We start from the raw sequence: 115,343 nt of genomic DNA, 5'->3' as shown, positions 1-115,343 counted from the left end.
CGTGCCATTTGACTTCGCCATCCTGAATAAGGAAAGCCTGAGGAGACTCATGCTTTACATTCAGCCTGTTGGCAATCTCATTGGACAGGGAACGGGCCTCCTGTACATCAAGATAAAACACAGGAACACTCTTCTCCTCTTCACTGAAATTCTCTGTTTCACTGAATGCCTGTGTACTGATCGGACAAGTAGTACTGTTTTTGAGAAAATAAAAATGCTCATTATCTTTGAGGAGCTTTTCCCACTCCTGGACGGTCGAGATCTTTGTCATACTCATAAAATAAACTCCTTTATTTGTTGTCGGATTCTGAATTAATTTTCTGCTTTTCTTTCTCTTCAACTTCACGGACCAGTTCTTCTACGGAGCGCTGAAGCTCTTCTACTTCTTTTTTCACGCTTGCAGCAATCTCTTCACCGGCTCCTTGAAGATCGTTAGTCAGGCTTTCAGCTGACTCGGTTAACTCTTCCACGTCTTTTCTTACTGCACGTGTAAGCTCCTTCACCCGGTCAACAAGTGTATTGGATTGTTCAGATACAGTCTGGGCAAAGTTAGATGTACTCTCTTTTGCCGTACTTGCAAATTCAGTGGTCTTTTCCTTAGCCAGCTTCGCACCTTCATTAATTTCTCCGCGAAGTTCCTTACCGGATTTCGGAGCAAGGAGCAGGGCAGTAGAAGCACCTACAATCCCACCAAGCAGGGTACCGATTAGAAAATCCTTCGTATTCATCTCGCTGCTTTCTTCATTTCGATTTACCATAATCTATTCCTCCCCATGTTTTCTGATAGGTTTTTCAACCGTGTTGGGTTTTACTTCCGTTTCTGCACGCTTTGCTTTCCATTTAGCCCAGACGTCCATGGCTGCATTCGCCCATTTGACCGTCTGTGCAACTTGTTCGGTGTTCTCATTTGCACGCTGACTTACTGCATCAGACATCTTTCTGACGGACTGATTGACTGTTTTAAGTGAATCCCCAAGCTCTTTGGCTGAGTCAAATACACCATTTAAGGAATCAGACTTTCTTTGAATATCATCTGCGAGCAGATTCGTTTTATGTAAAAGTTCCGTTGATTCTTTCGAAATACCATCAATCTGCTTCTCCATTCCTTCAACCGTTACTGACACGCTCTCAAGTGTTTTTGTTACAGCTTTAAGTGTACCAATCACATAGACAACCAGAACAGCAAAGGCGACTGCTGCAATGAGTGCACTTACATATACTAACCATTCCATGTCTATCCACCTCCTGTACGTCTTCAAAGGCACCTGCCCTTGTACAATATTCTACATATTTTGTACTTATTCCTTTAAAAAAAGAAAGATTTCCTCCTGTTACGTTCCCTCCTCTTTTCAGTTAAACTAAAGAAGGACATTCGTCCTTACATAAATGAAGGAGGAGATACTTTTGAGAGATCCCCGTATTCAAACATTAGCCAAAAACCTGATTAATTACTCCGTCAATTTGCAAAAAGGAGAAAATATTTTAATCGAGAACTTCGGAATTCAAAAAGAGTTGGTCAAGGCTCTCGTTGAAGAGGCCTATGCCGCCGGTGGAAATCCGCAGGTTTTACTGAAGGACCATGAAATTAACCGTACCCTTTTTACCGGTGCTTCAAACGAGCAGCAGCAGCTCCAGGCTGAGATCGAAGCGTTTGCAATGGAAAAGATGGACGCGTACATCGGCCTTCGCGCAGGCGACAACATCACAGAATTATCAGATGTTCCTGCAGAAAAAATGAGTCTGCACTCACAGACAGTCGGCACGACGGTTCACCGGCATATCCGGGTACCGAAAACAAAATGGGTTGTCCTTCGTTACCCGACAGCATCAATGGCCCAGCTTGCGAAAATGAGTACAGAGGCATTTGAAAACTTCTACTTTGATGTATGCAACCTTGACTACAGCAAGATGAACGAGGCTATGGACTCCCTGGTGACCCGCATGAACAACACGGATCAGGTACGGATTACAGGTGAAGGGACAGACCTTACTTTCTCCATTAAGGACATCCCAGCCATTAAATGTGCCGGAACAATGAACATTCCTGATGGTGAAGTCTACACATCACCTGTCCGTGATTCCGTTAACGGAACGATCCGTTATAACACGGCTTCCCCATACCAGGGATTCACTTATGAAAACATTGAGCTCATATTTGAAAACGGCAAGGTTGTAAATGCCACAGCAAATGACACAGAAAAGATCAATCAGATTTTTGATACAGATGAAGGGGCCCGCTTTATCGGTGAATTCGCCATCGGTGTTAACCCATTCATTAAGCATCCGATGCAGGACATTCTATTTGATGAAAAAATTGACGGGAGCTTCCATTTCACACCCGGTCAGGCATATGATGATGCCTACAATGGCAACGACTCTGCCATTCATTGGGATATCGTCTACATCCAGCGCCCGGAATACGGCGGCGGTAACATCTACTTTGACGGCGAGCTGATCCGTGAAAATGGCCGCTTTGTTACAGATGATCTTAAATCCCTCAATCCTGAAAATCTGAAGTAATCAATGACAAACTGACTTTAAGGCACCGCGGTGCTTTTCGGTCAGTTTTTTCATGTGAAAAGAAGCGAACCCAATGATTTGAATTCGCTTCTGGATGCTGCTTATTCTGCAAGACTTTCATAGGCATTTTGAAACTTTTGAACGTCCCCTGCTCCCATAAACAGCAGAATGCCGCTTTCGTGCTGAACGAGCTGGTTGACAGATTCCTCATCCACCAGGATGGAGCCGGGAATACGGCTCTGCAGATCCTGAATTGATAAGGCCTGCGCTTTTTCACGGGCAGAAGCAAAGATATCGCATAGATATACTTTGTCTGCTTCTTTCAGGCTTTCTGCAAAATCATCAAGAAACGTCTGTGTCCGCGTAAATGTATGAGGCTGGAAGATCGCAACCACTTCACGGTTCGGATACTTTTGCTTCGTTGCTTCAATCGTAACAGCAATTTCAGTCGGGTGGTGCGCATAGTCATCAATCAGAACCTGATTACCGAATGTTTTTTCACTGAAACGGCGTTTAACACCTGAGAATGTTTTCAGATGCTCCTGAACAATGGACACGTCAATGTTTTCATACTCACATAACGCTATCACACTAAGGGCATTCAGGATATTGTGGTTACCAAATCCCGGGATGGTAAATGAACCGTACGCTGTGTTTCTTACAAACACATCAAAGTGTGTTCCTGTAGAGTCCACAGTAACATTCTTGGCCTGGAAATCATTCTGCTCACCAAATCCGTAATAGACAACCGGGACTTGGGCATTAATCTGCTGAAGATGCTCGTCATCTCCACATGCGATAATGGCCTTCTTTACTTGTTTGGCCATATCCTGAAATGCCGAGAACACATCGGCCACATCTTTGAAATAATCCGGGTGGTCAAAATCCACGTTTGTCATAATAGCATAGTCCGGGTGATAGTGAAGGAAATGCCGTCGGTACTCACAAGCTTCAAACACAAAGTACTCGCTGTCTTCCTCACCTTTCCCTGTTCCGTCCCCGATAAGGTAGGACGTAGGCTTAGCCTGCTGCAACACGTGGGACATTAAGCCTGTAGTCGATGTCTTCCCGTGAGAACCTGTAATGGCAATGCTCGTAAAGCGTTGAATAAACTCGCCTAAAAACGTAGGGTAAGGCTGAACGTCAATCCCTTTGTCTTTCGCCGCCTGAACCTCTTCATGATCTTCACCATAGGCTGCAGAAGCAATAATCGTCTGGCCATCCTGAATGTTTTCCTTATTAAATGAATAAAGAGGAATGCCCTTCTCTTCAAGGGGCTTTTGTGTAAAAAAGACCTTATCTACATCTGAACCTTGTACATCATATTTCATATCACTTAGAATTTGCGCAAGGGCGCTCATCCCTGATCCCTTTATCCCGATAAAATGAAACATTGTCATAATTGGACCTCCAAAATTGAGTAATCACATAAATGGTGCCCGAATGCGTCTAAGCCGTTACCATAAGTATATGCCTACAGCCTGATTTCGGGAATACCTTCTAAAATACTAACCCATTATAGCAGATTAAGAAAGCTTCAACCATCACTCCACTTTCATGCATCTAAAGTTACAAGCCGGTTAGTACTCTTGTCCCATCGATTTGCAAAAGCTGCAAAGAGCTTTTGGTCTGTTTGTATACTAGTGTAACCTTTTCCATTTTTATTCAATCTGAAACCTCTATCTGAAGGCACTGGAAAAAGTTCGTTCTTTAACTTTTTCCAGTGCCTTCTATCTGTGTGTGGCATACCTCATAAAATCGATCCCGTACTCTTTCAAAAACCGTTTCACCCTGACATTCTCCACTTCTTTGCCCGTCGAGTCAATGGCATCATTCACCTGTGCTTCCACACGTTTCACATCACTGTCATCTATAACAAATACAGGACCGATTATTTTATGGCTGAAACCCGCCGGTACGATACGCATAAAGGCAAAATCGCCTTTTGAAACCTCAGCTGTTATTAAAAACGATTCTACTTCTTCGATGTCCCCAGTTAATTTCCGTTCGACCGTTAACCGCTCTCTCGTTTCTTTGAGTACTTTAACAGGCTCGAGCGTCATTAGCATTAAATGTCCGCACAAATCCAGCATCGGCTTTGAGAGTTCGTTTTTATAATCGCGGACAAACAGATCAAAAATCCGTGAACCGATTACCGTCACATAATCAAACACAAACCAGTGCTCAAAATGAAGCTGCAGGGACTGATCAAATGCCTGATTCCGTGGAAAATCAATCTTATGGGAAAACAGATGCTTCGCCCTGACTTTTTCTCTTAAGTTCGCCTGTTTTTCCACATATGTAAACAAAAGCCCGTAGACATCCATCAAGGCCTGATCACTCTTTCGCTGTTTTTCCTTTTTAAGCTCATTAAAATCTACTATGAAAGAGGTGCGTTTTTGATCCATACAGGCACTTCCTCTCCATGCGAAATGAAAAGGCTGCGACAGAATAACTGGCGCAACCCGGGGCGTTTACTCATTTAAATTAATCGGTTCCAGCCGTGGGTTCGGGCGGTACTTCCTTCCGAGCTTTGCCTGGTGCTCTCCGTCAAGCAAAACATTATCCCCGGTAAATGGAACATTCAGTTTTAGCAGGCTGCTGCCCACTCCGTAAATATCCACAGGCGCATGGATCTCTTCGTATCTGGATATCCGTTCTGCATCAAACCCGCCGGATGCTACAATTTTAACATGGGTATACCCTTCTTCATCCAGTGCCTCCCTGAGAGCAAACAACAGTTTAGGGTTTACCCCGCGGGGATCGAATGTCCCAAGGAGTTCAGGATTCCTTGAGAAATACTTATCAACAAGTGTATTGGACGTATCTACCCTTACCCCTTTGAGCTTGTCTCCAAACTCTCTCGCTACTTTAAGTGAGTCCGTAATCACATCGTTGTTGTAATCCACAAGAGCCATGAGATCATCTTCAGGGTAGGTCTCATGGTAAGCACGGCAGGCTTCTACAAGATCTCCTTTAAATAACTGAATGAGGGCATGAGGCATTGTCCCCATTCCTTTTTTTCCCCACCATTCATTCATGGCGTGTGTGGCCTGGGCTCTTGACCCGCCTATGTATGCTGCATAACCGTCTCCGGCCTGTTGGGTATAGTGATCATCACGGTCGCCCATAAAAATCACTGGCTTGTCTACTCCTCCGGATCGTGCTGCTTTCACCACTTCATAAACATTGGTTGCAACAGACGTTCTCCGTGCAAGAATTCCGTCAATGACACCTTCAAGGTAACCGAAGTTCTGGTAAGGCCCTTTAATGGTCATGACCGTTTCAAACGGCTCTATTTTGTCTCCGTCTTCGAGGGAGTGGATCTCCAGCTCTTCAGGATTTTCAGCAAATGTTTTAAGCAGGGCAATGACTTCATCCGTCCCGCAGAGAACGGCATTTTTTTTCTGGAAAAACTGCATAAGAACTTCGTTACCCGGATGATACTTCTCGGCAATTTCTTTTGTTTTCAAGAAATAAACAGCAGAGAACCAGCCTTCTCCAATCCGCTCATCAAATTTAAATGTAGTGTTTGTCAATCGTTTAATTTCGCCGTTAAGCTTCAAAGAAATTTCCTTCATCTGACTGCTCCTCATTTTAAAAAAAGAGGGAATCTGCGCCGGTTTGCCCCGGCGCAAGTTCAATCCTCTTAGTGGTATATTGCATGCTGCCTTTTTTCATTAATGACAGCTTCTACAATTTCGATCAAATCCTCTTCACTTACGCAACTGATGCCGTCACGGATGACGACCAGCTGTAGTTGCTCTTCTTCCTTTAACATGCGAAGCCAATGCGGTGAAACAAATTGAACTAGGTTAACCAATGGAAGGTGCTCCATGTCGATCCCTCCTGTGACTAGTTTTTTGTTACCTTTGCTTGTTCTTCATGCTACGGAACGTGCAGATTCACTTGTGCGTAAAGAGGATTTAATGGAACGGTAAGCTCCATTTACTAGCTATTGTATATAAAAAGAGTAAAAGAGTGTAGTCTTAGTTTACCCTTTTTCTACAAAATTTTCATCCAGCTCTTCATGAGTCAGGTATACATCGCGGGGCTTACTGCCTTTTGATGGTGAAATAATTCCCCGCTCTTCAAGCATATCAATCAGCCGTGCTGCCCGGTTGAATCCCATTCTGAAGCGGCGCTGAAGGAGTGAAGAAGATGCTGCCTGCTGATCGATAATAAACCGGCACACCTCTTCAAACATCGGATCATCAGCATCATGGGCCTCCTGTGCCTGAAGTTCTTCTCTTTCAAATAAGAAACGTGGCGGACCACTTTTCTTCACATGCTCTGTTACACGCTCAATCTCATCGTCCGATACAAAGGCTCCCTGGAGACGAACGGATTTGGATTCACCGTTCCCTAAGAATAGCATATCTCCTCTTCCAAGTAACTTTTCGGCTCCTGAGGCATCCAGTATTGTTCTTGAATCAGTCTGTGCGGATACAGAGAACGCAATTCTTGTCGGGATGTTGGCTTTAATAAGACCCGTGATTACATCTACAGAAGGACGCTGGGTAGCCACAAGAAGGTGAATACCGCAGGCTCTTGCTTTTTGGGCAATCCGGCAGATTGCTTCTTCCACATCCTGCGGGGAAACCATCATCAGGTCAGCCAGCTCATCTACTACAACGACGAGGTAAGGAAAAACCTGACCTTCTTTCCCCTGTTCCCTCATTTTTTTATTATAGCGCGTTAAATCCCGTGAGCCTGTTTCTGCAAAGCGCTCATAGCGGCGCTCCATTTCTTCTACCGCCCATTTCAGGGCCTGTGTCGCTTCCTTCGAATCCGTTATTACCGGAGCAGCAAGATGAGGAATACCGTTATAAGGAGCGAGCTCCACCATTTTCGGATCGATCAGCAAAAAGCGTACTTCTTTAGGGGACGCTTTGTACAACAGGCTGAGAAGTATGGCATTTACACACACACTTTTACCGGAACCAGTAGCACCCGCGATAAGCCCGTGCGGCATTTTCTGCAGATCTGTTACGATCGGCTGCCCGGCGATGTCGACACCGAGAGCCGCAGTTAAAGGGGACTCACTTTGAATATACGAACGACTTTTCAAAATATCACGTAAAAATACCGGATCGGACTTTCGGTTCGGCACTTCTATGCCGATTGTGTTCTTCCCGGGTATCGGTGCTTCCATACGTATATCCTTTGCTGCCAGGCTTAATTTAATGTCATCCTGGAGGTTTGTAATTTTACTTACTTTCACGCCAGGCTCAGGATGGACTTCAAAACGGGTGACGGAAGGTCCCCGTGTAACATTTACAACTTTGGCACGGACATTGAAATATTCAAGCGTCTGGTTAAGAAGGGTGGACTGTGCCGTGAGTTCCTGGTCGTCCTCTTCACTCCGTTTAGGAGGTACTTCAAGAAGATGAAGCTCAGGAAGTCCGCCCTTGCCTCGATTCTGCTTCTCTTTTCGCTCGTGCTTCACTCTGTCACGTTGAAACATAAGAACATTAAATGGAACTTGAGAAGGCTGGTTAGTCCGTTGTTCTTTTCTGGCCGGCTTTTCTGCAACTGCGCGCTGTGTTTGTGGAGCCTGCTCTATAGGCTTCTGTTCTATCACTTCAACTGAAGCAGCTGCCTCTGACGTGTAATCATCCGTTGTTTCCCGGCTGAAATCGTCTGAAGAAGGAAGGTCGGTATTCTCCATGGGCTCTTCATGTATGTCTTCATCCTCATCCAGCACGGGTTGATTATCCGCTTCAGCCTGAACGGCTCTTGCTGAAGAAGAAGGGGCCGAAAAGTCCTTATCTTCATTAACTGTGACGGGCGTCTCTACCCTCATGTCCCGCTCTTCTGATTGATCATGACCGATGTCCTCTGAAGGGGTGGTGAAGGTACCTTCGTGGATGTCTTCTTCCGGTTTTTCAGCGACTTCTTCTGTTATCAGGCGGGAAGTGTCCTGTTCTGCTGATTCCGGCTCTTCACCTGAATGACTTGCGGTCATTTTATCTTCATATACTTCATCATTTTCCTCAGTTGCTCCAGGTTGTTTTAACGAGGGCTCTTCAATGATCTCTTCTTCTGACTCAAGTGAATTTGTTCCCCTTGGGCCCGGCTCTTCTGAGTCAATAATTTCTGCTTGTTCTGCTTCTGTAAGAACATTAGAAATCGTTTCATGATCAAGGCCGGTTTCCTTTTCCATTTCTTCAATGCTCTCTTTTCTCGTGTCCTTTGGCTCAAGGCCTTCCAGACGCAAAAACTCATTTAACACATCTTCACGATACTTTTGAAGTGTTTCTTCCTCCCGCTCTCCAAAACCGAATATTGGAGAGGGAATCTGTCTTACCGAGAAGTCCCGGCCGCCAAACTTTGTTTTTCCTTCCGGCGTTTTTGAATGGTTTGAAATTGTTCCCTGAAACAACTTTTTGCTTTTTGCGTCCGGTTCGGGCTGTTGTATTTTTTGTTCCCGCTTAACCGGTTTTTTCCCGGTACTTTTCGTTTGTTGATTTTCCTCATGACTTACGCGCCGGCTTTTTGTTGAGGGCCTTTTCTTTTCTGACTGATCGTTATGTACATCTTTCCCGAGAGGTTCATCATCTTTTACTACAGGGAACCGGAATGCTCCGGTCTTAGGATACTGGTGTATTATTTTAGCTTCTTCCCCTTTATTCAAGGGGAGTGAATTTGTATTTTTCCTGAACGACGGCTTTGAACTTTTCCCTTTCGGCTCAGAAGTTGTCTTCTTCGGCTCAATTCCTTCATCATCTACTGAAAAGAGTCCTTTCACTTCGCCGATCCACTTTTGGAAATTAAATCCCATTCTAATCACACCTTTTCAATCTATGTCTGAGTCGTGTATGTCTAAGAAGCAGATAAAGGCTTCACCCCAATTTCATAAGGTAATCTCATTCTAACAGAAAAGCACTCATACCGGAGTCCTAATCCATGAAAGAGTATGTAATATCCACTTACCTGATCATGGATTGGCTTTGGCGTCGTAATCGTTCCGCGCGGCGTTTGTTTATTGCGGATTTGTGTGAATTTCTGCGTAAAAGATATGCCGGTTTTATATTAAGATATCACGGCTGAATGTTAAGATAACCAGATCCGCATCCGTAAAATTGGAAAATGAGCTTTCAGACTGTCATAAACGAATCATTACCAGCCAGCAAAACCAAAACCGGCATCGCTGGATGCCGGTTTTTACGCTGCTCTATATTCTTTCGTCAACCTTGTTTTGTTTAAGTGCAAGGTTCACCGCCTCTTTTATCTCGTCTGTAAAGGTAACTTCTCCTTTACCTGAAATTTCACCGTAACTTGAGAAGTCAAACACATTGTAGCCTGTTACTTCTTTTGAGTCTTTATCGTAAAAGCAAGTCACTCCGTTTATCCGTTTCCATGTCTCATTCTGTTTCTCTGTTTCTTTAAGCTTCAGAATCAGAATGTCACCGATTCCATCGAGATTATAATAGGCTTTCATATGTGCTTCCCTCCACTACTCTTTTGGCTTACGCTGGGCCAGAATGAAAATAGGCTCCAGCTCGCCGTTTTCATACATAAATGGAAGTGCTGTAATCGGTGATGTGCCTTTGGCGTAAAAAGAAAAAGCCATTTGGGCAAGGACATCATACCCTCGTTCATTCTGGATATCCCCGAATACGAGAACGTCCTGATGAGGAATCGATACAGTCAGCTGTCCTTTTGCTTTCTTGTCCATTTCTTTTAATAACGCCTCGTTTAAGATTCTGCTGGCATCATACCCGTCGTTCGTATTTACAAAATAAAATGTGTTGCCTGCCACAGTATCGGATTTCATCGGTGCTTTAAGGGAACGCAGATTGAAAAGGGCTGCCTCTTCTACTTCTTTTTGCGTGAGCTGTTCCTGAGCAAGGTGATCTTCATTTAGAAGTACATATGTTTTTCCCAGGTCAAAGGCATAGTAAACACGGGATTCAGCTGTGTGCTCCGACGACAAAAGCTTTACACCTTCAGAGCTTTCCTCTGGAAAGGATGTAGAACGAATCACCGGAAAGATCTGATTCTCTTTGCCTTTAACACCAATGGAGGTACTCATGGCGTTTACACCTTCACGGATATAATGAAGCACTTCATCGAGTGCTTTTTTCTCGTCTTTTTTAAATTTATCAGCTAAAGGATTCAAGGAGACCGTAATCCCTTTTTTCGTTTCTTTATCTGCCACTCTGTATGCTTCGTTATCTCGATCATAGGACGTAATAAATGGATCGTCCTTTAAATTTTCGTCGAGCAGTCGTTTAATTGCTAAAGGTTTCATAATATCCTCCTGTATTCACGGGACTATAACGTATTTTAACACGCGGGACCGGAGATAAAAAGCAATCGGAACTGCTTTAAACAGGGCAGGTACTTCTTTCTCACCAACCTGTTTTTGAATATAAGAGGCTGGGACAGAAGTGTTTTAGTCAACGGGAATCCGAACGCATCATATGCGGTGTAATTAAATCGCTCCTTAAATATACTTCGCTATGTTAGCGCATTGTTCGGATTCTCAGCTAAACCCTTTTTTTATGTCCCAGCCTGGCTTCGCTTTACTTTTCCATTGCTTCTTCAATAAACCGCTCGATTTCCTCACGTGTTTTACGGTCTTTACTTACAAACCGGTCTGCTTCCCGGCCGTTTTTAAATAAGAGAAAGCTCGGGATACCGAAAATTTCAAGTTCCTGGCACTGCTCGATAAACGTATCCCTGTCCATTTTATAAAAAGACAGATCGGAGAACTTTTCCTCAATCGCCGGCAGTTCAGGCTCGATTACAACACAGTCCGGGCACCAGCCTGCCGTAAACATAATCACTGCCCCGTCTTCTTCCTTTACTTGTTCAAATTGGTCAACCGTCTGAATGGAAATCATATAAATTCCTCCTAGGATTGGTTAATTTTCATATCTCCGAATTGGATAACGCCTCGGTTCCTCAGATACTCCGATAATAAAATACTTATAACAGCAGGTCCAGCAATGTGCAGGAGAACAACCATAAGAGCAACCTCAGCTGTAAATCCCATCGTATTAAATGCCATGATCTGTCCTACAAAACCGCTTGTGCCCATGCCGGCACCTTCTTTGGAATTTTCCATCTGGAACACAACGGTCGACAACGGACCGAGAATGGCCGCGGTCATGGTAGGAGGCAGCAGAATCCACGGATTTTTCACCACATTGGCAATCTGGAGCATCGATGTCCCTATGCCGAGAGCTACAAGGCCCGACCATTTATTTTCTCTGTAGCTGCTCACGGCAAAGCCAACCATCTGGGCCGCACAACCGACAGCTGCTGCACCGGCGGCAATTCCTTCAAGACCGAGCATGATAGCGATAGCGGCACTGGATATGGGGGCTGTTAAAGCAAGGCCCATTAAAACAGCCACAAGAATCCCCATTAAAAACGGCTGCTGTTCAGTCGCCCACATGACGAGCTGTCCGAACTGCCCCATGCCTGTCTGGATGCCTGGACCGATAAAGGTGGCAGCCCCCACACCGGTCAAAATGGTCACAAAGGGAGTCACAATAATATCGATCTTCGTTTCTTCAGATACAAGCTTGCCGAATTCGGTAGAGATCAATGCGGCAGCAAAAGCACCCGCCGGGCCCCCAAGCTCTGCTCCGGCAGCACCGGATATTACCGCCGCAAACAATACGAGTCTCGGCGCTTTTAATCCATAGGCCACTGCTACCCCGATGGCCGGTCCCATCAGACCCATAGCGGTTGTACCCACAGACTCAAGCCAGGAAATATGCAGCTGAATCCCTGCCGTCTGGATGATCAATCCAATAATCAAAGATGAAAACAACCCAAGAGCCATATAGCTGAGGGCATCAATAATGTATCGCTGGAAAGAAGGCTCAACGCCTTTTTTCCTCAAAAAGTCCCGCATAGTCTGTCACCTTTCTTACTTTTATGTAGATGTATCTGCTGAACAACCGGGCTGGTTCTTGATGGATAAAAAAAAGAATAAGAGGCACCCCCTTATTCTATCGAATTCCTATTTAGTTTGCACAGATTGTACCATTTCAAATAATAATTCTGCATCCTCATTTACATCTCCGAGGGTGCTGATCGCAGTCCCTTTTACACCATTATATCCGGCGATAACCTGATATTCCACTTCATCCATTTCCTGAATGATTAGATAGCCGCGGTTGCCGTTTTCATGATGCAATTGCACATAGTCAGGCTCCCCTTGAATGCGCTGGGCTTCGAGGAGTTCTTCTTCATTTTCAAACTCGCCAGCATCACCGGAAAAAATTAAATAGGTTGTATCATCGTCACTCAGAACAAGATTGTACAGGTCTTCATCTTCAACTGAAAGATGGCCTGGTTTATATATAGATAAATAGTCGTTTTCGTAATTGGTTTCCCCAGGGTCTGCTTTCATTTTAGCTTCAAATGTATCATCTGCGCTGGTCATTACTGCTTCTTCAGAAACAGAACAAGCAGCAAAGGCAAACAGTAAAGACGCTGCCACAAGCAACCCTGGTCCCTTTTTTAAAAGCACAACATTGTACCTCCCACTTTAGATTCATTTTATATGATATACCTAACAAAAAACAGCTGACAACCCTTTTTCGACAATTTGTGCAGTAGAAAGGTTTTCCTTATCCTTTGGCATAATGCTTGTAAGCGGTTAAAATGAGGGTGTTGATTAACTTATCAGAGGAGTGACTGTGATGGAATTAACCGTTTATCTGGCAGGACAAATTCATGACAACTGGCGTGAGGAAGTAAAGAGCAAAGCAAAAGACCTTCAGCTTCCATTAAACTTTGTCGGACCGATGGAAAACCACTCAAGGTCTGATGATATCGGTGAAGAAATTCTCGGGGAGCAGCCTGATGCGATTTACAAGGACGATCGGGCTTCAGACTTCAACAACCTGCGTACCCAGGTCCTCATGGGAAAATCAGATATTGTTATTGCCCTTTTCGGTGAAAAGTACAAGCAGTGGAACAGCGCAATGGATGCATCTGCAGCCATCGCTCAAAACAAACCGCTTATAATCGTTCGTCCAAAGGACCTGCACCACCCGTTAAAAGAACTCTCAAACAAAGCGAACGTGACTGTCGAAAACGTCGATCAGGCACTTCAGGCGATTCAGTACATTTTTGACACGGAATAAATGAAAAAGTCATGAGGTTCGTTGTGAGCCTCATGACTTTTTATGGTGGGTGGAAATGAAATGTAAGCAGATCTGGCATTCTTAAAATAAATAGAGTACTGTCAATAAATTCGGGGAAAAAATACGGATTTATGAACTAAGGAGCAGGTATACTATCAAAAACCAGCTTAATTGTGTCGATAATGTAATTTATCCTGTCAAAAAAGCAAGTAATTCTATCGAAAATCCAATTTTTTCTTCCAAAAGAAAAAAGTGAATGCCGGTGAGAAGAAACACTATTAATAATGAGTTTATTTCTGAGGAAAGATTTGTGAAATCATAATATCACACCAGATATATTAATAAAAACACCTCATACCTTTACACAGGTCCTCAAACAGACGCTTCGTCATAAAGATACTGTCCGTAAAGAAGCTTCACCACATGACTGAACATCTCCGACCGGGAAACCATCCCCCTGGTCAGAATTCCTATCGTTCCGTCCCCTTTTCTCACGTCCGTCTGATTGGAGTACTCGTCGATGACCTTCCCGAGTTCTTCACCGCTGCGGACTTTAGCCGCGATTTCTTCAGGAAGCGGGATACGTGCACCACCGGCTACATATATCGCTCCTGACCTTGCAGCCAGGGATCCCCAGTTACACAGCAGCATTTCTTCTTCCGTATCAATAACGCCGCCTTCAAGGCCGATTCCAATCTCAGCTCCCTTTTCAACTAAATACCTCGCTCTGTTTATGGCACCGGTCCTTGTCTCTTCATCTGAAACAGGCTGGTCTGAAACGGCAGACGGTGCTTCTTTGCCCGTAACTGCAAAGTCGTCCTTAAAAACTTCTCTAACTGCATTGATTTTGGCCGGATTTTTTGATCCGACAACCACTGTGTGCATAACGATGCCTCCATAAAGAGAAGCTGTCTCTTTTTTAAGAGACAGCTCTCACAATTTGTTTTATGAATTGGAACGAATGGATTCCACTGTTGTGCGATCCATTTTTCTTGCAAGGGTTGTAATCAGCTCTTTTGCCGCTGCGTAATCGTCCACGTGTACGATGGAAGAAGACGTGTGGATGTAGCGGGAGCAGATGCCGATAACCGCAGATGGCACACCGCTTCCTGATGTGTGAACGCGCCCGGCATCGGTTCCTCCTTGGGAAATAAAGAACTGATAAGGAATGTTGTTGGATTCTGCAGTGTCCAGGATAAACTCTCTCATCCCGCGGTGAGTGATCATCGTACGGTCAAAAATACGAAGAAGGGCTCCTTTTCCAAGGTGGCCGAATGCGTCTTTTTCTCCGGAAGCATCGTTTGCAGGACTAGCATCCATTGCGAAGAAAATGTCCGGTTCGATCATGTTCGCAGCTACCTGGGCACCGCGAAGTCCCACTTCTTCCTGCACCGTTGCCCCTGAATAAAGGATATTCGGGGTCTTTTCATCTTTAAGCTCTTTTAAGAGCTCAATGGCAAGACCGCAACCGTAACGGTTATCCCATGCTTTCGTAAGGATTTTTTTCTCGTTTGCCATTCGTTCCATCGGACATACCGGCACGATCTGCTGCCCGGGCTTGATCCCGATTCGCTCAGCATCCGCACGGTCATCGGCTCCGATATCAATGTACATATGCTTAATATCCATCGGCTTTTTACGCTTCGCTTCATCAAGAAGGTGTGGAGGAATTGATCCTACAACCCCTGTTACAGGACCGTTTTCTGTAATAATGTGCAGGCGCTGGGCCAGAAGTACCTGGCTCCACCAGCCTCCAAGGGTCTGGAAGCGGATAAGACCTTTGTCTGTGATCTGGGTAACCATAAAACCGACTTCATCCATGTGGCCTGCGACCATCACTTTAGGCCCGTTTTCGTCCCCTTTTTTTACTCCGAAAACTCCGCCGAGCCCGTCCTGAATAACTTCATCACTGTACTTTTCAAGCTCGCTCTTCATATACTTACGAACCTGATGTTCAAATCCAGGTGCCCCTGGAAGTTGCGTAAGTGTTTCAAACATTTGATACGTTTCCTGATTCATAATTATCCCCTTTCAGGTTTCACTCTTATGTACTATCTTCTAGTTTACCGAAATCGTTAAAATGTTTCCACTTTTTCGCCGGACGAAAGAATTATAAAGAAATTTGCTCCTCTTTCCCTTTCATCATTTGGCATTTTTTTCTCCATTCGCTATACTAAGTTCAGGCACACAATTTGGTTATGAATACACACGTTAAAAATACTATTCCCATTTAGGATGGTGAGTGAAATGAGTTGGAAGCGTTTCATTGCAGGTGTAGGAGTCGGCGTCGCAGTAGCGTGGTTTGCCAAAGACCAGCTGGAACAGACAAGCTGCAACCTGTCACCTGAACGAGCACTGAAATTAGTTAAACGGAAAATGAAAGATTTCGGAACTATTGACGGATCATGGATTCACATGATGGCAGAAGAGTTCCACAATGATAACCTTACGTATTCTGTCTACCGGGGCGGCGTTTCATGTACAATCGACGGCCACCTTCATGCTTTTGAATTTCTTGTTGATGCATCAACCGGTACGATTTTAAAACTGAAAAGACAGGATGACTGAGCCTCCTGATGAAGAAGAAGATCCCGTGCAAAAACGGGGTCTTTTTTGTATTTTACAAAAAATAGGACAAAATACCTTATTAAATTATCTGATTATTCATAATATTAGTTCTTCAGACACAAGGAGCAATTCACTTTTAAGAAGAAAGTATTATAGGTAAATGATTATTTCCTATATTTTGCGGAAGGAGGATATTTTTACAGAAAAACTGCGGTTTTGACCAAGTATATCTATCTATTTAGGGGGAATGAAAGTGAAGAGTAATTTGACACGGGTGATGATGTCGTTCCTGGCTGTTTTGCTGATTGTTTCAACCTTTGCGCCGTTTGGTTCTGCAAACAGTGATCGTGAACTTGAGATCGGTGAGCTGTTTGGAAGTTACGACCTTTCTTCAAGTGATGAAGTGACAGTTATTGTCGAGTTGGATGAGCCATCAATCGTTGAAGCAAAAAGTAAAGGTAAATCACAGACTAAAGGAAACTTGCAACGTGTGCGGGAAGACGTAATTGATGACGTACATAGTGCTGCTCCGAACAGTGAAATAAACCGCGAATATGATTATGTATTCTCCGGTTTCTCTGTACAGCTTCCGCAAAATGAGATTGGAAGTTTACTAAGTGTTGACGGCGTAAAAGCCGTTTACCCTGATGTTTTGTATCAGGTGGATGCGTTTGACCCGGAACTGATTGATTCTGAGTCATTTTCTCCAGCCATGATGGAAAGTGCACCTTTTATTGGTGCCGAAGAAGCATGGAAAGACCTTGGAATAACCGGTAAAGGAGTAACGGTCGCCATTATTGATACTGGAGTTGACTACACGCACCCTGACCTTGCCCACGCATTTGGTGACTATAAAGGCTACGACTTTGTTGACAATGACGAAGACCCTCAGGAAGGACCGGGTCAGTACCACGGAACTCACGTAGCTGGTACAGTGGCTGCAAATGGGGCTATTAAGGGAGTTGCACCTGATGCCAGCCTGATAGGGTACCGTGTACTTGGTCCTAACGGTGGTACCACTGCAGATGTCGTTGCCGCTATTGAACTCGCTGTTCAAGACGGCGCAGACATTATGAACCTTTCACTGGGAAATACATTGAACAACCCGGACTGGGCTACTTCCATCGCACTTGACTGGGCTATGGCTGAAGGGGTTGTTGCAGTTACTTCCAACGGAAACGCAGGTCCAAACAACTGGACTGTAGGATCACCAGGTACTTCTCGTGATGCGATTTCTGTAGGGGCTACTCAGCTGCCTTACAAAGTTTTCACAGCTGAAACCACTTCATCTGACGGCGTATCCTATGCTTCTTCAGCTGTACAAGGATTCCCTTCGGAAGAAGAACTGCTGGCTCTTAATGGACAGGACTTTGAACTGGTTGATGTAGGGTTTGGTTCTCCCGCAGAATTTGCCGGGAAAGATTTAGAAGGTAAAATCGCTTTAATCAGCCGAGGGGCAGGAATTCCTTTCGTCGATAAAGCAACAGAAGCCAAAAAAGCCGGTGCTGTCGGTGCTATTCTCTATAATAACGTAGCAGGATCGATGCCGCTTATTCCCGGTATGGATGTTCCTACAATTATGCTGAATCAGGCTGACGGGCAAGCATTGTTGGCAAAAGTAAATGATGTCACTGTTAGTTTTGATATCGAGTTTGCAGGTGCTGTCGGCGAAACAATGGCTGACTTCTCATCACGCGGTCCCGTAACGTTCACGTGGATGATCAAGCCTGACGTTTCTGCACCTGGTGTGAACATTGTAAGTACATTCCCTGGAGAGACATATGCTGCTCTTCAAGGAACGAGCATGTCAGCCCCTCACGTAGCCGGTGCTGCAGCGTTAATTCTTGAAGCACATCCTGACTGGAGTGTAGACAATGTTAAAGCAGCATTAATGAACACTGCAGAAGACATGATCGATCCTGCTACAGGTAAAAGCTATCCTCACAATACCCAGGGTGCTGGAAGTATCCGCGTTCTTGATGCGATCGAGACTGAAACACTCGTTTCCCCTGGATCTTACTCATTCGGTAAATTCGTAAAAGAAAGCGGCCGCCAAGTTGAGAAACAACACTTTGAAATTACGAATCTATCTGATGAGCGTAAACGTTACTCTATTGATGTAGAGTTCCACGATGAAGCTGCGGCTGATGGGATTAAAGTAAACACAAGTAACAACCTTCAAGTCCAGCCTGGTAAAACACAAAAGGTGAACATGAACGTTCAAGTGAATGCAAGCGGGCTTGAGGCAGGCTATTACGAAGCCACAATCACATTAACTGACGGTTCAGATGTTATTGAAGTACCTTCCATCCTCTTTGTAGGAGAGCCTGATTATCCGCGAGTTACCGGCGCATTTATGGGTAAAGAAGCTGACGGAAGCTACTATGTCGGTTCCTACCTTCCAGGTGGAGCAGATGTGATTGAGTATGATATTTACGTTCTCGGACCCGGAAATACAATTGGTGGTTTTGTAGATACGATTGGTTCTTTTGAAAATGTAGAAGCTCCTATCCATGAATTTAACTGGGATGGAACGGTCCAAAACGGAATTAATCTTCCAAATGGCCAGTGGGTTCTCGGTGTATACGTTGAAAAAGCCGGCGTAACAGAATATAAAGCCTATCTCGTAACAAAAAATTAACCACTTAACCTGAGAGACCGCCACGGCGGTCTCTTTTAATGTATATAAAACTATTGTACTAAATAAATTTTAGTATTTACCCAGTTTTATATAGTCATAAAGAACCACATCCCTTATATACCAAACTTTACCTCACATGTAATCATTTTCAGATTTTTCCCACATTTATTACTATTGTCGGACGACTCGACAATATTTTCCCTGTAAACTTTTAGTTAGACGAAAGATTTTGTCAATTAGGGGTGAGAAAAGTCGGTGTTTAATCTCCGCTTTTCAATAACCTACTATTCATCTTAGTATAGGGGGAATTGAACGTGAAATCATTTTTCACAAAATCCATGCTTTCGGTTTTAGCTGTTTTGCTCGTAGCCGGAAGTTTTGCACCACAAGGATCGGCCAACGCGTCCGGCAGTGAACCAGCTGAGCTGTTCGGCAGCTACGATCTGAGCTCTTCTGACAGTGTTACTGTCATTGTTGAACTGGACGAGCCATCTTTACTTGAAGCAAAGCACACAGGTAAAGGACAGACAAAAGGCAACCTACAACAATCCCGCGAGCAGGTGAAAGAAGCCCTTGCTTCCATTTCACCTGACAGCGAAGTAAGTCGCGAATATGACACAGTGTTCTCCGGCTTCTCTGTTGAGATTGCCCAGGAAGACATTGCTTCACTATTAGCAGTTGACGGTGTACAAGCCGTTTATGAAGACGTCCACTATTATGCAAATGAGTTTGACCCTGAGCTCATCGACGAGGAATCTTTCTCCCCGGCCATGATGGACAGTGCACCATTTATCGGTGCTCCTGAAGTTTGGGAAGATCTTGGAGTGACAGGTGAAGGCATCACTGTAGCCATCATCGATACAGGTGTAGACTACACTCACCCGGACCTTGAAAGCTCTTTTGGTGACTATTTAGGATATGACTTTGTTGATAATGATGATGACCCAAATGAAGGACCGGGACAATATCACGGTACACACGTTGCAGGAACTGTTGCTGCAGACGGCGGACCGAACGGTGAAGGTATTGTAGGTGTAGCACCAGACGCGGATCTAGTTTCTTACCGTGTACTCGGACCAAACGGTGGAACAACACAAGATGTTGTCGCATCAATTGAGCTAGCTGTTCAAGACGGTGTTGATGTAATGAATCTTTCTCTTGGAAACAGTTTAAATGATGCTGACTTTGCTACTTCTATCGCACTTGACTGGGCAATGAGAGAAGGCGTGGTAGCTGTTGTTGCCAACGGAAACTCCGGCCCGAACAACTGGACAGTCGGATCTCCTGGTACATCCCGTGATGCCATCAGTGTCGGGGCAACTCAACTGCCATACGATGCATATAATGCAGACATCTTCACTTCTGAAGGAGTAAGCTATCCTTCTGCTGAAATCATGGGCTACCCATCTGTTGAAGAACTTCTTTCCCTTGACGGTGAAGAATTTGAATTTGTGCACGTCGGTCTTGCAGGACCTGGTGACTTTGATGATGTTGATGTAGATGGAAAAATTGCTCTTATCCAGCGCGGGGAATATCCTTTTGTTGATAAAGCAGCCAACGCCAAAGAAAACGGCGCTGTAGGTGCAATCATCTACAACAACGTTGCAGGTGTTCAGCCGGAAGTTCCCGGACTTGCTGTACCGACAATCATGACAACTCTGGAAGACGGTCAAAAACTTCTTGCCGAGCTTGAAGCTGGAAACAACACAGTTACATTTGACATTGAATTTGATCAGGAAGTTCCAGAATCAATGGCAGGCTTCTCTTCAAGAGGACCGGCTGCTCCAACCTTTATGATCAAGCCTGACGTATCTGCTCCTGGAGTAGGGATCATAAGTACAATGCCTGAAGCATTCGGCTATTACGCTTCCTTGCAAGGAACCAGTATGGCAGCTCCGCACGTTGCCGGTGTTGCAGCGCTTATTCTTGAAGCAACTCCTGAGCGTACACCTCAGCAAGTGAAAGCGGCAATCATGAACACAGCTGAGCCTGTTTTGGATCGTGACGGCAACCCGTACCCATTCAACTCACAAGGTGCAGGAAGTGTCCGTCCTTACGATGCCATTACAACTGAAACACTTGTATCACCAGGTTCTCACACGTTCGGTGTATTTGATAAAGATAACGGACGTCAGACAGAGCGCAACCATTTTGAAGTAACAAACCTTTCTGACGAGCGTAAAAGTTATGAAATTGATGTTACTTTCCACGATGGTGAGGATCACATCAATGTAAACACAAGCAACAACCTGAACGTCCAGCCTGGGCGCACTCAAAAAGTAAATACGGTCGTTCAAATTAACGCTTCCGCTCTTGAAGCAGGATACTACGAAGCTACAATCACCCTCACTCATGGTGACGAAGTGATTGAAGTTCCAAGTATCGCGTTTGTAATGGAACCGGATTACCCACGTGTAACACATTTGTTCCTCGGTGTTAACCCAGACGGTACAATCGCCGGTGAAGCTTATCTTCCAGGTGGAGCTGAGTATTTTCAGCTTCAAGTATATGAAGAAGATACAGTGAACCTTGTAGACATTCCATTCACTACGGAAAACCTAAGTGCTGGTTACTTTCAATTTACATGGGATGGTCTAAAAGCTGATGGCAGCGAATTAGCACCAGGTGCCTATGACCTTTATGCTTTTGCCTTAAAGAGTGGTCAAGGTAACCATGCTTACGGCGGTACACTAACCATTGAAGAAAACGGAGAAATCGAACTTGACTTAGCTCAATAATGTTAAAGAGGAAGCCACACATGGCTTCCTCTTCTTTTTCACTCACGCTAATCTTGAGATATCGCAGTAATTCCTGTATTCATTCCCTTTTTTCCTTCAAATAGCCCGCAAGCCAGTCCGGCCCAACTAATTACCACAACAAAAAGAACCCCCTAAAGGGCTCCCGGATTCCGAGAAACCTATGTATTTTGGAGCTTGGATTTCTCGCTTCTTAAAAGAAGTTATAAATATTACTATCTCATAAAATGCATCGTTGTTTTACAAACACGCTTGGTGTGATTAAAAAGAGTGATGAGCCGGGATGTCCGAAGACTCCTGCGGTAGCAGGGGCCAGGCAAGACCCCACAGAGCGTAGCTCGAGGAGGCTTGCCGGCGTCACCGCGGAAAGCGAAGGACATTCCGGCCGCATCAACAATCTCCATTACTAACAGGACAGCCTGAGAGCCCCCTGAAGGGCTCCATCATTAATCCTCTATTCATTTTCCCGGTTTCTGAGAACCGCTTCTTCCACCACATTCTCCTCATTCCACTTTAACGCACGGTATTTATAGTCGTGGTAAAACAGGAACCAGGCATCCCCCTCAATTGCTTCGCCGATATGGGCTTGTTTGGCCCCGATAGAGTCCATTGGGTAATCATCGTATGCCAGAACCCATAACGGGTTTCTGTGAGCGTGTGTAGGCATGATATCGGCCATATGAACGGCTCGTTCTCCTTCACTCTCCAGCTTAAGGATGCTGTGACCGTCACTGTGGCCTCCCGTGTGAACAAGGCGTACTCCCGGAACAGGCTCAACCTCTTCTTTATATGTCTGGACCTGGGAAACAATCGGCTCCCAGTTTTCCTTATAGTACGTCGCTTTTGAACGGATATTCGGAGCCTTCAGCTCTCCCCATTCCGTTTCGTTCACATAGTAAACAGCGTTAGGGAACACAGAGACCAGGTCTTCCCCGGCCCATTCCGACACCCCGCAGGCATGATCAAAATGCATGTGTGTCATCAAAACAATGTGGATGTCCTCAGTGGATAATCCAAGTTCCTTCAGATTTTCCTTCACTTTTGATTCTTGCTCAATTCCGAAGTTACGCTTTTGCTTGTCATTGAACTTCCCGTTGCCGATGCCCGCTTCAACGAGAATATTCTTTCCGTCCAACTGTATAAGCATCGGGTCGGTTCTCAGTTCGATCTGATTTCGTTCGTTTACAGGGTATTTCTTTTCCCAGAGCGGTCTCGGTACGACCCCGAACATGGCACCTCCGTCCATGTGCGTGACGCCTCCGTTTAACCACGTAATCTTAATGTTGCCTACTTCGAGATGTTCCAATGCCATCATTTCATCCCCTTGCGTAAATGTCATTCAGCGAATCGGAGTTCCGGCTGGCACCTGGCAGCGATTACTTTTTCCAGACAGCTTCAAGGCGGTAAATAGGATGGCCTTTTCTTGAGAACTTTTCTTCGTACTCCGTCATTACATTGCCTTCCAAGCCGTCTTCATGAAGGTCCAGGCTGATATTCTTTAACGCAAAGCCAAATTCCGAAAAGCTTTGAAGTGAATATTGAAACAAGATGCGGTTGTCTGTCTTGAAATGGACTTCTCCGCCATCCTTCAATATTTCTACATATTTCTTCAGAAATCCTTCATGTGTGAGCCTTCTTTTCGCATGGCGGTTCTTTGGCCACGGATCGGTGAAGTTAATGAAAAGACGGTCTACTTCATTTTCCCCGAAGAAGTCCGTAATTTCATTAACGTCCTCTTTGAGCATTTTAACGTTAGGGAGCTTCACTTCCTGCATGAGTTCCAATGCACTGATAATGACGCTGTCGTATTTCTCTATGCCAATCACATTAATATCAGGGTGCTGTTCTGCCATCCCTGTCACAAATTGTCCTTTTCCGCTTCCCACCTCTACGTACAGTGGTTCATCATTACTGAAATACTCATTCCACTTTCCTTTATAATCACCGGGATTGGGAATAATAAGGTGGGGATTGTCCGCTATTTCCTGCGGGGCCCAAGGTTTATTTCGAAGACGCATCGTTCATCGTCACTCCATTTCATTCTTTTTACCATACATAACAATACCACAATTTTTTCATTTATTCCTCACTGGCAGGTAAATGATTACATTGTTCAGAAAAAAGGAATAGTACTTCATAATTACAATTGAGGAGGAAGCACAGTGACACAAACCGAAACGATTACCAAACTTAGAAAAATGCTCATTCACATGAAAAATAGAGAGCACACATCAGATAACGACTTTGAAAAAATGCAGACCTATGTAAAAGAGCTCCGTGATGATGAAGTAAATGAAAACTTCGAGGGCAGCATCGTGGAAATGGATGCCTTCATTGATGAAAGAACAAACAGTTCCACCTTAAAAGAACATATCAAACTTCATGAAATGAATATCACCCGCTGGATTGAGGAACTCGAAATGCTGAAAGACGGGGACGGCGGTGTGACCATTGACTACGAACAGCGCGAAGGCAGGGAGATTTAGATACGAATAGAAATATGATTTTCACACAACCTAACGCGTAGAAGACAACATAAAGGATGTGTGAATCATGCCAATGAATTATCATCATCAGCTTCAGCTGCTTATAGACATTTTAAAAAACCAGGACACCGAGCATTACGGGTCCCGTGATGAATATGCCCAAATTGAACGGCTTGCTAAATCCCTTTTGAAGAACAAAGAAATTCAGGAAGAAATCCGTGACCTTCTTATGAACATTGAGCAGTACAGCAGCCGGCATCAGACAACAGGGCAGCTTGAAGCCCTTAACAGCGAAGAGATCCAGCAGTGGATTCAGGGAATTGAAACATCGGAACACAGCTTTCTTTATCCGGACCGCCTAATGTAGAGCCCGTAAAAAAACCTTGTCTCCCGGCTTCGGGATGACAAGGTTTTCCTTTGTTTATACATTCACTTCATTTAACACGTCATAAAGCATGGTATTCCATTTATTTAACTCAACGACCTGCATTTTATCTTTATGCCACATCACGCTTTCGACGCTCTGAGCAATCATATACCAGCTCATGCGCTTCTCCAGATCTCTGGTTAATTCAGCACCGTAGGATGACAGCCACTGCTCCCACTCGTTCCTCGGTACATATAAGTACAATAATGCCGATAAATCAAGAGCAGGATCGGCTACGTTGGCACCATCCCAGTCAATCAGGTACAGAGAGTCATCTTCACTGACAATCCAATTGTTATGGTTCACGTCAGAATGACAAACCACATAGTCCTCAACATTTACTTCCTGTATATTGGAACGGAGCCAGGCGATGGCGTCTTTGACCACCGGGTCAGCCGACCCGGACTGCTTCGCCTTATCTTCAAGGTCTTCAAGGAAGCGACTCGCTGTTAAAGGTTCGTTGCCTAAACGCTTAAACATATCGAGAAGTTCTTTGGAACGGTGAATTTTCCCTAGAAGCCTGCCTATACGACGGGAATTCATATCGTAGGACTTTAATTCCCTTCCGTTCACCCAGCGCTGAGCGGTAATCACATCCCCGCTCTCGAGACGCTTCGTCCAAAGAAGCTTTGGAACAATCCCTTCTGCTGAAAGGACCGCCAAAAACGGTGAAGAATTTCGCTTTATAAAGATTTTTTGTTCGCCCTGTTCCGCAACATAAGCTTCCCCTGTTGCACCACCGGCAGGACGCAAATGCCATCCTTCACCCATCAAGTGTTTCAATCGTTTCACCCTCAATTTCATCGAATCCTGAATCACAGAAGTATTTTTCATCATATCACGAATTGTTTTAAATAAGAAGACACAAAAAGTCTTATATCATTGTAAAGAAGTTTTTCCTTTTCATCAAGAGTCTGTTCTACAAATTTCCTCTTGATTGCCAGATCTTCATTAATCACATGATACTACCCGCGTGCTTTTTTCAGCACAACCAACTCGTAGGGTTCAATTTCCGAATGATCCCCGATGATAAAAGAGGTTGATGAAACGGTTGCTACATGATTACTGATCAGTTTATCCCACCGCCCCGGTGAAGGCAGATAAAGAGGAAAACGCTTTTTCGTCGGATTAATGAAAACAGCAATGTCTTCCGAGTCGCCGAGTAAAAGGTATCCAAACACAGGTGCCGGACTTTGCAGGATATGGAGGCGTCTTTGAATATCATTTTTATTATCAAGACGAAAAACAGGATACTCCCGGCGGATATTGATCAGAGACTTGATGAATTGAATATTTGCTTTCTCTGCTTCCCGTTGCGTCCAGTCAAGCTTATTAATGTCATCCCCGGATATATAGCTGTTTTCGTCTCCTTTTTTTGTTCTGAACCACTCCTGCCCTGCATGGAGGAAAGGAATGCCCTGACTCAGCAGCGTCAGTCCGGTAGCCAGCTGGTGTATCCGTTTTTTCTCTTCCTCGGTCTCCGTCTCATTTGTGTTTTGCAGGCGATCCCATAAAGTGTGATTATCGTGGCACTCTACATAGTTCACCGACTGCCCCGGGCTTTCCACCTTACGATCACCAAAATCATCACGGCAGGAGCCGGAAACCAGCTGTGGCAGCCGTTCGATAAAACGCCCGTGGCCATTGGCAAAACCTGCATCATGCATAAAGAACAATTGCCCTTTTATACTGTCCCGGTAAAAATCATTGAAGAAACTCACTCCGGGAAGATGGTAGGACTTATCCATCGTAGCTTTTTGCTCCGAATGAAGCGGTGTATCCAAGTCCCACCCTTCTCCAAGAAGCAGGATCGTCTGGTTGTATTCATTACAGAGAGTGCGGATCTCCCTCATCGTTGCGATGTCCATTGCACCCATAAGATCGAACCTGAAACCGTCCACCCGGTACTCATCAAGCCAGTATGCGACAGAATCCAGGATAAACTTCCGCACCATTTTCCTTTCCGTTGCCAGATCATTTCCCACACCAGTGCCGTTCCCCGGTGATCCGTCCCCGTGATACCTGAAATAGTAACCGGGAACAAGCTTATGAAAAGGAGAATCTTCTTTCACAAATACATGATTATACACGACATCCAAAATGACATTCAGCCCGTTGTTGTGGAAGGACTGAATCATTTCCTTACATTCGCGGATTCTTGTAAGAGGGTTATTTACATCTGTTGCGTAACTGCCTTCCGGAGCCTGAAAGTACAGAGGATCATACCCCCAGTTATACTGCATATGTGGCTCCCTCTCATCTACACGGGCAAAATCATTGACCGGAAGCAGCTGTACATGGGAACACCCCAGTTCTTTAATATAGGACAGGCCTGTCAGACTGTTGTCCTTTGTAACCGTATGTTCCTCTGTAAGACCTTTAAACTTCCCTCTTGCCTTGATTCCTCCGGCAGGGTCAATGGTTGCGTCCCTGATGTGAAGTTCATAAATAATGGCATCCTCAGCCCTGGTGAAATCAGGAGAGTCATGCTCTGTAAAATGATCTGGATTTGTTTTGTTTAGATTAACAACGACGCTTTCTTTACTATTTGCTGTAAGTGATTTCGCGTAAGGATCATTTACTTTGATTACTTTTCCGTTGATGGCCACTTCGTATTGATAGGGAACTTTATTCAAATCTCCCTTTACCGCAGTAAACCAAACCCCTTTTTTACTTTTTTTCATTTCAAAATATTTATTATTTAAATATAATTTCACATTCGATGCTGTAGGTGCCCAGACTGAAAACTTCGTCTGATCTTTTGAATAATGCGCACCTAATGCCGTATGGGTGTCTGTAAAGTGGTCCTCAAACCAATCTGTCCGTACTACAGACCCTGCAAATACAGGGAAGTGCTCATCTCCCCACACCAGTGTTGCTTCTTTCCCTACCGGCAGTGGTTCTGCGAACAGAATCGACGCAGTATGGGATAAGTGCGTCTCTTCCAGGCGTCCCCGAAGTTTGTTTCCTTCCCAGATCAACGATGGCGTTTTATCAAGCAGTGCATCAATATTGTCAGCGTTTACTGTTAGTCGTGTCACATCATCAATCCAAGCTACAGACTTTTCCAATGGGATTCCTCTTTTCACCTTGATTTTCTATTAATGTATACGATAAACCTCTTAATAAATAACTGTTTAATAAGGGCTGGAGACATATTTTCATATGATCTTATAATCCTTCTCTGATAATACCATAGCCATAATTCGGAACCTTCAAACAACTGTAAGCGGTTACAAATAAAAATGTATATATACTCATTGTTATGGGCCGATAATTTATTCGACATCATTCCTTATATAGCAACAAAAATTATAAAAATCGCTTGAAAAATTTTAATATTATTTACGCAGGAAGTCTGTTAAATTAGGAGAATAGTATAAAAACTGTTGGTCTGACCCGGCTCATTTCCGAGGTCTTGAATCCGGGACACGCCAAATCAAGCAAAATAGTAAAAATGAATGATTATTCACTAAGGTGTTTATTTAAGAAAGGAGCTTGTCGCAGTTGTACAACATCTCAGAACAAGACGTGTACCTTTTTCATCAGGGGACACATTATCAATGCTATCGATTCATGGGCTGTCATAAGATCGAATTTGAAGGAAAAACCGGGTACCGATTTGTCGTTTGGGCACCAAATGCAAAGGACGTTTGTGTTGCCGGTGATTTTAATGACTGGAATGGCCGTGAGCATTCTCTTGCCCGCTTGAATGAGCAGGGATTGTGGACCGGTTTCTTTACGGATATCCCTTCTGGTGCGCCTTATAAGTACAGCATTACACCATATTCCGAAGGCTCTTTTCTGAAGAGTGATCCCTATGCTTTCTTTTCAGAGGTTAGGCCGAACACCGCTTCCGTAACCCCGGAATCAGATGAGTACAATTGGCAGGACAGCGAATGGACTGAGGAAAGAAAATCCTATAATCCTTATGAATCCCCCGTGAACATCTATGAAGTTCACGCAGGTTCATGGAAAACCCATGAAGACGGTACGCTGTACACGTACCGGGAGCTTGCAAAAGAGCTCATCCCTTACGTGAAATCTCTCGGGTATACACATATTGAACTTTTACCTCTTGCTGAGCACCCCTTTGACCTCTCATGGGGTTATCAGATCACCGGCTACTATTCGGTGACCAGCCGCTACGGTGCTCCGGAAGACTTTAAATACTTTGTTGACCAATGTCATCAGAACGGCCTCGGTGTCATTATGGACTGGGTTCCCGGTCATTTTTGTAAGGATGATCACGGCCTGAGGCTGTTTGACGGGTCCCCTCTATATGAATATAGCGATTCAAGTAAATCAGAAAAACGCAGCTGGGGGACATTGACTTTTGACTTTGGCAGACCGGAAATCCAAAGCTTCCTTATCTCCAACGCGATTTTCTGGATGAACGAATATCATATGGACGGTATGCGTGTTGATGCCGTTGCAAGCATGCTTTACCTGAATTTTGACAAAGGCGACGATGAAGAAAAGATCTTCAACTCTTATGACGGAGAAGAAAATCTTGAAGCGATGGCTTTTATCCGGAAATTAAACGAAGTTGTATTCCAATATTTCCCGAACAGTCTGATGATGGCAGAGGACAGCTCTGATCTTCCCATGGTCACAGCTCCTACCTATCAGGGCGGACTGGGCTTTAATTTTAAATGGAACATGGGCTGGATGAACGACACGCTTGAATATATGGAGCATGACCCTCTTTATAGAAAGTGGCATCACCAGCTTCTCACTTTCTCGTTTATGTATACCCATTCCGAAAACTTTATCCTTCCTTTATCACATGATGAAGTCGTTCACGGAAAAAAAGCGTTATTGGATAAAATGCCCGGTGACCAGTGGCAGCAATTTGCAAGCCTTAGATTACTGTACGGGTACATGATGGCCCATCCGGGAAAAAACCTTCTCTTTATGGGTGGTGAGTTTGGCCAGTATGCCGAGTGGAAAGATCAGGAACAGCTTGACTGGCACCTGTTTGATTACCCGCTTCATAAATCAATGTACAACTATGTCTCAAAACTGAACCATTTCTATCTTGAAAATGGTGCCCTGTATGAGCAGGACCATAACCATAAAGGATTCGAATGGATCGATCCTCATAATATCGATCAAAGCATCGTCTCTTTTATCCGACGAGGAAAGAAAGCAGATGACGAGCTGATAATTTTATGTAATTTTACCCCGAACGTCTCGTACGATTATAAAATCGGCGTACCGCGGCCGGGTAAATATAGAGAAGTATTTAACTCAGACGATCAGGAATTCAGTGGCTCGAACCAAGTAAACACCGAAGTACATTTTACTAATCCGGAAAAATGGCATGGTCACTCACAGCATATCAAGGTGAAAGTTCCCCCGCTGGCCATCTCCATTTTTAGAAAAATCGATGAAGGGGAATCCAAAGGAGGAGGAATAACATATGGGTAAAAAAGAATGCGTAGGTATGTTGTTGGCAGGAGGAGAAGGAAAACGTCTCGGTTTACTTACAAAAGATCTGGCAAAACCAGCTGTTCACTTTGGAGGTAAATACAGAATTATTGATTTTACCTTAAGCAACTGTGCAAACTCGGGGATCCACACTGTAGGGGTTCTCACACAGTACTCTCCTCTTGAATTAAACAAACACATCGGAATCGGAAAGCCGTGGGATCTTGACCGCCAGGAAGATGGCGTTTCAATCCTTTCACCTTATACCGCCAAGAAAGGCGGCAGCTGGTATTCAGGAACAGCTGATGCCATTTATCAGAACATTCACTTTATTGACCGGTATGATCCGGAGTATATTCTTGTTATTTCCGGTGATCACATTTATCAGATGAATTATCAGAAACTTCTAAAACATCACAAAGAACAGGAAGCTGATGCAACAATCAGTGTAATTGAAGTGCCATGGGATGAAGCTTCACGCTTTGGCATCCTGAATACTACGGATGATCTCAGAATCTATGAATTTGATGAGAAGCCTGCCAAACCGAAAAACAATCTGGCATCCATGGGAATTTATATTTTCAACTGGAAAGCACTTAAGAGCTATCTGCTTGAAGATGCGAAGAATCCGACTTCTTCACACGACTTTGGCAAGGATATCATTCCGGCCATGGTGGCAGATGACCGCCGTCTCTTTGCCTACCAGTTTGAAGGCTACTGGAAAGATGTCGGAACGGTTCAGAGCTACTGGGAAGCGAACATGGACCTCCTGGAACTGGATGAAATGGTGTCATTGAGCAACCGGGAGTGGCGTACGTACTCCCACGATTCAAACTACCCGCCTCAGTACATTAACGGAAATACGAATATTACCAACTCATACATCAACTCCGGCTGCTGGATTCGAGGAACGGTAGAACGCTCGATTTTATTCGAAAACGTGGAAGTTGATTCAAAGAGTACAATCAGACAGTCCATCCTCCATCCCAGGGTGAAAATCGGAGAAAACAGTGTGATTGAACGAGCGATTATTAAAGAAGACACAGTGGTTCCTCCAAACTCCTATATCTGCACACCAGAAGGAGAAGAACCGTTTGTCATTGATAACGAAAATGTAGGTGTAGTAACCGTTAAATAAGGAACAAAAGTGCAATTGGTCACGAGCGTCAAGGCTTTCATTCAATCAAATCCAAGCCGCTTTTTGGCTTAAGCTGATGGAATGAAATGACCTCGAGCTCGCAGGCGCTGGAGCTGGACGTGGAAAAGTTTCGTCATAAAGTCATTTTAAAGGTTTATAAACAACAACACAAAAAATCCGTAACCTGACTGCTTCAGCTAAAAAAAAGGAGGAACTCCATATGGAATCCATGATGGGCTTAATCAACCTGGAACATGAACACGACTTTCTAAATGAACTTACTTACTTTCGATGCGGTGCTGCCGTTCCTTTCGCAGGGCGTTACCGTTTAATTGATTTCACACTTTCCAATATGGTCCGCTCCGATGTGCAGGATATTGCCATTTTCACACGGAACAAATACCGGTCATTGATGGACCACCTTGGAACAGGCGCAGACTGGGAGCTTGACCGCAGACATGGAGGGCTCTTCATATTGCCCCCTGACTGGAATGACCCGACTGATATTTCCAAAGGGGATTTGAGCCATTTTCATAATAACCGTGATTACTTTAACCGGGGAAAATCCAACTATGTGATTATCAGCGGCAGCCAGTATCTCTCGAATGCCGACTATAAGGATGCCTTTGACTATCACCTTGAACGCGGGGCTGATGTGACTCTGATTACAACCCGTGTAAAAGAACTCGGGCCTGAACACGAACCCTGCCAGCGGATTGTACAGGACGACCAGGGCTGGGTATCTGATATAACAAACGAACTGAACAACACGAACGTTTATACAGGTGTCTACATTATCAGCAAGAGTCTCCTGATGGAGCTTGTCGATGAGTGTATCGCACATCATAAAGACCATTTTTTCCTGCATGGTATTAAAGATAACCTTGAGCGCCTTAATATCCAGACGTTTGAACACACAGGGTATTCCGCTTTCATCAATTCTGTGGAAAGCTTTTACCGTAACAATATGAATCTCCTTAACCCTGAAAATTACAAAGAGCTCTTTTACCAGAACTCCTTTATTAAAACAAAGATCAGTAATGAACCGCCGACAAAATACAATGACATCTCGGAAGTAAAGGACTCCCTTCTTGCCAACGGATGTGAGATTAATGGCGAAGTGGAAAACAGTATTCTCTTTCGCGGTGTAAAAGTAAAGCCCGGTGCAAAAGTGATTAATTCCGTCATCATGCAGCGTTGCACGATTGAAGAAGGCGTTCACCTTGAGAACGTTATACTGGATAAAGATGTGACAGTGACGGAAGGGCAGACCTTCATCGGCTCACATGAAAAGCCGTTTGTCGTAGCCAAACGAAAAGTGATGAGCTAATTAAAATGGTGTGTTAAAGGCGATTATTAATGATCAGGCGGCCCTGAAAAAACATTGGGAAGAATGTTATACCCTTCATTGAGATTCAGCTTCGTAAAACGGAATACGCTCCCTTTCCAGAGTCTCGCCTGACTCCACTTCCGAGCCTGCAGCGAAATTCAACAGCAATCAGTTCCAAAAGTGCAATTAAATTACGAAACGGGTGCCCAAGACAAACTGAGGGGCACCCCGGAGAGGAGAAACGATGATGACAAACGTTTTATTTACAGCATCGGAATGTACCCCATTCATTAAAACAGGAGGATTAGCCGATGTCATCGGTTCCCTCCCACAATCCATTAATAAAACGACCAATTCCCATGTTAAAGTGATGCTTCCTTTATATGACGAAATCCCGGATCACTGGCAGACCCGGATGGAACTCGTAGCAACCATCAATGTTCCGGTCGGCTGGCGTAATCAGGAGGCTTCCATATTCACGCTGGAACACAACGGCGTGGATTACTTTTTTATTTCCAACGACTATTATTTCACCCGAAAAGGGGTATATGGATATTATGATGATGGCGAACGTTTTGTGTTCTTCAGCCGCGCCGTTATTGAAGCTCTGCCTTATCTGAATTTTACACCGGACGTAATTCATGCCCATGACTGGCAGACGGGACTTGTCTGTGCTTTTGCTAAGATTCTTCAACCTTTGGAAAACCTGAAAACGGTATTTACGATTCACAACATCCGGTATCAGGGAGTTATGCCCCACACGATGTTTGGGGAAATGTTTAACTTGTCCATGGATCACTTTGGCGGCATGGAATGGAACGGCATGCTCAACTGCATGAAGAGCGGTATATTTCACGCGGATAAAGTCACTACCGTAAGCCCTAGCTATGCAGAAGAAATTAAGGATCCTTATTACGGGGAAGGCCTTCACTCCCTTCTTCAGGAACGCTCTGAGGACCTGACAGGTATTATCAACGGGATTGATACAAACGATTACCACCCGCTGAAAGATCCGTATATCGTCTCCAACTACCGTCATTCAAGAGGAAAAAAGAAAGAAAACAAAGAATACCTGCAGGATATATTCGGTCTTCCGGTAGATGGAGAAAAACCTCTATATGTCATTATTTCAAGGCTTGTGGAGCAAAAAGGATTCCACCTTGTCCAGCATATTCTTGATGAGTTTCTCCAGGAGGATGTACAGGTAGCTGTACTTGGCACAGGCGAAGGTGAATTCGAAGGGTTCTTTTATCATGCCCAGGAACGACACCCGGAACGTCTGGCAGTCAGGCTGACATTTGATGAAAAGCTGGCACGTCAGATGTATGCGGCAGCAGATTTCTTTATTATGCCTTCCCAATTTGAACCATGCGGTCTTACACAGCTTATTGCCCTTCAGTACAAAGCCGTGCCTATTGTCCGTGAAACAGGCGGCCTGAAGGATACCGTCCAGTCCTTTAATGAAATAACCGGAGAAGGTAATGGTTTTAGTTTTACAAACTATAACGCACACGAGCTTCTGGAAGCACTCAAATATTCCCTAAGCGTTTATCACAACCCGATTCAGTGGATTCAACTGTTAAAAAACGTGAACAAAAGCCAGTTCAGCTGGAAAGAATCGGCTAACCAGTATATTCGTCTTTATGCCGAGTTCGAAACAGCCAACATATATTCTCAGGGAGTGATAGACGTTGCCACACTTGACAACCGATAAATGGATCGAAGCCATCAAGCATAAAACAGAGAAAGTCGGAGGTATTTCCATCGGCGAAGCCTCCGAGAGAGACTTGTTTTACGCCATATGCGCCATTGCTAGTGAAGAAATGAACAAGAACTGGATAGATACACAGGAAAAATACAGAGAAACCGAATGCAAGCAGGTTTATTACCTGTCAATGGAGTTTCTTGTGGGACGTCTTCTGGAAAGCAATCTCCTTAACAGCGGTATGCTGAATGAATGTAACTCCGCACTTGAGGCAATGGGCTTCGACCCGGAGAAAGTGTACAGTGTTGAGCCGGACGCAGGCCTGGGAAACGGGGGGCTCGGTCGTCTTGCTGCCTGTTTTCTTGAATCCATTGCTTCCTTAAAGTTCCCCGGACACGGATGCGGAATCCGCTACCGTTACGGCCTGTTTGAGCAGCGTATTATCCACGGCCACCAAGTCGAGCTCCCTGACTACTGGCTGAAGGAAGATTATCCATGGGAAACGAGAAAAGCAGAAGAAGCCGTCGACATCCATTTCGGCGGTGACATCCATATGTTTAAGAAAAATGACGGGACACTTGAGTTTAAGTACGAAAACACCGATAAAGTTACAGCCGTCCCTTATGACGTGCCGGTTGTCGGTTATCAGAACCAGGTGGTTAATTCACTCAGGCTGTGGAGTGCGGAATCAAATTCCGGTTCGTCCGACCTTCTTACGAGCAAAAGCTCCCAGTACTTTCACCACCTGGATCACAAGCACTCTATAGAGCAGATATCCGGCTTTTTATACCCTGATGATTCCGGATATGATGGAAAGATACTCAGGTTAAAACAACAATATTTCCTTGTGTCATCAAGCTTAAAGAGCATCATCCGCCAGTTCAAAAAGAATGGCCGCCATTCACTGATGCACCTTCCGGATAGAGTCGTTATTCAAATTAACGACACACATCCGAGCCTTGCTGTACCTGAGCTGATGCGTATTCTAATGGATGAAGAGCGATTCGGGTGGGACGATGCCTGGGAGATTACAACGAAAACGATTGCCTACACCAATCATACAACCCTGAGTGAAGCTCTTGAAAAATGGCCTCAGGATATGGTGAAGTCCCTCCTCCCACGCCTTCATATGATTATTTATGAAATCAATGAGCGTTTTTGCAGGAAAGTTTGGGAAGATCACCCTGAGCTTCGTGACAAAATTCATGAGCTTGCGATCATTGCAGATAATCAGGTACACATGGCACGCCTCGCTATTGTAGGAAGTTTCAGCGTAAACGGCGTAGCGAGACTGCACACTGAGATTCTGAAGAAAAAAGAAATGAGCAATTTTTACACGTTGTTTCCTGAACGCTTTAACAATAAAACAAACGGCATCACCCACAGGCGCTGGCTGCTTCAGGTTAACCCGGAGCTGTCCACGTTAATCAGTGACGTCATCGGTCCTCAGTGGATACAGAGGCCGAATCACCTGATCAGCCTCCTCCGGTATTCCAATGATGTTCCTTTCCTGGAACGGGTGTCGGAAGTGAAGCTGCAGAATAAAGCACGTCTCGCTCAGTTTATTCATGAGAAGACGGGAATTGTTGTTGACGAACATTCCATCTTTGACGTTCAGATCAAACGATTGCACGAGTATAAAAGGCAGCTGTTAAACATCTTCCACGTTATTCATTTATACAATGAACTTAAGGACAATCCGAGCCTGGATATTACTCCCCGGACCTTTATTTTCGGGGCGAAGGCAGCACCAAGCTACTACTTTGCAAAGGAAGTCATCAAGCTCATCAACCGGATGGCGTCGATCATTAACAACGATACGAGTATCCAGGGAAAATTAAAGGTCGTTTTCCTTGAAAACTACAACGTGAGCCTGGCAGAAAAAATCATTCCGGCTACAGATATCAGTGAACAGATTTCCACTGCCAGTAAGGAAGCTTCAGGTACCGGTAATATGAAAATGATGATGAACGGGGCGCTTACAGTAGGAACCCTCGACGGTGCCAACATTGAAATCCGCGACCTCGTCGGTGACCGGAACATCTTTATTTTCGGACTCACTGCTGATGAGGTTCACGACTACTACCAAAACGGCGGTTATGTAGCCCGGGATATTTACCATACGGATGAACGGGTCCGACGTATTCTGGATCAGCTTAATGAAGGGGCGTTCGGCTCACAGGAAATCGAATTTAAAGATATTTTTTATCACATCCTGTACCATAACGATCCTTACTTTGTTCTCAAAGACTTTGATGCCTACATTGAAACCCACGAGCTTGTGGAGCAGGCATACCGCAACCAGCCGAAATGGATGAACATGAGTATGACGAATATTGCCTATTCGGGCAAATTCTCAAGTGACCGGACTATTCAGGAATATGCATCGGAGATTTGGAAGCTTAAGAGAATGGACTAATCAAAAAAAGGCACAGAAGAGGGAAGATCCTCTCTTCTGTGCCTTTTAGATTACCCGTTTCCTGCAGAAGGGCATCAGGAGAGTCTGTCTGTTTCCTCCTGAAAGTCTGCTCTAGGCTCCGCAGTGGTGTCACAATGTCTTAATAAAAGTTCTGTAACTTTTAACTGCTGATGTTTTATCGGTGATTTATTACGCTGTAATTTTTCATACCAGGCTGGAAAAGTACGTTTGTCGATCACGGTTAAGGATGAATCGTTACGGGGCAGATCGATAAAGCTGTCCTTCGCTATGACAACTGTTTTTACCGGGTAGGAAATGTCGTTCCCAGCCAGGATCTCCTGAATAACAGACCTCATCCGCTTGATTGATACCTGTGGGTGCACAAGCTTTTCTTCATAAGGCTTTTGCTCTTTAATCCAGAACCGGTCGTTCAATGGTTTAAAGATGGCATTCCCATCCCCTTCCAAAGCATGGACAAGCCAGACCTCGGTGGGGGTTACAATCATCACTTCCATCTCTACTTGGGCTTTACGGACATTCATTACAGGTCGGTAAAAAATCATATACGTATCGGGAAGGGTCTTTGTGAGCATAGCGAGAAATGAATCGTATTTAAGCGATTGTTTCACATGAGATTTCTCACTGATTGTGGAGCTTGCCCATGTGAGCTGAAACGCATACAGCTCTTCCATAAACGCTTTCTTAAGAGCCTCCAGAGAGGATATGGGCTTATTCAACAGAGGAGTAAATGCATCCTCCTCTGCCTGCGGCTCGCCATTGATCTCTTTTTTATTAAGAAAAGGGATCCATTTTTTCCAGGTGCTCCTCCCCTCCCCTTCCACGTTATAGCTGGAGTTCACGATTTCTTCGTAGTTATAGGTGCTGAGGTGATGTCTTCTTCTCTGCCAGTCTGCCTTCAATCTTGCCCACCTGTCGGATTTCAATCGGTGAAAGCGGCTTGAATATCTATATACATCCATTTCATATCTGGAAACACAATCAGTTAGCTTAACGAGCTGAGCCATCCTGTTCTCCTCTCACATTCCATTCTGAAGTGATATGCTTTATTTTACCATAAGGAGTACACTGAGGTTATTGCAGAATAATCCGATCAACCGCTTTATATCTTGGAGACGAGTGGGGGTGTATTTCATACAGGACCACTTCTTCTGCATCCCATCCCATTTCTGGAAGCTCCATTGAAAGGTTTTGAAGCCTTAATGGCTTTTCCCCTTTGTATCCTTTTGCCAGTGTAATATGAGGCGTAAAAGGTCTTTCTTCCACAGGGAATTCATGTCTTACAGCCAGGTCCCTGATCTTCTTCTGCAGGGTCATGAGAGGCTTGGAGTATGACATTCCTGCCCAGAGGACCCTCGGTTCTGCCGGTCGTCCAAATGAATTGATTTCCCTTAACGTCAGAGCCGGACTTTCTTCTTTACTGAGCTTCGTCTTAAGCTCTTCCCATAGTTTCGTTCTTTTTGCAGAATCCCAGCCTCCGAAAAAAAGAAGTGTAATATGGAAATCATCTGGATGAATGACCGTTTTAAAACGAACGTCTGCTTCAAAATGTTCCTGGGCTTCCAGGAGTGGCTGGACAATTTTTTCCGGTACAGGAATTGCAATAAAATAATGGGACATGCAAATACCTCCTTTTGTCAGTAAATATACGGTATGATAAAATAAGAACTGTTTAATTCCGATTTGCTCGATACGATTTAATGGGAAATGGTTTTACAGTTAGTTTTCATCATAAATGAAACTTCATGCAAGAAGAAAGGATGACAGTGATGAAAGTTGTAGAAAACATGGCAGAACTTATCGGTGATACACCTCTTGTAAAGCTTCAAAAGCTCGCTCCCGAGGGAGGCGCTGATGTTTACCTGAAGCTTGAATTTATGAACCCCAGCGGCAGTGTAAAAGACCGGGCTGCCTTCAACATGATCCGTCAGGCTGAAAAAGACGGTCATCTTAATGAAAACAGTGTTATTATCGAGCCTACATCAGGCAATACAGGTATCGGCATTGCCATGAACACGGCAGCCCGCGGGTACCGCACAATCTTAACGATGCCCGACACGATGAGCCAGGAGCGCATCAATTTATTAAAAGCCTATGGCGCTGAGGTTGTACTCACACCAGGTGATAAAAAAATGCCCGGTGCTATCGAAAAAGCTCACGAGCTTGTAAAAGAAATTCCGAACAGCTTCATGCCTATGCAGTTTGAAAATGCAGCAAATCCCGATGCCCACCGTAAAACAACAGCACACGAAATTAAAGAAGGCATGGATCAAATCGGTAAAAATCTGAGCGCCTTTGTTGCAGCTTCCGGTACAGGCGGGACCATTACCGGAACAGGTGAGGAACTTAAAAAGTTCTATCCTGAAGTAAGCGTTCACGTTGTTGAGCCTAAGGGCTCCCCTGTCCTTTCAGGCGGCAAACCAGGGCCTCATAAGCTGGTCGGGACAAGTCCGGGATTTGTTCCACCGATACTAAATGAAGACGTCTATGGTGAGATCTTTACCGTAACAGATGAGGATGCTTATGATATCACACGCCGTTTATCCCGTGAGGAAGGTATTCTAGTAGGCCCGTCTTCCGGTGCTGCCTGCTATGCTGCACTTGAAGTAGCTAAACGTCTGTCTTCTGAAGATGTGGTCGTAGCGATCGCCTGCGACACCGGTGAGCGTTATCTCTCCACTGATTTATTCGTATTCGACGGACAATAATGTATCGAAAATACAATAAGAATCTGCCCGAAAGGTTTTACTCCTTTCGGGCAGATTTTTATATTCAGTGTGTTTATGGAAAATAGAAACGATCACAGTTTTTATATTATCTTCTTTTCCATCCTCATGATCACAAGGAGCAGGAGTGCTCCTATGAGCGTTAATACTCCGTAAAACAGGTATACATACAAAATGTCCTGCCAGTCAATGATTAATCCCGCAAAGAAGGTAAAGAAGAAGGCACCAAGCCCGTTACCTACAGCAGCATATAAACTCACTGCCGTTGCCTTCACTTCTTCAGGTGCCAGGTTACGCACGTACTGAAGAGCAGCCGGGATAAACAAACCGATACTCAATCCCTGTATTACTGTTGTCATGTAGATGATTTCCGGAGACGGTCCAAGGAAATAAAAGAGCCAGCGGAGGCCGGAAACAAGAGCAGCCACAAACAAGATAACCATGATTCCCTGTCTCTGAATGAGCTCCCCTGCCCAGCGCATAAACGGGATTTCACTCCCAGCTGCTAAAAGAAACGCCAGTCCGACACCGGCAAGAGATCCTCCGGCAAACTGAATAAGAAGTCCAAAGTAAAAATTGTTGGCCATAATCGGTCCGAATACGAGAAACGTTACGACTAAAAATAAAACAAACCGGGGTACCTTAATGAGACTCTTCAATCCTGAGAAAAGTTCTACCCTCGGAAGAGCAGATTCCTTTGGCATTTTAAGAGCAAAGTAGGCACTGATCCACAAAATCAGGGCAAAAGCATAAAAAATGATCGATGGGCCAAACCAGTCGGAAAGGTTACCCATAACCCATACCGACAATGCGAAACCTGCTGCTCCCCACATGCGGATCCGTCCGTAGTCTCCTCCGTTTTTATGAACGTGATTCATAACCATACTGTCTGACAGAGGGATAATCGCACTTTGGAAAAGGGCAAGAAAAGCTGCGATGAAAACGAGGACCGGATAAACCTCCGTTGTCGTATACATCAGACCAATGGCCCCGGTCCCAATAGCGGCAATCGTCAGTAATATCCTCGGGCTTCTCGTATAATCACTGATCATCCCCCATAGGGGCTGAGCGACGAGCATGGTAATCGGCCCGATGGACATGATCGTTCCTATCTGACCTCCGGAAAGCCCTACCTCGTTTTGCAGGTAAACACTTAAAAGGGGGAAGAGGCCTCCGATTGCGAAGAAAGATAAAAAGTAAAACATCCGCATATGAAACAGCACGGGCTTGTGTTTTTGAATAACTTGTTCCTTCAACATTAACAGCAACCTTTTTTATTATTTTGCAAGTTCGTAGATGGCCTGGGCATAGATGGATGTTGCTTTTAACAGATCTTCGATATAAATGGCTTCATCAGCCTGATGAGCTAAATCATCACGGTGGGGAAACAACGGACCAAATGCAACACCTTCATCCAAAGATCTGGCATACGTGCCTCCGCCGATTGCGATGAGCTCTGTTTTCTTGCCAGTCTGTTCTTCGTAAACCTTGGATAACACCTTTACAAGCTCGGAAGATTCCTCAATCATATGAGGTGTTTCATGGGTTTTAATTACACCTTCAAAAGGAGCCATTTCCCTGTCCAGAACAGCCTTGACCTCATCAAAGGAAGCTCCTTTTGGATACCGGAGGTTAATGCCGATCATTGCTTCTTTACCATCTTTGTATTCCAGAATGCCAATGTTCATAGTCAAATCGCCGACCTGTTCATCATGGTGAGCGATCCCCAGCTTCTTCCCTCTGGAATCACGGGCAAACTTTTCTCCTAAACGTGCAGCAAAGTCTGTTGCAGATGCCTGAAACGAACAGGTTTGTAAAAAACGGGCCATCTCCAGACCTCCGTTAATTCCTTTGTCAGGCTCCATACCGTGGACGGATCTCCCTTTTACGGTCAGTTCGATTTGATTTTCAGAAAGCACCTTCGTCTCTCCAGCGAGTTTCTCTTCGTGAAGAAAGCTCTCAAATTGTTTTACCAGATCATCTTCATACTGTGTTTCAATCACTGCAACTGCGTTTTCAGGAACCATGTTCAGGCGGTGACCGCTTTTAAAGTGGACAAGCGTGTGCTCTCCTTCTTTTTCATCACCTTTGAGATTGCGGGTATAGAACAAATCACAGATTCCCTTTTCCGAATAAATAACCGGAAAGTCAGCGTCCGGGGCAAAACCCATCAGCGGCATTTTTTCCTCTTTAAAGTAACGGTCCACGCAGCGCCATTCGCTCTCTTCATCTGTACCGATAATAATCCGCACTCGTTTGGACAAAGGCAGTTCAAGATCTTTTACCAGTTTGAGTGCGTGATAGGCAGCCATTGTCGGCCCTTTGTCATCAATTGCTCCTCGCGCAATGATTTTTCCGTCTTTAATTTCAGCTCCGTAAGGGTCTGAAGACCATCCATCCCCCTCCGGGACCACATCGATGTGGCAAAGAATACCGATGATGTCGTCTCCTTCACCATACTCAATATGTCCGGCATACCCTTCAATATCTTTTGTCCTGAACCCTTCGTTACGGGCTTTATTTAGAAGCCAGTTATATGTATCGGCAATATCTTTTCCAAAGGGTTCACCTTGTCTGGCAGATGAGGGGTCTAGTACACTCTTCTGTCTGAGCAGCGCCTGGGTATCTGTAATCACCGTTTCTTTTCTTTCCTGTACACGTTCATTCCAATTTATGCTCATCAAATGACCTCCTGTATTCGATTGGTGCTTTCGTTTCTAGTATACTTTTTTGCCAGCGGTGTGAAAAGCTGGGATACTTAACAGAAAATCCATAGTAGTTTTACATAACTTTAACGTAAAATTGTCCATTTTAGCTTTACGAACAATTAGGAGTCCGCTAAAATATAGGACAAAGGAGGGGGACTGTGGTGAAAATCAGCAGTATGATGGCAACTCAGACTCTTAAGCTCCAGCAGACTCTAAACTCTTATGAAAAGCGCTCTTAATTCAGATGCGGCAATGGCTGTTTCTATGTTAGACCGGTTAAGAGACGGAACGCAGCAGAACGATACAGCAACTACGAACCCTGCACCACACCCTGCTTTAGGTAAAAAAGTAGATATTCGTTTGTAGCACCTGTTCATTCACCTGCATGTTTGCCACTGGTATGCATACATATTTACAACCAGCGTGCAAATGGCAGGAAAGTACCTTCATAAGGAGTGGTTTTTTGAAAGCTTCGACTGACCGAATGTTGACTAGGATTAAGTCCATGTACCTTTATATTAAAAAGAGGGGGAACGTCACCACACTGGAATTGGTTGAAGAATTCGGAACGACTCACCGCACCATTCAGCGTGATCTGAATGTTTTAGAGTACAATAACCTTGTAGAAAGCCCAAGCCGCGGTACGTGGGTTGTTACAGAAAGAAAAACGAAGGTATCCTGATTGAATGTCAAGGAGATCCAAAAGGCCTTTACGCCTTTTGGATCTCCTTTTTTGCCGTCTTCTCTAAGCTTTTTCTTCTGAAGGGGTCTCCCCTTTTATCAAAGCCAGTTCCTCATCAGTTAATTCCCGGTACGTTCCCGGCTCAAGGGTTTCATCAAGAGTCAGTGAACCGATTGTTTCCCGTTTTAGAAAAACAACCTTTCTCCCTACTGCTTCAAACATCCGTTTAACCTGGTGGAACTTCCCTTCCATAATGCCAAGCCGGATCTTCAGTCCGTCTCCTTGGGCAAGCACTTCCACTGTAGCAGGTTTTGTTTCATAACCATCATCCAGGGTCACACCGGACTCCAGAGCACTGATCTCCTTTTCTCCGAGAGCCTGGTCAATCGTCGCCACATAAAGCTTCGTGACTTTCTTTTTCGGACTCGTAAGCTGATGAGCAAGTTTCCCATCATTTGTTAAAAACATCAGACCTACTGTATCTTTATCAAGCCTGCCTACAGGGAAAGGTTCAAATACAAGGTCTTCAGGCTCCAGCAGGTCAATTACGGTTTGTTCTGACTTGTCTTCCGTTGCTGAAATCACACCCTGGGGCTTGTTCATCATCAGATAGATAAATTCTTTGTACTCGAGCTCTTCCCCATTGACGATGATCACATCATTTTCAGGGTCTACATGCGTCTTTCCGTCCTTTGCCGGAGTTTCATTTACCGTTACACTGCCTTGTTTAAAGAGCTTCTTTACATCTTTTCGTGAACCAAATCCCATATTTGCCAGCAGTTTATCAAGTCTCATTCTCTTCAATCTCCTTTATAACCTGTTTCCCAAACCCGCCTAGCTCCCCATCAAGGTAAGCTCTGATTACCCCGGGAATAATCTGACTGGCGGCGTGGCGTATCATTTTTTCATCTATACCTTGTTTACGAAGGTCTTTCTCCAGAGTGGTTACTGCTTCAATTGCTGCCTTTGTTGCCGCTTTATTAACGGAAAGAACCCCTTCCTCCGCTCCTTCCAGAACTGAAAATCTGTCTCCGAGAAACTGTTTAACCGCTTCCGCGTCGTCGGTATCAGCAGAATCTACAATGACCAGCCCTTCTTTGTCCTTCCTAAGCTGGTCCGCCTGAGTTACAAACTTACACGGGACAGCATTTCCCCTTTCAGGGAGCAAGGATTCTATATCTTTTCTCATGACCGCTGTGGCTGTAACATAAATGGACGTTTGAGGATGAAAAAATGACTTGTTTTCTTTAATAAAAGAAGCAACCTCGTCTTTAGGAAGAAACAGCCAGATGTCTTTATGTTCAACAAAGTCCTCTCGTTCAATCCACGTAATTCTGCTGTCACCCTGACACGCTTCAACGACTTTTTCTTTCGTTCTTGAAAACACACGGACTTGTCTGTCTTCCGGTATAAGGTGAAGGACAGCTTGAGCAAGCTTCCCGAAACCAATAAATACGGTCATCTTCATCCCTCCTGTCAAAATCATCAGCCGCCTGTAAAAAAAGGGCGGCACATAAGGAGGCATTATACCTAATGTGTCACCCTCTGAAACAATCTGCGTTGCTGTTGCGTAACGGTTGCATCTTTTAAAAGCCTGTTATGAGTGGCCTTTTATTTGAGTTGCAATGGCTCCACCCGGTTGCGCCTTCATCTTCATTTTCTGTACTTAAAATGAAATGTCGAATAGCGACAATTTATCCAAAAGAGCTTAAAAGTAAATTTAATTATCTTCACCAAACATGTAATGTTTTGTTCTGATATTGACATTCAGCACAATGCCGACAGCAATCATATTGGTAAGCAGTGCACTTCCTCCGTAACTGATAAACGGAAGAGCAAGGCCTGTGATCGGCATCAGTCCGATCGTCATTCCGATGTTTTGGAAGATCTGGAACACAAGGAGTCCGACCACACCGGCGACCAGATACGAACCGAACGTATTGTTACAGCTGAATGCAATAATGACCATCCGGTATAAAAGAAGGAAATAAACGACGATGAGTACCGTTGCTCCTACAAATCCGAATTCCTCTCCGATCACAGTAAAGATAAAGTCCGTGTGAAGCTCTGGGATTTCGCCACCTTGGGATTTCGCTCCCTGAGTGAAGCCCATTCCATAAAGCTGTCCTGCACCGATCCCCTGAAGGGCGTGGAACAGCTGATAACCAAGCCCGCTTGTATCCCCCATCGGATCCAGCCATGCATAGACTCTGTCAAGCTGATGGCCTTTTATAAAGATATTAAAGATATCAAAAAAGTAATTGTGAAGGATGACTAAAAACGAAATTGCCGCAGCCACGATCGACACGAGCAGACCAATCATCCGCCATGTGACACCGGACATGAGGATCATGGTCATCATAATTGCTGCGATGACAAGGGCTGTACCAAGGTCAGGCTGAATGAGAATGAGAAAGAATGGCGGCAGGCCTACTGCAGCCACTTTACCGACTACTTTTGCATCACCGGCAAATGTTTTTTCCTTCGGTGACTGGCTGATATGGTAAAGAAGATGGGCCAATGCAATAATGACGAAAATCTTTACGAACTCAGAGGGTTGAAACAAAAAGTAATCAGGGTGCCCAATCCAGCGCTGTGCCCCGTTTCGGTAGATTCCAAAGAAATGAACGAGTAACAGTAAAAACATACCTATGCCATACAAGGGAATCGAGAAATTTTTAAACATTTCGTAGTCAATACTCATTGCTGCAAGCATGAGTATCGTTCCGATGGCAAACCATACGACCTGCCTTCTTACAAAGAAAGTGCCATCAAGCTGGGCATACTGCTCCGTTGTCCCGCTGTATATTGCCATAAGGCTGATACACATAAGTACGAACAGAAGAAATAATAATGTAAAATCAAGCTGCTGTAACGAAGATTTTCGTTCTTCCATTTATTATCCACCTACATTTTATCTCGTAAACTGCCGAACGGGACGAAGAGGTGTGACATTCGATGAGGTCGCCGCGACTTCCTGCTCCGCATCATCGTACACTGATTCTCTATCAAGACGCTCGGATCGTTCTTTTTCAGTTTTCCTGGAGATATTTGCTAAGATTCCAAGCGACATAAAGGTTACCATCAATGATGATCCTCCGTAACTTAAAAGCGGGAAAGGAATCCCCGTGATCGGGAGAAGTCCGCTCACCGCACCTGCGTTAAAGAGAATCTGAATTGCCATCTGAAAAACGATTCCAAATGCGAGCAGGCTTCCGAATGCATCTCTGCAGCGTGCCCCGATCACAACGCCTCGCAGGATGATAACGACCATACACGCAAATACAAATAATATACCGAGAAGCCCCAGTTCTTCACTTACTATCGCAAGAATAAAGTCGGTATGGGCTTCGGGAAGGTAAAAGAGTTTTTGGACACTCTGACCAAGTCCTGCACCTGTTACTCCCCCGTGGGCAATAGCGATATAAGACTGAATGAGCTGATAGCCATCGGAGAACCCAAGTTCAAACGGATCCCTGAAACCGATGATCCGGTTCATACGGTATTCGGCTGACCGTGCATAGTAAACAAGTGCTATGGCACCAAGACCGCCGATCCACGTTAAATGAAGAAGCCTTGCTCCTGAAACAAAGACGATCAATCCGGCAACAGCTACGATTGAAGTCGCTGTTCCAAGGTCAGGCTGAAGCATGATTAATCCGAACAGAAAACCAACCACCACAAGGGGAGGAAGAAGTCCTTTAAATAAGTCATTTATGTAAGCCTGTTTTTTTGAGTAGACATAAGCAAGGTACACAATAACCCCAAGTTTTACAAACTCTGATGGCTGAATCCGGAACCCTCCTGCACCAATCCAGCGCTGCGCTCCGTTCACTTCAATACCAAGGGGAGTTTTCACCAGAATCAGCATCACAACCGAACCCAGTATAATCAGGGGTGTGAGCTTCCGGAAATGACGGTACGGAAAAAACATCAAAAATAAAAACAGCCCGCAGGATACAACAAGCCACATAAGCTGCCGTTCAAAGAAGTACGTATAATTTCCTTCCAGCTGATCATACCCTCGTACGAAGCTGGCACTGTATACCATGATTAAACCGAACGCCGCTACAAGCGCAATCGTCACTACGAGAACCCAATCAATATGAAACCGTTTTTTAGACGTTTCTTCCACGCCCGGTCACCACCTTTTATCATGTCATTGTTTCATAAAAAAATCTATTACGAACCTTTGCCGGTCACAAATCTCAGTTCCTCAATTATAGCAGAGTCCACCCCTGCTAGAAAGGGACTAGACGCCTGTAATCATGAGAAAATAAGGAAAAATTGCTGCCCTGCCAAGGCGTTTGTTTTTTCCGGGAAAAATGCAGTCAGATGATGGAGGATCATGTAAGGTGATGGTCGTGGGCTTTCTATCTCGCAGCGAGAAGGAGGTACGAAGTGACCGGAGATTTTATTCGGGATAATCAAAAGCCGGCATATCTGCCGGCTTTTTGATTCTATTATCCACGTAATGATTTTGATACGCTGGCTACGCGTTTTCCAAGGCGTTTGGCCATTGTAAGGTCTCTTTCATCAGGCTGATTGCTTCCATCGGGCCCTGCAACTGTTGAAGCTGCGTAAGGAGAACCGCCGATCCCATCGGTCGTGAGCTGCTCCGGGTTTTCGCCGTAAGGAAGGCCTACATAGATCAAACCAAAGTGTAACAGAGGAACGATCGTTGTGATTGCAGTTGTTTCCTGTCCGCCGTGGATTGATCCGCTGCTGATAAAAGTAGAAGTCACTTTTCCTTCGAGATCTCCGTTCATCCAAAGCCCTCCGGCTGAATCAATGAATTGTTTCATTTGAGCCGGCATGGAACCGTAGCGGGTCGGGATTCCCCAGATAATGCCGTCTGCCCATTTAAGATCGTCGTGAGTAGCAACCGGAAGATCTTCCTGATTGTCCTGTGCCTGAACATAAGCATCCTGGCCGGACATGGCATTCTTTACTTCATCAAACTCTGCCACACGGACAATTTTCACTTCTACGCCTTCAACATCCTGGGCGCCTTCTGCTACCGCTTTTGCCATTTTGTGAATGTGACCGTATGCACTGTAAAAAGGAATTAAAATTTTAGTCAATGTAATCCTCTCCTCTTTTGCTTTAAGTGTAATATGTGTCTCCCGCAATGGGAGGTGTTCCCGATACATAAGGTGGTATTCCACCTTCTAACAAAAAATAAACGTCTTTTTAAAAACAAGTTAATTTATTTTTTATTGTTACTTACTTATAGTTAGTATATTATACAGGTCGCTTACTAAAGTCAAGTGAAATATGTTATAATTGTAAACAAGCGAGAGTAGTCACTGTATGAAGAGGGTATAAAAACGAAGAACTTATCTTTTCCGGTGATTACTTGAAGGAGATGAAAGCGATGGAACAACATCATCTTTGTCCTAAATTCGAATCTGCGTTTCAGCTGCTTGGCAAACGCTGGAACGGTTTGATCATACGTGTTCTAATGACAGGACCGAAACGGTTCCGTGAGATTTCAGCAGTCATTCCGAACATGAGTGACAAAATGCTTGTTGAAAGACTCAAGCAGCTTGAATGTGAAGGAGTTGTAAAAAGAGAGGTTTATCCTGAAACACCAGTGAGGATCGAATACGTCCTGACAAAAAAGGGACAATCTCTTGAACCTGCAATGGACGCCTTCCAGACATGGGCTGAAAAATGGATGAACTGACAGACCGTTCCGCACATTTGCGGGACGGCTTTTTTACGGATAAAGAGTGAAAGCGAAGTAAAGAATAAAAATAACCCGGGAGCGTATTAACGCACCCGGGTTATTTTTATATTTAGCCTTCTTCACTTACTTTGGTTTTCTTTTTCAAAAACTTAAATCGATGGCCCAAAATCATAGCGGCAAGGCCTGAACGGATACCAAGGAATCCATAGATGGCAATTCCGGCTCCGATTGTGATCGGGAGGATAACAAATGTTGATCCTCTGTTTTCCATTGGTAAAGCCAGCTGGACGAGCATGTTAACGGCCCAGACGCCAATACCCATGGCAACAGCGAAGCCGCCAATGAGAAGCATGCGCTTGAACAGAAGGTTATAGCTGTATTCGGCATATTTTCCGATTGCCCATGCGTTAACACTTATAGCGGAAGCGTACCCGAGGGCTGTAGCGTAAACTGCGCCTACAGGTCCGAACCAGCTGATGAACAAGGCATTGGTTGCGAATTTAAGAGTAATACCGGACAACAGAGCAATAACCGCATACTTTTGCCGGTTAATTCCCTGTAACAGGGATGAAGTCACAGCAAATATCGAGAACAACACGGCAACTGGTGCGTAATGGCGGAGGATTTCACCGCCGATGCTCAGGTCATCGAGACCGAACAGGGCACCGTAAGCCGGGTAGGCAAGTACTGAGAGGCCTATTGCTGCCGGGATGCTCAAAAATAGGATGATCTGGTACGTCTGCGTGATATGGCGCTGCAGACGGTCTTTTTCATTGTTTACAAATGCACTTGTGACTGTTGGCAGAATGGCCAGTGACATGGCAGTTGCCAGGGCGACAGGTATCAAAATCAGTTTGTGTGCTGCCTGTACGAAAGCACCGAAATATTTGTCGATCTCACCCTGCTCGAATCCAAGTGAGCTTAGGGCATTATTAAATGTAAACAGGTCAATCATCTGATACATCGGGATTGACAGCCCTACAAAAGAAATAGGCAGTGCATAGCGCAGGAGCTCTTTATACATATTTGTAAGGGGGATCTGGTGATCCGTGGTGCTTTCTTCCACATGTTTCTGGAAGTTCCCTTTACGCTTATACCAGTAAACCAGCAGGACAGCCAGTCCTCCGATGGCTCCCACAAACGCTCCGAATGTGGCAAAACCTACGGCTGTTCCCAGTTCTCCATTCCACACGTTAATAATAAGGAATGTGAGAAGTAGGATAAATATGATCCGGACGATCTGTTCAATGACCTGCGAAACTGCCGTTGGTCCCATGGACTGAAAGCCTTGGAAATAACCGCGGATCAGTGACATAACAGGAACGACAAGGAGTGCCACACTGACCATCCGGATAGTGAAGACTGCATCTTCTATGCTGTTTCCCTGCAGGTCACTCGTATCGAGGACGTTTGCAGCAATGACAGGCGCTAAAAAAAACAGTGCCAGAAAAGCGACGAAACCGGTAATTCCCATTACGATGAGGCCGGACTGAAACAGCCTCTGCCCCGTCCGGTAATCACCGAGTGCATTATATTTTGATACAAATTTGGATACGGCAAGGGGAATCCCGAGGGTGGCCAGACTGAGTAATACAGTATAGGGCACGTAGCCGTATGAGTAGAGTGCCAGTCCTTCAAGACCGACAATCGCCTGGAATGGAAAGATATAAATAAGACCTAAGAGTTTCGAAATAAAAATAGAGGCTGTTAATATCATCGTGCCTCTGATTAGATTACGTTCAGACATCGTCACTACCTACCTCAGCAATTTGGATTTAAACACTGCTAGCATTTTATCATACTTCTATCAGAAAATCGTGCGGGGTCTGTCCCCCGAACTTTCTTAGCGGGCTGTTGACATTTATAGAGTCCAGTTTTTATATAACACACTGGAGCACGCCGGTGTAACGTGTCCACAATTTTACATCATTGTTCGGGGGACAGACCCCAAAACGGATCCCAAAACGTTCCAAAGCGCTGAAACGAGAAAAAGAACCGGCCATGGGGCTGGTTCTTTTTCTCGTTTCGTTAGGCAGCTGTCTTATCAGCCTTCGATGGTCTTTAGGATGCATTTACGGGTACGGGGACCGTCAAATTCACAAAAGTAAATGCCCTGCCATGTTCCCAGAATGAGCCGGCCGTCTTCGATGATGACAGGCTGGGAACTTCCCATTGTACTGGCTTTTAAGTGCGATGCTGTATTCCCTTCTGCATGACGGTACTCCGGATGTTCCCACGGATATACTTCATTAAGACGCATGAGCATATCTCGTTTCACATCTGGATCGGCATTTTCATTGATCGTGATCCCTGCAGTGGTATGAGGACAGTAAATATAGACAATGCCCACTTTGATCCCCTGCTCTTTTACATACGCTTCAACATGATGGGTAATATCTATCATTTCATCTCTTTTGTTTGTTTCCAGTGATAATTGTTTAATCAAAGCAGACACGCCCCTTAATTAAGACTGTTTACTTTATATATTCCTCAATCAGGCAGCAGGGTAAACACTGCAGGAGGTTATTCCCCTCTGGCATGAGTATTGGTTGCTTTTACCGCTGCCTTTATCGCTTCTTTGTAATGTCGTTTTTCAAGCACTTCCAGCCCAGCGGCAGTAGACCCGCCCGGTGATGCCACCTGATCACGGAGGTCCTGCGGGGAATGTCCTGCAGCAAGCATAGCCGCTGAGCCACTTAACATTTTTGTCACAAGGGAACGTGCCTGTTCCGCTGTTACCCCATTTTCCACAGCCGCTTCTTCCATCGCTTCCACAAATGCGTAAACAAACGCAGGCGCACTTCCTGTAACAGCGGTTAAATCATGGACCTGCTGTTCACTCAGTTCAGCAGACTCGCCGATGGCTTCTAATATAAACGCAATCATCTCACGGTGTTGCGGGTTTACATAGTGGCCGCATGTGTAAGTAGAGATCGATTCACCTATCTGCGCTGCTGTATTCGGCATGATCCAGCACACCGGGGTTCCCTTTGGCAGACGCTCTTCCATATACGTTGTGTCAATTCCGGCAGCTACAGTGAGAACAAGCTGACCGTCAATCAATTCCCCAAGACGTTTTAAAATCACATCATGAGTTGCAGGAGGCGAAGCTAGTAAAATGACATCGTGGTCTTTCGCTTCCTCTTCCCAGTTTGAAGAGACATGGACACCATAGCGTTCTTTGAGCAACTCCAGTCGCTCTTTGTCCTGACGGTTCGTCAGTGTAATCTTTTCAATTGCCGGATTGGCCTGCTTTAAAATACCTGAAAGAACAGCTTCAGCCATTCGTCCGGCCCCTATCATTAAAATACGGGTTGGTCTCATGTCCTCTTCACTCCTTTTAGCTTTTTATAAAAATATCATGAGTTTATGATTTAGAAAAGTATGCTAGACTAAAAAATGATAAAAAAATGGAACTTTTTTATATTTTTTTATAAAAGATTGGTGCTCCCTGGATATCCTTCACTTACCGCTCGGGCGACGGTGAGGACTCAGACAGCACCTCTGGCTTCATATAGAGCAAGATAACAGTAATTCTGGAAAGAAAGCGGGTTTTACTCATGACGAATGAAAATTATGATGTGATTGTAATAGGCGGCGGTCCGTCCGGCCTGATGGCCTCAGTATCGGCTGCAGAACACGGAGCCCGCGTCCTTCTGTTGGATAAAGGAACAAAGCTCGGCCGGAAACTTGCCATCTCCGGGGGTGGAAGGTGTAATGTTACAAACCGTGCCGATGTAGAAGAAATCATTAAACATATTCCCGGGAATGGGCGGTTTATGTACAGTCCCTTCTCTGTTTTCAATAATGAAGACATCATTTCTTTTTTTGAAAACCTCGGAATCAGCCTGAAGGAAGAAGACCGGGGGCGTATGTTTCCGGTAAATGATAAGGCGATTACGGTTGTTAGAACGCTCCTTGACCGTATTGACAGTCTCAAAGTGAACGTGAAAACGAATACGGAAGTACGGGATGTTCTCTACACTGACGAAGGCGTAAGGGGGGTAGAGTTAAAAGACGGCACCGTGATCAGCGCAGCCAACGTCATCATCGCCGTGGGAGGTAAATCCGTTCCTCATACGGGAAGTACGGGAGACGGTTATCCGTGGGCAAAAAAAGCAGGTCACACAGTGACCGAACTTTACCCGACTGAAGTGCCGATCACCTGCAATGACAAACTCATCAAAGAGAAAACACTTCAGGGTTTGTCGTTACGGGACATCGAGCTGAGTGTTATTGACCCTAAAAAGAAAAAGGCGATCGTTACGCACGATGGGGATATGATCTTTACCCATTTCGGGATATCCGGGCCGGCTGCTCTACGCTGCAGCCAGTATGTAGTAAAAGCCCAAAAGAAACATAAAGGAAGCGACATCGCCCTTGAAGTCAACCTGTTCCCGGACAAACGGGCGGATGAAGTCATTGATGATGTTGAAGGTTTTGTAAACGCAGAGCCTAAAAAGGCTGTTAAAAACTCACTTACCGGCTGGGTTCCGGAACGAATGCTTACGGCTCTTTTTGAACTTGCTGAAGTCGATCCCCAGACTGTCCAGGCAAACCTGTCGAAAGAAAACACTCGAAAGCTGGCAACTCTCGCCCAGCATTTTCCCCTCTCGGCAAACGGAACCCTTTCCATCGAAAAAGCGTTTGTTACCGGTGGTGGAGTGAGCGTTAAAGAGGTACAGCCGAAAAGGATGGAATCAAAGTTTAAGCACGGACTTTTCTTTTGTGGCGAAGTACTTGACCTTCACGGATACACCGGTGGTTACAACATTACTGTTGCCTTTTCCACAGGCTACACTGCGGGCCGGGCAGCTGCCATGAATCAGTGGGAACGGTAAAGAGGTTGAAGTAAAAGGTCAGTTTTAAACCTTTTGCTTCAACCTCGAAGCAATGAGCGGAGCCGCTGCCCTCTTACGAGTGGGTTTCTCGTGTTGGACGGGCAGCGTACGGAGCCATTGCCAAATCTTAAGTGTCTTTTTGAGTCGCCCTCTATGCCTTTTGAGACACTTTCCTTTTTTATTGCAGCGTGCCTCCCGGGGAGAAAAATTCAAAATGAATCTGATTCTCTGACACACCCATTTCTTTTAGCATACCGTAAACAGCTTTCATGAAAGGCCCCGGTCCGCACAAGTAAATGTCGGCATCGGAATGTGTGATGTTTTCTTCCAAGAACGTACGATCAATAAATCCGGTGCCTTTTACAAACCGATCTTTATTTTTGTTGTTTCCTTCCTCGTAGCAGACAGCATACTGAACGTTACCCATTCGTTCTGCCTCTTCCCCCAAATGGGTATGAAAAGCGTGTTCTGCAGGAGTTTTGGCTCCATGAAGGTAAGTGATCTCCCGCTCACTTCCTGTACCGGTAAGTTGGTTGAACATGCTCATAAGCGGGGTCATGCCTACTCCTCCGCTGATAAAAACAACCGGACGATCAGAACGCTCATTAAGCATAAAGTCTCCAGCAGGCGCGGTCAGGAGAACCGGGTCCCCTTCTTGTAATTCTTCATGCAGATAATTCGAAACCGTTCCATCGGGATGGACTCCGCTACTCTCTTCTTTTTTCACACTGATACGTAAGTAATCCTTGCCTGGCGCATCAGAAAGACTGTACTGCCTCATTTGCTTATATTGACTGTTTTCAGGCTGCACCTGAACGGAAATGTACTGACCAGGATGAAAAGGAGGTATGTCTTTTCCATCAGCCGGTTTCAGATAGAAAGACGTAATTACACTGCTTTCGGGCTTCTTTTTGTATAAAGTAAATTCCCTGAAGCCTCTCCATCCCCCTGATGGTGCTTCCGCTTCTTTGTACATATCCTCTTCTACGCTGATAAAGATATCTGCGATGATCCCATATGCTTCTCCCCAGGCTGCAATAACTTCTTCCACTTCAGGAGAATCGCCAAGAACTTCTCTCATAGCTTCAAGCAAATACTTCCCTACAATCGGATAGTGCTCCGGCTTCACGTTGAGACTGCGATGCTTGTGGGCAATTTGTTTAACAGCGGGAAGAAGTTCCTCCAATCTGTCGATATGAACGGCTGCGGCAAAAAGCGTATTTGCCAGTGCCTGCGGCTGATCGCCTTTTCTTTGATGGGTTTCGTTGAAAATGTTAAGCAGTTCCGGATGTGCCTCAAACATGTTTTTATAAAAGATACGGGTTACTTTTTCTCCGTGCTCTTTCAGCACCGGTGCAGATGCTTTTACGATCTCTTTGGATTGGGTACTCAATGTTTTTGTGCTCATTTGATTTCACCCTCGTTTTTAAATAAGTATTTTAAATACATATTAATCATATCATCAAAACCTATATTTAGAATACATATTTAAAGAATGCCTTAAAGTTGTCACAAGTTGCTTTAGTCCGGGAAATTGTAAAAAGGATGTGTTATGCTAGCGTATAATGAATGAGCGGGAGTGAGCCGAATGCAATTAACAACCTACACCGACTACTCCTTACGTTTACTTCTATACCTCGCTGTACAGCCTGAGGAAGAATTATCGAGTGTGAAGGAAGTAGCCGGAATCTATAACATTTCTTATAACCACCTTACGAAAGTGACCTATAACCTGGGGAAACTGGGCATTTTAGAAACCGTAAAGGGCCGTTACGGAGGAATCCGCCTCGCTAAAAAACCAGAAGATATTAATATCGGTGAAGTGGTGAGGAGAACGGAGGACAATCGCGGATTTGTTGAATGTTTTGACGAAGGGTCAAACAAATGCATTTTAACACCTGCCTGTAAACTAAAAGGAGTGTTAAAGGAAGCTCTCGAAGCTTACTTGAGTGTACTCGATCAGTACACCCTGAAAGACCTCACCCAAAATAAAAGTGTATTGCAGCAGTTGTTTGGCCTGCACACAAAATAAGAGAGTGTCCGGAAGACAATTGCTTCCCAAGGACACTCTCTTATTTCATTTTAACGATCCGATGATGCTTTCTTTTCCGTACCTTTTGCAGGCTTCTCTACAAACAGCGTAATCTTCGGGTCGCCGCCCTTCCCTTTATAAATCCGCTCAATATAATCCTCTGTAATGGCCCTGATTTCTTTGTGTAAAAACAGAACAGGAATAATATTAAAGAAAACAACGAAAGCGAGTATTAAATCCAGGAATTGCCAGACAAACTGAAGTCCGCCAATCGCTCCGAGATAAATCGCTCCGATGTAAACAAATCTCATCATTTTTGCAGCCTTGAGGCCGTATAGGTACTCGGCTTGTTTTTCACCGTAAAAGACAAGTACACCGATAGTTGTAAGAACAAAGAACAGAAGGAAAACAGCGATGAAGCTTCCCCCAAAGGCGTCTCCAAATACAGACCCCACTGCCACATTGATCATATTCGAAGCATCGTTCACATCTACATCCAGCCATGCTCCTGTTGAGAGCACAGCCAGTCCGGAAAACGTACAGAGTATAATCGTATCTACAAATACACTGAAGATTCCCCAGAGTGACTGCCTTGACGGGTGGTCGGTCTGTGCAGCCGAGTGAGCAATTGGCGCCGTACCGAGACCGGCTTCATTCGAATAAAGACCACGGGCAAGACCCCATCTGAGAGCCTGGGCAATACCAGCTCCCGCAAATCCGCCGGCAGCCGAGATCGGTGTAAAGGCATGAACAAAGATCAGGCTGAACACATTAGGAAGTTCGGTAACGTTCACGATAAGAATAATGGAACAAACGAGAATATACGTGAGAACCATAAATGGTACGACCTTGTCCGTTACTTTTCCAATCCTTTTTATGCCGCCAAGGACGATGAGGGCTACCATAATGGTAATGGCAATACCCGAGATGGAAGTAGACCATCCGAATGCCCCTTCCACTTGTGTAGAAATGGAGTTTGACTGAACCATAATACTTGGAATAATAACGATCATGAGTGAAAAAGCGAACAGAGCGGCGACTTTATTCCAGCCCAGTGCTTTTCGTATGTAATATTGAGGTCCGCCGACCCATGTCCCGTCTTTGCTTACTTCGCGGTATTTTAAACCGAGAACAATTTCAGAGTACTTGGTTGCCATCCCGATGAGAGCCACCATCCACATCCAGAATAATGCACCTGGTCCACCAAGGGCTATTGCTACAGGAACACCGACAATGTTCGTTGCACCAGCAGTAGAAGCAAGGGCCGAGGTGAAAGCCTGGAACGGCGTAATCGTTCCCTTTTCATCGGGTTTTTTAAAGATCTGGCCGATCGTCTGCTTTAAGACATGGCCAAAAAAGCGAAACTGGAAGAACTTAAGGCGGACCGTAAGAAAGATTCCCCCGGTGATCAGAATAATGGATAACAAATATGTCCATAGAAAATCGGAAATTGACGCCACCCACATTTCGGTTGCCTCCAGCATCATTACCAGCCCCGTTTCATCTTTTATTCTTGTGTGATTTGAATTAATATCCCTTTCCCCTGAACAAAACAGCCAAAACTAACCCTTCAAAAATTAGTAAATTAACACTAGTCCTCCTAGTTACACAATTTTACCTCCAACATGAAAAAGCTCCGGCGCGGGGAGCGCCGGAGCTTTTGTGTGCTTGTTAATTTGCTACGATGTTTACGAGCTTGCCTGGAACAGCAATGACTTTTCTCACCGTTTTCCCTTCGACATCTTCTTTTACTTTGTCGAGGGCAAGTGCTTCTTTTTCCATTTGTTCACGATCGGCATCTTTTGCAATAACCATTTTTCCGCGAAGCTTGCCGTTTACCTGAACAACGATTTCCACTTCGTCTTCCACAAGTTTGCTTTCATCAAATGCCGGCCACGCTTCATACGTGATTGTTCCTTGGTGTCCAAGCTTTTCCCACAGCTCTTCACTTACGTGCGGGGCAATTGGAGAGAGCATTTTCACAAAGCCTTCCATGTATGCTTTAGGAAGTTTATCCTGCTTATAAGCATCATTGATGAACACCATCATTTGAGAAATGGCTGTATTAAAGCGAAGACCTTCACAATCCTCAGTCACTTTCTTCACCGTCTGGTGATACGTTCGTGTAAGGGAGCTGTCAGCTTCGTTCATATCACCGATTGCCGGATTCAATTCTCCACTGTCTGTGACCATTAAGCGCCATACACGGTCAAGGAAGCGTCTTGCGCCGTCAAGACCGGTTGTGCTCCATGCGATGGAAGCATCCAGTGGACCCATAAACATTTCGTACAGACGAAGGGTGTCAGCGCCGTGGGATTCCACAATTTCATCCGGATTGACTACGTTCCCTTTAGACTTACTCATCTTCTCGTTGTTCTCCCCAAGAATCATTCCTTGGTTATAAAGCTTCTGGAACGGCTCTTTCGTAGGTACAACGCCGATGTCGTACAGGAACTTGTGCCAGAAACGTGCGTAAAGAAGATGAAGTACGGCATGCTCGGCACCACCGATATACATATCAACCGGAAGCCAGTGCTCCAGCTTCTCCGGATCTGCCAGTTGCTCTTCGTTGTCCGGGTCAATGTAACGGAGGTAGTACCAGCAGCTTCCTGCCCACTGTGGCATCGTGTTTGTTTCACGACGGCCTTTTTTACCCGTTTCCGAATCCGTTACATATAACCAGTCTTCTGCATTGGCAAGAGGGGATTCTCCAGTACCTGAAGACTTGAACTCTTCCATTTCAGGCAAAGTAAGGGGAAGTTCAGATTCAGGGACGGCTTTCATTGTCCCGTCTTCAAAATGAATAATCGGGATCGGCTCTCCCCAGTATCGCTGACGGCTGAATAACCAGTCACGAAGACGGTACGTAACTTTCTTTTCACCTTTCCCGTTGTCACTGAGCCAGTCAATCATTTTTGTGATTGCTTCTTCATTATGAAGACCGTTCAGGAAGTCTGAATTCACGTGCGCACCGTCCCCGGCATAAGCTTCCTTCCCGATGTCTCCCCCTTCTACGACTTCAACAATCGGAAGCTCGAACGTTTTCGCAAACTCATAGTCACGTTCGTCGTGCCCGGGTACTGCCATAACCGCTCCTGTTCCGTAGCTGGCAAGAACATAGTCTGCGATCCAGATCGGTAGCTTTTCACCGGATACCGGATGAACAGCGTAAGCACCGGTAAATACACCGGTCTTCTCTTTGGCAAGCTCCGTACGCTCAAGGTCACTCTTTGTTCCTACTTCGCGCTGATAGCTTTCTACAGCTTCCTTCTGCTCATCAGTGACGATCTGGCTGACAAGTTTATGCTCAGGTGCCAGGACAACGTACGTTGCACCGAAAAGCGTATCAGGACGGGTTGTAAAAACGGTAATCTTTTCGTCAGATCCGTCGATGTCATAATGCACATCAGCACCTTCTGAACGTCCGATCCAGTTACGCTGCATATCTTTTAAGCTTTCAGGCCAGTCAAGGTCTTCAAGGTCTTCAAGAAGGCGGTCTGCATAAGCCGTGATTCTAAGCATCCACTGCTTCATCGGACGGCGTTCAACCGGATGTCCGCCACGCTCACTTACACCGTCAATGACCTCTTCATTGGCAAGAACGGTACCAAGTGCCGGACACCAGTTCACCGCGACTTCATCAATGTATGCAAGGCCTTTTTCGTAAAGCTTGATAAAAATCCACTGCGTCCATTTATAATATTTTTCATCTACAGTATTTACTTCACGATCCCAGTCGTAGGAAAAGCCAAGAGCTTTAATCTGACGGCGGAACGTGTCAATGTTGGCAAGCGTAAACTCACGAGGGTGGTTACCCGTGTCGAGTGCGTACTGCTCTGCCGGAAGTCCAAACGCGTCCCAGCCCATTGGATGAAGGACGTTGTACCCTTGCATTCTTTTCATTCTCGATAAAATATCTGTAGCTGTATAGCCTTCCGGATGTCCTACATGAAGGCCGGCTCCCGATGGATACGGAAACATATCAAGAGCATAAAACTTCTCTTTTCCGATCTCGTCTTCAGTTTTGAATGTTTTTTCCTGTTCCCAGTACTTTTGCCACTTTGGTTCGATGTCTTTATGATTAAAAGCCACGGTGACAACCTCCTCGTTTGATAAAATTCTGTGTACCCGACGCCCGTTCGGCAGTTTTTTAGTGAATACAAAAAACCTCCCATCCCTGGCGCAATTGCAGGGACGAGAGGTTGGATCCAACTTCCCGCGGTACCACCCATGATTAGTACATGTGTACTCACTTCATTTGACCTGTAACGTAGGCAATCCGGAATAAGCTCACACAAGGTTCGCAAATTCAACTCAAAGGTGAGTTCATGAATGGCACGGTTGACTTGCAGCGACCGTCAACTCTCTTTAAACGTGCTCCATTCATTACTGCTCCTCGTCATCGTCAGTTAAACATATATACTTGTTATTCTATGAACTCCCGCCCCATGTGTCAAGGCTGTTTATCTAGAGGATACACGATAATCACAGATTTTAAACGATTTTATGGAAAATTATGAAGCAGACGATTCCATGTTCCGCTGACCGACTTCTTTTTCCTTAAGACCCCGGTCATAAAGGGCAGTGGTCACAAAGCTGATGAGAAACAGCACAACAAGAACATAGAAGAGAACGCTCATGCCGAACAAGTCCGCCATGACGCCTCCGAAAAAGGGCCCGATCAGCCGACCTCCCGTTCCGATACTGTTTACGATTCCTTGATAGAAGCCGGCTTTCCCTTCCGGAGCAAGCTGGTGGGCAATTGTAGGAACTGCCGGCCAGACGAACATTTCACCAAACGTTAAAATGACCATGGCCACAATAAAGGCGGTAAATACATCTGCCTGAGATAACACAACATAGGCGACCATGAAAATAACGAGCCCTACATAAATCTGTGCCTTAAGAGAATGAACCCATTTCTCAATAAAGTACTTGATCAAGGGCTGGCAGAACACAATCATCGCCCCGTTAATCGTCCACAAGATGCTGTAGTGGGTTAATGGTATACCGAGATTCTGTATATGTACACTGATGGTGGTCTGCCACTGGACATAAGCAACCCAGCAAATGAGAAAACCGGCGCACAAAATCAGCAGCGCTTTAAACCGTTTCTTATTTTCTACTTCCTGCCCCTGTTCGAATACGTTCGTCGTCTGAGCCTGCCCGCTGTCCGCCTGCAGACGCCTGAAGAACAGCAATGCGAGAACAAAAAATCCGAGATACATAAGACCGTTGCCGAGAAATACGAGATCAAAACGGTAGCTTGCCAAAAGACCGCCAGATGCTGCGCCTACTGAAACACCGACGTTCTGCGCTACATACATAGCGTTAAACGGACGCCTGCCACCTTCCGGCCAGACCGCTCCTGCCATGGCATACATGGCAGGAATGATCACACCGGCGCCGAAGCCAAGACCGAGCATCAGCACTACATACTGATAAAAATCATTAAAAAGAGCAAGCGTAAACGCACTTGCCATCGTAATGAGAACCCCGAGCATAATTGTTTTGTAACCGCCGATCCGGTCAAACAGCTTACCGCCTATTAAATTACCGATAACCCCCATGACCGCATTTCCCATTATGACAATACCGGCCACAGACAACGATTTTCCCAGTTCCATATGAATGTAGATTGTGTTTAAAGGCCATAAAAAAGATGCCCCCGTAACGTTAATCGCCATTCCGATTACGAGGAGCCAGACCGCCTTTGGCATGGGGGTCCCCCCTTACTATGAGGCCACTGAAAAAGTACAAACCAACTTTTTCACTGCCTTTATTTAAGTGGCAATGGCTCCATTCGGTTGCGCGCCTGTTACGAGAAACCCACTCATAACAGGCTTTTATAAAATGCAACCGTTCCGCTCATTGCTTAGAAGGCACTAAAAAAAGTTAAAGACCGAACTTTTTCAGTGCCTTCACTATTTCGAATATCTAAATAAATTGTAGAGCAGGAATGTAAATAAAGCAACGATCTTTTTACTCAATTTGTAAATCCCCCTCCCCTGCACCCCGGCCTGTATATATGGTAGGATTACTACTAGAAAAATCTCCACCGGAGGCTGATAACATGATCGATTTACGAAGTGATACAGTAACGAGACCGACTCCCGGGATGCGTCAGGCTATGGCCGATGCCCTCGTCGGTGATGATGTATATGAAGAAGACCCTACGGTTAATGAACTGGAAGCCTACTGCGCCAGGCTGACAGGAAAAGAGGCGGCCCTTTTCGTTACCAGCGGCACCCAGGGTAATCAGGTAGCTGTATTAACCCATATGCGGCAGGGAGAAGAAATAATCATGGACGACCGTGCCCACGTCTTTCTTTATGAAGGTGGCGCAACTGCCGCTCTTGCCGGCGTTCAGTCCAGAACTCTCCCCAGTGAAAAAGGACAGATTGCCATTGACGATATAGCCGCCGCCGTAAGGATGAGTGATGTTCATTTTCCTGATACAGGTCTTATCTGGCTTGAAAATACCCACAATAAAAGCGGAGGATCTGTTCTTTCCCCTGATTACATGGCAAAGGTAGCGGATCTTGCAAAAGAACATCAGATTCCGGTTCATATGGACGGCGCCCGTTTATTTAATGCCTCAGTTGCAGCAGGAATCCCTGTGAGTGAAATTACAAAGCATACGACCACCGTACAATTCTGTCTGTCCAAAGGACTCGGTGCCCCCGTCGGTTCAATTCTTGCGGGAGACAGGGCTTTTATTGAGCGGGCGAGAAAATGGCGAAAACGTCTGGGCGGAGGATTAAGACAGGCCGGAGTCCTTGCTGCCCCTGCTCTTCTTGCACTTAAGAATGGCTTTGATTTTATAGAGACCGACCACGATCACGCAAAACAACTGGCCCGGACCGTTTCTGAGCTCGACGGTTTTTATATTGAGAATACTGTAGAAACAAACATGGTTCTTGTGAATACAAAAGAAACGGGCAAAACGAGTGAAGACTGGGTGGCTGAGATGAAGCGCCAGGGAGTACTTGCCGTTCCCTACGGTCCATATACAATCCGCCTTACCACTCACCGCGACCTTGACCAGACAGCGATTAAAGATGCGATATCTGGAATCACAAAAGCCCGGCATAAGTTGAAAGGATGAACAGACGGTGACAAACGAAACACCTCTCCTGTATGGAGATAAACGATACTACACATGGAACCACCACCTGCGTCAGGAGTTTGGGGAAAAAATCTTCAAAGTACCTCTGGATGCCGGATTTGACTGCCCCAACCGTGATGGAAACGTGGCAAGCGGAGGATGTACCTTCTGCAGCGAACGGGGCTCCGGTGACTTTGCCGGAGACCGTAAAGACGACTTGGTCACGCAGTTTACTACAATCAAAGAACGTATGCATACGAAGTGGAAAAGCGGAAAGTACATCGGGTACTTCCAGGCATACACCAATACGTATGCACCAGTAGAAGAACTCCGGGAAATGTATGAAGTTATCCTGGAGCAGGAAGGTGTCGTCGGCCTCGCCATCGCCACCCGGCCGGACTGTCTTCCCGATGATGTGGTGGAGTATCTCGCAGAACTTAATGAGAGAACCTATCTGTGGGTTGAACTCGGTCTTCAAACAGCTCACGACCGGACAGGCTTGCTCATTAACCGTGCACACGATTTCCAATGTTATGTAGACGGTGTGAATAAACTGCGAAAACACGGCATCCGTGTATGCTCCCACATTATTAACGGGCTCCCTCTGGAAAACTACGACATGATGATTGATACAGCCAGAGAAGTAGCCAAGCTGGACGTTCAAGGGATAAAAATTCACTTACTGCATCTGCTGAAACGCACACCTATGGTAAAACAATACGAAAAAGGCATGGTAGAGTTTATGAGTCTCGAAGAATACATCTCCCTCGTGTGCGACCAGCTTGAAGTCATCCCTCCAAGTATGATCGTTCACCGCTTAACGGGGGACGGACCGTCAGAACTCATGATCGGACCGATGTGGAGTCTGAATAAATGGGCAGTTCTGAATGGCATAGATTCAGAGATGAAGCGGAGGAACAGCTGGCAGGGGAAACACTACAAGGAGGCGGTTGTAAAATGAAAACGTTAGAAGGCGTTCTTCCCTTTACACGCCTCCTTCTGGAAAAAGCGGTTCCCGACGGGGGGACAGCAGTCGATGCTACAGCAGGAAACGGTCACGATACTCTTTTTCTCGCCAAGCTTGTGGGCGAAACAGGCCGCGTTTTCAGTTTTGATATTCAGGACGCAGCCATCGATTCAACCGGGAAGCGTCTTAAAGCAGCCACAAAGCTAAACCTTAAAGACAGGGTCAGCCTGATAAAAGACAGTCACGAGCACGTGTTGAACTATCTGGGAGAGCCAGCCCTCGTCCATGGTGCTGTTTTTAACCTCGGCTACCTTCCGGGAAGTGATAAATCGGTGACCACCACCCCTTCGTCAACAATCCGTGCAGTTGAAAGTCTCTTTTCTGCCCTGGCTCCCGGAGGTGTTATTGTGCTCGTCGTCTATCACGGACATGAGGAGGGTAAAATAGAACGTGATGCTCTTCTTGACTACGTTCGCGCCATTCCACAGGAAGAAGCACACGTTCTTGAATACCGGTTTACCAACCAGCGAAACAACCCGCCGTTTATTGTGGCTATTGAAAAAAGAGCTTGATCAAGTCGATGAATAACTTGTGCAAGTCAATGAACAATTTTCAAAGTCGATCAATAAAACGGACAACTCGATGGACAATTTCATAGTCAATCAAGAACCGCCACAAGTCGATGAATAAACTTCAATCAACGTAAAAAGCAAGCATCCACCAGGGATGCTTGCTTTTTTACCCTAAAATCATAAGCAACAATGTGAGCGTCACTACGCTCAAAATAGTAGAGATAAATGTAACACCGGACACGAGTTTCGGCTTTGCATCAAACTGAACCGCATAAATCACAATGGTCGCAGCTGAAGGCATGGCAGCAGAAACAATCAGTACTTTAGCAAGAAGCGGGTCCATTGGCATGAGAAACGTAATTCCCCACGCAATCAGGGGAGAAATAAACAGCCGGACAATGACCCCGTAGCTGATTTTCCCCCACTCAAAGTTCCCCCACTTAATGTTTGCCAGCTGCATACCCAGAATAATCATTACCGTCGGAATCGTTGCGGCAGAGATAATGTCAATAGTCTGCATCCCATTTTCCGGGATTTGAAGATCCATCCCTTTCAAAATCACTGCTGCAACAACAGCATAGGTAGCAGGCATCCGAAACACTGCAGTGAGAGCCGTCTTCATCCCTGTCCCGCCCCGGGCAGCGTAATAAACGCCAAAGAAGTTCATGATGATCGATTGAAAAACGAGAAACGAAACCGCATAAGCAAAGCCTGCTTCCCCATATGCAAATAGAATAATAGGCGCTCCATAATTCCCCGCATTCATAAAGGCGGTTGAGAGGATAAGTCCACTCTCAAGTGAAGAAGAATATTTCATCAGCCGGGTATAAATTTTATTCAGAATAATCAGTGCAAATAACAAAGCCATGGAAAACACAACCATGTACACATACTGCATGTCCACATCCGCTTCGTAGAACGTCTTAAAAACCAAAGCCGGTGTCATCACGTAGATGGCTACGGTTGACAACGGCCTGATATCAAGCTTCTGCCACTTTTGTACGGCAAAGCCGATGGCAAATACACAGATTACTGGTAATACGACGGAAAAAAATATCGTCAACCTCTACCCATTCCAATCCCTCATTTCAGTCACGTGTTGCTTTTTGCCGGTACATCCAGTTGTTCATGTAAAAAAACAAGCTCTCCATTCCGCCGTGTTTAAGGATCTGCCTGCTTTTTTGACGGAAAATCCGGTCTTTTTTCACCTTATCATCGGCCAGGTAAATGGCGATAAGGCCTTTTCTGATAAAACGATGAAACCGTTCATCCGGGAGAAATTCAATGCCGTTTCCCGCTTGCCTGTAAAATTCACCAAGCCGGTTTATCATTTCACTCTCGCTCTCGTAATAGCTGCAAAAGTTCAGATCCCCTTCCCGTTCATCTTCTTCCTGATCAATATAGTAATCAAGCATGATATGAAGCCCCTGCATCCACGGGAAGTAACCTTCCTTAATGTGCTCCACCTCAACTGGAGTTAATTGTCTGTTTCCCCCCGCATAGGAGGTTAAGCAGAATATGCCGAGAGTCGATCCTGCACAGGCAGAAAACTCATACCAGCTCATTTCCGGGACTGTGCTCCGGTGGCTCGCAAACCACGCTTCCAGCCGTGGCACTCGCTCAGCCGGTGTCACGTGCTTGTGCACCTGCAAATCTCTATATAAAGAAGCAAGTTCAACATTCGCCTTTTTAACAGCATGATAGGCCGGAAAGGTCTGTGCTGCTTCCTGACATGTTCTAACCAGGGATTGAAGGTAACCCCCGTCCTCTTTCTCCTTTCGAAAACGGTAGTAATCACGAGGTTTTGCTCCCGGGATCAGGGCATCAGGCATACTTTCATGAAGTGCCGTAAAGTCCTCTGGATCCAAAGACGTACTCCGGTCACATAAATTATCAAGATAGTCACTGATCAACTGATACGCTACGATAAAACGGATCGCTTCCACCCTGTTTTTACCGGCGAGAAGTCCGTAAACAGCGCCTCCTTTACAATGAAATGCCTTTTCATCAATGCCCATCAAAGCCTGAGACCTTAATTCCGGATCCGGAATTCCTTCTGCGAACTCCCTCCACTCCTTCAGTTGTTCTCTCACAACCGGAAGAACTTTCGTGTAAACCTGATACAGCAGTGTCCATGAACGGGTTGGTACTGTCACAGCTATCCCTCCAATTTTACTTTTCCTATCTATAGCATGTGCAAACGGACAGTGACAAATGCCAGCATATGGAGAAAAACATCTTCTTTTCCAGGTTCATTTAATACCTCATGATAAAAATCAGGCCATTCCCGGTAAGCTTTATCTTCAATATCCAGTTTATTGAACCAACGCTTTACTTCTTCTTTATTCACGATCAGGTCTTCTCCCCCCTGCATCACAAAAAGAGGAAGGTTTGGAAATGCATCTGATTCGTCATGGGCACGCTTAATCGCTTTTACCAGTTCTGCATAATAGCGGGCGCTTACATTCTTAACAAGCATGGCATCCTTCAAATCTCTCGCGCGCATCCATTCATCCCGCGTCCCCGACCCCGGTGCCAGCCCGGAAGGAAGAGAAACAGTCGGCAACAACCGGGTAAGAGATTTTGAGATTGCCCTTTTATACAAAGGTGGAATGTTGGCCAGGCCGAGACAAGGGGAGGATAAAACAAGTATATCCGGTCTCAGGGAAGACGTCACTTCCTTTTGAACAAGAAGGGAAATAAGTCCTCCCATACTGTGACCAAGCTGTATTACCGGCAGATCATACTTTTTCGCTTCTTTCATCCATGGAATAACCGCCTTAAAATAATCATCAAAGCTGTTTACATGTCCGCGTCTTCCGGTGGTCGTCCCCTGCCCGGGAAGGTCACCCATAATTACATGGTACCCGAAGTCATTGAGCCGCCGGACAACCCATTCGTAGCGCACATGGTATTCCCCTGCTCCATGAACAACGACGAATACGCCTTTTGCCTCTTTATCCTTCACTTCCCATTTCCACATCGTGTTTCACCCTTTCTTACTTACTATTATATTCCCCTTTAGGCTCCTCAGGCGTCAAGCATCACCTCTTTTATTCTGGTAAAATGAAAGCACATTCAAAAGTGAAGGCACTGAAAAAGTTGGGCTGTACTTTTTCAGTGGCCTCAAAAGTTGAGAGGAGTTTGATGATGAAAATCTATCCTTATAAAAATCATACACCTGTTATTGACGAGTCTGTTTTTCTAGCCGACGGTGTCGTTATCACCGGTGATGTTCATGTAAAAAAAGACGCAAGCATCTGGTTTAATACTGTAATCCGGGGAGACGTAGCCCCCACTTACATTGGCGAAGGCGTAAACATCCAGGATAACAGTACCCTTCACCAGAGTCCGGATAACCCTCTTGTATTGGAAGATGGTGTGACTGTCGGGCACCAGTGTATTTTACATAGCTGTAAAGTTAAAAAAGAAGCCCTGATTGGGATGGGTGCAACCATCCTTGACCGGGCGGAAATAGGAGAAGGGGCATTCGTCGGTGCCGGCAGCCTCGTACCTCCGGGTAAAAAAATCCCTCCCGGCACCCTGGCTCTCGGAAGTCCCGCAAAGGTTGTACGTGAGCTGACAGAAGAAGACATAAAGGATATGGCCCGGATCCGCCGGGAATATGTAGAGAAAGGCCATTATTATAAAGGTGTGATTGAAGGTGAGGAGTAGAAGTCATCTTTCTATTAAGACGTTCCGTTGCTGAATTCAGTTTTTTATTAAGGAATCCCGATGTGGATTCAGGAATTCTGGATATGTTCAGGAATCCTCCCTATCGAACAGGATGCAAAAAAGGCATTTAGCCTCCTTTTGCATCCTGTTCTTTTTTCTTAGCAAAACCTTCATACTTACCTTACTCTATCTTAATATTTTCCTAGTATGCTTGAAGTAAAGACAATTACAGGGAGGAATTGTGTTGGTAAAATCTTTGGAATGGATTTTTTCAACTGACAGGTTGCTGTTTAAAGCCATTAACCGCTGCAAAGAAACGACTCCGTATCACATGAGTATGGGAATTCTCACTCACCTTGGTGGGGCAGCCATAACCGTGAGCATCGCTCTTTTGCTGCTGATGGTTTCCTCTCCAGAGTGGAAGGCTGCCGCTGTTCAATCGGCACTGGCCCTCCTCATCAGTCATCTGGTCGTGACAGTCTTTAAAAAAGGATTCAAGCGGGCCCGTCCGTATCTGGTTATCGGGGATTCATACGTCATTCGCAACCCGTTACAGGATTCTTCTTTTCCTTCCGGTCACACAACCGCGATCTTCAGTTTAATTACACCGTATATGCTCTATTTTCCGGGATTGATATTGATTTTACTCCCGCTCGCTTTAATTGTCGCTATTTCAAGAATATCGATCGGACTGCACTATCCTTCCGATGTGATAGCCGGTGCTGCCCTGGGTGTTGGCACAGCCTTTGTTTTTTATCAGCTGTGGATGGTCTTTTGGATTTGAAATGAGAATGGAGGATATCAGAAAATGAAAATCGCATTATTTACCGACACGTTCACACCACAGGTAAACGGCGTTGCCAAGACACTCCAGCTACTTGTTCATTACTTCGAAAGGCACCAGATTCAGCATGAAGTGTTTGTGCCTGAAAGTGTAAAAAAAGAGCCCCTTTTTAACGGGAATATTCACCGATTTGCAAGTCTGCCTTTCTTTTTATATCCGGAATGCCGCCTTGCCTTTCCAAACCTCATCACAATCAATCAGCAGCTCCATGCCTTCAGTCCCGACCTCATCCACATTGCCACTCCGTTTAACATGGGCCTTTGCGGACTGCGCTATGCCAGGAAAAATGCAGTCCCCTTCGTTGCCTCCTATCATACTCACTTTGACTACTACCTCGACTATTACAAGCTTGGGTTTGTGATGCCCTGGATATGGCGTTACCAGCTCTGGTTTCATGAAGATGCGAAAAAAATCTTCGTCCCCTCCAGAGAAACGAGGAATCACCTTCAGAGAAAAGGATTTGAACACCTTGAACTCTGGCCGCGGGGCGTAGACTGCGACCGTTTTACCCCAGATAAAAATACAGGATCTTTCCGGGAAAGATTTAAGATCACAAAAAAGAACATTCTTCTTTACGTGGGTCGGGTAGCACCGGAAAAAGACGTGGATGTGCTGAGCCAAATGATTGATCAGATGAACCCCTTATTAAAATCCGACACCCAGTGGGTAGTCGTCGGTGAAGGTCCGATGCTTGATGAAATGAAGAAGCGTCATCCAGATGATATTTTATTTACCGGTTACCTGGACGGAGATTCACTGGCTGAAGCCTATGCCACAGCGGATCTTTTTGTCTTTCCATCATCCTCCGAAACGTTTGGGAATGTCGTCCTCGAGTCTCTTGCTTCCGGAACACCGGCAATTGTGGCAAAAGCCGGCGGGGTTCAGGAGATTGTCCAGCATAATGTGACGGGATGCATATGCGAAGTAAAAAATGTCCGCTCTTTTTCAGAAGCAACGGAACAGCTTCTCCTGTCACCTGCCACCCGCCGGCTCATGGGTGTCCGTGCCAGAGCCTACGCTCGCTCCCAGTCGTGGGACGGTATTTTCTCAAATCTAGTTGCACATTACGAAGAGGCAACTTATAGGAAAACGAAGCAGAAGCTGGCTTGAGTGTTCCTTCGAGAGGGGGAATGGTGTCGAACGGTCGATATATCCTCTTTAAAGATCGATATATGACCAATAAGCTCGATAAATTCAAATAGTGGTCGATAAATCAGGCTAGTCCGCCATCTGCTTAACTTTTTCTAAATGCCAAAAATGAACAGCACCCCGTCAAGTAGACAGCGGAAATAAATAAAAATGAATTAAGCGGCCTTAGCTCTGTATTCACAGGGACTGAGGCCGTTTAATTTTTCCTGGTAACGATCATGGTTGTAGAAATGTATGTACGTATGTATGTACGTATGTATGTATGTATGTATGTATGTATGTATGTATGTATGTATGTATGTATGTATGTATGTATGTATGTATGTATGTATGTATGTATGTATGTATGTATGTATGTATGTATGTATGTATGTATGTATGTAGTCTTCAATGTCCTTTTGTAGTTCTTCGAAAGTTTTTCTAATGCCGTAAAGTTATTTTTATACACAAAAACTCCCCCAAAGATAAACAGATTTTGTGTATTTCATCTGTCTACCTTTAGGGGAGCATATCAATCGCTCATCGGGGGTTCTGCTATACCGTTTTACTTTCCTTCTTTAGCAAAAGCCTGTTCTTTCAGTGTATCAGCTTTATCTGTACGCTCCCACGGAAGATCTACGTCGGTACGTCCAAAGTGTCCGTATGCAGCTGTCTGCTTGTATATTGGACGGCGCAGATCAAGCATTTTAATAATGCCTGCAGGTCGAAGGTCGAAGTTTTCACGGATCACGTCAACCATCACATCTTCGCTTACTTTTCCAGTATCGAATGTATCAATGGCAATGGATACCGGCTGTGCTACACCAATGGCATAAGCAAGCTGAACTTCACAGCGGTCAGCAAGGCCTGCAGCAACAAGGTTCTTCGCTACGTAACGAGCAGCATATGCCGCAGAGCGGTCTACTTTTGTTGCATCCTTACCTGAGAATGCTCCACCACCGTGGCGGGCATATCCTCCGTACGTATCAACAATGATCTTACGTCCTGTAAGACCAGCGTCCCCTTGAGGACCGCCGATTACGAAACGGCCGGTCGGGTTAATAAAGTACTTCGTTTTTTCATCGATCAGGTTTTCCGGAACGACCGGAGCAATGACATGCTTCTTCAGGTCTTCTTTGATTGTATCAAGGGTTACTTCCGGGTGGTGCTGAGTGGAAATAACGATCGTATCAATGTGTGCCGGCTGTCCGTTTTCATCATACTCCACTGTTACCTGTGTTTTTCCGTCCGGGCGCAGGTACGATAACGTACCATCTTTACGTACTTCACTCAGGCGGCGGGATAATTTATGGGACAAAGAAATCGGAAGAGGCATAAGCTCCGGAGTCTGGTTATCAGCATAGCCGAACATTAACCCCTGGTCTCCTGCACCGATCGCTTCAATTTCATTGTCGGACATTTGTCCTTCACGGGCTTCCAGTGCCTGGTCAACCCCCTGGGCAATGTCAGCACTCTGCTCGTCAATGGACGTAAGAACCGCACATGTTTCGTAGTCAAAGCCGTATTTTGCACGAGTGTAGCCGATCTCTTTGACCGTTTCACGTACGACTTTCGGAATATCAACATATGTGGAAGTAGAGATCTCCCCAGCTACAAGAACAAGACCTGTATTCACCGAAGTCTCACATGCTACTCGTGCGTTTGGGTCACTCTTCATAATTTCATCTAATATGGCATCGGAAATCTGGTCACAAATTTTGTCCGGATGTCCTTCTGTTACTGATTCTGATGTAAATAAACGTCTTCTTTTCTCTGCCACTGCATGTACCTCCTCGACCTATTTCAATAATAGGATATGTGTATTGTAGTGACGGTACTCATTCTCCCGGCAGAATACTCAGATCCATTCATGATCCAAGCTGACTCAAAGTCACTAAAAAAACCTTTTCCCGATCGAGGAAAAGGTTTGATCCATTCGCCTTTACCCTCTTATCTTCAAGACACAAGTCTTGCAGGTTAGCACCGTTCACCAGTATGTAGTCAGGTGGTGATGGTTGCTGGGCTTCTTCGGGCCTGTCCCTCCGCCAACTCGGGATAAGAGTATCCGTTCGTATGCCATAATAACCGATTTGCCTGACACTGTCAACAAAACTTCTTTACATACACATTGGAAAACAGCGGAATCTGCAGGCAACTCATTTCCCCGCCTACATACAATAGTAAGCCAAGATCAAATACTCTTTCCCTTCTTTATTATAAGCACATGAAACATGACCTTAATTTTAAAAAAACAGCACGTTTTCTTTATAAATAGTATAGACTATTAAAATCAATGTGTTATACTAATTACAACATAATGACTCATAATTACGTTTAAACATAACGTCTAATTAAGAAAGGTTTGGTGTGAAGATGAGTACACTTCAGTTTGAAACAGAATTAGAGCGCATCATTAAAGGACATCACGTTTATAAGGACCTCCCTGCTGCACGTTTAATGGAGAAAGCGCTTGAGCGTAATGAAGGATTAATTACGGCTACTGGTGCCTTCAGGGCAACCACTGGTAAATATACAGGCCGCTCGCCAAAAGATAAATTTATCGTAAGTGAACGTTCTGTACAGGACAAAGTGGACTGGGGTCCTGTAAACCAGCCTATTCAATCAGACGTTTTTGAAAGCCTTTACGTAAAAGTTCTTGACTACCTCGGACAGAAAGATGAACTTTTCGTCCGCGATGCCTACGCAGGTGCCGATAAACAGTACCGTCTGCCAATCCGTATTGTAAATGAATTTGCCTGGCATAACCTTTTCGCCAAGCAGCTGTTTATCCGCCCTGAAAAAAACGAACTGGAGAACTTCATTCCTGAGTTCACTATCGTTTCTGCTCCCGGATTTAAAGCCGATCCGGAGGTGGATGGGACAAATTCCGAAACGTTTATTATCGTCTCTTTTGAAAAACGAACCGTTCTTATCGGTGGTACGGAGTATGCAGGAGAGATGAAGAAATCCATCTTCTCCATTATGAACTACCTGCTGCCTGAAAAGGATATCTTCTCCATGCACTGCTCGGCAAACGTCGGACGCGAAGGCGATGTGGCTCTTTTCTTCGGACTTTCCGGAACGGGTAAAACAACACTCTCAGCAGACACGAATCGCAATTTGATCGGGGATGATGAGCACGGATGGTCTCCTAACGGGGTCTTTAACATCGAAGGCGGCTGCTATGCCAAGTGCGTGAATTTGAGCGAGGAAAAAGAACCGCAGATCTTTAATGCAATCCGTTTTGGTTCTGTTCTTGAAAACGTTGTGGTTGATGACGATTCAAGAGAACCGGACTACGATGATGTCTCATATACAGAAAACACACGGGCGGCATACCCTCTTGAAGCCATTCCAAATGCGATGGTTCCAAGCGTTGCGAGTCACCCGAATACGATTATTTTCCTGACCGCTGATGCCTTTGGCGTCCTGCCGCCGATCAGCAAGCTTACGAAGGAACAGGCAATGTATCATTTCCTGTCCGGTTATACGAGTAAGCTCGCTGGAACAGAACGGGGAATTACAGAGCCTACGGCAACGTTCTCTACCTGCTTCGGGGCACCATTTCTCCCACTGCCGGCGAACCGTTACGCCGAAATGCTCGGTGATCGGATTAACCAGCATGACGTAGAGGTTTACCTCGTTAACACCGGCTGGTCAGGGGGGCCTTATGGTATTGGAGAACGTATGAACCTGCCGTACACAAGGGCAATGGTTCAGGCTGCACTTCAGGGAGAACTGGCCAGTGTGGAAACAGAAACCGATCCTCACTTCGGTCTTCACATCCCTACTCACTGCCCGGGAGTTCCTGATGATGTCTTGATTCCACGCCGCACATGGATGGATAAAGACGCCTATGACCGCAAAGCACAGGAACTGGCAGCTAAATTTGAGTCCAACTTTACAAAGTTTGATGACGTGAGCGATGAGATCCGTAACGCAGGACCAAAGACAAAGTAATCTGATTAGAAACCGCCCGGGGGCATACCCAGGCGGTTTTTTTATTGGCGAACGTATTTTTTGGAAAACTTGTCCATACTATTTATTAATCACATCGAAAAGGAGCATTAACCGTGAAACCTGCAAAAGAACCAAAGTTTACAGGCCATGTACAGGAAGCGTTTAAAGGACTTTTTCTCGGACTGGCCATGATGCTCATCGTTTTTTTACTGCTTCATTTTGTCTTTGGTATTGAAGCCTTTCAAAAGTAATACACAGACCGCTTTCTCTTATGGAAAAGCGGTTTTTTTCTGCTTCTGTCAAAATGTTTACTCCACTCTCCCTCTCACTCACACCCGGGCACCTCCGTACATACACTATCCCATCAGCGAATACCCATTTTCATTTAGGAGGACCAATAGATGAGTGTGTGGAAAAAAACGAGTTTGCTTTTATTATCCATGCTGCTTTTAGCTTCAATTGCGGCATGTTCGTGGGGGAAATCAGACAAAGTACGGGTAGCCGAAGTGACCCGGTCGATCTTTTACGCGCCGCAGTATGTCGCTATTTCCGAAGGCTTTTTTGAAGAAGAGGGTCTCGAGGTTGACTTAACCACAACGTGGGGCGGTGACCAGACGATGACAACCCTTCTCTCCGACGGAGCCGATATCGCCCTTGTAGGGGCAGAAACATCAATATATGTTTACGCCCAGGGCGCCAATGACCCAGCCATCAATTTTGCACAGCTGACCAAGACAGATGGTACCTTTTTAGTTTCACGTGAAAAAGTCGAGGACTTCACATGGGATGACCTTAAAGGATCCACGTTCCTCGGCCAGCGCCGGGGTGGAATGCCTCAGATGGTTGGAGAGTATGTGCTAAAAGACAACGGCATTAACCCGAGAACCGATTTAAACCTGATCCAGAACATTGACTTTGGTAACATTGCTTCCGCCTTTGCCAGCGGTACAGGTGATTATGTCCAGCTGTTTGAACCACAGGCTACACTGTTTGAACAGGAGGGGATCGGATATATCGTAGATTCTTTCGGTACCCAGTCTGGCGAGGTCCCATACACCGTTTTTATGGCTAAGGAAAGCTACCTTGAAAAGAACGATGATACAGTAGAAAGGTTTACACGGGCCATTGCAAAAGCACAGCAATGGGTTCATGAGCAGCCTGCGAGCGTTGTAGCTGAATCTATCCAGCCGTTCTTTGACGATACTTCCCTGGAGGTCATTGAAAGTGTTGTGGAGCGGTACCGAAGCCAAGGGTCCTATGCCCAGTCACCACTTTTAAAGGAAGAGGCGTGGTATCACCTTCAGGCAATTATGGATGAAGCAGGTGAACTGCCGGCTCAGGTAGAGTATGAAACATTAGTAAACACAGATTTTGCTGACCGTATAGAATAAGTACCGCTGTTGAAAGGGTGGTGAACGTGGCATTTCTGCAAATTCAAAACGTAGAAAAAACCTATTTTTCAAAAACGAGCGTGACTGAAGCTATTTCGGCTGTTAACCTCGATATTACGAAGGGCGAGTTCGTTTCCGTGATCGGTCCCAGCGGGTGCGGGAAAACGACCCTTCTGTCCATGATCTCCGGGCTGTTAAAGCCGACAGCCGGTACCATTAACCTTGACGGAAAACTCATTACAAAGCCAACTCCGGATACGGGCTATATGCTTCAGCAGGACTATTTATTTCCCTGGCTGTCAATAAAAAGCAACATAACCCTCGGGTTAAAGACGATGGGACTTCTTACGAAAGAGACCGAGTGTCACGCCCTTCATTTACTCCATGAAATGGGCCTTGGGGAGTTTAAAGATGATTTCCCTTCCCAGCTTTCAGGGGGGATGCGTCAGCGTGTTGCCCTTGTGCGTATGCTCGCTACCCAGCCTAAGCTGCTGTTACTCGATGAGCCGTTTTCCGCCCTCGATTACCAGACTAAATTAAAGCTTGAAAACCTTGTCCATACAACAATTAAAGAGCACGAGAAAACCGCCATTCTCGTTACTCATGATATCGGCGAAGCTATCGCCATGAGTGACAGAATTGTTATGCTGTCAAAACGCCCTGCAACGATCCACCGTATTTTTAAAGTGCCTGATGAAATGAAAGGTCTGGAGCCTTTTGAAGCGAGAAACACGGCGGGTTTCAACGACTTGTTTCAGGATATTTGGAAGGAGCTGGAGTCCTTTGAAAACGAAAGAACTTCATAGCGCCTACGTCCAGGGCCTGAAACGGGAAAAACGCTGGGTCCGTCTCACCCAGCTTTCCATCCTCATATTGTTTTTCGTATCCTGGGAGTTTCTCACGAGTCAACGCATTCTGGACCCCCTGCTTTTCAGCTCTCCGTCCAGAGTGTGGAATTTACTTTTAGTCCGCATTCAGGATGGCTCGATCTTTGTTCATTCTTCTGTGACCTTGTTTGAAACCGTTCTTGGGTTTATCCTGGGGACGGCGATGGGAACTGCCATGGCTGCCACTCTCTGGTGGTCCCGCTTTATCTCAAAGGTAATGGACCCTTACCTTGTGGTGCTTAATTCCATGCCGAAGGTCGCTCTCGGGCCCATTTTAATTGTAGGTCTCGGCCCGGGATTCTCTTCCATCATTGCCATGGGAGCACTCATCTCGGTAATCATAACCACCCTTGTCGTTTACAATGCGTTTAAGGAAGTGGATGAAAATTACCTGAAAGTGATCCGTTCTTTTGGAGCTTCGAAAAGAAAATCATTCTTTTCTGTCATTCTCCCGGCCTGCTTTCCAACGATCATCTCCACCCTTAAAGTAAATGTAGGGCTTGCGTGGGTAGGGGTTATTGTAGGAGAATTCCTCGTTTCAAAGCAAGGACTCGGGTACATGATTATCTACGGATTCCAGGTGTTTAACTTTACGATGGTTATGCTCAGCCTTCTAATCATTGCCGTACTCGCAACAGGCATGTACCAGCTTGTAGAGCTGCTCGAACGTAAGCTGTTAAAATACAGAGGTTAACTCTTTTGAGGGGGATCAAGGGACTGTTTTTCCTGATAAATGAGTGTTTTATCCCCAATAGAACACTTTTCCTGATAAATTTCGTTTTATCCTGAAAATCACTATAAATATCAAATAAACCTTCGCTCAAAACCAGAGTATTGACCACCTTCATAAACAGAAAAATCCCCTGGAGCATCATGCCTGCAGGGGATTTTCAAATTATATCGCTGTAATGAAACGTTTTTTCACTTCATCCAAACTCAATGATAAGACATTGTCTTTCATAATAAAGCTGTATTCATGGTTGGAACGGACATTGTCGGGAAGGGTCTTTAAAAGCTTCGGGCCTTTTGTTTCATGATAATTGCTCCGGGTCACAAGGTCATCCACAACAGCATAATAAACATTTTTAATGACCGTTTCTTTTTTGCCTTTGACACGGTATTGCCCTACATAATGAATGTTCTTAACGATGCCCCCGGTCTCTTCAAATACTTCCCGCTTTGCTGCAGCCACAGCCTCTTCGCCTTCTTCGACTTTCCCTCCCGGAAACTCGAGTCCCCGCGACGGATGAATCGTTAACAGCCAGTTTCCGCGAAACCGGGATACAACCCAGACGTTTTTCGGTTGATGGGAAAAAGGATGGTCCTCTGTTGAAAACTCAACTTCATTATTATAATAATCTTTAAAGGTATGAATGTTGCCCACTATCATCACTCCCAGATGATTCGTCGGCACTGACTGTCTTACAATTTCCGACGTTTATCGTTATTGTATGAAATCACAGGGTCACTGTCTATTATTCTGCATAAGTTTTTTTATCTGGCCGAATCAGAATAATTGTCAGCACAGCGCCAATTAATGAAACTCCGGCGAGAACCGCAAAGAGTACAGGGTGTGATCCTTTCATGAGAATAGCGATCACAGGCGGGGCCAGGGCTATCCCTACAAACCGCATACTCGAATAGATTGATGAGATTGTTCCCCTCTCACTTTTAGCTATCCCTTCTGTTACAAGGGCATCCATACTCGGCAGAGCAACACCAATGCCAATTCCGCTGGCAAACATGGCACTTAAAAGAACGTAAATATCTTTACTGAAAACCACCCAGACATTACAAAGCGTGAGAAGGATCAGTCCTGCAAAGGTCGTCCATTTCATGACACTTTTCTCTTTTCCAATTAACTTCCCTGTTACATAGGATGACAAACACAGGGCTGCCAGAGGAATCGCAAGAACAATTCCTTTTTTAACCCCCTTAATAGCATGCTCTTGCTCAAGGATGGTGGATAAATAAAACAGAACTCCAAAGATCACAAACATGCAGATGCACCCAATCGCAAATATTGCATAAAGCCACGGTCCTTCATTGTGAAAAATCTTCTTTACTGAAGTAAGAAAATCTTTAAATAAAGGAGGCTTCTCCTTTGTTTTCGGCGTCTTTACAAGAAATGTCATCAGTGCCACTGACACAAGACAAAAGACGGGAAAAGCTAAGAAAGGCAAGTACCATATTACCGTTGCCAGGGCAGCACCAAGAATCGGACTAAGCACCTTTCCGAACGTATTGGATGTTTCAATCACACCGAGACCATTGCTTACATCCTGCTCTTTCTTAAAAATGTCACCAATGAGCGGCATGACGATCGGAGCGGCACCGGCGGCTCCTACGCCCTGTAAAAAACGTCCGATGAGGATAACGGCATACGGATCAGGCAGCTGCCAGGCAGCCCATCCTGAAACCGCCCCTCCCAAAGCTGCAATCACAAGGCTTGGGATAATAATTCGTTTTCGTCCATACTGATCAGATAAAAATCCGGCAATAGGAATGAGAATAATTGCCACTACAGAGTACACCGTAATAATCATACTTACCTGAAAAGCCGAGACGTTCATTTCTTTTTCCATTGTAGGCAGAACAGGAATGAGCATCGAATTTCCCAGGGTCATCACTAATGGGATCGATGCTATTGATATTAAGTCCCATGTCTTTTTCTCCTCCATTACCAAAGCCCTCCTGCTCATGCACATCTTGTGTTAGTATGCAAAAACAATAAGCTTTTTATGAGAGGAGAGTTTTTGGTTAAAAAAATATAAAAAGGCTGACTCAGAAATCGCCGTCAGCCAGTATTTTGCAAATATAATCGTATTCTTCAGGGTAATTCATGTTATAAAAACTCCGCCCCCACCCCGATAAACCATATCCCCTTGCCTGTTCTTCTGTTACTTTTGCTACTTGAAGCTGTGAAAAGACTTGCTGTAACTTTAGTTCATTATTTTTAAGAGCTTCACTGATCACAGACAGGCTTCTTTTATTATACACAGCACATAAAGGCTGATCTTTTCCTGCTGGTGCAGGGAGAATGACATCTGCCTCCGGGTGTTCATTTGCCTCTGCAGCTAAAACCTTTATGACAGCCTGGTCGATCAAAGGCATATCGCATGCCGCTACGAGATTCCACTCATTTTTACTTGCACTAAGTCCTGCATGTATGCCGGCAAGAGGACCTTTCCCGGGAAATATGTCGTTCGTTATCGGAACTTGCAGGAAATGATAAAGGGCGGACTCATCAGATACAACCATTACTTCCTCGCATAAAGGCGCCATTATATTCCTGATCCGTTCAATCGTTTTCTTCCCGCCAACATTCAGCAGTGCTTTATTCATTCCCATTCTGGATGACTCCCCGCCTGCGAGAATGATGCCCGTTACATTATCATTCATTTACACTTCACCGTATCCTTCCTCCTGAGCGATATAATCAAGATGCAGGGTGAGAAGATCCAGCATGGCCGCATTATTTTCAGTAACATCAATAATGACCTTCACATAATTTTTGCAGCTGTCGCACACTTCCAGCTCCGAGTGCTTCTCTTCCTGCACAGTTACCCGGTAGACAGCACTCGATTCTTCCTCGCCACAGTGGGCGCAAGCCTTCCTTTTTACCTTCCATAAAGCCTCACAGCGGGGACAAAGAAACATATCGCCTTTTTTCAACCGGACTGGTTCAGCACAGCACGGACAGGCTCCTCCTACATTCATTTCATCTGCAAACGATTGGGATCGTTCGGCAATGAGCTGCAGAAACGGACGCAGCGCCTGTTCCGCAATGTAATGAGGAAACCACGCTGAAATCCGGTGTTCTTCCGCAAACGTTTGAAAGTAGTTTGTATTGTATCGAAGAGCTTCTTTCAACCACCTTAACACTGTCTCATCACCGAGCAGTTTTTTACAGCGATCAAGGTCATCTGCAAACTCGGCTGAGTATGTCTTTACTGCTTCGATGGTACTTTCCAGAGAAAAGGCGTATGCAGGGATTGTCATTGGTGTTTCCTCTAACTGAGGGATAATTGGAAATTCCTTATCAATACTCTCTGCTTTCACCTCTGACCGCCACTCTTTTGCCAGAATCGCTTTTTGTCTCTTCTGAACATCTGTGAGCAGTTGCTGAAGTTCTGTATATTCTTTTGATACAACTGATGGGTCCACTATTTTCACTCCCTTTTCCCGGTTTTCTTTTATCGAATCAGGACTTCTGTTACACTATGAAGAGCTACAGAAACAGGGGGTCTGGTCATGAAAAAGGGGATTGTTGCTGTTTCTTTTCTGCTCGTCGGTTTGACCGTCGGCATTTATTTTTTTAATGAATATGAACGCCATTTTGTGATCCACGATCACAAACAACGAAGCTTCACTCCTCTTTTTTACAGCTCCCCGGAAACAGAGAATGTCGACCGTGTTGAAGAAGTCAGAGATCACTACCGCAATGTAAGCCTTTCTTCCCCCCTTGAATGGGGAGAGAATGTAAGTGGTGTGAAAAACCGCCTGGATACAGATGAAGACGTGATTGCCCTCACCTTTGATGCATGTGGAGGTCCTTTCGGAAGCTCGTATGATCACTCCCTCATTACTTTCCTGCGCGAACATGAAATTCCTGCTACTCTTTTCATTAATCTTCGTTGGATTGATGAAAATGAAGAGATATTTCTCGAGTTAGCTGAAGATCCGTTATTTCGCATCGAAAATCACGGAAGCGAACACCTCCCTCTTTCAGTGAACGGTAATGGTGCCTGGGGAATTAATGGCACGGCGTCTCCTGAGGAAGTCATTGATGAGGTCATGTTAAACCAGGAGCGAATCCTGGAAATGACAGGCCAGGCTCCGCGATACTTCAGGTCGGGAACCGCACACTATGACGAAAAAGCTGTAGAGATTGTTGAAAATCTGGGGCTTACGGTTGTTAACTACGATGTTTTAGGAGATGCGGGAGCTACTTTTTCTGCTTCTGGGGTAGAGGAAGCTCTTCTATCGAGCAGAGCCGGTTCCATTCCTCTCTTACATATGAACCAGCCCTCTTCAGGAACTGCCGAAGGAGTAAAGCAGGCAGTTCCCCAGTTACAGGAAGCAGGCATTACATTCGTCCATCTTGATCAATACGAACTATCAGAATAGTTGTTGGAGGATCCTTAGTCATGAATAAAACAAAAGGTACGATTTTTTACAGTGCCGTCGCTCTTTTCAGCCTTCTTTTTATTGCTGTTGCCGTCTGGATAAATCAATCGTATTTCGCAGGGGTTGTAAACCAGCCGATTATTATTACAATGGGGCTTTGCATCCTCGGGCTTTCGGGGTTTGAACTTTATAAAAAAACCTTTGAACAGCGGCACGCCGTGTCTACCGCTGTCCTTTGTGCCACGTCGATCGTCTTTTTGGTTGTCATTTTCCCAGGCAACAGCTATACAGCTTCCGAAGAGCAGCTCGTTGAGCGCCTTTCGGAAGAACATGGTGAAGAAGCAAGACCATTGGAGGTGTTCACAAGTTCGTTCACCGGAAATGAGCGTCCGAGCGTTTTTGTGACCCGTTATTATGTGCACAGTGTGGAAGCAGGGGGAGAAGAATTGTTTTACTTTGTAAATCCCGCTTCAGGTGAAGCCATTGAACTTGAAACTGCCGACGAAGGCCCGAACGGGGAGTAAGGTGTCATTTTATGCGTGATGATGCACCAGGCAGCCGCTATTCTCGGTTTGCACGCAGGAATTCCGTCTGTAATGAAAAAACCGAACCCCTTTTTGGCGGTTCGGTTTTTTTATGGAGAACTATTAAAGATTTAAGAAGAACTTTCGGCTGTTTATGCAGAGTCCTCAGCCATATATGAAGAATTCACGGCCATTTATGGAGAATTTTGAAGTGTTTAAAGAGAAGACGACATAATTCGACGAACCTGTCCAGACTACCCGCCGATAACGAGCAACCATAAATACAACCCGACAAGGGTAATAAACAGGGTCGGTACAGTGAGAATAACCCCTACTTTAAAGTAATATCCCCACGAAATCTTTACACCTTTTAGTGACAATACATGAAGCCAGAGTAGTGTAGCCAAAGACCCGATCGGTGTGATTTTCGGCCCCAGATCAGACCCGATAATGTTTGCATAGATCAGTGCATCACGCATCGGCCCCGTTACGCTCGCATCCTGGATGGCCAGAGCGTTAATCATGACAGTCGGCATATTGTTCATAACCGAAGACAGAATCGCAGCAATAAAGCCCATGGAAATGGTTGCAACGAACATACCGTTATCCGCAGCCCCCTCCAGAACACCTGCCAGCACTTCTGTAAGTCCTACATTCCGCAGTCCGTACACTACAACGTACATTCCGATGGAGAAGACCACAATGGCCCAAGGTGCACCTTTCATTACCGTGCCCGTATTTACAGCAGGACTTCTGAGCGCCATGATAAGGAAGAAAATAGCAATAATTCCTGCTACAAAGGAAACAGGAAACGTCATCTCATCACCTGAAAACGGTCCGCTGATATAGATGAACTCACTCACAAAGTATCCCACAAGAAGCAGACCGAGAACGTACCAGGATAGACGAAACATTTTCGGATCCTTGATTGCCTCTTTCGGCTCTTTCAGCATGGACATTTCATAATGTTTCGGAATGTTTTTCCTGAAGTACAAATACAAAACCAATATACTTGCACCGAGAGCAAAGAAGTTCGGCACGATCATATACATGGCATATTCCACAAAACCAATTCCGAAGAAGTCCGCAGAAACGATATTAACAAGGTTACTAACGATTAAAGGGAGTGAGGTCGTATCTGCAATAAACCCGCTTGCCATAATAAACGGCAAAATCATTGCCTCTTTAAATTTAAGTGCCCGCACCATCGCGAGGACGATGGGAGTAAGTATAAGTGCCGCACCGTCATTGGCGAAGAAGGCGGCTACCACTGCTCCAAGTAAAGAAACATAAACAAACATTTTCACACCGTTGCCGTCAGCTACTCTGGCCATATGCAGAGCTGACCATTCAAAGAAACCAATCTCATCAAGAATTAATGAGATAATAATAATGGCGATAAATGTAAGCGTGGCGTTCCAGACGATCCCGGTTACTTCTACTACATCAGTCAGGCTTACCACGCCTGCGATCAGGGCCAGAACTGCCCCGATGGACGCTGACCAGCCGATTGACAGCCCTTTTGGCTGCCAGATCACAAGGGTTAATGTAAGGATAAAAATAAGACTTGCTATCATAACCTCAGACATGAAGGATCCTCCTAATATATAAGTGTTTGCCTATATAATAAAATAACAATATACACCCTGTTTTTGCAACCCTTAATTTATATACAGTTAAATTCCGGACCCTCGAAACCTTACTATTCCGATTCAACGTAACCATAGGCTTCCTTAATCCAGCACTACAATTCCATAGAAACAGCACATCTAACCACCATAAAAAGATGCCTGAACAGGGAATCCCCGCTCAAGCACCTTCACATCTTTTCTACTCTTTATTTTGCACTAATATCCAGACGATCTCCTGAATGCGGATAAAAAATGTTCCGCCTTCCTGCTCAACGACTACATGATCGGGTTTCGCGTCAATCAGCGTTCCCCGGACACTTCCCTGTGTTGTCTGAAAGACAAGCTTGCTTCCAATCACAGATTGCGCTGTTTCAAAAACAAATGGATCATAATTGACTACGTACTCAACTTCTCCTTCTTCCTGTCGGACATCTTCCTGCTCATATCCTTGCCCGTAGTGGTTATAAAACCCTTGGTGCTGGTCATACATCCAAGCGTCCCTCCTTTATCTTTCACCACTCACAGTGTATGCCCATAGGCGAGAAACGTGCTTTTACACTTTTCTGAAAGAGGTTGACCCAAAAAGTCGTTTTTTACCTTTAGGATAAAAAAAGACTGGGCAAAGGAACAAATTCCTTTCCACAGTCTCTTTTCGTCAGCTTACTTTTCTCTTTAGTTCCACTTCACTACGTTCATCTCCTGGAATTCCTGCATCACCTTGGTGAAAAACATCGTCAGCCAATTCTGACTGTTCTTCAGTTCCGCTCCTGAAGCGCTGAAGAAGATTCTGCATTTCACCGGCAACAGTTGACAACTGCTCGGAGGAAGCCGTGATCTCTTCCATGGTTGCTGTCTGTTCCTCTGCGGCAGATGCTACGTTCTGTGAATAGCCCGCTGATTCTTTTGAAATACTGGCAGATTCCTGAGCTGCAAGAAGCATTTGTTCTGTCCCTTCCGAAACCCGCTCTACTGCAATGTTCATGGAATGCATTTTGGCTGAGACATCTTCAATTGCCCGGTCCAGCTCGGCAAAAACCTCTCCCGCTTGTTTAACCGAAGTCTGTCCCCCGGCAACAGCCTCATATCCGGCTGTCATGGAAACTGCTGACGCTTGGATATCCGACTGAATATCTGTTATGAGAGACTGAATTTCACTGGAGGAGCTTGTTGTCTGCTCTGCCAGCTTTCTGACTTCATCTGCAACAACAGCAAATCCTCTTCCATGCTCTCCGGCTCTTGCCGCCTCAATCGCTGCATTTAAAGCGAGGAGGTTTGTCTGCTCCGCCACACCTGAGATCATATCTACAATCGAACCGATTTTCGCAGACTTGGTAGCCAACTGCTGAATGGATAAACTCGTACGGTCAGTGATATCCTGAATGCGAATCATCGCTTCAATACTTTCGTCTATGACAGCTTTACCGCTCTCTGCTTTTTTTCTGGAATCAAGAGAGGCTTCATTTACTTCTTCCACATTATCTGTAATTTCCTCTATACTCATCGTAACTTCAGATACGATCTGCTCGTTTTTATCACTTACTTCCGCCTGTGACTCAGCCCCGGCAGCCACTTCCTGGATAGATTCGGTAATCTGTTCTGCCGCCCGGCTCGTTTCCGTTGCACTGGCAGAGAGTTGTTCCGAGGAGGATGCCACATGATCACTCATACTGCCAACCTCGCCGATAAAGCTCTTCAGCTTCTCAATCATCGTGTTGATAGCTACACTCAATTGACCGAGCTCATCTTTCGACTTTACTTCGAGCGGCTCAATCTCTACATTCCCGTTTGAAACACTTTCAGCAGCAGCGACTACTCTGTTCAATGTTCTTGTAATTGCCTGACTAGTGAGAGTGAACAGAATCAAGCCGACCACAAGGGCGACACCAGTTGATATTGCAAAAATGAGACGGGTTTCACTCAATGAGGAGTAAACCTGATCTGACGCCTCATTTGCATCTGCAAAAATAACCTCAGTAAACAAAAGTAGGTTTTGGACAATATCTTCTCTCAAATCTGTCAGCTGAATGGCATCCCGGTTTGATCCGCCGACAGCTGACCCGAGGATTCTTTCTGCGACTTTCTCAAATTCACTGTACTGTACTAAAAATTCCTGAAACAACGCTTCATGCTCAGGGTTATTAAACGATCCATCCAGTGTTTCCACATGGGAACGCAGCAACTCCGTCTGGCGCTCATAATAGGCTTCATTCAGCGATCCTGTTCTGATGCTGTCCGATAGTGCAATGTATTGTGAACGGACAACCGACCCCAGATCTGTTAACACCAGTGATTGCATGTTTGCTTCTTCCGAATACTCCGTTTGGGTCTCAATGTTATACAGAAGTGAAAAGCTGTATGCGAACACAACTGTAAATAAACACATTATAAATGTAAAAACACCCAGTATTTTATGCTTTAATTTCAATTTCCCCCAAAACGCCATGCTGCTACCCCCATCTGGTATGCTCTTACCTTTTTCACAAGGCTCTGTTAAACTCGGATGTTAATTTCCACTCTGCTTTAATCAACTTCTTAAAAACCAACAATGGTCTTTGACACAGCCTTTAACAAAGATAAGACATTATTCGACTTACATCATACCAAAGAGGTGTGTCTAAGGGCATGGTTTTTTCCCATATTTGAGAACTTCGTATTTTTACCCAGAAAAACGCTTAAAAAGCCCTACCTGCTTCGAATACTTTAACGTCAGGTTCTTAATTACCCAGGACTGGCCTATGTTTCTTCGGTGGGTACGGGATAGTCGCCCCTGCCATTATTAAATGCTATGATACATATACTTCCGAAAATCAATAATTCCACTATTTTACTCAGTGCTGAATTCACTTATAATAGAGATTAGTCTGTTTTAAGGATAATATTTGAAATACATACGTTTTCGTCTCGAGGTGACATCATGTCAACAAAGAAGAAAGTTTACTTTTTAATAGGTGCATGCCTGCTCCTTGCTCTCACAATTTTATTATCTTACTTTTATTCTCAGGATGACTTTGCCCAGCCTATGCCTGCCGATCTTTCAAACCCTCCGGGGGAAGAGGGAGATATGGACCAGGCTGAAACAGCAGTAGAAACAGAAGACTCAGACGACCTGAGTGAAGAGGATTCAGACGTCCCTGGAGAATGGACGGAAGAGGAAGATGGCGACAATGAAGAAATTTCAGAAGCCATTCAAAGCGCACTCAGTGAAACTGGATTTTATAATACAAATCCGGATTCACGAAATGAAAACAGCTATTATTATCACTTCCTTCTAAATCAGGATGTACGCCATAACCTTGAAGATTCCGGTACTTCCTCTGATGAGAGAGAAGAAGACGCGCGGTATCAGGCGCGGGAGCTTATGGTGTGGAAAGACATCGCTGCCGAGGAATATGACTGGGAATATAACGAGAATCAATTCATCTCTTTTGTGAATAGCGAAGACCTTATCCAGAATGACTCTCAATTAAACAGACAGATATTGAGGGAACTTAGAGAAGAAGATGAAGATCTCTTTATCCGTCATGCTGAGACAAAATATCTGCGTTCCTTTATCTGGAGTGGCATTCAGGACTCTCTGCAAGAAGAAGAACCCCAGGAAGATGGGGAAGACGATGAGGCGTATGAAAACCGTTTGTACCGCCAGCTGTCCTCAAAGATAATGGACCGCCTGGAATAAATATATAACGCGGCTTCGGGATCGATTAACGTTAATTGTTTTCTCTGTTAAACGAGATCACAGGAGCATCCCTCTCGTCACGGGCTGATTAAAGCTGTAAAGGGTGTCACCAAGGTATTTCTGCCTTGGTGACACCCTTTTTTTTAACGCAGACAAAACAGTTTTTTACGAATGTCAGCCCATTCCTCTCTCAGTACGCCCATACGGATTGAATCATAATATTTTCCGTTATAGTATCGTACTTTCCGTAAACGACCTTCAAGCTTCATCCCTATTTTTTCCCCAACCCTTATGATTCGGGGATTTCCGGACCAGGTTGTAAACCCGACTCTGGGCAGGGAGATCGTGGAGAATAAGTGTTCAATCCAAAGAGCCAGGGCTTCTGTTCCCAAGCCGCGGTTCCAATATTTCGGGTTGTAGACAGCAATGCCTGTTTCAAGCCACTTCGATGGTTTGTGCTCCCAGTAGTACATCACATCGCCGATCGGTTCTCCAGCTGAATCGATAACGAGGCGGTTGTTTTCCATTCCAACCCTTTGCAGTTGCTGTCGCTCAAACGAGTGGTAGTCAGGCCTCTCAAATGGGAAATACGGAGCATCCCACTTTTTCCACTCAGGATCCTTCACTCCATACATCATTTCCCATAAGGGGAGAATATCCGTTGCTCTTACAGAACGCAACGTCACTTGTTCCCCTTTTATTTTCATAAAAATACGCTCCTTAAAGGAAGTGCCCGGTCTGTCTCCCCTATAATACCTTCACTTGCACAGTTCGACAGAAACCATTCACATCCTTCGTGATGTTCATATTTTAAAAAGAAGCCGGCCCGGAAGGTAAGAGACCACCTGCCGGGACAGCTTCTATTAAAAGGAAACAGCATTCTGTTTTCCATCATGTTGAAATTTCTTCCTGATTTCACTCTCATTGCCAAGAACAGGATACACAGAGAATGACTCACTGACCGAGTCATGAAGATCTGACAGGGACTGATCATCGGTTTTAACAGCAGCACCTATATGTTTACCTGAAGGATGATGAAGAATGGCGATCACAGGAATACCCCTTACACGAAGGTGACGTAAAATTCCTTCACTTCCAGTAATGAAGGAAAACTCTCCTGCCGGTTCTGATTCATCATCAAGACTTCCAATTATCCGGTCTTGAATCCCTCTTTCATTTTTTCCTTGAAGAACATTGACAACATCTTCGATTACGGCACTCGCGGTGGGATATTGTCCTGCGCCCGGGCCTTGGAGCAAAAGGTCCCCTGACAGGCTTCCTTTGATATGAACTCCGTTGTCTACACCGTTTACGGAATATAAATGATGATCGCTGAATATAAAACATGGCCTTACCGATGCTTGTATCCCAAATCCGGAGCGTTTCAGTGATGCAACGTGTTTTATTTTACCGGTCGCTTTTTCTGCCAGCAGCAAATCTTCTACCGTAACACTCCGTATACCAGCAGGTGCTCCCTCTTCCCACTCAGGAGCTGCTCCGTAAATCCAGTGACTCAGAATGGATGCTTTGTAATAGGCGTCCCACCCGTCTACATCCTTATCCGGAACAGCTTCGGCGTACCCTTTTTCCTGAGCTTCCTGAAGAGCAGCATCAAAGCTCGTTCCTTCATTTTGCATTTTAGTCAGAACATAATTGGATGTGCCGTTTAATATGCCGTTGATTTGTTCGATATTGTTTGTTTTTAATGTATGGCGAAGGGTATTCAAAAGGGGGATCCCGCCGGCAACTGCCGCTTCAAACAAAAGGTCGGAATCGTTTACTTCAGCAAGTTTGAAAAGTTCCTCTCCTTTTTTCGCGATAAGCTCTTTATTGGCGGTAACTACAGGAATCCCTTTCTTTAAAAAATGAGTTACGTAAGGGTAACCGGTTTCGGCATCGGGGGTCGCTTCAACAACAAGATCTACAGACCCGGCAGAAATTTCTTCCAGCGACGTGGCAACCCGTGTATGATCTTCTAAATCACGGGATTTACCCCGCTCTTTGACAAGAATAGCCGGCACCTTCACTTCTCTTCCCAGAATGGCTGACAGTTTTTCTCTCTTTGATTGGATAGTACGGTATACACCTTCCCCAACCGTACCAAAACCAATAATCAGCAGTTGATATTCCTTACTCACCTCTTCAACGCCTCCTCTTTCTCCAGTTCCCGTGCTTTCAGTTCCCGTCTCAGTATCTTCCCGCTGATTTTAGTTTTAGGAAGTTCTTGGACCACTTCAATTTCACGGGGGGCTGCATGTGCCGACAGTTCTCTTCTTACAAAGTAGCGAATGCTATTGATCAGGGATTCCTCTGCTTTAAAACCGTTCCGCAGGGTCACGAACGCTTTGATAATTTCCCCCCGTACCGGATCGGGTTTTCCGATTACCCCTGCCTCCGCTACTGCCGGATGTTCAATCAGTTTGCTTTCCACTTCAAACGGACCGACCCGTTCGCCGGCTGTATTAATAAGGTCATCATTTCTGCCGCTGAAAAATACATACCCTTCTTCGTCCTGATAGGCCGTATCACCGGACTTGTACCAGCCGTCTTCTGTAAAATAGGAATGATATTTATCTTTGTTCTTCCATATTTCTTTCATCAATCCCGGCCATGGTGCTTTGATGGCCAGTTCTCCTACTTCTCCCGCCGGCAGGGGCTCACCTTTTTCATTCAAAATCCCTGCTTTGACGCCTGGAAACGGTCTCCCCATAGAACCCGGCTTAATTACTGCCGACGGGAAATTCACAATGAGGTGTCCGCCGGTTTCCGTCATCCACCACGTATCGTGTATACGGACATTCAAATGGTTATGAGCCCAGTGAATAACTTCTGGGTTTAAAGGCTCTCCCACACTCAGAAGATGACGAAGAGAAGAGAGGTCGTAGTCTGCATGAAGTCCTCCCTCACTCATCAGGAGACGGAACGCCGTCGGAGCACTGTACCAGACAGTAACCTTGAATTTTTCAATAAGTTCATACCATTGTGAGGCATCATAGCGCCCTCCGTGGATGACAACAGTGGCCCGGTTGAGCCACGGGGCAAATACACCGTACACACTTCCTGTGACCCACCCCGGATGGGAGGTACACCAGTAAACGTCGTCCTCTTTAAGATCAAGCACCCATTTTCCCGTTATGAGCTGATGGGAAATCGCTCTTTGGGCGTGCAGGACTCCTTTGGGTTTCCCTGTTGACCCGGAAGTATAATGAATGAGCATACCATCGTCTTCATCAAGCCAGACGACCGGTTCGGATATCAGGGACAGACCGGCGGCTTTATTCTCCAATTCCGCTACTGTCCATTGTTTCTTTAAGTGAGGCAGCTCCTTTGACGGTACCCGCTTTCCCAGTTCTTCATCTGTAATGAGAAACTCCGCCTCACAATCGTTCATTCTTTCCCTGACGGCATCTTCCATAAATGCTTCGAAAAGAGGCCCGGCAATCGCACCGGCTTTTATCGCTGCCAGAATAGTAAAATAGCAGTCCGGTGATTTTGGCAAAAAGATAAATACACGGCTTCCTTTTTTAACTCCCTCATCTATTAAGACTCTTGCATAACGGTCGGTAATCTCTTTCACCTGTGAAAATGTATAATATTCTTCTCTTTTTCCATCTGTAAATAATAGTGCTGTTTTGCCGCCTAACCCTTCATCAACATGTCTGTCAATACATTCATAAGCTGCATTCCACTGTCCTGTCGGGGCTACAGAAAGATGCTGAAGAGCTTCGGACCAGGAAAAGTGCCGGGCGACTTCTTCATATTCCTGCAGGTTATACTTCTGTCCAGGCTCGGGGGGCAGGACGGTTTGATTTGTTGTATCGCTCATTCTTCTAAGCTCCTTTCACTGTCCGCTTCTCCTCCAATGATTCGAGAATGCTCTCTTTTAGTCTCGCAAGCTCGGGATCTCCTTTGGCCCGTGGTCTTGCTTTCGTAATTTCAATGTTTTTGTACACCTTACCGGGCTGCCCTTTTAATAAAACAATCCGGTCACAGAGGGTGAGGGCTTCATCTATGTCGTGGGTCACGATAATCATCGTTGGCTTTCTGTCCTGCCAGATTTGCAGAAGCAATTCCTGAAGCTGCAGTTTCGTAAAAGCATCAAGGGCACTGAAAGGTTCATCCAGCAGCAGTGTACCCGGCTCCGTTACAAGAGCCCGTGCAATAGCGGTCCGCTGAGCCATTCCGCCGGAAAGCTCTTTCGGATAATATTTTTCAAATCCCCCAAGTCCAACCTGCTGAAGAATCGTTCTTGCCTTTTCTTTCTTTTCCCCTTTCGGACCTTCAAGTCCGAAGCTCACATTATCTATCACGTTAAGCCACGGCATTAACCGTGCTTCCTGAAAAATAATACCCAGATCAGTGTTTACTGACCGGCTCTTTTTATTATTGACTTTCACTGTTCCCTCGTATAGGTCATCAAGTCCTGAAATAGCACGGAGTACCGTACTTTTACCGCACCCGCTTGTGCCAAGCAGCCCGACAATTTCTCCCTTTTCTGCAGTAAAGGAGACATCTTCTACAGCAGGCTGACCATTGAATGTGCGGCTGACATTTTCAATTTGTAAGCTCATCTATGTGCCTCCTCACTATTTCTGAATCACTTTATCCTGCCAGTGCAGGGCTCTTTTCTGCAGTTTTTTCAAAAAGGTGTCTGTTATTTTACCGAGAATCGCAAACAGAATAATGCTGGCCAGAATTGTATCGGGACGAAGCGTATTCTGCCCCATTACAAGAAGGTATCCCAGCCCCTCACTTGCCCCCATTAGTTCTGCTGCTACCACGAACATCCATCCGAGACCGAGACCACTTCTTAATCCCACTAAAAAGGAAGGAAGGGACGCAGGAAGAATGATCCGTTTTACTAGAGCAAAGGTTGAAAGGCCATATGCTCTTCCCACTTCAATCAGTTTTCTGTCCACGCTTTGAATGCCGCCTATTGTATTCAAGTAAACGGGGAAGAATACCCCGACTGCAATCAAGGTGATTTTAGCTCCTTCCCCGATTCCGAGCCATAAAATAAATAGTGGAACCCAGGCAAGGGAAGGAATAGCTCTGATGGCCTGTATCGTCGGATCAAAAAACGTTTCTGCTTTTCTGGACATACCTACTATGGAGCCGAGAACAACAGCGATGATCGTTCCCCATATAAAGCCCCAGAAAATCCGGTATAGGGTGATTCCTGTATGCTGCCAGAGGGAGCCGTCCGCCCCCATAGCCCAGATCGTCTGTAAGATTGCTGATGGAGCCGGCAGGAGGTGGGAATCTGTCCACCCAAATCTGACCGCCGTCTCCCACCCCGTTACAAGCAAGAACGGGAGAAGCAATGAGAGGCTGATCATTCCCAATGGAAACTGCTCTCTGATTCTTATTCTTCTGGCTGTTCGCTTTTCTTCTGACTGAATGACGCCTGATTCTTGTCCATGGGAAATAGCCATTCATTTCTCCTCCTTTTAATCTTCTATTACTTTCTCTGCAAACTCCGGATCAATCAGTTCATTAACAAGCTCTTCTATGTCGTTATTTCCTTCGAGCACTTCTGCATCCTGCAGCACGATGCCTGCTTCGGTAAGAGCTTCAATGTGCTCTTCACCAGGCTGCGGGTTGTCGAATGTATTCCGTTCAAGCTGAAGTGCTGCGACTTCTTCATCAATCTGGGCCTCTCTAGCCATGATTTCAACGGTTTCCTCAGGGTTTTCCAGTACCCATTTGCGGGCTTTTTCATAGACCTCGATCACTTTTTCCACTGCTTCAGGATACTGTTCGGCGAAATCCTCTCTTACATTAAGAAAACCGTATGTGTTGAATGATTCATTTCTGTAGAGAAGTTCTGCTTCCGTTTCAAGCTCCTGTCTCGCCATATGAGGATCAAGTCCGGCCCATGCCTCCACCTGTCCGCTTGATAGAGCATTCGCCCCGTCACTGTGCTGAAGGTTCACAATTTCCACATCGTTTGCTGATAAGCCGTGCTCCCTGAGTGTGCGTATTAAAAAGATATAAGGGTCAGTTCCCAATGTAGCTGCAATTCTTTTTCCTTCTAAATCTTCAACACTTTCAATTCCCGAGCTTTCATTGGCAACGAGTGCCGTCCATTCCGGCTGTGAAAAAATATACACATTTTTTATCGGTGCATTATTGCTTTTTGCCATAAGAGCTGCCGCTCCTGCTGTGGAGCCGAAATCAATGCTTCCTCCGGTCAGAAATTCAAGGGAGCGGTTGCTTCCCTGACTGAACACAAACTCAATGTCTGTTCCTTCTTCTTCAAATGCTTCTTCAAGCCATCCGAACTCTTTCAGCACCAGGCTTGTTGGTGAATAGTATGCGTAGTCGAGTGAAATCTCATCAGGATATGGAGATTCAGAATCTGCATCAGAGGTTGAAGCACAAGCACTGAAGATGGTTAATGTAAAAATAGAGAACAATACGGTTAATGGTTTTCTTAATGAAGTCATTGTGCTTCACACTCCTTTAAGGTAAGTATTCGTATTACAGGGACGGTCCGAAACCGCCCCGTTTGTTGGATGGTCCTCTTATATTTCGCAGGCAAATGTAGAAATCGTTCCTCTCAGGCGCTGGGCCTCTTTATAGGTACAGCGGTTATGCACCACGTCAATGCCCGCATCTTTTGCAATCACAGCTGCTTTTTCAGAAACAACCCCTTCTTGAAGCCAGAACACTTTCGGCTGGATAACGGCTGCTTCTTTAGCCAGTTCCACCGCCGCTTCGGGACTTCTGAATACTTGAACGATATCCACAGGGCCTTCGATGCTTTTCAGGTCCGGATACGCCTTTTCACCTAAAATTTCTGTTTCTCTTGGATTAACCGGAATGATTTTATAGCCAAGACGCTGCATTTTCCTTGCCAGGCGGTGACTCGGACGGTTCTCTTTTCCGCTCAGGCCGACGATCGCGAGTGTCTTCTGGCGATCCCCTTTTTCACCGGTTTCAGAAGCACTGGACAATGCCCATTTGATAACTCCTTCATCATTAATGACCCGGTTGTTTTTGCTCTGCCCTTTTCCTGTCGCAATTTCAAGAGCCTGATCGAGGTCTTTTAACAAGTCATCCACATTCTCAATTCCTACCGACAGGCGGACAAGGTCCGGTGTTACTCCCGTGGAAACGAGCTCGTCATCGGAGAGCTGCTGGTGCGTTGTACTTGCAGGGTGGATGATTAAGCTTTTCGCATCACCGACGTTAGCCAGATGGGACCACAAAGCCACATTGTCTATCAGCTTCCTTCCTGCATCGCGCCCTCCTTTTATTCCGAAGTTAACGACGGCCCCGAACCCTCCTTTTAACAGCTCTGAGGCATGTTCATGTGAAGGATGCTCTTCAAGGCCCGGATAGGCAACCCAGTCGACTGCCGGGTGCTCTTTTAATTTTCTTGCCAGATTCAGCGCGTTATCGTTATGTCTTTCGATTCGCAAATGGAGCGTTTCAAGACCCTGGAGGAGAAGAAATGCGTTGAACGGGCTCAGGCAGGGACCGAAATCTCTCAGGAGCTGTACTCTGAACTTTGTAATAAAGGCAAGGGTTCCGAAATCCTTGGCATAGGTGATGCCGTTGTAGCTGTTATCCGGCTCATTAAATCCGGGATATTTATCAGACTGCCAGTTAAAGCGGCCTCCGTCGATCACAATGCCGCCGATGGACGTTCCGTGTCCCCCAATCCATTTCGTAGCGGAATGAATGACGATATCCGCCCCGTAGTTAATCGGCTTTACGACATAAGGTGTGGCAAATGTGTTATCAATAATTAACGGTATTCCGGCTTCATGGGCAACATCGGCTACTCCTTCGATATCCAGCACGTGCAGACTCGGGTTACCGATGGTTTCAGCAAAGACAGCTTTCGTTTTATCTGTAATCGCTTCTCTAAAGTTTTCAGGGTCTGAAGCATCCACGAACTTTACAGTAATCCCGTAGCGGGGAAGGGTGGTGGAGAACAGATTATAAGTCCCTCCGTAAAGGTTCGTGGCTGCAACGATCTCATCACCGGCTCCCGCAATGTTTAAAATGGAAAGCGTAATCGCTGACATGCCTGATGCTGTTGCAACTGCCGCAACTCCGTCTTCTAAGAGTGCAAGGCGCTTTTCAAGGACATCTACTGTGGGGTTTCCGATACGGCTGTAGATGTTCCCAGGCTCATCAAGACCAAACAGCTGCTCGGCGTGTTCTGTGTCGTGAAAAACATAGGATGTTGTCTGATAGATCGGTACGGCTCTTGCTCCTGTAGTCGGGTCCGGGGACTGTCCTCCGTGAAGTACGACGGTTTCCTGGTTATACGTTTCAAAAGACTGGCTCATTATAAATTCCTCCTTGGATTTTCATTTCAATTTTTATCAGCAGTTTTGCTTTACAGGTGATAGTGAAAAGCCCCTTCCTCAAATAAGAGAAAGGGGCTTTATGTAAGCACGGCCTCTCTCTTATCTTCCAGAGCGTCCTGTGCTCTGCTGGAATTGGCACCTTTCGTACACGTTCGTACATGGTTGCCGGGCTTCATCGGGCCATTCCCTCCGCCACTCTCGATAAGAGTTAAAATCGTTATTCAGTTTGTTCTTTTGCGCTGTTTTCGTATAGATTGCTAATATGGGTATTTTTTATAAACGCAGTTACTATAGATGAAGCCTGCGTACCCTGCGCTTTCCGCGGGGGTGCCGGTGAGCCTCCTCACCCTTCCCGTTGCGGGGTCTCACCCTGGCGCCCACTCCCGCATGAGTCTCCGGGTACTCCGGCTTCTTCATCCTTCCACGAAAAGCCACAACCTTTGCGAAAACACCTTTCTTTTTTGTAAGAATGCGGGGCCGGCTGCTTTTTTACTGGCTTAATGCCTGTTGAACATACCCTCCCCATTTGGTGTACTCGGTGAGAAATCCGTCATGGCCGAAGATTGTATCAATTTCCAGATAACGGACATCGCCTCCCGCCTCAAGCCAGATCTCCTGCAGTCTTTTAATCTCTTCGGGAGGGTATAGTAAGTCTCCCCGGAAGGCCAGAAGCGTCACTCTTTTTTTATAGCGGGAAAGAAGATTTTCAAGTGACTGGTTACGGTCTCTTTCAATATCATGCTGGTCCATGGCCTTCAGTAAATATAAATAACTGTTCGCATCAAAGCGGGTTGTAAATTTGTCTCCCTGATAGCGGAGGTAGGACTCTACCTGATATGCCACTTCCGTATGGTCTTTTCCCCACGGCGCTTTACCTTCTCTATGAAAACGCTGGTTAAACAAATTTCCTGACCGGTACGTAATCATTCCTGTCATCCTCGCCAGTGAAAGTCCATTTACCGGCGGATCTGTTAACAGATACTTTCCGTCCTTCCACTTTGGGTCATCAGTAATAGCTTTTCTCGCAATGGCATTGTAGGCCATTCCGTAATCACTTAACGAAGGTGTGGCAGCCATGATAATAAGCTGTTCTGTTATATCCGGATAGGAAAGGCCCCATTCCAGAGCCTGCATCCCTCCAAGGGAGCCCCCGATTACCGCCTTGAGTTTTGTAATCCCCATTTGATCCAGTGCAAGCTTTTGGGCATGGACCATATCCCTCACACTTATGAAGGGGAAGTCTGACCTGTAAAGATCATCTGTTTTCGGGTTCACTGATACAGGCCCTGTAGATCCATTACATCCTCCAATCACATTGAAGGTAATCACATCGTGTTCGTAAAGGTCGATATACCCTCCTTCATCAGCCAGTCCCCTCCACCATCCAGGATCCTCTTTGCTTCCTACAGTGTGCTGGTTCCCTGTGAGGGCGTGACAGATAAGCAGAGGTGCTCCGTTTTCTGCTCCTGCTCTCTCGTATGCGAGTGTGACATGTGTTAACGTTTCTCCCGACTCGAGCTGAAGCTCTGGAATAATCACTTCTCCAGTAAGCAAACGGGTCGTTCGTTTTTGATGGACCGACATGATGCACCTCCCTTTTAAGAATAGTCAAATTGGCAAATGAACAACTTTAAGTATGATCGTTGAGAGAAAATAAAAAGTCTCCCTGTCAAAGACAGAGAGACAAAAGCACATTGTCTCTCTCATCTTTACAAGGCATCTGCCTTGCTGGAATTGGCACCTTTTTCTGACGGATAACGTCACAACGGTTGCCGGGTTTCATCGGGCCAGTCCCTCCACCTCTCTGGATAAGAGAATCATGTAATTGTAGGTTTCTTAAACACCAACTATCCCGATCCGGATAGTTAATTAATTATTTTGAATACTAACACCTTTTAACCTGTCAGGTCAACAGCTGAGATAAATCTTTTCTGAAAAACAAAACTCCCCCGGTCATAAGCATGATCGAGGGAGAATAATACGTTTTGAAAACAACCGTAAATATGTTGTTCTAAACCATCTCTCATCTCTCAAAGCTTACCGCTTTGCAGGAATTAGCACCTTGCAGGCAGATCACTGCCATGCTGGTTGCCGGGCTTCATCGGGCCAGTCCCTCTGCCTCTCCGGATAAAAGTCTTTTTAGTTATGAAATTATCGTATGTGATTGTTTGAAATTGTAGCACCCATTTTTCCACTTGTCAAAACATTTCATCATTTCACACAAAATTGTGCGGGGTCAGACCCCGGGAGGTCAGACTGCAACACGTTTTTTCCAGAAGCCGAGCATAAGGGCGGTGACTGCTGTTCCTGCAAGAATTGCGAGTAGATACAGCGGCCAATTCTCTACAAGTAGAAGAACGAAGATTCCTCCGTGCGGGGCCTGGGTGGCTGTGCCGAATAACATGGCGAGACCACCGGCCACTGCAGAACCGGTTATGATGGAAGGGATGACTCTTCCCGGGTCTGCGGCTGCGAATGGAATCGCCCCTTCTGTAATGAAGGACGCACCGAGGACATAGTTTGATTTCCCTGCATCCTGTTCCTGCTTTGTAAATTTTGACTTAAAGAAGGTGGTGGCTACTGCTATTCCAAGGGGCGGAACCATCCCTGCTGCCATAATAGCTGCGTGAGGTGCGTAATTGCCCCCTTCAATCATGGCAATACCGAATGTGAACGCCGCTTTGTTAATAGGACCACCCATGTCTACTGCCATCATGGCACCGAGTAAAATTCCCATAAGAACAATATTTCCTGTTCCAAGACCACCCAGCCAGTTCTCAATCCCAACGGAAAGAGCGTTAAGAGGCGTAACGAGGAAATACATGATTAACCCTGTAAAGAAAACCCCGAACAAAGGAAGGATCAAGATGGTACGGATTCCATCCAGCGAAGGAGGAATGAATGCAAAGACACGTCTGAACAGCAGGACAAGATAACCCGCCAGGAATCCGGCAATAATACCACCCAAGAAGCCTGCTTCAAAGTTCACGGCCATCAAACCGCCCACCATACCTGCGGCAAACCCCGGACGGTCTGCAATGCTTCTTGCGATAAAGGCTGCAAGAACAGGAACCATCAGGAAGAAGCCGTACTCTGACCCAATCATGCTCAAGATATCACCGAACGGATGCGTTTCTTCAGCACCCGGCTCATTAAAGATAAATGAAAGCGCAATTAAAATACCACCAGCGACAACAAACGGAAGCATGTTGGATACACCATTCATCAAATGTCGGTAAAAGCCCGGCCGTTTATCCTGAGTGCCAGACTCTGCCTTTTTCCCACTGCCGTCTCCTTGAAAGATCGGAGTATTTCCGCTCACCGCTTTGTTCAAAAGATCCTCCGGTTTGCGGATGCCATCTTTAACCGGTGCATCCACAAGAGGTTTCCCGGCAAATCGTTCTTTTTCAATTTTTGTATCGGCAGCAATGATAACCCCTGCCGCCCTCTCAATATCACTGTCTGTAAGGCGGTTGCGGACACCGTCAGACCCGTTTGTCTCTACCTTAATATCAATCCCCAGTTCTTTCGCCTTGGCTTTTAATCCGTCTGCCGCCATATAGGTGTGGGCAATCCCTGTTGGGCACCCGGTTACAGCTACAACAAAGGGCTTTTCTGACGGCTCCTGTGTCTCCTGGTCTGCCGCTTCAGCTCCAAGCTTTTCGGTTTCTTTTTCATCAACCGCCCGGAGGATGCGGTCCACTGTATCCGCTTCCATTAATGTTTGACGAAAGTTCTCATCCATAAGCAAGGTCGATAGCCGCGACAGTGTCTGAAGATGTTCGTTGTTGGCTCCTTCAGACGCTGCGATCATAAAAAACAGATGACTCTTTTGTCCGTCCAGTGCATCGTATTCAACTCCGGATGCCGATCGTCCAAAAGCGATAGCCGGTTCTTTTACTGCTTTCGTTTTAGCATGGGGAATGGCCACCCCTTCACCAATTCCTGTAGAACTCTGATTCTCACGATCGTGAATCGCTTGTTTGAAAGACTCCAAATCTGCCAATCTGCCAGCCTCGTTTAACTTTTGGGAGAGTTCATCAATCGCTCCATCTTTATTAATTGCAGTCAGGTCGAGGATAACCGTATCCTTTTTGAGCAAATCCGTAATTCTCATTTTTCTCACCTTCCCTTAAATGGATTGAACAGCGATCGATACCGCCAGTTCATCTGCCTGTTCTTTTGTACAGAACCCCTGTGAAAAAGCTGTTGCACTGCCAGCCGCTACACTATATTGAAAACAACCTTTAAGATCGATTTTATTGGCGTATGCATAAAGAAAGCCCGCTACCATGGAGTCCCCTGCCCCTACAGAATTAATGAGTTTTCCTTTTGGCGCCTTGGCTGTGAAACACTCATCCTTATTGATTAATAAGGCACCTTCTGCCCCCAGAGAGAGGAGGACATTTTCCGCACCGTCTTCTACAGCTTTTTTGCCGAGAGTGATCGCCGCATCCAAGTCATTAACCGGCTGATCATAAAGGGCGCTTAATTCGGCTTTGTTTGGCTTAATTAAAAAGGGATTTGCTTCGATCCCTTTCTTTAACGGCTCTCCACTCGTATCCAGAACCGTTTTAGCACCGCTCTTTAAAACCTGTTCAACTACTTCTTTGTAAAATTCAGCGGGTACACCGGCCGGTACACTTCCTGATAAGACAAGCAGGTCCTCCTCAGTCAGGTTGGAAAGCTTCTGTTTCAGCAGTGCAATTTCACCTTCTGAAATAACCGGCCCCTGACCGTTGATTTCCGTTTCTTCACCGGCTTTTATTTTAACGTTGATCCTGGTCAGACCCTCTGTAAAGATAAAATCCGAGTGTATTCCTTTCCGGCCAACTTCATTTTTTACAAATGACCCGGTAAACCCGGCGAGAAAACCCATAGCAGTTACCGGTTCTTTAAAGTTTGTGAGCACTTCCGCTACGTTAATCCCCTTACCGCCGGAAACCAGATCACTCGAAACTGCTCTGTTCGTTTCACCCGGCTTTAGTGCAGGCAGCTGCATTAAATAATCAGCTGATGGGTTTAAAGTAATCGTATAAATCATGTTTCTTTCACCACCGTAATCGCTGTCTGTTCTTTCAGTTGCTCTACAACCATCTCATCAGCCTTATCTGAAGTAATGAGTGAAGCTTCCTTCAGGTCAGCCACCTTGGCGAACGTCACATCACCCATTTTCGTATGATCCGCAAGAATGTATGTGCTGGCTGCCCGGGCGATTGCCTGTTGTTTGATCAATGCTTCTTCAGGATCCGGAGTTGAATACCCCGTATGTTTATTCACTCCGTTAATACCGAGAAAAGCAAGATCAAATTGATAGGACTGAATGGATTGAAAGGCTCCGCTTCCGACGAAGGCCCGAGTTCCGCTTTTTACATATCCTCCGAGTACGTACGTTTTTATATTGGCATCCACCAGGTCTGTAATAATGTTGAGACCGTTTGTGACTGCAACGATATCCTTACCCCGTAAGTGGGGAATCATTGCCTGTGTTGTTGAACCTGCATCAATGTAGATCGTATCTCCGTCTGATACAAGGCTTGCAGCTTCTTTTGCTATCCGTCGTTTTTCCTCCGAGTACTTTGTGCTCTTCTCCAAAAGTGATGGCTCATCTTTTCTTCTGGTGACAAGAGAGGCTCCCCCGTGAACACGCTTGATCTTCTTTTGCTGTTCGAGGTCTGTTAAATCTCTTCTTATTGTCGACTCCGAAGCGCCGGTAGCTTCAACAAGTTCAGCGAGTTTTACAACTTTGACTTCCTGCAGTCTCGCAAGAATTTCTTCATGCCTTTCAAACGTAAGCAAGTCACACCACTTCCTTTATTTTTTCTAACCTCAGTGTAACTGAAAGTACTTTCAAAATCAATCATATTCATTCAAAAACAATCATATTTTTATAATTTAATAATTAAAACAATCAAAAACATCCAAAAACAACCTACCCCTTACCAAAATTTCACACAACATTGTGCGGGGTCAGACCCCATAGCCATCAAGTTAAGCGATTTAAGAATTTGAAGCAGAAGAAGTCAGGATGTAGCCGGAATGCCCTTCGCTTTCCGCGGGGGCGCCGGTGAGCCTCCGGGTGCTCCGCACTCCGGGGTCTCACCCTGCCACCTGCTCCCGCAGGAGTCTCGAACATTCCGGCTACATCCTCTTTTACATTCTTATTTGAGTGCTTTTAAACATGGAGCAGCTTACAGGTTTCTAAATGCGGGTATTCTCCTTTTTCAAAGTAAAAGAAGGAATTTTTATGGGGAATACTAAACTCCACGAAACCACAAAAGCGTTGAACCTTTCCTAAGCATTCTTTTAACGGAATTGCCAAAGAGAACAAGTTCATTGTAAGAAAGAGGAACCTGGAGGTATTACCTTTTTTACTGCTCTGTGTAAGCAACCAAGTTTCTGTCGGTAACGATACACTAATGATCTATGCAAAAAGTTATCGAAAGAAGGTGTCCATATATCACCTCATGGTCTTAATGAACGATTCAACAAGCATGCAGTAAGCTTCCTTCGAGGTAACAGAACTATTAAGGGTTTAAGAAAGGTGTTGTTTTGTAAGGATCAGTTTTATCAAAAAAGGAAGTGGAGCGAAAGGCGGCGACTCCAGCGGGAATAGCATCAGCTGAAGACCCCGCAGGGCGCTCTTTCCTGAGGAGGCTGAAGCGTTGCCTCGGAAAGCGTCCGCCTGTAGCGGAACTTATTTAAGTTCAAAAAAATCTTCCGAAAGGAAGCTTCTTTGTCATGTCTAAATTACCAGGGGAAAGTAAGTTTAGGAAAGAAAACGAAAGAAACCGCCAAGTTCTGCTTAACTTGACGGCTATGGGGTCAGACCCTTGAATTTATTTGAAAGCGCCTTCTGTATTTGGAAAATAAACACTTTGACGATAGGGGTTTTAGGGTGTTGGGTTGGGTATGGGGCTGTGTTATACTTCAAAACGTCTTAAACAAGGGAAAAAACAGGATTCACAATTAATAAAGGAGGTTTTCTCTCTATGGCTCGTCTTTTTGAAGGAATTCGTATAAAAAACATCGTTATTATTTTGCTTGGTACATTGCTTTTTGGTTTCGGGATTATTCATTTTAATATGCAGAACGGACTTGCCCATGGAGGGTTTACCGGGATCACACTTCTAATCTATTATTTGTTCACGATTGAACCGTCCCTGACCAACCTGCTGCTCAATGTACCGTTATTTTTGATTGGTTATAAGCTGCTGGGCCGTGTAATGCTCATATACAGCATCATTGGAACGCTTGCCCTTTCAGGCTCTCTCCGTTTGTTCGAGCTTTATCCGGTCACGGAGATTCCGTTGCAAAATGATATGATCTTAGTTTCATTGTTTGCCGGTGTGTGTGTCGGTGCAGGCCTTGGTTTTATCTTCCGGGCAGGCGGCACAACAGGCGGTGCGGATATCCTTGCCAGGCTGGCAAACAAATATATAGGCATGAGCCTCGGACGTTTTATGTTTACATTTGACGCATTCGTTATCACAATCTCGATGATTCACTTAAATATGACACAGGCGATGTACACTCTTGTTACCGTGTTTGTAGCCAGCCGTGTAATCGACTTTATTATTGAAGGCGCAAGCGCAGCTAAATCAACTATGATTATCTCATCAAAAACAGAAGAGATCTCTGCAGAAGTAATTAAACGGATGTCCAGAGGATCCACTGTTCTCACAGGAAAAGGCAGTTTCACTCAGGATAATCGTGAAATTATGTACTGTGTAGTAAACCGTAATGAACTTATCCAGCTGAAAGCCATCATCGAAGAAATCGACCCTTATGCTTTCTTCTCCATCAATGATGTAAAGGAAGTATCAGGTGAAGGCTTTACGTTTGATCAGACACAAAGACAAATCAAAGCAGACCAATCTTCAAAAGACGAAAAGTTCGTATCTGAAGATAAACTTGTCAGTCATTAAGAACAAAAGCGTAAGCGCCTTGGTCACGAGCGATAAAGAAAACTTGGCTTTTCGCCATGATGGCCAACTCCTTAGTTGCCCTTATGCTTTAGTACAAGCATTTGAGGCAGGCCATCAAATTGCAGCTGCTATGCAGGCTTCAGATGATGGAATGAAATGACCTCTAGCTCGCAGGCGCTGGAGCTGGACGTGGAAAAGTTTCATCATAAAGTTATCCACATTTTAGAGATGTATAAATTCTTAAACAATAAAGACCAAGCCCCGGAAAGTCACTAAAGACTCCCGGGGCTTTATGAAGTCACTGAAAAAGTTCGGTCTTTAACTTTTTCAGTGACTTCTAAGCAATGAGCGTAACGGTTGCATCTTTCAAAAGCCTGATACGAGTGGGCTTCTCGTAACAGGCGCGCAACCGGGTGGAGCCATTGCCATTCAAATAAAAGGTACTGAAAAAGTTGTTTTGTACTTTTTCAGTGGCCTCCTTTATGTCATGTAAACTTTATTTTTTATTAGTGATTTTCAACCCGCCCGGTTCAGCATATAATCAAAGTACAGAAGTTCATATCCTTGAGAGGGGCGACCAATGATGGTTCGTAGTATTTATTTGTACGCAGTAATGCTGGTCACGTTAATAATGATGATTGGCGGAAGCGTAGCTGCAATCATGAGTTTAAGCGATTATTTTGTACCTTCTCCTTATTATGAATCTTACGCGAACTACATTTCCATGCACGAACACAACGTCAAAGAAGGATTCTCTGAAAAAATGTCTGAAGAAGAACTCCGCAGTAAATACGAAATGGAAAGAAATGATCACCATGAAATGCAAAAAAACTACGCTTTAAACAGCTTTTTTAAAAGTCTGGCATGGATCTTTATACCGCTCCCTGTCTTTCTGGTCGCAATCAGCCGTCTCAGAAAAAACAAACCCGCCTCCTGAAAGGCGGGTTTGTTTTTTTGACTCATGAAATAAGTACTACCTGCTTTTTACAAGCATCTTGATTGCTTCTTCTATGACTTCTTCACGTTCTGCATCCGTCTCAGTGTTTTCCCGCAGGCATTGTTCAAGGTTTTTGGCAACGATATAAGCTGTTGCACGGTCTACCGCTGTCCTTACTGCAGTCATCTGGGTAATGATATCCTTGCAGTCTTTCTCCTGCTCCATCATACGGAGAATCCCCCGCATCTGACCTTCCACTCTCTTCAACCGGTTCTTCATGTCATCTGAATACTTCATATCTCAACCACCTCAATCATTCCCTTTATATGTAACCTGATCAGTCTAATTAACCAGTATAATATAATCATATTATATGTATTTCCTTTTTCAAGGAAAAGAAATCCTGTTTTTATTCTTCTTTATAATATATAAGATAGACCTGCATATCAATGAGGATATTCTTGTATGAAGATGGTGGTATGCGATCTAAATTATGTGAAATTACCCCACATTCTCAAAAACATACAGGTGACTGTGTGAAAAAGTAGAAAATGGTAAATCTCTATTGTTTATCTTAAAAAGCCGGTGTAGTATTTGCTTAGCAAGTAAACAAAACATATCAGGGGGAATTTCAAATGAAAAAATACTTAAAACTTACACTCGCAAGCGTATTGGCTCTTAGCGTACTGGCAGCATGTGGAGACGCTGAAGACACTGACACTGAAGTAGAAGACACTGATGGTGTTGAAGAAACTGAAGTAGACGATGCTGAAGAAACTGATCTTGAAGACGACGCTGAAGGTGAAGATGACCTAGACGCTGAAGAAGACGACATTGAAGGCGAAGACGATCTAGACGCTGAAGAAGACGAAGAAGAAGCTGACGAGTAAGAGAAATCATGAAAGAACCCGGAAATGATCCGGGTTCTTTTTTATGTATTTGTTAGAGTTAAATTTTAACTCGGCAATTACATGAGAATTCTACATACCATTCTCTTACCACGGTAATGCCCGCAATCCTTCTGCCCTTTCTCCTTCACTGCTCTTAAAGCTGTTTTTCATCTGATTTATTCTTTTTTTCATTATGATAAAGCTGCTTATAATACTCCCGCTCAAGTTTATAGATCTGCCGTCTTACTGCATTCCAGTCTTCATTTGTCAGCGGTGTATTGCGAAGGCGGTCAGAAACCTCTGTGATGCTTTCCCAAGTTACTTCTTCTCCATCATCGAACTTCCTCTTCAGCTCCCGAATGTCATCCTCCATATCCTGGATCGTGTCATCCCATGAAAAGTAAAGATTCGCAGGCTCCAGTTCCTCCGACAGCGTATGTTTTATATAATACACCTGTTTCCTGGGACCGATCATGGATATATCCGTGGCGTGAAGGGTAATTTCAACTTCTTTTCCTTCAACCTCAACTGTAATGTACTTCATTTTCTTTGATAATTCCCGGTTATAGATACGCTCGAGCACATAAGACAGCGTAATGAAACACGTCCAGATAAACTTGTTTGGCGAGTGGACCTCTGACTTAATATTATGCTTGTCCAAAATTGACTGAAGATCTTCCAGGACATCTTCGTACTTCCCTTTTCTAATCATTATGGCAAACTGGGCCTGCTCATGAAATTTCAAAAAGTTCGGGATTTTTATGATCGGAATGACAATTACAAGAAGTGTTGAAAGCAGCCCTAAAGTAAAAGCATAAGGATAGCCCATCAGGACCTGTTTTACCAGCATCTTGTCTTCACTTCGATTTTCCATCCTTGTAGAGATAAAGCCGACTACAAGTGGGAGGATGATAAAGATGGCAATGGATGTGATTCTCACGATCGTATCATCGTCCGGGACAAACGGAATAAACATCTCAGCCAGATCAGGAAAAAGAACGGATAAGAATACATACAGCCAATACAACGACAATAGCCCCATAAGACTGACTTTTGAATTATCCTTCGATGGAATACGGCCGAAAAAAGTGAGTGTAGCCATGCTGAATACTTTACTGAGAAGCTTTGCGAATCCTGTAATAATAATTCTGAAATACGGCATAACCTTCACCTTTTCTCTTGTGATATCTTCCTGACTACTCCCTGCCCCGTTCTTTTACCAAAGCCCCTTTTCTTCTATACCAGCGATAGACCAGGTAAATGACCGCGGCAGCAGCAAGAATACTGTAAATCAGCCATTGGGCATTCTGAAACCAATCTGCCATTTTTTCGAGGTTCCCCAGTGAGCCTAGATAAAACATTAAAAAGGCCAGGGGAAAGAACCCCAGGAATGTAAATACGCCAAACGAAACTGGACGGATTTTACTAAAACCTGCGATATAGGCAATATACCCCATGCCAAGCACACGTCCCACTGCAATCATCCACTCGCCGTAATCCTGTATCCACTTCTCAGCCGTTTTTACTTTGTTTTTGGAAACCTTCTTCCTGATGAAAGGTTCATATTTAATACTTAAAAAGTACGGAATATAGCTGAACGCAACGTAAACTGCAGAACTCCCTAAAGAAAGAAGAACCATTTCGGTGAGCGTAGGATCTAAAATATAACCATATACAAGAACAAACAGCGCTGCGGGGAATGGGATTGAAACAGCCTCGATTACAATACCAACCATTAATCCTGCAATACCAATGTTCCTTAACACTTCAAGTATCATCTCAATCATTGTATCCCCTCCGCATACGCTACTACTTTATTTAAATTACCCTGTTTCCTTGACTTAAAACAGAAGAGCTGTGACCGCCTGGGCGTTTATCACATATAGTAATCATGAGAAGGAGGAACAAGACGATGAATCAAACCACAGAGACAGTAAGGCTCGGTGCCTTGATATCCACCTCACAGAAAAAGATACTAAAACAAAAAATGAAATTGGATAAACGTTACAGCTTTCTTGCTGCATTGGCAGCTGAAGCAGCTGAAAGCCCGAACCTGACATTGTACTTTTTTTCACCCGAGGATGTCGATGTGACAAGCGGAGATATTCATAAAGCCCTGTACTGGGATAGAGAAAACAATAAGTGGTATGAATGCTCCGCTCCGTCACCAGAAGTAGTGTATGAGAGAATTTATGTCAAAAATGAGCTCGTCGACCGCGTTCGAACTTTTTTCTCTGACAACAACGTTCCTTTTATTAATGCCCGGGCTAACTTCAACAAACTCATATGTCACCAAAAACTGTCTGAAGACGTAAAAACCTCTCCTTACTTACCACCTGCAATTGAAGTCCGGAAAATAGAAGATATCCACCGTTTTCTAAAGGTACATGACGTTATTTATCTGAAAAAAGTCATCAGCAGTCTGGGAAAAGGTGTTATCAAGCTGGAGAAAACAGCTGAAAACTCGATAAAATACAGTTACTATAAAAGCCGCCTCCGGACACAGACGGTCAAAAGCATCTATGACTTAAAACCGGTCCTGCACCGCTTTTTTCATAATAAAACCTACATTGCACAGAGAGGCATCCCACTCATCAAAATTGGTGATCAGAGCATTGACTTCCGGGCTGAAGTTCAAAGAGGCAAAAACGGAATCATTATCAGCGGTGTATGTGCAAGGGCAGGGTTAAAAAATTCTCCGATCACCGTTCATTCCACCGCCATGCCATATGAGTTGTTCCTGAAAGAGCACCTTCATTATTCCGAGCAGAACATCAAAAACACAGTACTGAAGGTTGAAGAGTTTCTCACCACCATTTACTCCTCACTGGAGGATGCGTATGGTCCTTTTGGAGAAATCGGGATTGACTTTGGTATCGATACGAATAGGGACATCTGGTTCATAGAAGCAAACTCCAAAAGCGCCAAAGTCTCCTTCGAAAAATCCTACGGAGATGCAGGCCTGAGAGAGAATGCTTTCCATCTCCTCGAATATGCCGAATCGTTGCACCAAAAGGAGCCTGCTCAGGAAGGATGATTACCCCTTCCGGGCAGGCTCTGCTTTAATGAAGTAATGTTTTCATAGCCCAAAAGTATATTTTCATTTAACTAAGAAAGTGTCACCACATTTTATATAACAAGCAAATAACCCGTTTAGACAAAAGGTAATAGGGAAACAGTACCAATAGTGATAAAATTATGTACTATTTCCCTTTAGTCAAATCTATAATTGAAGTAACTGGATTACCCGGAAAGTGAGGGATCGCTGTGTTTGTTAAAAGAGAGGTACACGAGCGTTCAAATCGTAAGAATACCATGTTGGAGCAACTGTTTCCTGAGAGTTTTATGAGAAAGTATACTGACTATCGTGACTTTGATGAAATGGTTGAGGCCAGTAATATCTGCCTTGCTTCCGGTAAAGCGCAGCGGGAGATTGAAACCTGCCGTATATGGTCACAGTTTGTCAGAGAGCACACATCTTTTTCCGGCTGGCGGGAAATGAGAAAAACAGCAGCAGAACATTACAGCTACCCTTCAAAAATTCAAGCACCTCACCAAAAAATCTATTGAATATAAAGGATCCACGACCAGAAGCCGGGATCCTTTTTATTATGCTGTTTTTTAAAGATAGCATGTCACTCATCCAGTTTAAGTCGAAGAAGGCGGTCATCACCCGGTCCCGGATTGCCTCTCCCGTCTGTATTGTTAGTAATCAGATACAGACTGTCACCTACTGCGAAAACGTCACGGATCCTCCCCTCCCCTTCAAACAATACTGTCAGCTCCATGGTCTCTTCATTCAGCTGGAACAGGCTTTCACCTCTAAGTCCCGCAACGACTAAAGTCCCTTCCCAATTTTCAATTCCTGACGGTGCCCAGGTATCATCACCGGAATGAACGAGCGGTGTTTCCATCCCCTCTTCTTCTTCATCCCCTTTAATTACCGGCCATCCGTAATTAAGTCCCGGTTCGATAATATTGATCTCGTCGTGGGCTGTCGGTCCATGTTCCGAGCTGTACAGAGTACCATCAATCCATGCAAGACCTTGCGGATTTCTGTGTCCGTAGGAATAAACAAGAGAATCATCCCATGGATTATCGTCAGGTATTTCCCCATCCGTTCCCACCCTCAGGATTTTCCCAGCCAGGCTTTCCTCGTCCTGGCTCAAGTCCACAATGTTGGCATCTCCCGTAGTCACGTATAAGAAGCCGTCCTCTCCCAGTTTGATACGACCCCCATTGTGGATACCGTCTCCTGGAATCCGGTCAACGATGACTTCTTCTTCTGTCCACACACCTTCCTCCTCGGTTACGAGTACAACACGGTTGTAGAGCTCACCTTCACTCTGGTACGTGTAGTATAAGTAGGCCTGTCTTGAAGCGTCAAAGTCTTCAGCCAGGGCCATTCCCAGGAGACCTCCTTCACCCTGTGATAAAACAGGAGCTGACGTTTCCACCTTCTGGCGCTCAACTTTTCCACTTTCATCAATTACAGCAATTTGACCATCCCGTTCCGTAATATAAAAAACGTCTTCAGCGTAGCTTATGTTCCAAGGTGCTTCCAGGTTTTCAGCCACCGTGTCCATCTGTATCCGGTCCGGAGAAATCACCCTCCCCTCCTTTGCATCCGCCTCTTCCGTTTCACCAGACCCACCATGTTCTGACGTTTCTTCTTCCGTTCCGTTCATCTCATTTTCCTCGGTCGTTTCATCTGCCCCGCATGCTGCCAGACAAAGAACAACCGCCCCTGCAATAAGTAATCTCTTCATCCTTCCCCCTCCTATTCTCTTATCTTTTCCCGTTTACGGACCCGCAAAACGGACAGGCTGATTATTCGCTTCTGACCCTGACCCCTTTATATAATGAAATCATCCCATTCATTAAAGGAGGATTACGATGAACACACAGCATCAGATTACATTGGCAAAACGACCAGAAGGACTTCCCGGACAAGAACATTTTTCATTTGAAAAAACAGACGTTCCTTCACCGCAAAAAGGTGAGGTTCTCATTCAAAGTATTTATATCTCGGTAGACCCTTACATGAGGGGCAGGATGGAAGATACAAAATCATACGTAGAACCCTTTCAGGTTGGACGTGTGATTGATGGCGGAGTTGTCGGAAAAGTCGTAGAGTCTGAGAGTGACAAGTTCAGTAAAGGTGATTATGTTATCGGTCATTTGGGATGGAAGGAATACTCCACAGCCAGGGAATCCATCATCAGAAAGGTTGATAAAAACCTTGCACCGCTCTCAGCCTACCTGGGCGTTCTGGGAATGCCGGGCTTGACCGCCTATTTCGGGATGACCGACATTGGCCAGCCTGAAGACGGAGAAACGGTGGTCATTTCAGGTGCTGCCGGTGCAGTAGGCATGATCGCCGGGCAAATTGCAAAGGTCCACGGTGCCAAAGTGATCGGCATAGCCGGTTCGGATGATAAAGTGAGCCTGCTGAAAGAAGACGCAGGATTTGATGAAGCCATAAACTATAAAACGACATCTGATATTCATACTGCTTTAAGAGAAGCGTGTCCAAATGGGGTCGATGTTTACTTTGACAATGTAGGCGGGGAGATCTCCGATGCAGTCTATCCTCTGTTAAACGATTTTGCCCGGATTCCTCAATGCGGAGCAATTTCTTCATATAATAAAGGAGGAGATGATGTGGGCCCCCGTATCCAGACTTACATGATTAAGGCACGGGTACGTCTTCAAGGGTTCATTGTGTCGGATTATGCTGACCGCTTTGATGAAGGGGCCAAACAGCTTGGCATGTGGCTTCAAGAAGGTAAACTCACATACAAGGAGACCATTAACGAAGGGTTTGATAAAATTCCTGACGCCTTTCTCGGATTGTTCAGCGGTGAAAATACAGGAAAACAGCTGATTAAGGTAGCTGAGGAATAGTAAAAGCGCTGCTCTTTAAATCGTGGAGCAGCGCTTTTTTTAGTGTTCCTTCGCTCCACAAGCGCTTCTGGAATTTTTAAATCCAGTTATCAAATTTTTCAAATAACTATGACTGCTCCCTCAATCTCTTCTGCTCAAAGTATTCTTTGTCTTTTTTCACCGCATAAATGTGATGCCCAACGGCAAGGAGAAGTAAAATGACTGTGAGTACAGCAAAGTAGGCATTCCACCCGATTACATAGTAAAAACTGTAATTCCGCAGGTTTTCAATATACACATTTGACGGATCCACAAGGGGACTCACAATAAAATGGTAGATGGCAACGGAAAACAGGAATGAAACGATCATTAAACCGGTGATATACAATGTCGTTTTCAGCTTCGTCATTCTTATTCTTTCGATAATAATAAAGAACAAGTAACCAACACTTGCAAAAATTAATAAAAAAAGAAAGACGAGCGCAACGATTAACGTAGCTTCATTAATCATAAGAGCCCTCCTGAACATTTGGAATTTTCTTTCTCCATTAATTGTAACGTGGTTTATTATATAAGAAAAGTATTATTTGAAATTTTTTGCAGACAGCTATTTTATTACCATAACGGCTTTTCTTTGGAGACGTATCTGTGCAGGAGTGGATCCCGTCATTTCCCCGTCACACTGAATCGTCATCGGCCGGTTGCTCGTAACGCCTATTTTTTCGCCTTTATGAACTGTAACCCCTTTACTTCCCACATGACTTCCCTTCAATGCTTTTGGAAGAACTGTAATCGCCTTCAGTTTATTCACACCGTGTATGACACACACATCTAACTTTCCGTCTGTTTCTGTGGCATCAGGGCAAATCATGATCCCTCCGCCGTAAAAGGGCATGTTTGCAGTAGCGATCAGCCAGACCCGGTTATATGTAAATGATTGTCCATCCACCTTCAGTGTAACCGATGTTGGTTTATAGCCGATCAGCACCCGTATTACACTCACCAGGTAAGACAGGTGTCCAGCATTGATTTTGTTAAACCACTTTTTATACCAAGACCGGTTCGTGATCTTTGCTACTTCTCCGTCAAATCCTGCACCGGCAGCTGTAATAAACAAACGGTCACCCAGGAACCCTGCATCAATGGACACCACATTACCTTCAAGACTTTTGTGTAATGCCTCCCCGGTCTCTGAAGGAATCTTCAACCCTCTTGCGAAGTCATTTCCCGAGCCGGCGGGGATGATACCCACAGGGACCGTTTTTTCAGCCAACGCATTTAAAACTTCGTGCACCGTGCCGTCACCGCCAATAACGATAACCCGGTCCCCTTTCTGAAATTCAATCTCCCGCAGCAATTCTTCACTATGGCCCTGAAACCGGGTCCATAAATCAATATAAGCTTCATCTCTCTTGTCAACCGCATGTTTAATCCCATGCCAGACCCGCTTTCCTTTTCCATTTCCAGCATTCGGATTAATTAAAAAGTACAGCATCCCCCATGCCCCCTTCTCTTTCTGTTTTCATTATACAATGCCACAGAGCTGTACAGTTGAATTAAAGAATCCGACCCTTTACAATGGAGGCAGGAATCCGAACGAAAGAAGGTGCGCCTTGATGAAACAGCCGGTTACCCATACGTATTACAAAGTGCAAAAGGTCGTCAACAGTATCGAACAGAAGACCGTAGAGCATGAAAGAACGATTACGATGGATAAAGAAAAAGTCACCACCGCCCACCGTGAATTCAAATTTGAAAACGTGTTTGACGTCTCTTACCGTTCCATCCAGGGGGAAGAAGGACTCATGTATCTCCATACAAGCCAGGGAGTCTATTCCTATATGGTTAAAGACGATCCGGCCGATTTCATTGCTGCCTTTAAGGAACTCGACAAACAATAATCCCCCGCCAGTTTCTCCCCCGGCTCCTTTTCTGCATTTTCAAAAATTTTGAATTTTTGATACAATGTAAAGAAAAAGGGGTCTGCATATAGTGAAAAATCACCCTGACTTACTTAAACAATTAAAAGAAAATGTGGGAAATGTTCTTGTGGGTAAAGACAATGTTGTTGAACTCCTGGCCATCAGTCTCGTTAGCAGCGGTCACGTCCTTCTTGAAGACGTACCCGGTACAGGAAAAACAATGCTCGCCAAAACCCTTGCCACCCTCATGGACGCCGCGTTTAACAGAATTCAGTTTACCCCGGATGTTCTGCCGAGTGATGTTACCGGGATTCAATTTTTCAATCCAAAGGAACAATCCTTCGAGCTCAGGCCGGGTCCTGTCATGACAAATATTCTGCTGGCTGATGAAATTAACAGAGCCACTCCCAGGACTCAGTCCAGCCTCCTTGAAGTGATGGAAGAATTTCAGGTTACAATTGATGGTCAGACAATGCCTTTACCACAACCATTCATTGTCATCGCCACCCAAAATCCAATCGAATCCCAACAAGGGACATTTGCCCTTCCCGAAGCGCAGATGGACCGTTTTCTCATGCAGATTCCTGTTGGATACCCCACAAAGCAAGAAGAGAAAACGATGCTCAAACTCTATAAAACAAGTAAACCTCTGGACAATCTTACACCACTTATTTCAAATGAAGACATTACAGTGCTTCAGGAAGAACGGGGTAAAATCATGATTAGTGAAGCGGTAGAAGATTACCTTTTGGATATCGTTTCGGCAACACGGGAGTCAGAAGATATTGAAGTCGGTGTCAGCCCCAGGGGAACCCTCGCGTTCATGAGAAGTGTCCAGGCCAGGGCTTTGCTTCACGGACGCTCTTACGTCACTCCCGAAGATGTGAAATTCCTGGCTCCCTGTGTTCTCGGCCACCGCCTCGTCCTCACTCTTGAGAGCACGATGACAAGGACGAAAGAAGACATTATGGACCGGCTCCTCCAAGGCATTGAAGCCCCCGTAGAGCAAGGTTATGTAAAATGAAGCAGCCGTGGACAAGGGATTTCCATTATGCGGCATCCTACACGATTCTGTTAACAACGGTCCCACTCCTTCTTTTATTGGCCGTCATATTCAGGGAAATTCTCCTGCTCGGTCTTGCGCTGTTCTTTACGTTATTTGTTTACGCAAATAAATGGTACATCAATTATGCGGCCGCTCATCTCTTTATCCCCCACGAAGCAAATGCGGTCAGGCTTTTTCCTGAAGATGAAGGCGTTCTTCACGTCCCATTCGAAAACCGGGGCAAAATTCCGATTTTTAACGGAAAATGGGGCTTCCACCTTTTTGACCACGAAGAAGCTGTTTCTGTTTTGGATGATCAGCAGCCGTCATCCTATAAACGCGCCTTTAATGTCCCTTCACAAACAAAGCGTGAGTATAAAACCCACGTAAAAGGTGTGAAGCGCGGGACTTCTCAGGTGCGGTCCATTGAAGTCGTTCTTTACGATGTTTTTAAACTCAGCTCCGTCCGGATGGTTTATCAAGGTACGTACCGGGGTGAAGTCATTGTCTATCCGAAACCGGCTCCTGTTGAAAACCTGGACACGCACCTCCAGCAATCAAGGGGCAGCCACACCAAGCCTCATTCTCTCTACGAAGAGATGACGATGACCAGAGGCTCCCGGGAGTACAGAACAGGTGACCCCTTCAACCGTATCAACTGGAAGACAACCGCAAGATCCGGAGAGCTGCAAACAAATATTTATGAAAAGGTTACTCTGTCAAAATGGACATTGGTTTTAAACCTGCGGGCTGAAAATCCCTTAATACCAACTCTTCAAAATCTTGAAGACGTGTTAAGCCAGGTTGCCTGTGCACTGCAATACGCGACAAAACAAGGAATCACCTATGAGATGTTTATTAATGTAAAGATTCCCGGTTCTTCAACCGGACTTCATGTGGAAGCAGACGAAGGAAAAAAGCATCTGATGACCTGCCTTGAAGTACTTGCTAGACTGCGCCATGGCCAGATCACAATAAACGAACAGCTGATGATGAAGAAGATCTTCGAGCATAATGGTACCTGTGCTGTCTTTCATTTCGGAACGTATGGAAAAACAGAAGAAGACTATTATTCACATGCTTCACAAAAAGGAACCAGTATTTCCATTATTACACCGCCAGGGTTAAAAAGAGGGAGGCAAAAACATGAAGAAGTGGCAACCTGACCTCCCACACTGGCTTCGCCTCTCTCTTGAGATGTGGTTCGTTTATCTATTGCTGTTCCCTGTATATATGGACACTGCAGGGTACACACCGCCGATCCCATTCCTCGCTGTCGTAATAGCAGGGATAATTGTGATTTCCTTTTTTATCAGAAATACAAAGAAGCTGAAATATTCTCTTCTTTCGATTCCAATCGTTATCACCGCAGCACTGCTGGGAGGCTTTCATATCTCCATGGCCATTTTCCTGAGCTTCACCCTGTTTTGGCGGGTGCGGGCGCACTTGACGGGGGATCAGGAAGGAACTGAGATAAAGGTATTATTCCTCTCTCTTTTTACAGGTGTGTTTTATTATCTCCTGTTTCAAAGTGCGCCGTATCACTGGCTTATTCTTATTTTCCTATCACTCCAGTTTTTCGGTTCGCTACTGGTCATTGCTGTCAACAACACCCTCAAAGCAGCAACGAACGGTGAACAAAAAAGACGACATATGCGCTGGACCGTCACGATGTTACT

103 protein-coding genes, 2 pseudogenes, 4 riboswitches and 1 other annotated feature (2 of these 110 cut by a window edge) are annotated in these 115,343 nt (G+C 45.1%); of the genes and pseudogenes, 41 read left to right on the top strand and 64 right to left on the bottom strand.

Annotation, left to right across the window (positions count from 1 at the left end):
* The 3 genes in view from ytxJ to JSY36_RS11670 are tightly spaced (at most 13 nt apart) and all read right to left on the bottom strand, a layout consistent with a single transcriptional unit that may run on beyond the window.
* Positions 1-277, bottom strand: partial view of a bacillithiol system redox-active protein YtxJ gene (gene ytxJ, locus JSY36_RS11680; RefSeq protein ID WP_205166543.1) — the 5' portion only. It extends 53 nt beyond the left edge of the window; 277 of the gene's 330 nt are visible here — the first part of the coding sequence; it begins with the start codon at positions 275-277; its stop codon lies beyond the left edge, outside the window.
* Between the two features lie 13 nt (positions 278-290).
* The gene (locus JSY36_RS11675) at positions 291-758 is read right to left on the bottom strand and encodes a YtxH domain-containing protein (RefSeq protein ID WP_205166542.1); all 468 of its coding nucleotides are present in this window, start codon (positions 756-758) and stop codon (positions 291-293) included.
* Between the two features lie 3 nt (positions 759-761).
* Positions 762-1,232, bottom strand: a complete 471-nt coding sequence (locus tag JSY36_RS11670; protein ID WP_122898111.1) for a DUF948 domain-containing protein — start codon at positions 1,230-1,232, stop codon at positions 762-764.
* Positions 1,233-1,404: 172 nt separating this feature from the next.
* Here JSY36_RS11670 and JSY36_RS11665 point away from each other — a divergent pair, with 172 nt between their 5' ends.
* Positions 1,405-2,520 carry an aminopeptidase gene (locus JSY36_RS11665; protein ID WP_205166541.1) on the top strand — a complete coding sequence of 372 codons (1,116 nt, stop codon included), beginning with the start codon at positions 1,405-1,407 and terminating at the stop codon, positions 2,518-2,520.
* A 101-nt stretch (positions 2,521-2,621) separates the two neighbouring features.
* On the opposite strand, the gene murC is transcribed toward JSY36_RS11665, so the two are convergent.
* From murC to JSY36_RS11615, 10 genes are all read right to left on the bottom strand, one after another.
* Positions 2,622-3,920, bottom strand: coding sequence for a UDP-N-acetylmuramate--L-alanine ligase (murC, locus tag JSY36_RS11660; RefSeq protein WP_122898115.1), 1,299 nt, complete (start codon positions 3,918-3,920; stop codon positions 2,622-2,624).
* Positions 3,921-4,250: 330 nt separating this feature from the next.
* Positions 4,251-4,928 (bottom strand): hypothetical protein, encoded by a 678-nt coding sequence (locus tag JSY36_RS11655; RefSeq protein ID WP_205166540.1) that lies wholly within the window; start codon positions 4,926-4,928, stop codon positions 4,251-4,253.
* 66 nt (positions 4,929-4,994) lie between these two features.
* Positions 4,995-6,101 (bottom strand): nicotinate phosphoribosyltransferase, encoded by a 1,107-nt coding sequence (locus JSY36_RS11650; protein WP_205166539.1) that lies wholly within the window; start codon positions 6,099-6,101, stop codon positions 4,995-4,997.
* A gap of 68 nt (positions 6,102-6,169) precedes the next feature.
* The gene (locus JSY36_RS11645; RefSeq protein WP_122898121.1) at positions 6,170-6,358 is read right to left on the bottom strand and encodes a hypothetical protein; all 189 of its coding nucleotides are present in this window, start codon (positions 6,356-6,358) and stop codon (positions 6,170-6,172) included.
* Positions 6,359-6,514: 156 nt separating this feature from the next.
* A complete protein-coding gene (locus tag JSY36_RS11640) occupies positions 6,515-9,304 on the bottom strand; it encodes a DNA translocase FtsK (protein WP_205166538.1) in 2,790 nt (929 codons plus the stop codon).
* Positions 9,305-9,697: 393 nt separating this feature from the next.
* Positions 9,698-9,964: a DUF4479 domain-containing protein gene (locus JSY36_RS11635; protein ID WP_122898125.1), complete on the bottom strand. Its 267-nt coding sequence runs from the start codon at positions 9,962-9,964 to the stop codon at positions 9,698-9,700.
* Between the two features lie 15 nt (positions 9,965-9,979).
* Positions 9,980-10,777 carry a DUF1444 domain-containing protein gene (locus JSY36_RS11630; protein ID WP_205166537.1) on the bottom strand — a complete coding sequence of 266 codons (798 nt, stop codon included), beginning with the start codon at positions 10,775-10,777 and terminating at the stop codon, positions 9,980-9,982.
* Between the two features lie 274 nt (positions 10,778-11,051).
* On the bottom strand, positions 11,052-11,372 hold the full coding sequence (locus JSY36_RS11625; RefSeq protein WP_205166536.1) for a thioredoxin family protein: 321 nt from the start codon (positions 11,370-11,372) through the stop codon (positions 11,052-11,054).
* 11 nt (positions 11,373-11,383) lie between these two features.
* A complete protein-coding gene (locus JSY36_RS11620) occupies positions 11,384-12,394 on the bottom strand; it encodes a PTS sugar transporter subunit IIC (protein ID WP_205166535.1) in 1,011 nt (336 codons plus the stop codon).
* Between the two features lie 108 nt (positions 12,395-12,502).
* Positions 12,503-13,015: a hypothetical protein gene (locus tag JSY36_RS11615; protein WP_122898133.1), complete on the bottom strand. Its 513-nt coding sequence runs from the start codon at positions 13,013-13,015 to the stop codon at positions 12,503-12,505.
* Positions 13,016-13,187: 172 nt separating this feature from the next.
* On the opposite strand from JSY36_RS11615, the gene JSY36_RS11610 reads away from it, so the two are divergent.
* Entirely contained in the window at positions 13,188-13,634 is a 447-nt protein-coding gene (locus tag JSY36_RS11610) for a YtoQ family protein (RefSeq protein WP_122898135.1), read from the top strand.
* Positions 13,635-14,006: 372 nt separating this feature from the next.
* Here the strand turns inward: JSY36_RS11610 and JSY36_RS11605 are convergent, their stop codons facing one another.
* Together JSY36_RS11605 and JSY36_RS11600 are read right to left on the bottom strand one after the other, a co-directional pair.
* Positions 14,007-14,519, bottom strand: a complete 513-nt coding sequence (locus JSY36_RS11605; RefSeq protein WP_205166534.1) for a DUF84 family protein — start codon at positions 14,517-14,519, stop codon at positions 14,007-14,009.
* A gap of 60 nt (positions 14,520-14,579) precedes the next feature.
* On the bottom strand, positions 14,580-15,653 hold the full coding sequence (locus JSY36_RS11600; RefSeq protein ID WP_205166533.1) for a M42 family metallopeptidase: 1,074 nt from the start codon (positions 15,651-15,653) through the stop codon (positions 14,580-14,582).
* A 228-nt stretch (positions 15,654-15,881) separates the two neighbouring features.
* Here JSY36_RS11600 and JSY36_RS11595 point away from each other — a divergent pair, with 228 nt between their 5' ends.
* From JSY36_RS11595 to JSY36_RS11585, 3 genes are all read left to right on the top strand, one after another.
* On the top strand, positions 15,882-16,202 hold the full coding sequence (locus tag JSY36_RS11595; protein ID WP_122898141.1) for a PepSY domain-containing protein: 321 nt from the start codon (positions 15,882-15,884) through the stop codon (positions 16,200-16,202).
* Between the two features lie 253 nt (positions 16,203-16,455).
* Complete coding sequence (locus tag JSY36_RS11590; RefSeq protein ID WP_429699425.1) at positions 16,456-18,843, top strand: S8 family serine peptidase; 2,388 nt, start codon at positions 16,456-16,458, stop codon at positions 18,841-18,843.
* A gap of 314 nt (positions 18,844-19,157) precedes the next feature.
* Positions 19,158-21,581 carry a S8 family serine peptidase gene (locus JSY36_RS11585; RefSeq protein WP_336511481.1) on the top strand — a complete coding sequence of 808 codons (2,424 nt, stop codon included), beginning with the start codon at positions 19,158-19,160 and terminating at the stop codon, positions 21,579-21,581.
* A 472-nt stretch (positions 21,582-22,053) separates the two neighbouring features.
* On the opposite strand, the gene JSY36_RS11580 is transcribed toward JSY36_RS11585, so the two are convergent.
* Entirely contained in the window at positions 22,054-22,905 is an 852-nt protein-coding gene (locus JSY36_RS11580) for a YtnP family quorum-quenching lactonase (RefSeq protein WP_205166670.1), read from the bottom strand.
* Between the two features lie 70 nt (positions 22,906-22,975).
* On the bottom strand, positions 22,976-23,617 hold the full coding sequence (gene trmB / locus JSY36_RS11575; protein ID WP_205166532.1) for a tRNA (guanosine(46)-N7)-methyltransferase TrmB: 642 nt from the start codon (positions 23,615-23,617) through the stop codon (positions 22,976-22,978).
* A gap of 144 nt (positions 23,618-23,761) precedes the next feature.
* Here trmB and JSY36_RS11570 point away from each other — a divergent pair, with 144 nt between their 5' ends.
* Both JSY36_RS11570 and JSY36_RS11565 read left to right on the top strand, forming a co-directional pair.
* A complete protein-coding gene (locus JSY36_RS11570; RefSeq protein WP_205166531.1) occupies positions 23,762-24,085 on the top strand; it encodes a hypothetical protein in 324 nt (107 codons plus the stop codon).
* 67 nt (positions 24,086-24,152) lie between these two features.
* Positions 24,153-24,452 carry a YtzH-like family protein gene (locus tag JSY36_RS11565; RefSeq protein WP_205166530.1) on the top strand — a complete coding sequence of 100 codons (300 nt, stop codon included), beginning with the start codon at positions 24,153-24,155 and terminating at the stop codon, positions 24,450-24,452.
* Positions 24,453-24,506: 54 nt separating this feature from the next.
* Here JSY36_RS11565 and JSY36_RS11560 read toward each other — a convergent pair whose 3' ends face one another.
* Both JSY36_RS11560 and pulA read right to left on the bottom strand, forming a co-directional pair.
* Positions 24,507-25,295: a phosphotransferase family protein gene (locus JSY36_RS11560; RefSeq protein WP_236784805.1), complete on the bottom strand. Its 789-nt coding sequence runs from the start codon at positions 25,293-25,295 to the stop codon at positions 24,507-24,509.
* A 182-nt stretch (positions 25,296-25,477) separates the two neighbouring features.
* Entirely contained in the window at positions 25,478-27,583 is a 2,106-nt protein-coding gene (pulA, locus tag JSY36_RS11555; protein ID WP_205166529.1) for a type I pullulanase, read from the bottom strand.
* A gap of 436 nt (positions 27,584-28,019) precedes the next feature.
* Between pulA and glgB the strand changes: the two genes are divergently transcribed.
* From glgB to JSY36_RS11530, 5 genes are all read left to right on the top strand, one after another.
* Positions 28,020-29,945 carry a 1,4-alpha-glucan branching protein GlgB gene (gene glgB / locus JSY36_RS11550; RefSeq protein WP_205166528.1) on the top strand — a complete coding sequence of 642 codons (1,926 nt, stop codon included), beginning with the start codon at positions 28,020-28,022 and terminating at the stop codon, positions 29,943-29,945.
* Entirely contained in the window at positions 29,938-31,083 is a 1,146-nt protein-coding gene (locus JSY36_RS11545) for a glucose-1-phosphate adenylyltransferase (RefSeq protein WP_122898155.1), read from the top strand. Before glgB ends, JSY36_RS11545 begins: the two co-directional genes overlap by 8 nt.
* A 220-nt stretch (positions 31,084-31,303) precedes the next feature.
* Positions 31,304-32,413: a glucose-1-phosphate adenylyltransferase subunit GlgD gene (gene glgD, locus JSY36_RS11540; RefSeq protein ID WP_122898157.1), complete on the top strand. Its 1,110-nt coding sequence runs from the start codon at positions 31,304-31,306 to the stop codon at positions 32,411-32,413.
* 244 nt (positions 32,414-32,657) lie between these two features.
* Complete coding sequence (glgA, locus tag JSY36_RS11535) at positions 32,658-34,127, top strand: glycogen synthase GlgA (RefSeq protein ID WP_336511480.1); 1,470 nt, start codon at positions 32,658-32,660, stop codon at positions 34,125-34,127.
* A complete protein-coding gene (locus JSY36_RS11530) occupies positions 34,105-36,537 on the top strand; it encodes a glycogen/starch/alpha-glucan phosphorylase (protein ID WP_205166527.1) in 2,433 nt (810 codons plus the stop codon). Before glgA ends, JSY36_RS11530 begins: the two co-directional genes overlap by 23 nt.
* 74 nt (positions 36,538-36,611) lie before the next feature.
* Here JSY36_RS11530 and JSY36_RS11525 read toward each other — a convergent pair whose 3' ends face one another.
* Positions 36,612-37,457, bottom strand: a complete 846-nt coding sequence (locus JSY36_RS11525; RefSeq protein ID WP_205166526.1) for a hypothetical protein — start codon at positions 37,455-37,457, stop codon at positions 36,612-36,614.
* A 172-nt stretch (positions 37,458-37,629) separates the two neighbouring features.
* A complete protein-coding gene (gene thpR / locus JSY36_RS11520; protein WP_205166525.1) occupies positions 37,630-38,175 on the bottom strand; it encodes an RNA 2',3'-cyclic phosphodiesterase in 546 nt (181 codons plus the stop codon).
* Between the two features lie 149 nt (positions 38,176-38,324).
* Here thpR and cysK point away from each other — a divergent pair, with 149 nt between their 5' ends.
* The gene (cysK, locus tag JSY36_RS11515; protein ID WP_205166524.1) at positions 38,325-39,263 is read left to right on the top strand and encodes a cysteine synthase A; all 939 of its coding nucleotides are present in this window, start codon (positions 38,325-38,327) and stop codon (positions 39,261-39,263) included.
* Between the two features lie 101 nt (positions 39,264-39,364).
* Here cysK and JSY36_RS11510 read toward each other — a convergent pair whose 3' ends face one another.
* Positions 39,365-40,540 (bottom strand): MFS transporter, encoded by a 1,176-nt coding sequence (locus JSY36_RS11510; protein WP_236784803.1) that lies wholly within the window; start codon positions 40,538-40,540, stop codon positions 39,365-39,367.
* 18 nt (positions 40,541-40,558) lie between these two features.
* On the bottom strand, positions 40,559-41,965 hold the full coding sequence (gene pepV / locus JSY36_RS11505; RefSeq protein WP_205166523.1) for a dipeptidase PepV: 1,407 nt from the start codon (positions 41,963-41,965) through the stop codon (positions 40,559-40,561).
* A gap of 487 nt (positions 41,966-42,452) precedes the next feature.
* Here pepV and JSY36_RS11500 point away from each other — a divergent pair, with 487 nt between their 5' ends.
* Entirely contained in the window at positions 42,453-42,671 is a 219-nt protein-coding gene (locus tag JSY36_RS11500) for a DeoR family transcriptional regulator (protein ID WP_183163817.1), read from the top strand.
* A 63-nt stretch (positions 42,672-42,734) separates the two neighbouring features.
* On the opposite strand, the gene JSY36_RS11495 is transcribed toward JSY36_RS11500, so the two are convergent.
* The 5 genes from JSY36_RS11495 to wrbA all read right to left on the bottom strand — a co-directional run bounded on the left by JSY36_RS11495 (position 42,735) and on the right by wrbA (position 47,755).
* Complete coding sequence (locus JSY36_RS11495; RefSeq protein ID WP_122898170.1) at positions 42,735-43,466, bottom strand: pseudouridine synthase; 732 nt, start codon at positions 43,464-43,466, stop codon at positions 42,735-42,737.
* Positions 43,456-44,133, bottom strand: a complete 678-nt coding sequence (locus tag JSY36_RS11490; protein WP_205166522.1) for a hypothetical protein — start codon at positions 44,131-44,133, stop codon at positions 43,456-43,458. The genes JSY36_RS11495 and JSY36_RS11490 overlap by 11 nt, the downstream gene beginning before the upstream one ends.
* A gap of 258 nt (positions 44,134-44,391) precedes the next feature.
* A complete protein-coding gene (rodA, locus tag JSY36_RS11485; RefSeq protein ID WP_122898174.1) occupies positions 44,392-45,567 on the bottom strand; it encodes a rod shape-determining protein RodA in 1,176 nt (391 codons plus the stop codon).
* 18 nt (positions 45,568-45,585) lie between these two features.
* Entirely contained in the window at positions 45,586-46,806 is a 1,221-nt protein-coding gene (ftsW, locus tag JSY36_RS11480) for a putative lipid II flippase FtsW (protein ID WP_205166521.1), read from the bottom strand.
* Between the two features lie 328 nt (positions 46,807-47,134).
* Positions 47,135-47,755, bottom strand: coding sequence for an NAD(P)H:quinone oxidoreductase (gene wrbA / locus JSY36_RS11475; protein WP_122898706.1), 621 nt, complete (start codon positions 47,753-47,755; stop codon positions 47,135-47,137).
* A gap of 293 nt (positions 47,756-48,048) precedes the next feature.
* Here wrbA and JSY36_RS11470 point away from each other — a divergent pair, with 293 nt between their 5' ends.
* Positions 48,049-48,360 (top strand): winged helix-turn-helix transcriptional regulator, encoded by a 312-nt coding sequence (locus JSY36_RS11470; protein ID WP_122898178.1) that lies wholly within the window; start codon positions 48,049-48,051, stop codon positions 48,358-48,360.
* Between the two features lie 112 nt (positions 48,361-48,472).
* Here JSY36_RS11470 and JSY36_RS11465 read toward each other — a convergent pair whose 3' ends face one another.
* The 3 genes and pseudogenes from JSY36_RS11465 to proC form a co-directional block, all read right to left on the bottom strand.
* Complete coding sequence (locus JSY36_RS11465) at positions 48,473-50,110, bottom strand: putative polysaccharide biosynthesis protein (RefSeq protein WP_205166520.1); 1,638 nt, start codon at positions 50,108-50,110, stop codon at positions 48,473-48,475.
* 297 nt (positions 50,111-50,407) lie between these two features.
* Entirely contained in the window at positions 50,408-50,809 is a 402-nt protein-coding gene (locus JSY36_RS11460; RefSeq protein ID WP_122898182.1) for a secondary thiamine-phosphate synthase enzyme YjbQ, read from the bottom strand.
* Between the two features lie 77 nt (positions 50,810-50,886).
* A pseudogene (gene proC / locus JSY36_RS11455) lies at positions 50,887-51,696 on the bottom strand (pyrroline-5-carboxylate reductase); the annotation flags it as partial.
* 227 nt (positions 51,697-51,923) lie between these two features.
* On the opposite strand from proC, the gene JSY36_RS11450 reads away from it, so the two are divergent.
* Positions 51,924-53,204: a BaiN/RdsA family NAD(P)/FAD-dependent oxidoreductase gene (locus JSY36_RS11450; protein WP_205166518.1), complete on the top strand. Its 1,281-nt coding sequence runs from the start codon at positions 51,924-51,926 to the stop codon at positions 53,202-53,204.
* A gap of 178 nt (positions 53,205-53,382) precedes the next feature.
* On the opposite strand, the gene hmpA is transcribed toward JSY36_RS11450, so the two are convergent.
* Positions 53,383-54,612 carry an NO-inducible flavohemoprotein gene (gene hmpA / locus JSY36_RS11445; RefSeq protein WP_205166517.1) on the bottom strand — a complete coding sequence of 410 codons (1,230 nt, stop codon included), beginning with the start codon at positions 54,610-54,612 and terminating at the stop codon, positions 53,383-53,385.
* A gap of 180 nt (positions 54,613-54,792) precedes the next feature.
* Here hmpA and JSY36_RS11440 point away from each other — a divergent pair, with 180 nt between their 5' ends.
* On the top strand, positions 54,793-55,236 hold the full coding sequence (locus JSY36_RS11440) for an RrF2 family transcriptional regulator (RefSeq protein ID WP_205166516.1): 444 nt from the start codon (positions 54,793-54,795) through the stop codon (positions 55,234-55,236).
* A 50-nt stretch (positions 55,237-55,286) separates the two neighbouring features.
* On the opposite strand, the gene JSY36_RS11435 is transcribed toward JSY36_RS11440, so the two are convergent.
* From JSY36_RS11435 to JSY36_RS11425, 3 genes are all read right to left on the bottom strand, one after another.
* A complete protein-coding gene (locus tag JSY36_RS11435; protein ID WP_236784801.1) occupies positions 55,287-56,702 on the bottom strand; it encodes an alanine/glycine:cation symporter family protein in 1,416 nt (471 codons plus the stop codon).
* Positions 56,703-56,907: 205 nt separating this feature from the next.
* Positions 56,908-59,328, bottom strand: a complete 2,421-nt coding sequence (gene leuS / locus JSY36_RS11430; protein ID WP_205166515.1) for a leucine--tRNA ligase — start codon at positions 59,326-59,328, stop codon at positions 56,908-56,910.
* 95 nt (positions 59,329-59,423) lie between these two features.
* Positions 59,424-59,648 (bottom strand) — a binding site (T-box leader).
* Between the two features lie 102 nt (positions 59,649-59,750).
* Positions 59,751-60,956 (bottom strand): MDR family MFS transporter, encoded by a 1,206-nt coding sequence (locus JSY36_RS11425; RefSeq protein WP_205166514.1) that lies wholly within the window; start codon positions 60,954-60,956, stop codon positions 59,751-59,753.
* Between the two features lie 353 nt (positions 60,957-61,309).
* Here JSY36_RS11425 and ltaE point away from each other — a divergent pair, with 353 nt between their 5' ends.
* From ltaE to mnmM, 3 genes are read left to right on the top strand one after another with little or no spacing between them, the layout of a single operon-like run.
* Positions 61,310-62,344 carry a low-specificity L-threonine aldolase gene (ltaE, locus tag JSY36_RS11420; RefSeq protein ID WP_205166513.1) on the top strand — a complete coding sequence of 345 codons (1,035 nt, stop codon included), beginning with the start codon at positions 61,310-61,312 and terminating at the stop codon, positions 62,342-62,344.
* Between the two features lie 7 nt (positions 62,345-62,351).
* Complete coding sequence (gene mnmL / locus JSY36_RS11415) at positions 62,352-63,305, top strand: tRNA modification radical SAM protein MnmL/YtqA (protein ID WP_205166512.1); 954 nt, start codon at positions 62,352-62,354, stop codon at positions 63,303-63,305.
* Positions 63,302-63,883 (top strand): tRNA 5-(aminomethyl)-2-thiouridylate-methyltransferase MnmM, encoded by a 582-nt coding sequence (gene mnmM / locus JSY36_RS11410; protein ID WP_205166511.1) that lies wholly within the window; start codon positions 63,302-63,304, stop codon positions 63,881-63,883. The genes mnmL and mnmM overlap by 4 nt, the downstream gene beginning before the upstream one ends.
* 166 nt (positions 63,884-64,049) lie before the next feature.
* On the opposite strand, the gene JSY36_RS11405 is transcribed toward mnmM, so the two are convergent.
* From JSY36_RS11405 to JSY36_RS11395, 3 genes are read right to left on the bottom strand one after another with little or no spacing between them, the layout of a single operon-like run.
* Positions 64,050-64,946, bottom strand: a complete 897-nt coding sequence (locus JSY36_RS11405) for an AEC family transporter (RefSeq protein ID WP_205166510.1) — start codon at positions 64,944-64,946, stop codon at positions 64,050-64,052.
* A 25-nt stretch (positions 64,947-64,971) separates the two neighbouring features.
* Positions 64,972-66,039, bottom strand: a complete 1,068-nt coding sequence (locus tag JSY36_RS11400; protein ID WP_205166509.1) for a DUF2600 family protein — start codon at positions 66,037-66,039, stop codon at positions 64,972-64,974.
* Between the two features lie 29 nt (positions 66,040-66,068).
* Positions 66,069-66,866: an alpha/beta fold hydrolase gene (locus JSY36_RS11395; protein ID WP_205166508.1), complete on the bottom strand. Its 798-nt coding sequence runs from the start codon at positions 66,864-66,866 to the stop codon at positions 66,069-66,071.
* A gap of 164 nt (positions 66,867-67,030) precedes the next feature.
* Between JSY36_RS11395 and JSY36_RS11390 the strand changes: the two genes are divergently transcribed.
* The 3 genes from JSY36_RS11390 to JSY36_RS11380 all read left to right on the top strand — a co-directional run bounded on the left by JSY36_RS11390 (position 67,031) and on the right by JSY36_RS11380 (position 69,512).
* Positions 67,031-67,558 carry a gamma carbonic anhydrase gene (locus JSY36_RS11390; RefSeq protein WP_205166507.1) on the top strand — a complete coding sequence of 176 codons (528 nt, stop codon included), beginning with the start codon at positions 67,031-67,033 and terminating at the stop codon, positions 67,556-67,558.
* Between the two features lie 244 nt (positions 67,559-67,802).
* Entirely contained in the window at positions 67,803-68,342 is a 540-nt protein-coding gene (locus JSY36_RS11385; RefSeq protein ID WP_205166506.1) for a phosphatase PAP2 family protein, read from the top strand.
* A gap of 24 nt (positions 68,343-68,366) precedes the next feature.
* On the top strand, positions 68,367-69,512 hold the full coding sequence (locus tag JSY36_RS11380; RefSeq protein WP_205166505.1) for a glycosyltransferase family 4 protein: 1,146 nt from the start codon (positions 68,367-68,369) through the stop codon (positions 69,510-69,512).
* A 194-nt stretch (positions 69,513-69,706) separates the two neighbouring features.
* Here JSY36_RS11380 and JSY36_RS11375 read toward each other — a convergent pair.
* Together JSY36_RS11375 and metK are read right to left on the bottom strand one after the other, a co-directional pair.
* A pseudogene (locus JSY36_RS11375) lies at positions 69,707-69,808 on the bottom strand (IS3 family transposase); the annotation flags it as partial.
* A 287-nt stretch (positions 69,809-70,095) separates the two neighbouring features.
* Positions 70,096-71,310: a methionine adenosyltransferase gene (metK, locus tag JSY36_RS11370; RefSeq protein WP_205166504.1), complete on the bottom strand. Its 1,215-nt coding sequence runs from the start codon at positions 71,308-71,310 to the stop codon at positions 70,096-70,098.
* 167 nt (positions 71,311-71,477) lie between these two features.
* A riboswitch (SAM riboswitch) is annotated at positions 71,478-71,592 on the bottom strand.
* 311 nt (positions 71,593-71,903) lie between these two features.
* On the opposite strand from metK, the gene pckA reads away from it, so the two are divergent.
* The 5 genes from pckA to JSY36_RS11345 all read left to right on the top strand — a co-directional run bounded on the left by pckA (position 71,904) and on the right by JSY36_RS11345 (position 76,462).
* Positions 71,904-73,490 (top strand): phosphoenolpyruvate carboxykinase (ATP), encoded by a 1,587-nt coding sequence (pckA, locus tag JSY36_RS11365; RefSeq protein ID WP_122898219.1) that lies wholly within the window; start codon positions 71,904-71,906, stop codon positions 73,488-73,490.
* A gap of 113 nt (positions 73,491-73,603) precedes the next feature.
* Positions 73,604-73,741, top strand: coding sequence for a hypothetical protein (locus JSY36_RS11360; RefSeq protein ID WP_183163818.1), 138 nt, complete (start codon positions 73,604-73,606; stop codon positions 73,739-73,741).
* Positions 73,742-73,891: 150 nt separating this feature from the next.
* The gene (locus tag JSY36_RS11355) at positions 73,892-74,881 is read left to right on the top strand and encodes an ABC transporter substrate-binding protein (protein ID WP_122898221.1); all 990 of its coding nucleotides are present in this window, start codon (positions 73,892-73,894) and stop codon (positions 74,879-74,881) included.
* A gap of 26 nt (positions 74,882-74,907) precedes the next feature.
* Positions 74,908-75,687 carry an ABC transporter ATP-binding protein gene (locus JSY36_RS11350; RefSeq protein WP_122898223.1) on the top strand — a complete coding sequence of 260 codons (780 nt, stop codon included), beginning with the start codon at positions 74,908-74,910 and terminating at the stop codon, positions 75,685-75,687.
* On the top strand, positions 75,665-76,462 hold the full coding sequence (locus JSY36_RS11345) for an ABC transporter permease (RefSeq protein WP_122898225.1): 798 nt from the start codon (positions 75,665-75,667) through the stop codon (positions 76,460-76,462). Before JSY36_RS11350 ends, JSY36_RS11345 begins: the two co-directional genes overlap by 23 nt.
* A gap of 201 nt (positions 76,463-76,663) precedes the next feature.
* On the opposite strand, the gene ytkD is transcribed toward JSY36_RS11345, so the two are convergent.
* The 4 genes from ytkD to JSY36_RS11325 all read right to left on the bottom strand — a co-directional run bounded on the left by ytkD (position 76,664) and on the right by JSY36_RS11325 (position 79,935).
* Positions 76,664-77,158 carry an RNA deprotection pyrophosphohydrolase gene (ytkD, locus tag JSY36_RS11340; RefSeq protein WP_122898227.1) on the bottom strand — a complete coding sequence of 165 codons (495 nt, stop codon included), beginning with the start codon at positions 77,156-77,158 and terminating at the stop codon, positions 76,664-76,666.
* Between the two features lie 85 nt (positions 77,159-77,243).
* Positions 77,244-78,449: a bacillibactin exporter BcbE gene (locus tag JSY36_RS11335; RefSeq protein WP_205166503.1), complete on the bottom strand. Its 1,206-nt coding sequence runs from the start codon at positions 78,447-78,449 to the stop codon at positions 77,244-77,246.
* A gap of 103 nt (positions 78,450-78,552) precedes the next feature.
* Positions 78,553-79,170 (bottom strand): molybdenum cofactor guanylyltransferase, encoded by a 618-nt coding sequence (gene mobA / locus JSY36_RS11330; RefSeq protein WP_205166502.1) that lies wholly within the window; start codon positions 79,168-79,170, stop codon positions 78,553-78,555.
* Positions 79,171-79,935: a formate dehydrogenase accessory protein FdhE domain-containing protein gene (locus tag JSY36_RS11325; RefSeq protein ID WP_205166501.1), complete on the bottom strand. Its 765-nt coding sequence runs from the start codon at positions 79,933-79,935 to the stop codon at positions 79,171-79,173.
* Positions 79,936-80,022: 87 nt separating this feature from the next.
* Here JSY36_RS11325 and JSY36_RS11320 point away from each other — a divergent pair, with 87 nt between their 5' ends.
* Both JSY36_RS11320 and JSY36_RS11315 read left to right on the top strand, forming a co-directional pair.
* Positions 80,023-80,898 carry a polysaccharide deacetylase family protein gene (locus tag JSY36_RS11320; RefSeq protein ID WP_205166500.1) on the top strand — a complete coding sequence of 292 codons (876 nt, stop codon included), beginning with the start codon at positions 80,023-80,025 and terminating at the stop codon, positions 80,896-80,898.
* A gap of 20 nt (positions 80,899-80,918) precedes the next feature.
* The gene (locus JSY36_RS11315; RefSeq protein ID WP_205166499.1) at positions 80,919-81,422 is read left to right on the top strand and encodes a hypothetical protein; all 504 of its coding nucleotides are present in this window, start codon (positions 80,919-80,921) and stop codon (positions 81,420-81,422) included.
* Positions 81,423-81,676: 254 nt separating this feature from the next.
* Here JSY36_RS11315 and JSY36_RS11310 read toward each other — a convergent pair whose 3' ends face one another.
* The 3 genes from JSY36_RS11310 to JSY36_RS11300 form a co-directional block, all read right to left on the bottom strand.
* A complete protein-coding gene (locus tag JSY36_RS11310) occupies positions 81,677-83,011 on the bottom strand; it encodes an arsenic transporter (protein ID WP_205166498.1) in 1,335 nt (444 codons plus the stop codon).
* A gap of 241 nt (positions 83,012-83,252) precedes the next feature.
* Entirely contained in the window at positions 83,253-83,543 is a 291-nt protein-coding gene (locus JSY36_RS11305; protein WP_205166497.1) for a YuzF family protein, read from the bottom strand.
* A 165-nt stretch (positions 83,544-83,708) separates the two neighbouring features.
* Complete coding sequence (locus tag JSY36_RS11300) at positions 83,709-85,349, bottom strand: methyl-accepting chemotaxis protein (protein WP_205166496.1); 1,641 nt, start codon at positions 85,347-85,349, stop codon at positions 83,709-83,711.
* A 618-nt stretch (positions 85,350-85,967) separates the two neighbouring features.
* On the opposite strand from JSY36_RS11300, the gene JSY36_RS11295 reads away from it, so the two are divergent.
* The gene (locus tag JSY36_RS11295; RefSeq protein WP_122898246.1) at positions 85,968-86,729 is read left to right on the top strand and encodes a hypothetical protein; all 762 of its coding nucleotides are present in this window, start codon (positions 85,968-85,970) and stop codon (positions 86,727-86,729) included.
* 143 nt (positions 86,730-86,872) lie between these two features.
* Here the strand turns inward: JSY36_RS11295 and JSY36_RS11290 are convergent, their stop codons facing one another.
* The 11 genes from JSY36_RS11290 to JSY36_RS11240 all read right to left on the bottom strand — a co-directional run bounded on the left by JSY36_RS11290 (position 86,873) and on the right by JSY36_RS11240 (position 100,855).
* Positions 86,873-87,436: a GNAT family N-acetyltransferase gene (locus JSY36_RS11290; RefSeq protein WP_122898248.1), complete on the bottom strand. Its 564-nt coding sequence runs from the start codon at positions 87,434-87,436 to the stop codon at positions 86,873-86,875.
* Positions 87,437-87,592: 156 nt separating this feature from the next.
* Positions 87,593-88,867 (bottom strand): homoserine dehydrogenase, encoded by a 1,275-nt coding sequence (locus JSY36_RS11285; RefSeq protein ID WP_205166495.1) that lies wholly within the window; start codon positions 88,865-88,867, stop codon positions 87,593-87,595.
* Positions 88,864-90,555 carry an acetate--CoA ligase gene (gene acsA, locus JSY36_RS11280; protein WP_205166494.1) on the bottom strand — a complete coding sequence of 564 codons (1,692 nt, stop codon included), beginning with the start codon at positions 90,553-90,555 and terminating at the stop codon, positions 88,864-88,866. Before acsA ends, JSY36_RS11285 begins: the two co-directional genes overlap by 4 nt.
* Before the next feature lie 4 nt (positions 90,556-90,559).
* Positions 90,560-91,300 (bottom strand): ABC transporter ATP-binding protein, encoded by a 741-nt coding sequence (locus tag JSY36_RS11275; protein ID WP_122898253.1) that lies wholly within the window; start codon positions 91,298-91,300, stop codon positions 90,560-90,562.
* A gap of 15 nt (positions 91,301-91,315) precedes the next feature.
* Entirely contained in the window at positions 91,316-92,068 is a 753-nt protein-coding gene (locus tag JSY36_RS11270) for an ABC transporter permease (RefSeq protein WP_419466041.1), read from the bottom strand.
* Between the two features lie 111 nt (positions 92,069-92,179).
* Positions 92,180-93,178, bottom strand: a complete 999-nt coding sequence (locus JSY36_RS11265) for an aliphatic sulfonate ABC transporter substrate-binding protein (protein WP_205166492.1) — start codon at positions 93,176-93,178, stop codon at positions 92,180-92,182.
* Between the two features lie 78 nt (positions 93,179-93,256).
* On the bottom strand, positions 93,257-95,035 hold the full coding sequence (locus JSY36_RS11260) for a PLP-dependent aspartate aminotransferase family protein (RefSeq protein WP_205166491.1): 1,779 nt from the start codon (positions 95,033-95,035) through the stop codon (positions 93,257-93,259).
* Between the two features lie 117 nt (positions 95,036-95,152).
* Positions 95,153-95,264, bottom strand: a riboswitch (SAM riboswitch).
* Between the two features lie 281 nt (positions 95,265-95,545).
* Complete coding sequence (gene metX / locus JSY36_RS11255; protein ID WP_205166490.1) at positions 95,546-96,640, bottom strand: homoserine O-acetyltransferase MetX; 1,095 nt, start codon at positions 96,638-96,640, stop codon at positions 95,546-95,548.
* Positions 96,641-96,756: 116 nt separating this feature from the next.
* A riboswitch (SAM riboswitch) is annotated at positions 96,757-96,871 on the bottom strand.
* Between the two features lie 205 nt (positions 96,872-97,076).
* A riboswitch (SAM riboswitch) is annotated at positions 97,077-97,190 on the bottom strand.
* Between the two features lie 117 nt (positions 97,191-97,307).
* Complete coding sequence (locus JSY36_RS11250) at positions 97,308-99,173, bottom strand: PTS fructose transporter subunit IIABC (RefSeq protein WP_205166489.1); 1,866 nt, start codon at positions 99,171-99,173, stop codon at positions 97,308-97,310.
* A 15-nt stretch (positions 99,174-99,188) separates the two neighbouring features.
* A complete protein-coding gene (pfkB, locus tag JSY36_RS11245; protein WP_205166488.1) occupies positions 99,189-100,100 on the bottom strand; it encodes a 1-phosphofructokinase in 912 nt (303 codons plus the stop codon).
* Positions 100,097-100,855, bottom strand: coding sequence for a DeoR/GlpR family DNA-binding transcription regulator (locus JSY36_RS11240; protein WP_205166487.1), 759 nt, complete (start codon positions 100,853-100,855; stop codon positions 100,097-100,099). The genes pfkB and JSY36_RS11240 overlap by 4 nt, the downstream gene beginning before the upstream one ends.
* Before the next feature lie 1,193 nt (positions 100,856-102,048).
* Here JSY36_RS11240 and JSY36_RS11235 point away from each other — a divergent pair.
* Together JSY36_RS11235 and JSY36_RS11230 are read left to right on the top strand one after the other, a co-directional pair.
* Entirely contained in the window at positions 102,049-102,984 is a 936-nt protein-coding gene (locus JSY36_RS11235) for a YitT family protein (RefSeq protein WP_205166486.1), read from the top strand.
* 580 nt (positions 102,985-103,564) lie between these two features.
* Positions 103,565-103,921 (top strand): hypothetical protein, encoded by a 357-nt coding sequence (locus tag JSY36_RS11230; RefSeq protein WP_122898271.1) that lies wholly within the window; start codon positions 103,565-103,567, stop codon positions 103,919-103,921.
* Between the two features lie 36 nt (positions 103,922-103,957).
* Here JSY36_RS11230 and JSY36_RS11225 read toward each other — a convergent pair whose 3' ends face one another.
* On the bottom strand, positions 103,958-104,218 hold the full coding sequence (locus tag JSY36_RS11225; protein ID WP_122898273.1) for a metal-sensitive transcriptional regulator: 261 nt from the start codon (positions 104,216-104,218) through the stop codon (positions 103,958-103,960).
* A gap of 338 nt (positions 104,219-104,556) precedes the next feature.
* On the opposite strand from JSY36_RS11225, the gene JSY36_RS11220 reads away from it, so the two are divergent.
* The gene (locus JSY36_RS11220) at positions 104,557-104,811 is read left to right on the top strand and encodes a hypothetical protein (protein WP_205166485.1); all 255 of its coding nucleotides are present in this window, start codon (positions 104,557-104,559) and stop codon (positions 104,809-104,811) included.
* 154 nt (positions 104,812-104,965) lie between these two features.
* Here JSY36_RS11220 and JSY36_RS11215 read toward each other — a convergent pair whose 3' ends face one another.
* Both JSY36_RS11215 and JSY36_RS11210 read right to left on the bottom strand, forming a co-directional pair.
* A complete protein-coding gene (locus tag JSY36_RS11215) occupies positions 104,966-105,973 on the bottom strand; it encodes a hypothetical protein (RefSeq protein WP_205166484.1) in 1,008 nt (335 codons plus the stop codon).
* 34 nt (positions 105,974-106,007) lie between these two features.
* On the bottom strand, positions 106,008-106,598 hold the full coding sequence (locus tag JSY36_RS11210; RefSeq protein WP_205166483.1) for a DedA family protein: 591 nt from the start codon (positions 106,596-106,598) through the stop codon (positions 106,008-106,010).
* Between the two features lie 125 nt (positions 106,599-106,723).
* Here JSY36_RS11210 and JSY36_RS11205 point away from each other — a divergent pair, with 125 nt between their 5' ends.
* Both JSY36_RS11205 and JSY36_RS11200 read left to right on the top strand, forming a co-directional pair.
* Positions 106,724-107,848, top strand: a complete 1,125-nt coding sequence (locus tag JSY36_RS11205; RefSeq protein WP_205166482.1) for a YheC/YheD family protein — start codon at positions 106,724-106,726, stop codon at positions 107,846-107,848.
* Between the two features lie 230 nt (positions 107,849-108,078).
* On the top strand, positions 108,079-108,381 hold the full coding sequence (locus tag JSY36_RS11200) for a hypothetical protein (protein WP_122898283.1): 303 nt from the start codon (positions 108,079-108,081) through the stop codon (positions 108,379-108,381).
* A gap of 65 nt (positions 108,382-108,446) precedes the next feature.
* Here the strand turns inward: JSY36_RS11200 and JSY36_RS11195 are convergent, their stop codons facing one another.
* A complete protein-coding gene (locus tag JSY36_RS11195) occupies positions 108,447-109,580 on the bottom strand; it encodes a PQQ-dependent sugar dehydrogenase (RefSeq protein WP_205166481.1) in 1,134 nt (377 codons plus the stop codon).
* A 127-nt stretch (positions 109,581-109,707) separates the two neighbouring features.
* On the opposite strand from JSY36_RS11195, the gene JSY36_RS11190 reads away from it, so the two are divergent.
* Complete coding sequence (locus JSY36_RS11190) at positions 109,708-110,718, top strand: NADP-dependent oxidoreductase (protein WP_205166480.1); 1,011 nt, start codon at positions 109,708-109,710, stop codon at positions 110,716-110,718.
* Positions 110,719-110,824: 106 nt separating this feature from the next.
* On the opposite strand, the gene JSY36_RS11185 is transcribed toward JSY36_RS11190, so the two are convergent.
* Positions 110,825-111,208 (bottom strand): hypothetical protein, encoded by a 384-nt coding sequence (locus JSY36_RS11185; protein ID WP_122898289.1) that lies wholly within the window; start codon positions 111,206-111,208, stop codon positions 110,825-110,827.
* A 96-nt stretch (positions 111,209-111,304) separates the two neighbouring features.
* Complete coding sequence (locus JSY36_RS11180) at positions 111,305-112,192, bottom strand: diacylglycerol/lipid kinase family protein (protein WP_122898291.1); 888 nt, start codon at positions 112,190-112,192, stop codon at positions 111,305-111,307.
* Between the two features lie 121 nt (positions 112,193-112,313).
* On the opposite strand from JSY36_RS11180, the gene JSY36_RS11175 reads away from it, so the two are divergent.
* The 4 genes from JSY36_RS11175 to JSY36_RS11160 form a co-directional block, all read left to right on the top strand.
* Positions 112,314-112,598: a hypothetical protein gene (locus tag JSY36_RS11175; RefSeq protein WP_122898293.1), complete on the top strand. Its 285-nt coding sequence runs from the start codon at positions 112,314-112,316 to the stop codon at positions 112,596-112,598.
* A 91-nt stretch (positions 112,599-112,689) separates the two neighbouring features.
* Complete coding sequence (locus JSY36_RS11170) at positions 112,690-113,643, top strand: AAA family ATPase (protein ID WP_205166479.1); 954 nt, start codon at positions 112,690-112,692, stop codon at positions 113,641-113,643.
* Positions 113,640-114,830, top strand: a complete 1,191-nt coding sequence (locus JSY36_RS11165; protein WP_205166478.1) for a DUF58 domain-containing protein — start codon at positions 113,640-113,642, stop codon at positions 114,828-114,830. The genes JSY36_RS11170 and JSY36_RS11165 overlap by 4 nt, the downstream gene beginning before the upstream one ends.
* On the top strand, positions 114,811-115,343 hold the start of the coding sequence (locus tag JSY36_RS11160) for a DUF4129 domain-containing protein (protein ID WP_205166477.1). It continues 688 nt past the right edge of the window; the window shows 533 of its 1,221 coding nt (coding positions 1-533); it begins with the start codon at positions 114,811-114,813; the stop codon falls past the right edge of the window. The genes JSY36_RS11165 and JSY36_RS11160 overlap by 20 nt, the downstream gene beginning before the upstream one ends.

Source organism: Alteribacter salitolerans (genome assembly GCF_016901055.1).
Classification (GTDB): Bacteria; Bacillota; Bacilli; order Bacillales; family Salisediminibacteriaceae; genus Alteribacter; species Alteribacter keqinensis.
The sequence above is the reverse complement of the archived record's forward strand: the minus strand, read 5'-3'. Positions and strand labels throughout refer to the sequence as shown.

Coding starts and splice junctions, on each gene's coding strand:
- cysK (WP_205166524.1), top strand. CDS start 38,325: ATGAAAGTTGTAGAAAACATGGCAGAACTTATCGGTGATACACCTCTT.
- mobA (WP_205166502.1), bottom strand. CDS start 79,170: ATGAATGATAATGTAACGGGCATCATTCTCGCAGGCGGGGAGTCATCC.
- JSY36_RS11595 (WP_122898141.1), top strand. CDS start 15,882: ATGAGTTGGAAGCGTTTCATTGCAGGTGTAGGAGTCGGCGTCGCAGTA.
- JSY36_RS11355 (WP_122898221.1), top strand. CDS start 73,892: ATGAGTGTGTGGAAAAAAACGAGTTTGCTTTTATTATCCATGCTGCTT.
- ltaE (WP_205166513.1), top strand. CDS start 61,310: ATGATCGATTTACGAAGTGATACAGTAACGAGACCGACTCCCGGGATG.
- JSY36_RS11495 (WP_122898170.1), bottom strand. CDS start 43,466: ATGAGACTTGATAAACTGCTGGCAAATATGGGATTTGGTTCACGAAAA.
- JSY36_RS11180 (WP_122898291.1), bottom strand. CDS start 112,192: ATGCTGTACTTTTTAATTAATCCGAATGCTGGAAATGGAAAAGGAAAG.
- JSY36_RS11290 (WP_122898248.1), bottom strand. CDS start 87,436: ATGAAAATAAAAGGGGAACAAGTGACGTTGCGTTCTGTAAGAGCAACG.
- JSY36_RS11230 (WP_122898271.1), top strand. CDS start 103,565: ATGATGGTTCGTAGTATTTATTTGTACGCAGTAATGCTGGTCACGTTA.
- JSY36_RS11175 (WP_122898293.1), top strand. CDS start 112,314: ATGAAACAGCCGGTTACCCATACGTATTACAAAGTGCAAAAGGTCGTC.
- JSY36_RS11265 (WP_205166492.1), bottom strand. CDS start 93,178: ATGACTTCATTAAGAAAACCATTAACCGTATTGTTCTCTATTTTTACA.
- JSY36_RS11605 (WP_205166534.1), bottom strand. CDS start 14,519: ATGCACACAGTGGTTGTCGGATCAAAAAATCCGGCCAAAATCAATGCA.
- acsA (WP_205166494.1), bottom strand. CDS start 90,555: ATGAGCGATACAACAAATCAAACCGTCCTGCCCCCCGAGCCTGGACAG.
- JSY36_RS11440 (WP_205166516.1), top strand. CDS start 54,793: ATGCAATTAACAACCTACACCGACTACTCCTTACGTTTACTTCTATAC.
- mnmM (WP_205166511.1), top strand. CDS start 63,302: ATGAAAACGTTAGAAGGCGTTCTTCCCTTTACACGCCTCCTTCTGGAA.
- JSY36_RS11635 (WP_122898125.1), bottom strand. CDS start 9,964: ATGAAAGCCTATTATAATCTCGATGGAATCGGTGACATTCTGATTCTG.
- JSY36_RS11640 (WP_205166538.1), bottom strand. CDS start 9,304: ATGGGATTTAATTTCCAAAAGTGGATCGGCGAAGTGAAAGGACTCTTT.
- JSY36_RS11510 (WP_236784803.1), bottom strand. CDS start 40,540: ATGTTGAAGGAACAAGTTATTCAAAAACACAAGCCCGTGCTGTTTCAT.
- JSY36_RS11425 (WP_205166514.1), bottom strand. CDS start 60,956: ATGCCAAAGGCGGTCTGGCTCCTCGTAATCGGAATGGCGATTAACGTT.
- JSY36_RS11165 (WP_205166478.1), top strand. CDS start 113,640: ATGAAGCAGCCGTGGACAAGGGATTTCCATTATGCGGCATCCTACACG.
- JSY36_RS11650 (WP_205166539.1), bottom strand. CDS start 6,101: ATGAAGGAAATTTCTTTGAAGCTTAACGGCGAAATTAAACGATTGACA.
- JSY36_RS11655 (WP_205166540.1), bottom strand. CDS start 4,928: ATGGATCAAAAACGCACCTCTTTCATAGTAGATTTTAATGAGCTTAAA.
- JSY36_RS11225 (WP_122898273.1), bottom strand. CDS start 104,218: ATGAAGTATTCAGATGACATGAAGAACCGGTTGAAGAGAGTGGAAGGT.
- JSY36_RS11250 (WP_205166489.1), bottom strand. CDS start 99,173: ATGAGAATTACGGATTTGCTCAAAAAGGATACGGTTATCCTCGACCTG.
- trmB (WP_205166532.1), bottom strand. CDS start 23,617: ATGCGTCTTCGAAATAAACCTTGGGCCCCGCAGGAAATAGCGGACAAT.
- JSY36_RS11390 (WP_205166507.1), top strand. CDS start 67,031: ATGATGAAAATCTATCCTTATAAAAATCATACACCTGTTATTGACGAG.
- JSY36_RS11625 (WP_205166536.1), bottom strand. CDS start 11,372: ATGATTTCCATTCAGACGGTTGACCAATTTGAACAAGTAAAGGAAGAA.
- murC (WP_122898115.1), bottom strand. CDS start 3,920: ATGACAATGTTTCATTTTATCGGGATAAAGGGATCAGGGATGAGCGCC.
- JSY36_RS11195 (WP_205166481.1), bottom strand. CDS start 109,580: ATGAAGAGATTACTTATTGCAGGGGCGGTTGTTCTTTGTCTGGCAGCA.
- JSY36_RS11565 (WP_205166530.1), top strand. CDS start 24,153: ATGCCAATGAATTATCATCATCAGCTTCAGCTGCTTATAGACATTTTA.
- JSY36_RS11545 (WP_122898155.1), top strand. CDS start 29,938: ATGGGTAAAAAAGAATGCGTAGGTATGTTGTTGGCAGGAGGAGAAGGA.
- pfkB (WP_205166488.1), bottom strand. CDS start 100,100: ATGATTTATACGATTACTTTAAACCCATCAGCTGATTATTTAATGCAG.
- JSY36_RS11320 (WP_205166500.1), top strand. CDS start 80,023: ATGAAAAAGGGGATTGTTGCTGTTTCTTTTCTGCTCGTCGGTTTGACC.
- JSY36_RS11300 (WP_205166496.1), bottom strand. CDS start 85,349: ATGCAATCACTGGTGTTAACAGATCTGGGGTCGGTTGTCCGTTCACAA.
- pckA (WP_122898219.1), top strand. CDS start 71,904: ATGAGTACACTTCAGTTTGAAACAGAATTAGAGCGCATCATTAAAGGA.
- JSY36_RS11470 (WP_122898178.1), top strand. CDS start 48,049: ATGGAACAACATCATCTTTGTCCTAAATTCGAATCTGCGTTTCAGCTG.
- glgD (WP_122898157.1), top strand. CDS start 31,304: ATGGAATCCATGATGGGCTTAATCAACCTGGAACATGAACACGACTTT.
- JSY36_RS11645 (WP_122898121.1), bottom strand. CDS start 6,358: ATGGAGCACCTTCCATTGGTTAACCTAGTTCAATTTGTTTCACCGCAT.
- JSY36_RS11210 (WP_205166483.1), bottom strand. CDS start 106,598: ATGATTGAGATGATACTTGAAGTGTTAAGGAACATTGGTATTGCAGGA.
- JSY36_RS11220 (WP_205166485.1), top strand. CDS start 104,557: ATGAAAAAATACTTAAAACTTACACTCGCAAGCGTATTGGCTCTTAGC.
- JSY36_RS11610 (WP_122898135.1), top strand. CDS start 13,188: ATGGAATTAACCGTTTATCTGGCAGGACAAATTCATGACAACTGGCGT.
- JSY36_RS11315 (WP_205166499.1), top strand. CDS start 80,919: ATGAATAAAACAAAAGGTACGATTTTTTACAGTGCCGTCGCTCTTTTC.
- JSY36_RS11190 (WP_205166480.1), top strand. CDS start 109,708: ATGAACACACAGCATCAGATTACATTGGCAAAACGACCAGAAGGACTT.
- JSY36_RS11215 (WP_205166484.1), bottom strand. CDS start 105,973: ATGCCGTATTTCAGAATTATTATTACAGGATTCGCAAAGCTTCTCAGT.
- JSY36_RS11620 (WP_205166535.1), bottom strand. CDS start 12,394: ATGCGGGACTTTTTGAGGAAAAAAGGCGTTGAGCCTTCTTTCCAGCGA.
- rodA (WP_122898174.1), bottom strand. CDS start 45,567: ATGGAAGAACGAAAATCTTCGTTACAGCAGCTTGATTTTACATTATTA.
- JSY36_RS11235 (WP_205166486.1), top strand. CDS start 102,049: ATGGCTCGTCTTTTTGAAGGAATTCGTATAAAAAACATCGTTATTATT.
- hmpA (WP_205166517.1), bottom strand. CDS start 54,612: ATGAGCACAAAAACATTGAGTACCCAATCCAAAGAGATCGTAAAAGCA.
- JSY36_RS11465 (WP_205166520.1), bottom strand. CDS start 50,110: ATGTCTGAACGTAATCTAATCAGAGGCACGATGATATTAACAGCCTCT.
- JSY36_RS11295 (WP_122898246.1), top strand. CDS start 85,968: ATGTCAACAAAGAAGAAAGTTTACTTTTTAATAGGTGCATGCCTGCTC.
- JSY36_RS11305 (WP_205166497.1), bottom strand. CDS start 83,543: ATGTATGACCAGCACCAAGGGTTTTATAACCACTACGGGCAAGGATAT.
- ytkD (WP_122898227.1), bottom strand. CDS start 77,158: ATGATAGTGGGCAACATTCATACCTTTAAAGATTATTATAATAATGAA.
- metX (WP_205166490.1), bottom strand. CDS start 96,640: ATGTCGGTCCATCAAAAACGAACGACCCGTTTGCTTACTGGAGAAGTG.
- JSY36_RS11450 (WP_205166518.1), top strand. CDS start 51,924: ATGACGAATGAAAATTATGATGTGATTGTAATAGGCGGCGGTCCGTCC.
- JSY36_RS11310 (WP_205166498.1), bottom strand. CDS start 83,011: ATGTCTGAGGTTATGATAGCAAGTCTTATTTTTATCCTTACATTAACC.
- thpR (WP_205166525.1), bottom strand. CDS start 38,175: ATGTCCCATTATTTTATTGCAATTCCTGTACCGGAAAAAATTGTCCAG.
- JSY36_RS11275 (WP_122898253.1), bottom strand. CDS start 91,300: ATGAGCTTACAAATTGAAAATGTCAGCCGCACATTCAATGGTCAGCCT.
- JSY36_RS11490 (WP_205166522.1), bottom strand. CDS start 44,133: ATGACCGTATTTATTGGTTTCGGGAAGCTTGCTCAAGCTGTCCTTCAC.
- glgA (WP_336511480.1), top strand. CDS start 32,658: ATGATGACAAACGTTTTATTTACAGCATCGGAATGTACCCCATTCATT.
- JSY36_RS11260 (WP_205166491.1), bottom strand. CDS start 95,035: ATGAGCCAGTCTTTTGAAACGTATAACCAGGAAACCGTCGTACTTCAC.
- JSY36_RS11205 (WP_205166482.1), top strand. CDS start 106,724: ATGAATCAAACCACAGAGACAGTAAGGCTCGGTGCCTTGATATCCACC.
- JSY36_RS11435 (WP_236784801.1), bottom strand. CDS start 56,702: ATGTGGGTGGCGTCAATTTCCGATTTTCTATGGACATATTTGTTATCC.
- JSY36_RS11675 (WP_205166542.1), bottom strand. CDS start 758: ATGGTAAATCGAAATGAAGAAAGCAGCGAGATGAATACGAAGGATTTT.
- JSY36_RS11185 (WP_122898289.1), bottom strand. CDS start 111,208: ATGATTAATGAAGCTACGTTAATCGTTGCGCTCGTCTTTCTTTTTTTA.
- JSY36_RS11670 (WP_122898111.1), bottom strand. CDS start 1,232: ATGGAATGGTTAGTATATGTAAGTGCACTCATTGCAGCAGTCGCCTTT.
- JSY36_RS11335 (WP_205166503.1), bottom strand. CDS start 78,449: ATGGAGGAGAAAAAGACATGGGACTTAATATCAATAGCATCGATCCCA.
- JSY36_RS11380 (WP_205166505.1), top strand. CDS start 68,367: ATGAAAATCGCATTATTTACCGACACGTTCACACCACAGGTAAACGGC.
- JSY36_RS11270 (WP_419466041.1), bottom strand. CDS start 92,068: ATGATCAGCCTCTCATTGCTTCTCCCGTTCTTGCTTGTAACGGGGTGG.
- JSY36_RS11600 (WP_205166533.1), bottom strand. CDS start 15,653: ATGAATCAGGAAACGTATCAAATGTTTGAAACACTTACGCAACTTCCA.
- JSY36_RS11630 (WP_205166537.1), bottom strand. CDS start 10,777: ATGAAACCTTTAGCAATTAAACGACTGCTCGACGAAAATTTAAAGGAC.
- JSY36_RS11395 (WP_205166508.1), bottom strand. CDS start 66,866: ATGTGGAAATGGGAAGTGAAGGATAAAGAGGCAAAAGGCGTATTCGTC.